The 84591-nt window shown below is 71.0% G+C and carries 82 protein-coding genes and 4 pseudogenes (1 of these 86 only partly in view); 60 read left to right on the top strand and 26 right to left on the bottom strand.

Translation table 11 applies throughout. The annotated features are described in order from the left end of the window. Positions 1-402 precede the first annotated feature (402 nt). Entirely contained in the window at positions 403-1830 is a 1428-nt protein-coding gene (locus ACH4KB_RS32055; protein WP_398069592.1) for a tetratricopeptide repeat protein, read from the top strand. Positions 1831-2166: 336 nt separating this feature from the next. Here ACH4KB_RS32055 and ACH4KB_RS32050 read toward each other — a convergent pair whose 3' ends face one another. Beyond that, complete coding sequence (locus tag ACH4KB_RS32050; RefSeq protein ID WP_398069590.1) at positions 2167-2298, bottom strand: hypothetical protein; 132 nt, start codon at positions 2296-2298, stop codon at positions 2167-2169. Between the two features lie 199 nt (positions 2299-2497). On the opposite strand from ACH4KB_RS32050, the gene ACH4KB_RS32045 reads away from it, so the two are divergent. Beyond that, positions 2498-2755 (top strand): hypothetical protein, encoded by a 258-nt coding sequence (locus ACH4KB_RS32045; protein WP_398069588.1) that lies wholly within the window; start codon positions 2498-2500, stop codon positions 2753-2755. Positions 2756-2933: 178 nt separating this feature from the next. Here the strand turns inward: ACH4KB_RS32045 and ACH4KB_RS32040 are convergent, their stop codons facing one another. Continuing rightward, positions 2934-3620, bottom strand: coding sequence for a TIGR03086 family metal-binding protein (locus ACH4KB_RS32040; RefSeq protein ID WP_398069586.1), 687 nt, complete (start codon positions 3618-3620; stop codon positions 2934-2936). 134 nt (positions 3621-3754) lie between these two features. Here ACH4KB_RS32040 and ACH4KB_RS32035 point away from each other — a divergent pair, with 134 nt between their 5' ends. From ACH4KB_RS32035 to ACH4KB_RS32020, 4 genes are all read left to right on the top strand, one after another. Beyond that, entirely contained in the window at positions 3755-4747 is a 993-nt protein-coding gene (locus ACH4KB_RS32035; protein WP_398069584.1) for a fibronectin type III domain-containing protein, read from the top strand. Between the two features lie 92 nt (positions 4748-4839). Then, the gene (locus ACH4KB_RS32030) at positions 4840-5067 is read left to right on the top strand and encodes a hypothetical protein (RefSeq protein WP_398069582.1); all 228 of its coding nucleotides are present in this window, start codon (positions 4840-4842) and stop codon (positions 5065-5067) included. Continuing rightward, positions 5064-6596: a YfcC family protein gene (locus ACH4KB_RS32025; protein ID WP_398069580.1), complete on the top strand. Its 1533-nt coding sequence runs from the start codon at positions 5064-5066 to the stop codon at positions 6594-6596. The genes ACH4KB_RS32030 and ACH4KB_RS32025 overlap by 4 nt, the downstream gene beginning before the upstream one ends. A gap of 80 nt (positions 6597-6676) precedes the next feature. Beyond that, complete coding sequence (locus tag ACH4KB_RS32020; protein ID WP_398069578.1) at positions 6677-8101, top strand: hypothetical protein; 1425 nt, start codon at positions 6677-6679, stop codon at positions 8099-8101. Between the two features lie 69 nt (positions 8102-8170). Here the strand turns inward: ACH4KB_RS32020 and aceB are convergent, their stop codons facing one another. After that, entirely contained in the window at positions 8171-9790 is a 1620-nt protein-coding gene (aceB, locus tag ACH4KB_RS32015) for a malate synthase A (RefSeq protein WP_398069576.1), read from the bottom strand. 262 nt (positions 9791-10052) lie between these two features. Beyond that, the gene (locus ACH4KB_RS32010; protein WP_398069574.1) at positions 10053-10658 is read right to left on the bottom strand and encodes an NTP transferase domain-containing protein; all 606 of its coding nucleotides are present in this window, start codon (positions 10656-10658) and stop codon (positions 10053-10055) included. Between the two features lie 250 nt (positions 10659-10908). On the opposite strand from ACH4KB_RS32010, the gene ACH4KB_RS32005 reads away from it, so the two are divergent. Beyond that, positions 10909-11211 carry a DUF5955 family protein gene (locus tag ACH4KB_RS32005; RefSeq protein ID WP_397922329.1) on the top strand — a complete coding sequence of 101 codons (303 nt, stop codon included), beginning with the start codon at positions 10909-10911 and terminating at the stop codon, positions 11209-11211. 46 nt (positions 11212-11257) lie between these two features. Here ACH4KB_RS32005 and ACH4KB_RS32000 read toward each other — a convergent pair whose 3' ends face one another. Then, positions 11258-11905 (bottom strand): response regulator, encoded by a 648-nt coding sequence (locus tag ACH4KB_RS32000; protein WP_398069572.1) that lies wholly within the window; start codon positions 11903-11905, stop codon positions 11258-11260. After that, positions 11902-13101 carry a sensor histidine kinase gene (locus tag ACH4KB_RS31995; protein WP_398069570.1) on the bottom strand — a complete coding sequence of 400 codons (1200 nt, stop codon included), beginning with the start codon at positions 13099-13101 and terminating at the stop codon, positions 11902-11904. Before ACH4KB_RS31995 ends, ACH4KB_RS32000 begins: the two co-directional genes overlap by 4 nt. Positions 13102-13211: 110 nt before the next feature. Between ACH4KB_RS31995 and ACH4KB_RS31990 the strand changes: the two genes are divergently transcribed. Both ACH4KB_RS31990 and ACH4KB_RS31985 read left to right on the top strand, forming a co-directional pair. Further along, positions 13212-14294, top strand: a complete 1083-nt coding sequence (locus ACH4KB_RS31990) for an ABC transporter permease (RefSeq protein WP_398069568.1) — start codon at positions 13212-13214, stop codon at positions 14292-14294. Continuing rightward, positions 14291-14971, top strand: coding sequence for an ABC transporter ATP-binding protein (locus ACH4KB_RS31985; protein ID WP_398069566.1), 681 nt, complete (start codon positions 14291-14293; stop codon positions 14969-14971). Before ACH4KB_RS31990 ends, ACH4KB_RS31985 begins: the two co-directional genes overlap by 4 nt. A gap of 59 nt (positions 14972-15030) precedes the next feature. Here ACH4KB_RS31985 and ACH4KB_RS31980 read toward each other — a convergent pair whose 3' ends face one another. Beyond that, positions 15031-15831 (bottom strand): IclR family transcriptional regulator, encoded by an 801-nt coding sequence (locus ACH4KB_RS31980; RefSeq protein WP_398069564.1) that lies wholly within the window; start codon positions 15829-15831, stop codon positions 15031-15033. Between the two features lie 351 nt (positions 15832-16182). On the opposite strand from ACH4KB_RS31980, the gene allB reads away from it, so the two are divergent. The 3 genes from allB (at position 16183) to ACH4KB_RS31965 (ending at position 19281) form a co-directional block, all read left to right on the top strand. Next, positions 16183-17526, top strand: coding sequence for an allantoinase AllB (gene allB / locus ACH4KB_RS31975; protein ID WP_398069562.1), 1344 nt, complete (start codon positions 16183-16185; stop codon positions 17524-17526). A 146-nt stretch (positions 17527-17672) separates the two neighbouring features. Continuing rightward, on the top strand, positions 17673-18794 hold the full coding sequence (gene alc, locus ACH4KB_RS31970; protein WP_398069560.1) for an allantoicase: 1122 nt from the start codon (positions 17673-17675) through the stop codon (positions 18792-18794). 163 nt (positions 18795-18957) lie between these two features. Beyond that, positions 18958-19281, top strand: coding sequence for a putative quinol monooxygenase (locus ACH4KB_RS31965; protein WP_398069558.1), 324 nt, complete (start codon positions 18958-18960; stop codon positions 19279-19281). A gap of 18 nt (positions 19282-19299) precedes the next feature. On the opposite strand, the gene ACH4KB_RS31960 is transcribed toward ACH4KB_RS31965, so the two are convergent. The 3 genes from ACH4KB_RS31960 to ACH4KB_RS31950 all read right to left on the bottom strand — a co-directional run bounded on the left by ACH4KB_RS31960 (position 19300) and on the right by ACH4KB_RS31950 (position 21940). Further along, positions 19300-20130 carry an aldo/keto reductase gene (locus ACH4KB_RS31960; protein ID WP_398069556.1) on the bottom strand — a complete coding sequence of 277 codons (831 nt, stop codon included), beginning with the start codon at positions 20128-20130 and terminating at the stop codon, positions 19300-19302. 265 nt (positions 20131-20395) lie between these two features. Next, a complete protein-coding gene (locus ACH4KB_RS31955) occupies positions 20396-21175 on the bottom strand; it encodes an SDR family NAD(P)-dependent oxidoreductase (protein ID WP_398069554.1) in 780 nt (259 codons plus the stop codon). A gap of 123 nt (positions 21176-21298) precedes the next feature. Further along, positions 21299-21940 (bottom strand): TetR/AcrR family transcriptional regulator, encoded by a 642-nt coding sequence (locus ACH4KB_RS31950; RefSeq protein ID WP_398069552.1) that lies wholly within the window; start codon positions 21938-21940, stop codon positions 21299-21301. Between the two features lie 244 nt (positions 21941-22184). Between ACH4KB_RS31950 and ACH4KB_RS31945 the strand changes: the two genes are divergently transcribed. Then, positions 22185-23102, top strand: a complete 918-nt coding sequence (locus tag ACH4KB_RS31945) for a DMT family transporter (RefSeq protein ID WP_398069550.1) — start codon at positions 22185-22187, stop codon at positions 23100-23102. A gap of 89 nt (positions 23103-23191) precedes the next feature. Here the strand turns inward: ACH4KB_RS31945 and ACH4KB_RS31940 are convergent, their stop codons facing one another. Further along, complete coding sequence (locus ACH4KB_RS31940; protein WP_018961410.1) at positions 23192-23395, bottom strand: hypothetical protein; 204 nt, start codon at positions 23393-23395, stop codon at positions 23192-23194. A 145-nt stretch (positions 23396-23540) separates the two neighbouring features. On the opposite strand from ACH4KB_RS31940, the gene ACH4KB_RS31935 reads away from it, so the two are divergent. The 3 genes from ACH4KB_RS31935 (at position 23541) to ACH4KB_RS31925 (ending at position 26888) form a co-directional block, all read left to right on the top strand. Next, positions 23541-24761: a sensor histidine kinase gene (locus tag ACH4KB_RS31935; RefSeq protein WP_398069548.1), complete on the top strand. Its 1221-nt coding sequence runs from the start codon at positions 23541-23543 to the stop codon at positions 24759-24761. 172 nt (positions 24762-24933) lie between these two features. Then, entirely contained in the window at positions 24934-25683 is a 750-nt protein-coding gene (locus tag ACH4KB_RS31930) for a response regulator (protein ID WP_398069546.1), read from the top strand. 32 nt (positions 25684-25715) lie between these two features. Further along, positions 25716-26888, top strand: a complete 1173-nt coding sequence (locus tag ACH4KB_RS31925; RefSeq protein ID WP_398069544.1) for a cytochrome P450 — start codon at positions 25716-25718, stop codon at positions 26886-26888. A 46-nt stretch (positions 26889-26934) separates the two neighbouring features. Here the strand turns inward: ACH4KB_RS31925 and ACH4KB_RS31920 are convergent, their stop codons facing one another. Beyond that, complete coding sequence (locus ACH4KB_RS31920) at positions 26935-27954, bottom strand: Gfo/Idh/MocA family oxidoreductase (protein WP_398069542.1); 1020 nt, start codon at positions 27952-27954, stop codon at positions 26935-26937. Between the two features lie 131 nt (positions 27955-28085). On the opposite strand from ACH4KB_RS31920, the gene ACH4KB_RS31915 reads away from it, so the two are divergent. From ACH4KB_RS31915 to ACH4KB_RS31865, 11 genes are all read left to right on the top strand, one after another. Continuing rightward, the gene (locus ACH4KB_RS31915) at positions 28086-28844 is read left to right on the top strand and encodes a GntR family transcriptional regulator (RefSeq protein ID WP_398069540.1); all 759 of its coding nucleotides are present in this window, start codon (positions 28086-28088) and stop codon (positions 28842-28844) included. A gap of 285 nt (positions 28845-29129) precedes the next feature. Next, positions 29130-30110, top strand: coding sequence for a sugar ABC transporter substrate-binding protein (locus ACH4KB_RS31910; RefSeq protein WP_398069538.1), 981 nt, complete (start codon positions 29130-29132; stop codon positions 30108-30110). After that, a complete protein-coding gene (locus ACH4KB_RS31905; RefSeq protein WP_398069536.1) occupies positions 30107-31153 on the top strand; it encodes an ABC transporter permease in 1047 nt (348 codons plus the stop codon). Before ACH4KB_RS31910 ends, ACH4KB_RS31905 begins: the two co-directional genes overlap by 4 nt. Beyond that, positions 31150-32010 carry an ATP-binding cassette domain-containing protein gene (locus ACH4KB_RS31900; RefSeq protein WP_398069534.1) on the top strand — a complete coding sequence of 287 codons (861 nt, stop codon included), beginning with the start codon at positions 31150-31152 and terminating at the stop codon, positions 32008-32010. The genes ACH4KB_RS31905 and ACH4KB_RS31900 overlap by 4 nt, the downstream gene beginning before the upstream one ends. A 133-nt stretch (positions 32011-32143) precedes the next feature. Beyond that, positions 32144-33310, top strand: coding sequence for an ROK family glucokinase (locus ACH4KB_RS31895; protein WP_398069532.1), 1167 nt, complete (start codon positions 32144-32146; stop codon positions 33308-33310). A gap of 71 nt (positions 33311-33381) precedes the next feature. Further along, positions 33382-33978, top strand: a complete 597-nt coding sequence (locus tag ACH4KB_RS31890; RefSeq protein ID WP_398069530.1) for a hypothetical protein — start codon at positions 33382-33384, stop codon at positions 33976-33978. Between the two features lie 126 nt (positions 33979-34104). Beyond that, positions 34105-34569, top strand: coding sequence for a DUF1772 domain-containing protein (locus tag ACH4KB_RS31885; RefSeq protein WP_398069528.1), 465 nt, complete (start codon positions 34105-34107; stop codon positions 34567-34569). A gap of 135 nt (positions 34570-34704) precedes the next feature. After that, on the top strand, positions 34705-35532 hold the full coding sequence (locus ACH4KB_RS31880) for an NAD(P)H-binding protein (protein ID WP_398069526.1): 828 nt from the start codon (positions 34705-34707) through the stop codon (positions 35530-35532). Positions 35533-35673: 141 nt separating this feature from the next. Next, positions 35674-36309 carry a hemerythrin domain-containing protein gene (locus ACH4KB_RS31875; protein ID WP_398069524.1) on the top strand — a complete coding sequence of 212 codons (636 nt, stop codon included), beginning with the start codon at positions 35674-35676 and terminating at the stop codon, positions 36307-36309. Positions 36310-36369: 60 nt separating this feature from the next. After that, positions 36370-36882: an anthrone oxygenase family protein gene (locus ACH4KB_RS31870; protein WP_398069522.1), complete on the top strand. Its 513-nt coding sequence runs from the start codon at positions 36370-36372 to the stop codon at positions 36880-36882. A gap of 187 nt (positions 36883-37069) precedes the next feature. Continuing rightward, positions 37070-38062 (top strand): AraC family transcriptional regulator, encoded by a 993-nt coding sequence (locus ACH4KB_RS31865; protein WP_398069520.1) that lies wholly within the window; start codon positions 37070-37072, stop codon positions 38060-38062. Here ACH4KB_RS31865 and ACH4KB_RS31860 read toward each other — a convergent pair. The 6 genes from ACH4KB_RS31860 to ACH4KB_RS31835 all read right to left on the bottom strand — a co-directional run bounded on the left by ACH4KB_RS31860 (position 38052) and on the right by ACH4KB_RS31835 (position 44271). Then, positions 38052-38819, bottom strand: coding sequence for a 4'-phosphopantetheinyl transferase (locus ACH4KB_RS31860; RefSeq protein WP_398069518.1), 768 nt, complete (start codon positions 38817-38819; stop codon positions 38052-38054). The two genes, ACH4KB_RS31865 and ACH4KB_RS31860, sit on opposite strands and share 11 nt — an antisense overlap. Before the next feature lie 55 nt (positions 38820-38874). After that, the gene (locus ACH4KB_RS31855; protein WP_398069516.1) at positions 38875-39756 is read right to left on the bottom strand and encodes an alpha/beta fold hydrolase; all 882 of its coding nucleotides are present in this window, start codon (positions 39754-39756) and stop codon (positions 38875-38877) included. Next, positions 39753-40253, bottom strand: coding sequence for an SRPBCC family protein (locus tag ACH4KB_RS31850; RefSeq protein WP_398069514.1), 501 nt, complete (start codon positions 40251-40253; stop codon positions 39753-39755). The genes ACH4KB_RS31855 and ACH4KB_RS31850 overlap by 4 nt, the downstream gene beginning before the upstream one ends. A 67-nt stretch (positions 40254-40320) precedes the next feature. Further along, complete coding sequence (locus ACH4KB_RS31845) at positions 40321-41829, bottom strand: FAD-binding protein (RefSeq protein ID WP_398069512.1); 1509 nt, start codon at positions 41827-41829, stop codon at positions 40321-40323. A gap of 40 nt (positions 41830-41869) precedes the next feature. Next, complete coding sequence (locus tag ACH4KB_RS31840) at positions 41870-43381, bottom strand: flavin-containing monooxygenase (protein WP_398069510.1); 1512 nt, start codon at positions 43379-43381, stop codon at positions 41870-41872. Between the two features lie 5 nt (positions 43382-43386). Then, positions 43387-44271 carry a class I SAM-dependent methyltransferase gene (locus ACH4KB_RS31835; protein WP_398069508.1) on the bottom strand — a complete coding sequence of 295 codons (885 nt, stop codon included), beginning with the start codon at positions 44269-44271 and terminating at the stop codon, positions 43387-43389. A gap of 204 nt (positions 44272-44475) precedes the next feature. On the opposite strand from ACH4KB_RS31835, the gene ACH4KB_RS31830 reads away from it, so the two are divergent. From ACH4KB_RS31830 to ACH4KB_RS31820, 3 genes are read left to right on the top strand one after another with little or no spacing between them, the layout of a single operon-like run. Next, positions 44476-44736 carry a hypothetical protein gene (locus ACH4KB_RS31830; protein WP_398069506.1) on the top strand — a complete coding sequence of 87 codons (261 nt, stop codon included), beginning with the start codon at positions 44476-44478 and terminating at the stop codon, positions 44734-44736. Between the two features lie 9 nt (positions 44737-44745). Then, positions 44746-45729 (top strand): 3-oxoacyl-ACP synthase III family protein, encoded by a 984-nt coding sequence (locus ACH4KB_RS31825; protein WP_398069504.1) that lies wholly within the window; start codon positions 44746-44748, stop codon positions 45727-45729. Then, positions 45726-46481 carry an SDR family NAD(P)-dependent oxidoreductase gene (locus ACH4KB_RS31820; RefSeq protein WP_103532640.1) on the top strand — a complete coding sequence of 252 codons (756 nt, stop codon included), beginning with the start codon at positions 45726-45728 and terminating at the stop codon, positions 46479-46481. Before ACH4KB_RS31825 ends, ACH4KB_RS31820 begins: the two co-directional genes overlap by 4 nt. Positions 46482-46550: 69 nt before the next feature. On the opposite strand, the gene ACH4KB_RS31815 is transcribed toward ACH4KB_RS31820, so the two are convergent. Continuing rightward, positions 46551-47357 carry a BTAD domain-containing putative transcriptional regulator gene (locus tag ACH4KB_RS31815; RefSeq protein ID WP_398069502.1) on the bottom strand — a complete coding sequence of 269 codons (807 nt, stop codon included), beginning with the start codon at positions 47355-47357 and terminating at the stop codon, positions 46551-46553. 412 nt (positions 47358-47769) lie between these two features. On the opposite strand from ACH4KB_RS31815, the gene ACH4KB_RS31810 reads away from it, so the two are divergent. The 17 genes from ACH4KB_RS31810 to ACH4KB_RS31730 all read left to right on the top strand — a co-directional run bounded on the left by ACH4KB_RS31810 (position 47770) and on the right by ACH4KB_RS31730 (position 63725). Then, on the top strand, positions 47770-48984 hold the full coding sequence (locus ACH4KB_RS31810; RefSeq protein WP_398069500.1) for an aminotransferase class I/II-fold pyridoxal phosphate-dependent enzyme: 1215 nt from the start codon (positions 47770-47772) through the stop codon (positions 48982-48984). A 90-nt stretch (positions 48985-49074) separates the two neighbouring features. Next, the gene (locus tag ACH4KB_RS31805; protein WP_398069498.1) at positions 49075-50334 is read left to right on the top strand and encodes a beta-ketoacyl-[acyl-carrier-protein] synthase family protein; all 1260 of its coding nucleotides are present in this window, start codon (positions 49075-49077) and stop codon (positions 50332-50334) included. Continuing rightward, positions 50331-51179: a MaoC/PaaZ C-terminal domain-containing protein gene (locus ACH4KB_RS31800; RefSeq protein ID WP_398069496.1), complete on the top strand. Its 849-nt coding sequence runs from the start codon at positions 50331-50333 to the stop codon at positions 51177-51179. The genes ACH4KB_RS31805 and ACH4KB_RS31800 overlap by 4 nt, the downstream gene beginning before the upstream one ends. Beyond that, the gene (locus tag ACH4KB_RS31795) at positions 51176-52675 is read left to right on the top strand and encodes an AMP-binding protein (RefSeq protein ID WP_398069494.1); all 1500 of its coding nucleotides are present in this window, start codon (positions 51176-51178) and stop codon (positions 52673-52675) included. The genes ACH4KB_RS31800 and ACH4KB_RS31795 overlap by 4 nt, the downstream gene beginning before the upstream one ends. A gap of 153 nt (positions 52676-52828) precedes the next feature. Further along, the gene (locus ACH4KB_RS31790; protein WP_398069492.1) at positions 52829-53092 is read left to right on the top strand and encodes an acyl carrier protein; all 264 of its coding nucleotides are present in this window, start codon (positions 52829-52831) and stop codon (positions 53090-53092) included. Between the two features lie 3 nt (positions 53093-53095). Next, on the top strand, positions 53096-54112 hold the full coding sequence (locus ACH4KB_RS31785) for an anthranilate phosphoribosyltransferase (RefSeq protein WP_398069490.1): 1017 nt from the start codon (positions 53096-53098) through the stop codon (positions 54110-54112). After that, positions 54102-54965 (top strand): tryptophan synthase subunit alpha, encoded by an 864-nt coding sequence (gene trpA, locus ACH4KB_RS31780; protein WP_398069488.1) that lies wholly within the window; start codon positions 54102-54104, stop codon positions 54963-54965. Before ACH4KB_RS31785 ends, trpA begins: the two co-directional genes overlap by 11 nt. After that, entirely contained in the window at positions 54928-55302 is a 375-nt protein-coding gene (locus ACH4KB_RS31775) for an ectoine synthase (RefSeq protein ID WP_398069486.1), read from the top strand. The genes trpA and ACH4KB_RS31775 overlap by 38 nt, the downstream gene beginning before the upstream one ends. Positions 55303-55484: 182 nt before the next feature. Beyond that, a complete protein-coding gene (locus ACH4KB_RS31770) occupies positions 55485-56630 on the top strand; it encodes an acyl-CoA dehydrogenase family protein (protein WP_398069484.1) in 1146 nt (381 codons plus the stop codon). After that, positions 56627-57349, top strand: coding sequence for an N-(5'-phosphoribosyl)anthranilate isomerase (locus ACH4KB_RS31765; protein WP_398069482.1), 723 nt, complete (start codon positions 56627-56629; stop codon positions 57347-57349). Before ACH4KB_RS31770 ends, ACH4KB_RS31765 begins: the two co-directional genes overlap by 4 nt. An 11-nt stretch (positions 57350-57360) precedes the next feature. After that, positions 57361-58203 carry an indole-3-glycerol-phosphate synthase gene (locus tag ACH4KB_RS31760; RefSeq protein WP_398069480.1) on the top strand — a complete coding sequence of 281 codons (843 nt, stop codon included), beginning with the start codon at positions 57361-57363 and terminating at the stop codon, positions 58201-58203. Next, complete coding sequence (locus ACH4KB_RS31755; RefSeq protein WP_398069478.1) at positions 58200-59135, top strand: alpha/beta hydrolase; 936 nt, start codon at positions 58200-58202, stop codon at positions 59133-59135. Before ACH4KB_RS31760 ends, ACH4KB_RS31755 begins: the two co-directional genes overlap by 4 nt. A 178-nt stretch (positions 59136-59313) precedes the next feature. Then, positions 59314-59898, top strand: a complete 585-nt coding sequence (locus ACH4KB_RS31750) for a DUF1772 domain-containing protein (RefSeq protein ID WP_398069476.1) — start codon at positions 59314-59316, stop codon at positions 59896-59898. A gap of 253 nt (positions 59899-60151) precedes the next feature. Then, complete coding sequence (locus tag ACH4KB_RS31745; protein ID WP_398069602.1) at positions 60152-61417, top strand: alpha/beta fold hydrolase; 1266 nt, start codon at positions 60152-60154, stop codon at positions 61415-61417. A 12-nt stretch (positions 61418-61429) separates the two neighbouring features. Then, positions 61430-62083, top strand: coding sequence for an MBL fold metallo-hydrolase (locus ACH4KB_RS31740; protein WP_398069474.1), 654 nt, complete (start codon positions 61430-61432; stop codon positions 62081-62083). Positions 62084-62125: 42 nt separating this feature from the next. Continuing rightward, positions 62126-62905: an exodeoxyribonuclease III gene (locus ACH4KB_RS31735; RefSeq protein ID WP_398069472.1), complete on the top strand. Its 780-nt coding sequence runs from the start codon at positions 62126-62128 to the stop codon at positions 62903-62905. 82 nt (positions 62906-62987) lie between these two features. Further along, positions 62988-63725 carry a Clp protease N-terminal domain-containing protein gene (locus ACH4KB_RS31730; RefSeq protein WP_398069470.1) on the top strand — a complete coding sequence of 246 codons (738 nt, stop codon included), beginning with the start codon at positions 62988-62990 and terminating at the stop codon, positions 63723-63725. A 342-nt stretch (positions 63726-64067) separates the two neighbouring features. On the opposite strand, the gene ACH4KB_RS31725 is transcribed toward ACH4KB_RS31730, so the two are convergent. Beyond that, positions 64068-64847: an SDR family NAD(P)-dependent oxidoreductase gene (locus ACH4KB_RS31725; RefSeq protein WP_398069468.1), complete on the bottom strand. Its 780-nt coding sequence runs from the start codon at positions 64845-64847 to the stop codon at positions 64068-64070. A gap of 108 nt (positions 64848-64955) precedes the next feature. Between ACH4KB_RS31725 and ACH4KB_RS31720 the strand changes: the two genes are divergently transcribed. From ACH4KB_RS31720 to ACH4KB_RS31700, 5 genes are all read left to right on the top strand, one after another. Then, on the top strand, positions 64956-65396 hold the full coding sequence (locus ACH4KB_RS31720; protein WP_398069466.1) for a DUF6278 family protein: 441 nt from the start codon (positions 64956-64958) through the stop codon (positions 65394-65396). 170 nt (positions 65397-65566) lie between these two features. Next, on the top strand, positions 65567-66310 hold the full coding sequence (locus tag ACH4KB_RS31715) for an amino acid ABC transporter ATP-binding protein (protein ID WP_398069464.1): 744 nt from the start codon (positions 65567-65569) through the stop codon (positions 66308-66310). 11 nt (positions 66311-66321) lie between these two features. Then, a complete protein-coding gene (locus ACH4KB_RS31710; protein WP_398069462.1) occupies positions 66322-67251 on the top strand; it encodes a glutamate ABC transporter substrate-binding protein in 930 nt (309 codons plus the stop codon). 16 nt (positions 67252-67267) lie between these two features. Continuing rightward, positions 67268-67912 carry an amino acid ABC transporter permease gene (locus ACH4KB_RS31705; RefSeq protein ID WP_398069460.1) on the top strand — a complete coding sequence of 215 codons (645 nt, stop codon included), beginning with the start codon at positions 67268-67270 and terminating at the stop codon, positions 67910-67912. Further along, on the top strand, positions 67909-68796 hold the full coding sequence (locus tag ACH4KB_RS31700) for an amino acid ABC transporter permease (RefSeq protein ID WP_398069458.1): 888 nt from the start codon (positions 67909-67911) through the stop codon (positions 68794-68796). The genes ACH4KB_RS31705 and ACH4KB_RS31700 overlap by 4 nt, the downstream gene beginning before the upstream one ends. A gap of 32 nt (positions 68797-68828) precedes the next feature. Here the strand turns inward: ACH4KB_RS31700 and ACH4KB_RS31695 are convergent, their stop codons facing one another. Continuing rightward, positions 68829-70424: a CocE/NonD family hydrolase gene (locus tag ACH4KB_RS31695; RefSeq protein ID WP_398069456.1), complete on the bottom strand. Its 1596-nt coding sequence runs from the start codon at positions 70422-70424 to the stop codon at positions 68829-68831. Between the two features lie 176 nt (positions 70425-70600). Continuing rightward, positions 70601-70798: pseudogene (locus ACH4KB_RS31690) on the bottom strand (L,D-transpeptidase family protein); the annotation flags it as partial. 1164 nt (positions 70799-71962) lie between these two features. Between ACH4KB_RS31690 and ACH4KB_RS31685 the strand changes: the two are divergent. Beyond that, positions 71963-72400, top strand: coding sequence for a flavoprotein (locus tag ACH4KB_RS31685; protein ID WP_398069454.1), 438 nt, complete (start codon positions 71963-71965; stop codon positions 72398-72400). Between the two features lie 145 nt (positions 72401-72545). On the opposite strand, the gene ACH4KB_RS31680 is transcribed toward ACH4KB_RS31685, so the two are convergent. Further along, positions 72546-73778, bottom strand: coding sequence for a bifunctional class I SAM-dependent methyltransferase/NUDIX hydrolase (locus ACH4KB_RS31680; RefSeq protein ID WP_398069452.1), 1233 nt, complete (start codon positions 73776-73778; stop codon positions 72546-72548). 139 nt (positions 73779-73917) lie between these two features. Here ACH4KB_RS31680 and ACH4KB_RS31675 point away from each other — a divergent pair. The 5 genes and pseudogenes from ACH4KB_RS31675 to ACH4KB_RS31655 all read left to right on the top strand — a co-directional run bounded on the left by ACH4KB_RS31675 (position 73918) and on the right by ACH4KB_RS31655 (position 80124). Next, a pseudogene (locus ACH4KB_RS31675) lies at positions 73918-74985 on the top strand (tyrosine-type recombinase/integrase). A 9-nt stretch (positions 74986-74994) separates the two neighbouring features. Continuing rightward, entirely contained in the window at positions 74995-75333 is a 339-nt protein-coding gene (locus ACH4KB_RS31670; RefSeq protein ID WP_398069450.1) for a helix-turn-helix domain-containing protein, read from the top strand. Positions 75334-75336: 3 nt separating this feature from the next. Continuing rightward, complete coding sequence (locus ACH4KB_RS31665) at positions 75337-77871, top strand: hypothetical protein (RefSeq protein WP_398069448.1); 2535 nt, start codon at positions 75337-75339, stop codon at positions 77869-77871. Positions 77872-77920: 49 nt separating this feature from the next. Then, positions 77921-78289 (top strand): annotated as a pseudogene (locus tag ACH4KB_RS31660) (MerR family transcriptional regulator); the annotation flags it as partial. Positions 78290-78738: 449 nt separating this feature from the next. Further along, positions 78739-80124 (top strand): endonuclease/exonuclease/phosphatase family protein, encoded by a 1386-nt coding sequence (locus ACH4KB_RS31655; protein ID WP_398069446.1) that lies wholly within the window; start codon positions 78739-78741, stop codon positions 80122-80124. Positions 80125-80508: 384 nt separating this feature from the next. Here ACH4KB_RS31655 and ACH4KB_RS31650 read toward each other — a convergent pair whose 3' ends face one another. Then, a complete protein-coding gene (locus ACH4KB_RS31650; protein WP_398069444.1) occupies positions 80509-81096 on the bottom strand; it encodes an SMI1/KNR4 family protein in 588 nt (195 codons plus the stop codon). A 46-nt stretch (positions 81097-81142) separates the two neighbouring features. Further along, complete coding sequence (locus ACH4KB_RS31645) at positions 81143-82657, bottom strand: ISL3 family transposase (RefSeq protein WP_398069600.1); 1515 nt, start codon at positions 82655-82657, stop codon at positions 81143-81145. 350 nt (positions 82658-83007) lie between these two features. Between ACH4KB_RS31645 and ACH4KB_RS31640 the strand changes: the two genes are divergently transcribed. Further along, positions 83008-83343, top strand: a complete 336-nt coding sequence (locus tag ACH4KB_RS31640) for a YnfA family protein (RefSeq protein WP_398069598.1) — start codon at positions 83008-83010, stop codon at positions 83341-83343. A gap of 195 nt (positions 83344-83538) precedes the next feature. Here ACH4KB_RS31640 and ACH4KB_RS31635 read toward each other — a convergent pair. Continuing rightward, positions 83539-83760 (bottom strand): annotated as a pseudogene (locus tag ACH4KB_RS31635) (NUDIX hydrolase); the annotation flags it as partial. A gap of 141 nt (positions 83761-83901) precedes the next feature. Here ACH4KB_RS31635 and ACH4KB_RS31630 point away from each other — a divergent pair. Next, positions 83902-84591: the 5' portion of a tyrosine-type recombinase/integrase gene (locus ACH4KB_RS31630; RefSeq protein ID WP_398069442.1), read on the top strand. It continues 363 nt past the right edge of the window; 690 of the gene's 1053 nt are visible here — the first part of the coding sequence; it begins with the start codon at positions 83902-83904; the stop codon falls past the right edge of the window.

The raw sequence follows: 84591 nt of genomic DNA, 5'->3' as shown, positions 1-84591 counted from the left end.
TTCCGGGCCGTCGCTACCCGCTACGAGAAGCGCGCTTACATCTACCTCGGTACCGTCACGCTCGCAGCCCTCGTCATCTGGCTCAGAACATGATCCGAGAAACAGCGCCTAGGAGAGGGACGCCATGCCGAACATCCTCCGAGTCGCGCTGGCCGACGGACAACGCCGTGACCTGCACGCTGCTGGCTTGTCGTGATCTGACCCGGTTCACACGGCAGCGCGGCGGGGACGTTCGTCTCCTCGACCAAGGCCGGTTGATTGCTGAGGGCGTAGGCGTGACGGATCGCCATCCGGTCACGTCCGAGCTGCTGTCCACCGCTACAACGATCCTTCAGCCGGGCATACGGCACCTTCCGACGGGGGAGGTGCCGCATTGTCAGTGGTGGCTCCTACCCTTTCCCGGTGAACATTGATGATCTTGAGTGGCAGGCGGACCGGAACGGAGGAGTCCCTCCGCAGGTAGCGGACTCTCTCCTTGAGCACGGGCATGTGGACCTGGTGGTCGGGGCGGCAGCCGAGCGGGGTGACTGGTTCTGCGCGCGGGGCGCCGTGCGCGCGCTGCAAGCGGTGGGTGAGTTCGAGCGGGCGTGGGCGGTGATGAAGCCGTTCGCGGAGACCGGCTGGCTGCCCGCCGTATCTGCAGGTGCGGACATTCTGCTCGCGTGGGGCCGGGTGGAGGAGGCACTGACGTTGACGTGTCCCGTGGGGGAGGAGTCGTGGGCGGGCGCGTGTGAGGTCTACGCCGAAACCCTGGTGAAGTGCGGACGTGTCGACGAGGCGATCACGTTTCTCGAACCGCATCTGCGGGACCGGTGGACGATGCGCTGCCTGGTCACGCTGACGGAGGGGCAGGGGAGGGACGCCCGCGTGCTGGAGCTCTTGGCGCCGCTTGCCGACGAGGCACGCCACCACCAGACGCGGGGCTGTTCCCACCCGCTCTGGGAGGCGTTGGACCTTCAGGCGGAGGTCCTGGAGCGGTCGGGGCAGGTCGAGGAGGCGATCCGGGTGCTCGGCGACGATGTGGCCGCGCGCCGGTACGGCCCGCAGAACACCGTCGAGTCCTACGCGCAGCTGCTCGCCCGGCACGGACGGGTCAGGGAACTGCAGCAAGCGGCCACGGGCCGCCACGCGCGCGAAGCCTTCCGACCTCTGATGAAGGCGTTCACGGCGGCGGGACGCGCGCAGGATGCGGAGGAGATTCTGCGCAGGCACATCGCCACCGCCGAGTATCCGAGCAATCAGCAGTGGTTCCTTATGGAATTCCTCATCGAGCAAGGGCGCTTTGAGGAAGCCATCGCAGTGGGGCGTCCTGACTTCGAAGACCCGTGGGAAAGCCCCCTGCAAGGGATAGTGCTCCTGCTCGCTGAGAACGGGCTCCACGACCGTGCGCTGCAGCTCCTGGACGAATGCAGCCCGGCGTTCGTCGCGGAGCGCGGGGACTGGATTCCGTCCAACCGGTGGTGGCTGATGGGCGAACTGGGACGCTGCCGCGAAGCCATCACCGAAATCGAAGCAATACCCGAACTGGCCGCCGAGGAACGAGCCCGCACGATCGCCGGGCTGCTGGCCAAGGACGGCCGACTGGACGAGGCCATCAGCCTGCTCGCGGAACACCCCGGACACAGCGCCACCACAGACCGTGCTCACCTGCTGGCACGCCAGAACCGCCCCCTGGAAGCACTTGCCGCCATCCCCAGTATTACCGCTCAACGCGAGGAACAGGAACACCGGTGGGGACCCCGCACGGACTTGGTCGTCGGCGCGGAGGACAACAACGGCGGGAGCAGTAGGGAAAATCATGAGGGGCACGCCGAGGACCCGCCGTTCTAGGTGAATACCCGCCTTCCGGCGGCACCTCCTCGAACCAGGCGTCCCACCCGGAGCCCAAAGCGCTACGACGACGCTGACCGCCGTCGAGGAAGTCCAGGTCCAAGGAACTCAGCGCAGGATCGCCGTATGCGCCTACTGGTTTCCCCACCGTCTCCCCGCACAGCCAGACCTAAACGATCACCCAACCTTCGATGAGAAATCCGGGCGGTCACCAACCTTCGTTGACAACGCTCAATCTTCGCTGCGAGAGGTCACGAGTTGACGGGTGGCCGTCACGGAGCTCCTCACCGGCAGAAGCGCTCGCACGCGCCGGCGGCGTCGATGCCCCTACTGTCGTCAAGCGGTCTGGAGCCATTCTCGGTAGGCGCGGGCGAGGTCGTCGTCTCTGTCCGCCCAGCACGTGAGTTCGGCAGCGAGGTGGCGCAGACGGCCACTGGACAGATCGATCGCCGATGGGTGGACAAGCACCCGAAGCTCCTGGCCGACACGGGTGATCTTGGTCGTGAACCCGTCTACCAGGAGCTTCACCGCTTCGCACAACCCGCCGACCACCGGCCCACATCGTCAGGCTGGGAAGGGCTCACGCTGGAGGGCACGCCTGGTAACTACACCAATGCGGTCCTCCGCTTCACCCGCTGACCAGCCGAAGAAGACGAGAGGAAGAGCAGTGGACAAGCCGATCGAAGACCTTGGGGATATGGCGGCGGAAGGCGCGGGGATCATCGCCATGATCGAGTACCTCCGGGGCGCCGACGACTTCACTCTCACCCCACTGCGTCTGCTTCTGGCCCTGGAGGAGGCCTTCGGAATTCCCTGGACAGAGGCCCGGGATCTTCTCGTCTCACTCGACCCGGACCTGCGCCCGGTCGGCCCCGCGGAGGATGTCGAGAGGTGCTTCGCCGCGCTGCTGGAGCGCCGCGCCTGACACGGGACCGGTACGGGCGGGATGCCTCCAGCCCGTACCGGTCCCACTGCGCTCTCCGAGGCTGGAGCAGATGACGGCGGGGGCACCGGCAGCCGCGTCGGTTCCGGCAGCCCCGCTGTCGGCTCGGCCGCCACGGCTTCCGCCGTGTCGCCGGGAGTGAGTGGGGGCCTGCCCCCTCTCAGCTGCCCGGCTGCCAGTCCGGACGCCGGCCGCTGAGAGCGATCACCCGGTCCAGCGGCGAGGCGTCGCCCGGCACCGGGACCGGCGGCCCGAAGAGGCTGCCGCCGTCGGAACCGTCCGCCGCCGGGCCGTCCAGGCCGTCCGCCGCCGAGCCGTCCGCCGCCGAGCCGTCCTCTGCCACGCCGTCCTCCGCCGGGGCGAGCAGTGCCTCGCAGGACCGCAGTTCGGCCTCCCCTGCCGCGTACGGCTGCCCGGTCGACCGTGCGAGATCCCACCCGTGGACGACGAGTTCGTTGAGCGCGACGGCCCCCGCAACCTCGCCGGGCAGTTCCACGCCGCCCGCCCGGGTCATGCCCGTCCAGGCGTCGGGCGAGCGCCAGGCCGCCGCCATCTCGTCCAGCCGGAGGGGCAGCACCTCACGCCAGTCGTCGTCGAGGGCGGGGAGGGCGGCGTCCGGGGAGACGGCGGTGCTCGCCCCGAGATCCTTGCGGGCGGCGTCGCGGAAGGCGGTGGCGAGCCCGGTGAGGTGGCCGAGCAGCTCCCGTACGGCGTAGTCGGGGCAGGGGGTGGGGCCGTCCAGCCGGCTGTCGTCGACCCGGCCGAGCAGCGCGACGATCCGCCGGGCGGCCGGCTCCAGGTCAGGGAGAGCGACGGCGTCCGGTACGGGGTTCTTCTGTGCGTCCATACAGGGAAGACCTCTCGACCACCGAAAACTCATCGACCGGTGGAGCACACCGGCACATAGCGGATGGTTCCTCGCAGCCCTCTTGTCGACGACCCCCGCGCCATGGCATACAGGTCTGGACCATTGCTGTCCGGATGGAAGGCACCACCGTGCAACGCCCCCACATCTCTGCCGCGTTGACCTGCTCCGCCCTGCTTCTCGCACCCCTCCTCTCCGCCTGCGGTGGCACCGCCGAAGCCGACACGCAGCCTCCCGCCACCCCCCAGGGCGTGACCGCCCAGGCCAGCAGCTCCACCTCGGTGCACGTCATGTGGGAAGGCGCCTCCGACAACAAGAAGGTCGCCGGATACGAGATCTACCGCGGAAAGGCCAAGGTCAAGAGCGTCCCGGCGACCAAGACCATGATCGACGTCAACGGGCTGACGGCCTCGACGGACTACACCTTCAGCGTCCGGACCAAGGACACGGCGGGGAACCTCTCCGCGCCCAGCAAGACCGTCCCCGTCACCACCCAGGCCACCCCGCCCAAGGACGACACGCCCCCCACCGTCCCGGCGAAGCTGACGGGCAGCGCCGACGGGAAACGTGCCGCCACCCTCACCTGGGGCGAGTCCAAGGACGACGTCGGCGTCACCTCGTACGACATCTACCAGGAGGACTCCCGGATCCACAGCGTCCCGGCCTCCGAGACCGCGGCGAAGCTCACGGGGCTGCGCCCGGGGACCGTCTACACCTTCACCGTCCGGGCCCGGGACGCCTCCGACAAGTCCTCGGCCGACAGCAACACGCTCGACCTCACCACCGAGTCCGCCCCCGGCGCCCCCGCGAGCACCGCCCCCACCGGCCTGAGCGCCGAGATCGGCAAGGAGGGCGCCGCCGTCACCCTCGACCTGTCCTGGGACCAGCCCGAGACGGGCGGAGCCATCCCCGCCTACGAGCTCCATCTGAACGGCAAGCTGACCACCACCATCGTCTGGGGCGGCACGCCCCCCAAGGGGCGCGCCACCTACCGGCTGGACCTCTCCGACCCGGTGGGCACCCGCTATTCGGTCAAGCTCAGGGCCAAGCTTCCGGACGGCAAGTGGGGTGACTTCTCGGCCCAGCGGACGGTCGTCCTGACGGGCTGAGGCCCGACCGGCCGCCGTTTCCCGGGCGTGCGGCGCGCCGCCCCCCATGGTCCATTGGTCCCGGAAGGCCAGTGGACCGAAGGGGCTGAACCATGGATCCGGGAGACGGCCCGAGCACCCGGGGCTACGCGCTGACGGACGGGCTCTCACCGCCCTTCGCCCCCACCCCCGTCGAGGGCGACGCGGGGACCGGTGCCAGTCGTACGCGGGAGGAGTTGCGCTCCCTCGCCGGGGCCCAGGACCTCCTGGTCACCCATCCGGAGTCCTTGCGTCCGTTCGGTTCCCCGCTGGGGACCGCGACGGTCCGGAGCACGGCATGAGCAGCGCGGCCGACACGAAGCCGGCCCCGGAGGAAGAGCCCCCGGCCAGGAAGAGGTTCGCCTTCCCCAGCGCCCTCACGATCCTCGGGGTCGTCACGCTGGCCGTCTGGGGACTGGCCTTCCTGATCCCGCCCGGGGCGTACGACCGCGACGGGGAAGGAGCCCCGGTCCAGGGCACGTACCACCGGGTCGACTCCGACCAGAGCTTCGTGGACCGCCTGAACGACCTCTTCCTCTCCCCGGTCAACGGTCTCTACGGCGTCCAGGACGCGAAGACGGGCGAGGTCGGCCCGGACCTGGCCGGCGAACTGTACGGCAGCGCCGGCGTGTTCCTCTTCGTGCTCGCCATCGGCGCGTTCATCACCGTGGTGTTCGCCACCGGTGCCCTGGACCGGGGCATCGGCCGCCTCGCGTACCGGCTGCGCGACCGGGGAGCGCTGCTCATCGCCGGAGTGATGCTGGTCTTCTCCCTCCTCGGCACCGTCGAGGGGTTCGCCGAGGAGACGCTCGGCTTCTACGGCCTGATCATCCCGCTGATGCTGGCCCTCGGCTACGACCGCATGGTGGCCACCGGCACGATCATCCTCGGCGCGGGCATCGGCGTGCTCTGCTCCACCGTGAACCCCTTCGCCACCGGAGTCGCGTCCTCCGCCGCCGACATCTCGCTCGGCGACGGCATCGTGCTGCGCGCGATCATGTGGGTGGTCCTGACGGCCGTGACGATCGGCTACGTCATCCGGTACGCGGGACGCGTCCGCAAGGACCCCGGGCGCTCGCTCTCCGGCTTCCTGCCAGGCGACCGCGAGCACAACGCGACGGACGCGGGGGAACCCCCGGAGCTGACCGGGCTCCACAGGACCATCCTCGTCCTGGTCGCCCTGGTCTTCAGTTTCATGATCTTCTCGGTCGTCCCGTGGTCCAGCGCCCTCACGGGCGACGCCGACGCCACCCCGTACGGCTTCGAACTCGGCTGGTCCTTCCCCCAGCTGGCCGCCCTGTTCGTGGTCGCGGCGGTCCTGGTGGGCGTCGTCGCGCGGTTCGGCGAGCAGAAGCTGAGCGCGACGATCATCCAGGGCGCGGCGGACTTCATCTCGCCGGCCCTGGTCATCGTCCTCGCGCGCGGTGTCACGGTCATCATGAACAACTCGCAGATCACCGACACCGTGCTGCACTCCATCGAGGGCGTGGTCTCGGGCACCTCGTCGGCGCTGTTCGCGGTCTTCGTCTTCATCGTCAACCTGCCGCTCGCCTTCCCCATCCCCTCCACCTCCGGCCACGCCACGCTGGCGATGCCGATCCTGGCCCCGCTCGCCGACTTCGCGGGCGTCTCCCGCGCCGTGGTCGTCACGGCGTGGCAGGCGGCGAGCGGCTGGATGAACCTCTGGGTCCCGACGACGGCGGTCACCATCGGCGGGGTGGCCCTGGCGAAGGTCGGCTACGACAAGTACCTGCGGTTCGTCTGGCCGCTGCTGGCGATCCTGTTCGCCCTCGTCTGCGGGTTCGTGGCGCTGGGGGCCGTCTGGACGTGAACGGCCCCGGCTGCCGGGTGTCCCGCTGAGCAGGCTTCGCCTATTGTGGATCACCGGTGTGACCGGCGAGGGGCGGGGAGATGCGAAGCGCGCGGAAGGGCCTGGTGGGCCTGCTGGTTGTGGCATTCCTGACGGTGTCGGGGTGCGGTTCCGGAGGAGAGGACACCACCGACGCGAAGGACGGCAAGGGCGGCCGGAGCGCAGCATCGGAGCCGGCCGGCGAGCCGGAGCTGAAAGCGCACGAAGCGCCGGTGAAGTTCGCCGCGAAGCCTGCGGGTGACCAGATCGTCCAGTACGGACCCTGGCTGAATTCGGCTCTGGTCGGGCGCTATCTCTTCACCCGGACGGTCGAGGACGTCCAGGTCACGGACGTGGCCACCGGACAGCCGACGGGGCCGGCGCTGAGGCCGGAGAACCCGGTCGGGCGCGTGTACCGGGGCGTGTTCGCTCAGGAGAGGGACCGGAAGGACGACCTGGCCCCGTTCGCGCTGGAGCGGGCGGACGGCCCGCCCCTCGTCCTCGTTGCTTACCACGTGTCCAAGGAGGGCCGTGGCACCACCGCCTCCCAGGAGCTCATCGAGCTTCTGGTGCTCGACTCCGGCACCGGCAAGCAGCGCAGTCGCCTGGAGATCCCGCTCGTGGCGGACGCGTACCGGGACACGCCTCGTGGCCGCTCCACGGCCGTACGTGTGGTGGGTGCGCAGGACGGCACGGTGGCTGTCTCGCTGCGCGTCCACGAACGGCGGTCCATCTCATCCAACTCGGCCAGAGAGACCATCGGCATCGATCTGAGCGACCCGGACCGGCCCAAAACTCTGTGGAAGAAGGCGGGATTCGAGGCGTACACCGTCGCCGGAGGAAACGCGGTGGGCGCGGAGTCCGACGCCGGCGGACAGTACAAGGTGCTGACGGCTGTGAGCATGAAGGGCGGCGAGACGGTGTGGCAGGACCGCACCCACGAGCGCACCGCGCACATGAACCCCGAACTCCAGGCGCAGTGGACGACGCCCGCGGGACCCGACCGGATCATCACGACGAAGGTGACGCGCAGCGGTCTCATCGGCTCCACCGGTCAACTGCTCCTCGTGGACGCGGCCACGGGCAAGCAGCGACCGCTGTCCGACAAGAAGCGGCCCGTGCACTGCCGTTACGACGGCACGTCGGTCGTGGTGTGCGGCCCGCACCCCGGGGTGAGCCGGGCCCCGAAGGAGGTATTCGCCCTTGACGCATCGAGCGGAAAGGTGCTCTGGGAGCTGCCCGACAGCGCGGCCGGTCGCATCGCCCCCGACGTCACCGCCGTCCGGGACGGCCGGGTCTACGCCGAGACCTCGTCGGGCCCGGTGATCCTGGACGCGCGCAGCGGGCAGGACGTCGAACTCGATCCGGGCATCGCGCCGGTGGTCGTCAACGAGTACGCCGGACTGGCTGCCCGGTCGTGGGGCTCCGGCTCCGGCAAGGCGTCGGACCAGGGCTGGGACCTGTCGCTGCACCACGCCATCGGCTGACCCCGACGCGTACGAGACCGCCCCCGGCGCTGTGCGGTGCCGGGGGCGGTTCTCGTACGTCGTGACGGGTCAGCGCAGCTGCTCGTACGCCGGCAGCGTCAGGAAGTCCGCGTAGTCCTGGTCCAGGGAGACCTGGAGCAGGAGGTCGTGGGCCTGCTGCCACTTGCCGGCGGTGAAGGTCTCCTCGCCGATCTCCTCGCGGATCGCGGCCAGTTCCTCGGCGGCGACCTTGCGGGCCAGCTCCGCCGTGGCGTGTTCGCCGTTCTCGAAGACCACGTCCGCGTTGATCCACTGCCAGATCTGCGAGCGGGAGATCTCCGCGGTGGCGGCGTCCTCCATCAGGTTGAAGATGGCGACCGCGCCCAGGCCGCGCAGCCAGGCCTCGATGTAACGGATGCCGACCGCCACGGCGTTGCGCAGGCCGTCATACGTCGGGCTGGCGTCCAGCGTGTCGATGGCGATCAGGTCGCCCGGGGCCACCGAGACGTCCTCACGGAGGCGGTCCTTCTGGTTGGGCTTGTCGCCGAGGACCGCGTCGAAGGAGGCCAGGGCGATCGGCACCAGGTCGGGGTGGGCGACCCAGGAGCCGTCGAAGCCGTCGTGCGCCTCGCGGTCCTTGTCCGCCTTGACCTTCTCGAAGGCCACCTTGTTGACCTCGGCGTCGCGGCGCGAGGGGATGAAGGCCGCCATGCCGCCGATCGCGTGCGCGCCGCGCTTGTGGCAGGTGCGGACCAGGAGTTCGGTGTACGCCCGCATGAACGGGGCGGTCATCGTCACCGCGTTGCGGTCCGGGAGGACGAACTTGGACCCGCCGTCACGGAAGTTCTTGACGATGGAGAAGAGGTAGTCCCAGCGGCCGGCGTTGAGCCCGGAGGCGTGGTCGCGCAGCTCGTAGAGGATCTCCTCCATCTCGTACGCGGCGGTGATCGTCTCGATCAGCACCGTCGCGCGGACCGTGCCCTGCGGGATGCCGACGTAGTCCTGGGCGAAGACGAAGATGTCGTTCCAGAGACGCGCCTCCAGGTGCGACTCCGTCTTCGGCAGGTAGAAGTACGGGCCCTTGCCGAGGTCGATCAGGCGCTGCGCGTTGTGGAAGAAGTAGAGGCCGAAGTCGACGAGCGCGCCCGGCACGGAGGCGCCGTCCAGCTGGAGGTGGCGCTCCTCCAGGTGCCAGCCGCGCGGGCGCATGACGACCGTGGCGAGTTCGTCGGCGGACTTCAGCGCGTACGACTTGCCCGACCTCGGGTCGGTGAAGTCGATGCGGCGCTCGTAGGCGTCGGTGAGGTTGAGCTGGCCGAGGACCACGTTCTCCCACGTGGGGGCGGACGCGTCCTCGAAGTCGGCGAGCCAGACCCTGGCGCCCGAGTTCAGGGCGTTGATGGTCATCTTGCGGTCGGTCGGACCGGTGATCTCCACCCGGCGGTCGTTCAGAGCGGCCGGAGCCGGTGCGACCTTCCAGGAGTCGTCCGCGCGGACCGCCGCCGTCTCGGGCAGGAAGTCCAGCGTGGAGGTGCGGGCGATCTCGGCGCGGCGCTCACCGCGCCGGGCGAGCAGCTCATTGCGGCGCGGGGTGAACTGCCGGTGCAGTTCGGCCACGAACGCGAGGGCCGCATCGGTCAGGACCTCTTCCTGCCGGGGCAGGGGCTTGGCATCGACGATGGCCAGCGTGGACGGCGCTGGTGCGGACATGAGCTGTCACTCCTTCAGCGGGCGGCGGCGTCTCATGGCCGCCGGGTCGCCTGAGACGGCACGGCGTGCCATGGCTCCGAGATACGGCCGTGGATGCCGTCTGAGGTTCAGAGGGCTTCTGACCAGTGGATAGTAGTTTCCTCATGGTGGAAGTTCAATGGTTTGTTGATGTCGAGATTCTCCGGGTCGACAGAAACGGACCGGTGGCGGCGCAGCGTGCCGACGCGGCCACGCGCGGTGGACGGCGGGCGGGGCCGTCCGGTCACTCCAGGTGCTTCAGATCCTGCGCGGTGTCGATGTCGTACGCCTCGGCCACATCCGAACACTCCACGAGCGTGATCGCATCGCGGTGCTCCCGCAGATAGGCCCGCGCGCCCCGGTCGCCCACCGCCCCCGCCGCGATGTCCGCCCACCGGTCCGCCCCGAACAGCACCGGATGGCCCCGCTCCCCGCCGTACGAGGCGGCCGCCAGACTCGCCCGCGAACGGTACGCGAGACGCACCCGCGCCACCGCCTCCGCCCCGATCCCGGGCTGATCGACCAGAAGGACGAGCGCCGCGTCCGCGTCCGTCGCGCCCAGGGCGGCCAGGCCCAGCCGGAGCGAGGAACCCATGCCCTCCTCCCAGTCCGGGTTCACCGTCACCGCGCAGCCGGCGAGGTCCGCGCGGGCCCGCACCTCGTCCGCCGCCGCGCCCAGCACCACGTGCAGCGGGCCGCAGCCGCCGTCGCGCAGCGAGCGCACCGCGTGTTCGACCAGCGGGCGGCCCCGGTGCTCCAGCAGCGCCTTCGGCCGGCCGCCGAGCCGGCGGCCCCCTCCGGCGGCCAGCAGTACGCCCGCGACCTCGGGGTTCCTCGCGGCGGAAGTCATGTCCGCGGTCCTCTCCGTAGCCGTGCCTGTCGTCGTGTCCGTGACCATGGGCACTGGATACCACTGAGCGCTTCGCACACGCGACACGCATGTCACCCTCAGGGGTCACCCCGATTTCTTTCCGTGGGCTGGCGCGCACTGCCCGTCATGGCGTTAACTTGCGGACACATCCGGGGACTTGGCCACAGCCCGGGTTCGGGGGTCACACCGGCACAAGGACGTGCGAGGGGGGAGTGCTGTGTTGCGAAGCGTGGGGCAGAAGCAGCTGACCGGCAGCGACGAGGACCCGAGGGTGGCCGAGCTGCGGATGGCCGTCTCCCGGCTCCGCCGCGAACTGGCCGGGCTCCGGACCGAATTCCCCGACCGGCCGATCGCCGAGGACGAGCTGGCGGCCCTGGACGCGATGGCCGTCAGCGGCGTGCCGGAGATCCCCCGCATGCGCCGCTCCCTGCTGCTGATCGCGGGGGCCATCGGCTCGGTGAGCGCGGTGGCCGCGGCCCTGCGCGAGGTGCGCAACGCGGTCGACCTCTTCGGGGAGCCTCCGCGCGGCTGACCCGTGAGCCTCCGCATGTCCGGCCTGTGGCACGCGAGCCCCGGCTTCAGCGGCGGATGAGCCTGCGGGCCGTGGCCGCCGCGACCGCCGACGTACGGGAGTCGACGCCCAGCTTGGCGTAGATGTGCACCAGGTGGGACTTCACCGTCGCCTGGCTCAGGAACAGCCGCTTGCTGATCTGGAGATTCGACAGGCCCTCCCCGACCAGCTGGAGCACCTCCAGCTCCCGCCGGGTCAGCGCCTCGGCCGGCGTCCGCATCCGGTCCATCAGCCGGTGCGCCACCGACGGCGCGAGCGCGGACCGGCCGGCCGCCGCCGTGCGCACCGCCGCCGCCAGCTCCTGCGGCGGCGCGTCCTTGAGCAGATAGCCGCTCGCCCCCGCCTCGACCGCCGCCAGGATGTCCGCGTCCGAGTCGTAGGTGGTCAGGATCAGGACCCGGGGGCCCTCCGGGGCGGCGGTGATCGTCGCCGTCGCCTCCGAGCCGTGCAGGCCCGCACCGAACTGGAGGTCCATCAGGACCACGTCGAAGCCGCCCGCCGCCGCCAGGGCGACGGCCTCCTCCGCGGTGGCGGCCTCGCCGGCGACCCGGAAGTCCGGCTCGGTGTCCAGGACCGCGCGCAGCCCCGCCCGGACGACCGGATGGTCGTCCGCCAGCAGCAGCCGAATCGCGTCCCCACTCCCACTCCCGCTCATGCCGCACGCTCCGCTTCCGCTACGGGCAGCGGCAGCGTGACCGCCACCGCCGTTCCCTGTCCGGGCGCCGACTCCACGCTCAGCGCACCGCCGAGCGACCCGGCGCGCGCCCGCATCGCCGGCAGCCCGAAGCCGCCGTCGCCGCGCTCGTGGACCGGCGCCCCCGACGGGTCAAAGCCCTGCCCGTCGTCCACGACGTCCAGCGCCACCGAGGTGTCCATGTAGCTCAGGGTGATCTCCGCCCGTCCGGCCCGCGCATGGCGCACCGTGTTGGCCAGCGCCGACTGCGCGGTCCGCAGCAGCGCCACCTCGTACGGCGTCGGCAGCTCCACCGGGGTGCCGCTCACCGCGAACCGCACGGTCAGGTCCGGTGCGGTCGTACGGGCGCAGAGCCGCTCCAGCGCGGCGGCCAGCGAACCGTGCTCCAGGTCCGGCGGCGTCAGCGCGCGGACGAACGAACGCGCCTCGGCGAGATTCGCCTGCGCGGCCTCGCGGGCGGCCCGCACATGCGCGGCGGCGGGAGCGTCCTCGGGCAGTGAGCGCTCGGCGGCGCGCAGCAGCAGCTGGATGCTGGACAGGCCCTGGGCCAGCGTGTCGTGGATCTCCCGGGCGAGGCGCTCACGCTCGGCGAGGGTCCCGGCCGTGCGTTCCGCCTCGGCGAGGTCCGCACGGGTGGCGACCAGCTCCACGATCAGCTCGCGCCGCCGTTCGCTCTCCCGGAAGAGCGCGTCGTACCCGAGGACGGTGGCGACGGCGACCGCCGCGCCGATCAGCGGCCCGATGAACGCGCCGGGCTCGATCTCCTGCCGGTGCACGACGAAGCTGGTGATCGCGGCGGCGGCGGTGACCACGACGGCGGGCAGCGCCCACCGCATCGGCAGGATGTGCAGCTGGAGGAAGTAGAGCGGGAAGGCCACCCACAGGGCGTCGGGCGACAGGACCAGCAGCGCGGCCCACAGGGCGCCGAGACCCGCCAGCCACCCGGCCCCCGCCCGGTTTCCCGGCTGTACGGACGAGGCGAGCGGCCCCGCCGCGTACAGGGCGGCCATCAGCACCGCCACCACCACGACGGCCGGGGTGTGCGGCGCGTCCTCGCTCGCCGTGCGGACGACCACCAGGGCCAGCAGCCCCACCAGCAGGGCGTGCAGACAGAGTCGCAGGGCTGCCGTGACGTGGGTGTGCGAACGCGAATCCATGGTCCGTCCAGCGTAGCCGCGGCCTCCCCGGAGCCGGTCAATCGAAAGGTTGATCCCGGGACCGTCCACCGCGCGATGTTTTCCCGCCCGCGCCGCACGACGCTGGAACCATGTTCGTCGCATGGAGAGACCTTCGCTTCGCCAGGGGCCGGTTCGCGCTCATGGGCTCGGTCGTGGTGCTGATCACGCTGCTCGTGGGCCTGCTGTCCGGCCTGACCGCCGGCCTGGCCCGGGAGAACATCTCGGCCGTCACCGGTCTGGACGCCGACCACCTGGCCTTCGCCGCACCCCCCGACGGGCAGGCGGAGTCGTTCACCAACTCGACCGTCCGGGAGGACGACTGGCGGAACTGGGCCGGTCGGCCCGGGGTCGAGGCCGCCCAGCCGGTCGGCATCCGGACCCTGAACGCCACCGCCGCCGGTGAGCGGAGTGCCGCCGTCTCGGCCTTCGGCGTCGAACCGGACGGCACCCTCGGGCCGGCGGGGATCGGCCCGGGGCGGGTCGTGCTCTCCGAGAAGGCGGCCGAGGAGCTCGACGTCACGGCGGGCGACAGGATCGCGCTCGGCCGGACCGAGCGCGTGGTCGCCGCCGTCGCCACGGACGTCTCCTACAGCCACACCCCCGTCGTCTGGACCTCGCTCGACGACTGGCAGCAGATCGGCCACGACGGCGGCGGGCCCGCCGAACAGGCGACCGTGATCGCCCTGACCACCACCGGAGGCGTCGATCTCGCGGCGGGGGACGCGGCGGCGGGCACCAGCACGCTCTCGCTCGACGACTCCCTCACGGCCATCGGCTCCTACCAGTCGGAGAACGGTTCGCTGCAACTGATGCGCGGCTTCCTCTTCGCCATCTCCGCCCTCGTCATCGGAGCGTTCTTCACCGTCTGGACGATCCAGCGCAGCGGCGACGTCGCCGTGCTGAAGGCGCTCGGCGCGTCGACCCCGTACCTCCTGCGCGACGCGCTGGGACAGGCCGTGGTGATGCTCGCCCTCGGTACGGGACTGGGCACCGCCCTGGCCGCCGGGGCCGGAGCCCTGATCGGCCGAGGAGCCGTGCCGTTCGTCCTGGACGCGGCGACCGTCCTCGTCCCGGCCGCCGTGCTGATCGCCCTCGGCGCGCTCGGGGCCGCCCTGTCCATCCGGCGGATCACCGCCGTCGACCCGCTCACCGCACTCGGGAGTGCCCGATGACGCTCACCCTGACCGACGTCACCCTCACCTACCCGGACGGCGAGGGGCGGCTCACCGCCCTGGACCGGGTCTCGCTGGACGTGCCCCCGGGCACGCTCACCGCGGTCGTCGGGCCGTCCGGCTCGGGCAAGTCGAGCCTCCTCGCGGCCGCAGCCACCCTGGTCACCCCGGACTCCGGCGAGGTCGTGGTGGCCGGGACGCCGACGGCCGGCCTCGGCCGGGCCGGACGGGCGGTTCTGCGCCGGGAGCACATCGGCATCGTGTTCCAGCAGCCCAATCTGCTTCCCTCGCTGACCGCCGCCGAACAGCTCCAGGTGATGCGCCACCTGTCCGGCGGGTCCGCTCGGGACGCCCGCCGCCGGGCCTTGGAACTGCTGGACGCGGTCGGTCTGGCCGACCGCGCCGACCGGCGTCCGCACCAGCTCTCGGGCGGGCAGCGCCAGCGGATCAACATCGCGCGGGCCCTGATGAACGAGCCGGCGGTCCTGCTCGTCGACGAGCCGACCAGCGCGCTCGACCACGAGCGCGGCGCCGCTGTGCTCGACCTGCTGGTCGCCCTGACCCGGGAGCGGGCCACGGCCACGGTGCTGGTCACCCATGACCTGGCGCACCTGGAGCGGATGGACCGCACGGTGACGATGGACGACGGGCGGCTGACCGTCCCGGCCGGGGTCTGAGACGAGGGGCGGGGGGGGGGGGGCCCCCCCCCCCCCCCCCCCCCCCCCCGCCCCTCGTCTCAGCCGGCGTTCCCGTTGCTCGCCAGCGCGTCGGACAGCTCTCCCGCGACCTGCTGGAGGATCGGCACGATCCGCTCCGTCGCCGCCTCCGTCACCCGCCCCGCCGGTCCCGAGATGGAGATCGCGGCCGAGGTGGGGGAGTTTGGCACGGAGACCGCGAGGCACCGCACCCCGATCTCCTGCTCGTTGTCGTCCACCGCGTACCCGGCGCGGCGCACCAGCTCCAGGGCGTCGAGGAAGCCCTCCGGGGTGGTGATGGTCTTCTCCGTGGCGGCCGGCATGCCGGTACGGGCCAGGAGCGCGCGGACCTCGTCGGCGGGGGTGTGCGCGAGGAGCGCCTTGCCCACCCCGGTGGAGTGCGGCAGGACCCGGCGGCCGACCTCGGTGAACATGCGCATGGAGTGCTTGGACGGCACCTGGGCGACGTACACGATCTCGTCCCCGTCCAGCAGCGCCATGTTCGCCGTCTCGCCCGTCTCCTCCACCAGCCGGCTGAGGTAGGGGCGGGCCCAGGTGCCCAGCAGCCGGGAGGCGGACTCACCGAGCCGGATCAGCCGGGGGCCCAGCGCGTAGCGGCGGTTGGGCTGCTGGCGCACGTATCCGCAGCCGACCAGGGTGCGCATCAGCCGGTGGATGGTCGGCAGGGGCAGCCCGCTGCTCGCGGAGAGCTCGCTCAGGCCGACCTCGCCCCCGGCGTCGGCCATCCGCTCCAGCAGATCGAAGGCGCGCTCGAGGGACTGCACCCCACCGCTGGAACCGGAGGGCTTGGAGTCGGCTGTGCTGGCGTGGGACGGCGGCACGTCAACGGTCCTTTCGAAGCGGAAGGCAAGGCAGCAGCCTACCGGGCGGTTCCCGATCGGCCCACAGCTCCCCGGTCGGCGTCCGTGCCGGTCAGGGGCTGTTTTGTCCGGGTGCCGACGGTCGGTGCGGGCGGCCCGGCACCGCCCCTCCTGGCCCATGCTACGTTCCGCAGTTCGAAATATGACTTTTACTTTGTGGAAACCTCCAGTCGGGCGGCAGGGGTGGTCCGGTGGGCCCCGTGACGGAAGGCGGGGTCTTGACGAGGGCGATTCCCGAGTGAAGACTCCATCGAAAGCTTCAACAGTTCGTTGAATTCCCGTTGTGATCATTGCTGGAGTGAAGGAGCACAGGTGTCCGGTCCGGACGTGAACCTGATACTGCGCTCGACGCGCGTCGTCACCCCCGAGGGGACCCGCCCGGCGGCGGTCGCCGTCGTCGGCGGGACGATCGACGCGGTCCTGCCGTACGACACCGAGCCGCCCGCGGGCGCCCGCCTGGAGGACTTCGGCGACGACGTCCTGCTGCCCGGCCTGGTCGACACCCACGTCCATGTGAACGACCCGGGGCGCACCGCGTGGGAAGGCTTCTACACCGCTACCCGGGCGGCCGCCGCGGGCGGGATCACCACGCTCCTGGACATGCCCCTCAACTCCCTCCCGCCGACCACCACCGTCGAGCACCTGCGGGTCAAGCAGCAGGTCGCGGCCCCCAAGGCGCACGTCGACACCGGCTTCTGGGGCGGCGCTATCCCGTCCAACGTCAAGGACCTGCGCCCGCTGTACGAGGCCGGGGTCTTCGGCTTCAAGTGCTTCCTGTCGCCCTCCGGCGTGGAGGAGTTCCCGGAGCTGGACCAGGAGCAGCTGGCCCGCTCCATGGCGGAGATCGCCGGATTCGGCGGGCTGCTCATCGTGCACGCCGAGGACCCGCACCACCTGGCCGATGCCCCGCAACGCCCCGGACCCGCCTACGCGGACTTCCTGGCCTCCCGGCCGCGCGACGCCGAGAACGCGGCGATCGAGGGGCTCATCGCCCACGCCAAACGGCTCGACGCCCGCGTCCACGTCCTGCACCTCTCCTCCAGCGACGCCCTGCCGCTGATCGCCGCCGCGAAGCGCGAGGGCGTCCGCGTCACCGTCGAGTCCTGCCCGCACTTCCTCACCCTCACCGCCGAGGAAGTGCCCGACGGGGCGACGGAGTTCAAGTGCTGCCCGCCGATCCGCGAGGCCGGCAACCGGGACGCGCTCTGGGCCGGGCTCGCCGACGGCACGATCGACTGCATCGTCAGCGACCACTCGCCGTGCACCACCGACCTGAAGACCCCGGACTTCGCCTCCGCCTGGGGCGGCATCTCCTCCCTCCAGCTCGGCCTGCCCGCCATCTGGACCGAGGCCCGCAGGCGCGGCCACTCCCTCGACGACGTCGCCCGCTGGATGTCCGCCGCCCCCGCCGCGCTGGCCGGGCTGACCCGCAAGGGCGCCATCGAGGCGGGACGCGACGCCGACTTCGCGGTCCTCGCCCCCGACGCGACCTTCACCGTCGACCCCGCCGAGCTCTTCCACCGCAACCAGGTCACCGCCTACGCCGGGAAGACCCTGCACGGCGTGGTCCGCTCCAGCTGGCTGCGCGGTGTCCGCATCGCCTCCGACGGCGCCCTCGCCGAGCCCACCGGCCGCCTCCTCGAACGCGACCGCTGACCGAGCCCCCGGTCCGCTCTTCGTACGAGACCGCCCACCGAGCTGACCGGTCCGCTCCTGGAACTCCTGGAACGAGACCGCTGACCGAGTGCACCGGTCCGCTCCTCGAACGCGCCCCCGACCATGCCCGAAAGGACCCCCTGACCATGACGGACGCCGCGATACCGCGCTTCACCGGCGACGCAAGCCCCTACGCGGGCGGCGACCCGTACGCCGACCACCGCTCCGCCGACTTCCCCTTCACCCACCTCGTCGACCTGGCCGACCGCCGTCTCGGGGCGGGCGTCATCGCCGCCAACGACGAGTTCTTCGCCGAACGCGAGAACCTCCTCAAGCCCGGGCCCGCCGTCTTCGACCCGGAGCACTTCGGGCACAAGGGCAAGATCATGGACGGCTGGGAGACCCGCCGCCGACGGGGTGTCAGCGCCGCCGAACCGCACCCCACCGCCGACGACCACGACTGGGCCCTCGTCCGGCTCGGCGCGCCCGGTGTCATCCGGGGCATCGTCCTGGACACCGCCCACTTCCGCGGCAACTACCCGCAGGCGGTCTCCGTCGAGGCGGTCGCACTGCCCGGCTCCCCGTCCCCCGAGGACCTCCTCGCCCCCGACGTGAAGTGGACGACGCTCGTCCCCCGTACGGCGGTCGGCGGCCACGCGGCCAACGGGTTCGCCGTCGACGCCGAGCAGCGCTTCACCCACCTGCGGGTCAACCAGCACCCGGACGGCGGGATCGCCCGGCTGCGCGTGTACGGGGAGGTCGCTCCCGACCCCGCCTGGCTGGGCGCGCTCGGTACGTTCGACCTGGCGGCCCTGGAGAACGGCGGCCAGGTCGAGGACGCCTCCGACCGCTTCTACTCCCCGGCCACCAACACCATCCAGCCGGGCCGCTCGCGGAAGATGGACGACGGCTGGGAGACCCGCCGCCGGCGAGACAAGGGCAACGACTGGATCAGCTACCGTCTCGCCGCGCAGTCCGGGATCCGGGCCGTCGAGATCGACACCGCCTACCTCAAGGGCAACTCCGCGGGCTGGGCGAGTCTCTCGGTACGGGACGGCGAGGACGGCGACTGGACGGAAGCCCTTCCCCGGACCCGGCTCCAGCCCGACACCAACCACCGCTTCGTCCTGGACGGCACCGTCCGCGCCACGCACGTACGGATCGACATCTACCCGGACGGCGGCATCTCGCGGCTCCGGCTGTTCGGATCGCTCACCGACGAGGGCGCCAGGGCCCTGGCGGCCCGTCACCGGGAGCTGGGCGGCTGATCCCCGACCGCGACGGCACCTGGCGCACCGCGGTCGCAGGGGGGATCGCGGTGCGCCCGGCCGGTCCCGTTACGTGAGGGTGTGTCACCCTGGTCGAGGTGCGGTGAGCGGGCCCTGAAGGCCGGGCGAGCCGCACTTTCCGACGCCTCGACCAGGAGCCCCCATGATCTTCATCGCCGTCAAGTTCACCGCCCTCGACCCCGAGGAGTGGCTCAGCCGGCTGGACGGCTTCACCGTCGCCACCCGGCGCGAGCCCGGTAACCTCTTCTTCGACTGGTCGCACAGTGTGGAGAACCCCAACGAGTTCGTCCTGCTGGAGGCCTTCGCCGACGCGGCGGCGGGTGAGGCGCACGTGAACTCCGACCACTTCAAGGCGGCGATCGCGACGATGTCGGAGCTGGTGGCCGAGGTCCCCGAGATCATCAACGTCGAGGTGGAGGGAACCGGCTGGTCCCGGATGGCGGAGGTCACCCCGCGCAACCGCTGACCTCCAGGCCGACAGGGCCTAGAACTCCTCGTGGGACTCCGGGTCGCCGCCGAACCGCCGCTGCCGCCCGGACGCGATCGACGTCAGCTCCTGCGCCGTCAGCTCGAACCCGAACAGATCCAGGTTCTCGCGCTGCCGGCCCGGGTCCGCCGACTTCGGGATGGGGACCGCGCCCAGCTGGGTGTGCCAGCGCAGCACCACCTGCCCGGGGCTCACCCCGTGGTCCTCGGCGATCGCCACGATCGAGGGATCCTCCAGCACCTCGCGGCCCCGGGCCAGCGGGCTCCAGCTCTCCGTGACGATGCCCTTCGCCGCGTGCACCGCACGCAACTCCTCCTGCGGCAGCAGCGGGTGCATCTCGATCTGGTTCACCGAGGGCAGCACGCCCGTCTCCCGCTCCAGCCGTTCCAGCTGCGCGGCGGTGAAGTTGGAGACGCCGATCGAGCGGACGAGACCGTCCTCGCGGAGCCTGATCATGGCCTTCCAGCTGTCCACGTACCTGTCGAGGCGGGGGAGCGGCCAGTGGATCAGATAGAGGTCCACGTACTCGACGCCCAGGCGGGCCCGCGACTCCTCGAACGAGGCGAGCGTCTCCTCGTACCCGTGGTGCCGTCCGGGCACCTTCGTGGTGAGGCGGACCTCCTCGCGGGGGACGCCGCTGCGGGCGACGCCCCGGCCGGTGCCGGTCTCGTTGCCGTAGTTGAGGGCCGTGTCGACCAGCCGGTAGCCGAGCTCCAGGGCCCCGGCGACGGCCTCCTCGGCCGCCGCGTCGTCCAGCGGATAGGTGCCGAGCCCCACCGCGGGGAGTCGCGTGCCGTCGTTGAGCGCCTGAACCGGTGTGCCGGACATGTGGTGGTCCCGTCTTCCCGTCGCTGCCCCCGTCCCGGCCAGCGTAGGGGCGTGACCGGGACGGGGGCAGGCCGGGCGGGGCCGACGGGGGGAGCGCTCCGGGGAGCCGCCCGGGGGAGCGGCGGGCGAGCTGCCCGGTCGGCGGGCGGGAGAGCTACCCGGTCGGCCCACGGCGAGCTCTCCGGTCGGCGTACGGGGGAGCTCTCCGGTCGGCGTACGGGAGACTCGTGCGCCGGGCGGTGGGGCAGCTCGGGCCGGGGACCGCTCAGGCCGCGTGGCCGCCGTCCACGACGAGCTCCGTGCCCGTGATGAACCCCGCCTCCGCGCTCGTGAGGTACGCGACGAGCGAGGCGACCTCCTCCGTCGTGCCGAAGCGGCCCAGGGCCGTCGCCGCGCGCTGGCCCTCGGCGAACGGCCCGTCGGCCGGGTTGAGATCGGTGTCCACGGGCCCGGGCTGGACCAGGTTCACCGTGATGCCGCGCGGCCCCAGCTCCCGGGCGAGCGGCTTGGTCAGCCCGACCAGGGCGGACTTGCTGAGCGCGTAGAGGGTGGAGCCCGGCCCGCCCGCGTACCGACTCAGGGCGGTCCCCACGGAGACGATGCGGCCACCGTCGGCCAGCCGCTCCGCCGCCGCCCGGCAGGCCAGGAAGACCGCCCGCACGTTCACCGCCAGCGTCCGGTCCACCTCCGGCCCGGCGAGCGCGGAGATCGGACCGAGGACGCCGATGCCGGCGTTGTTGACCAGGATGTCGAGCCGGCCGAGCGCGTCCGTCGCCCGGTGCACGGCTTCGGCGCCCGCGTCGGCGTCCGCCGCGTCGCAGCGCAGGGCGACGCCCCGGCGGCCGAAGCCCTCGATCTTCTCGACGACCGCACGGGCCGCTTCCTCGTCCTGGACATAGGTGACGGCGACGTCCGCGCCGTCCTGGGCGAGCCGCAGCGCGATCGCGGCGCCGATGCCCCGGCTGCCCCCGGTGACCAGGGCGGCCCGGGCCTGGAGGCCGGTGGTAACGGTGGTGGGGGCGGGGGTGGGCAGGGTGCTGGACATGGCCGGTTCCTTTGCTGAGGGACGCCGTCGCTTCGACGACATCCCCCAGCAAACGCGGGCCGGGGCCCGCGCACCGGCGGGTATCGGACGCCCACGGCCGCCGGGTTCGGCAGCCCGGTCCGCCTACCGTGCGGGCAGCAGTGCGGGATCCGTCGCCGCGGCCCGCAGCCGGACCAGGATGGCCCGCGCCGCCTTCTCGTAGCCGAGGTTGTTGTTCTGGAGCACCGACTCGGCGTTGGCCAGCTCCAGCAGGGCGATCACCTCGAACGCCAGCTGGCACACGTCGGTGTCCCCGGCCAGCTCCCCGGCGGACCTGGCCTCCTCGATCGTCTGCTCCACGAAGGTGACCCAGCCGGTCTGCGCGGACGCCAGGGCGTCGTGCACCCTGCCGCCGCGGGCGTCGAACTCGGCGGTGGCGGCGTAGAAGAAGCAACCGCCCCGGAAAACCCGCTCGCGGGAGTACGCGATCCACGCCTCGCACAGCCGCCAGACCCGTCCGAGCCCCGGCGGCACCGACCGGGTGGGGCGCAGCACATGGTCGACGTATATGGCCACCGCCCCCCGCACGGTGGCCAGCTGGAGCCCCTCCTTCGAGCCGAACAGGGCGAACACTCCGCTCTTGCTCAGCCCCAGTTCGGTGGCCAGCCGCCCCAGCGACAGGCCCTCCAGCCCTTCGACCGAGGCGATCTGCACCGCCCGCCCCAGGATCAACTGCCGGGTCTGGTTCCCCCGCTCGACCCGCCCGTCCGCTCTCAACGACGTCATGTGACCACTCCGTGCCTCAGAGTTATCGAGGCGTCAGTCTAGGGAGCGGTGGCGCGGCCGAAGGACCCTCCGCCGTCCGGCCGAACGGCTCGACCGCCGCTGACCACGGGTAATGCCCCGGGACGATCCGAGCGTTGAGACAGGTGTACCTTTTTCCGGAGTCCAGCGGATAGCGTGATCGCTCCGCGTGCGAGCCGGTGAGGTCTCCACAACACGTTCCGTGGAGATCAACAGGAGGATCCAGGTGTCCGCTGTCGCCGTGCCCACCCTCGCACCCCCGCGCCGCGCCTGGGCCACCGATCTGCCCGTGCTGGCGGTCGCCGCCGTCTGGGGCGCCAGCTACCTCGCCGCCAAGGGCATCACCACCGCCCACACGGTCGTCGCCGTCCTCGTCCTGCGCTTCGCGATCGTGCTGCCGGTGCTCGTGGCCACCGGATGGCGCAGGCTGCGGGCGCTGACCGGTGCGCAGTGGCGGGGCGCGGGACTGCTGGGCCTGGTGCTGAGCGGGATCTTCCTGCTGGAGACGTACGGGGTGGTGCACACCTCCGCCACCAACGCCGGGCTGATCATCAGCCTCACCATGATCTTCACGCCGTTGGCCGAGGCCGCCGTGACCCGCGTGCGCCCGTCGGCCGGATTCGTCGCCGCGGCCGGGCTCTCCGTGGCCGGAGTGGTCCTGCTGACCCAGGGCGGCGGGTTCACGAGCCCCTCGGGCGGCGACCTCCTGATGCTCCTCGCCGCTCTCGCCCGGACCGTCCATGTCCTGGCCATGGCCAGGATCAAGGCCGTCCAGGACGCCGACTCGCTCTCCCTCACCACCGTCCAGCTCGGGGCCGCGGTCGCCGTCTTCGCCGTGCTCGCCGCCGTCCCCGGCACCGGCGCGTCGCCGTGGAGCGCGGCGGCGGACTTCGGCGTCCAGGAGTGGGCGGGCCTGGTCTTCCTCTCGGTGTTCTGCACGCTGTTCGCGTTCTTCGTGCAGATGTGGTCCGTACGCCGCACCTCGCCGTCCCGGGTCAGCCTGCTGCTCGGTACGGAACCGCTGTGGGCCGCCGCCGTCGGCATCGGCTTCGGTGGCGAACGGCTCGGACTGCTCGGCGCCGCCGGGGCGGTTCTCGTCCTGGCGGGCACCGCGTGGGGCCGGCGCGGCGCGGACCGGACCTGATCACCGCCGTCAGGACGTGTTTGCCGGCGTCAGGACGTGATCGCCGCAGTCAGGACGCGTTCACCGCCGTAAGGACCTGATCGCCGCCGTCAGGACTTGATCGAGTCCGCGGCGATCATCACGGCCGCGCCCGCCACGATCAGCACGATGTTGACGAACAGCCCCCGGTCGCTGAGGAAGTCGATCCGCCGCACCACCGTCCACAGCCGGAACCAGCCCGTCCACTCGTACAGCAGCCCGCCGGCGCCCTGGGCGAAGACGAGGAACCCGATCGTCTCGACGATTTTCTTCATGGGCCGAGCCTCCCGCCCGCCCCGCACCCGCCGCGTCGGCCACCGGTCCCGTCCGCCGCGCCGAAAGTAGCCGGTCCCACGACTTTGGTCGCTCCCTCGTCGCGCAGGGCCCCTCCGGGCTTACCGGCTGCGTAACTTTGTCGATATGACGCGCACCGAGTACCGCTGGCTGCTCCCCTCGGCCATGGCCGATCCCGAGCTGCCCGGCGACCGGCCGCGGGCGCGGCGCACCGTCCGGGACTGGGCCGTCGACATCACGGCCTTCCTCTGTGCCGCGGGCGTCGGCCTGCTGACGCTCGCCGCGATCGACGCCGACGACACCACGGCGGACGTCTTCGTCTTCGTCGACTCGGTGATCGGCGCGGCGGCCTGCTGCGCCCTCTGGCTCCGACGACGCTGGCCCGTCGGGCTCGCCGCCGTACTGACCGTCGTCTGCATCGTCGAACCCGTGGCCGCCGGGGCGCTGATGGTGGCCCTCTTCAGTCTGGCTGTGCACCGCCCCTTCAAACCGGTGGCGATCGTCGGCGCGGGCGCGCTGATCGTGGCCCCCCTGCAACCGCTCCTGCGCCCCGACCCCGCGACGAGCTTCCTCGCCTCGGCCATTTTCGGGGTCCTGCTGATCCTGCTGGTGCTCAGTTGGGGCATGGTCGTACGCTCCCGGCGCCAGCTCGTCCTCTCCCTCCGCGAACGGGCCCGCCGCGCCGAGGCCGAGGCGGCGCTGCGCGCAGAACAGGCCCAGCGCCTGGCCCGGGAAGCCATCGCCCGCGAGATGCACGACGTCCTGGCCCACCGGCTGACCCTGCTCAGCGTGCACGCCGGGGCCCTCGAATTCCGGCCCGACGCCCCCGGCGCCGAGGTGGCCCGGGCCGCCGGCGTCATCCGGGACAGTGCCCACGAGGCCCTCCAGGACCTCCGCGAGATCATCGGCGTCCTGCGCGGGCCCGGCGACACCGACGAGGGCGACCGGCCGCAGCCCACCCTCGCCACCCTGGACGCCCTCATCGCCGAGTCCCGGCTCGCGGGCATGAAGGTCGCCGTCGACAACCGGGTCGCCGAACCCCAGGACGCCCCCGCCGCCACCGGCCGCACGGTCTACCGGATCGCCCAGGAGTGTCTGACCAACGCACGCAAGCACGCGCCCGGCACCGAGGTCTCCCTCACCGTGACGGGCGGCCCCGGCGAAGGGCTCACCATCGAGGTGGAGAACCCCGCCCCCACCGAACCCTTCGAGCGGGTCCCGGGATCGGGTCAGGGGCTCATCGGCCTCACCGAACGCGCCACGCTCGCCGGCGGTGGGCTGGAGCACGGCCCGACGGAGGACGGCGGCTTCGCGGTCCGGGCCCGCCTGCCGTGGCCCGCCGCGTGACGCCCCGGGGCGGCGCGGGGCCCCGCCGGAGGCCCGGGACCGTGACCCGTGCCCGGAGGACCGTGGCCGTGATGTGCTCCCGAAGGCCCGTGGCCATGACGCGTGCCCGGAGGACCGGGACCGCGACGCCCGCCGTACGGGGCCCGCTCACCGGCTGGCTACGGTGGCCGTCATGAACACCCCGGCGTCCCCGACCTCCCCGGCGTCCCCCACGCCCCCACCCGTCCGGCTGCTGATCGTCGACGACGACCCGCTGGTCCGGGCCGGACTGACCCTGATGCTCGGCGGCGACGAGGGCATCGACATCGTGGGGGAGGGCGCGGACGGCGACGAGGTCGAGGAACTGGTCGAACGACTGCACCCGGACGTGGTGTTGATGGACATCCGGATGCCGGTCATGGACGGACTCACCGCCACCGAACGGCTGCGCCGCCGGCCGGGAGCACCCGAAGTCGTCGTCCTCACCACATTCCACGCGGACGAACAGGTGCTCCGGGCCATCCGGGCCGGGGCGGCAGGATTCGTCCTGAAAGACACCCCGCCGGCCCGGATCGTCGATTCGGTCCGCCGGGTCGCCGCCGGCGACCCGGTGCTCTCGCCCGCCGTCACCCGCCAGTTGATGGCGCGTGCCGCCGGCGGCGGACACGACGACCGGGCCGGCCGCACCGACCGTGCACGCAGGCGATTGGACCAACTCGCCGAGCGGGAGAAGGAAGTGGCCGTCGCCGTCGGACGCGGTGGCTCCAACGCGGAGATCGCGGGCTCCCTCTACCTCAGTGTCGCGACGGTCAAGACCCACGTCTCCAGGATTCTCGCCAAACTCGAACTGAACAACCGTGTCCAGATCGCGCTGTTGGTCCATGACGCGGGGCTCCTCGACACGGACGGGACGGACGCGGAGGGCGGGGGCGGCCTACGCTGACCGGACCTGACCGGAAGAGGGGGCTGACCACCATGGCTGTGCTCGATCTGCGCGACCTGCCGGACTTCACCGCGAACCCCTATCCGTACTACGCGAAGCTGCGGGCCGAGGGGCCGGTGCACGCCGTGCGCACCGAGGAGATGGAGCGCATCTGGCTGGTCGTCGGTTACGCGGAGGCCCGCGCCGCTCTCGCCGACCAGCGGCTCGGCAAGGACTGGCGGACCAGCGGACGCTGGGAGGCGTCGGACGCTGTGATCAGCGCCAACATGCTGGAGCTGGACGCCCCGCACCACACCCGGCTGCGCCGGCTGGTCAGCCGCGAGTTCACCGCCCGGCGCATCGAGGCGCTGCGCCCGCGCGTCACCGAGATCACCGGCGACCTCCTCGACGCCATGGCGCCCCGGGGCTCCGCGGACCTGGTGGACGCGCTGGCCTTCCCGCTGCCGATGACCGTGATCTGCGAACTCCTCGGCGTCCCGGACATCGACCGGGACGCCTTCCGGACACTCTCCAGCGGCATCGTCACCCCCACCCCGGAGCAGCGGGACGCCGACCCGGCCGGTGCGATGGGCGCCTACCTCGTCGAACTCATCGAGAACAAACGCCGTTCGCCCGGCGACGACCTGCTGAGCGGGCTGATCCGGACAGGGGAGGAGGACGGCGAGAGCCTCTCCTCCGCCGAACTGGTCGGCATGGCCTTCCTGTTGCTGGTCGCCGGTCACGAGACCACCGTCAATCTGATCGCCAACGGCGTCCGTGCCCTGCTCGACCACCCCGACCAGCTCGCCCTGCTGCGCGCCGACCCCGGGCTGCTCGACAACGCGGTCGAGGAGATGCTGCGCTACGACGGACCGGTGGAGACCGCCACCTTCCGCTTCGCCCGGGAGCCGGTGACGATCGGCGACACCGTCATCCGTGCCGACGAGCCGGTCCTCGTCGCCCTGGCCTCCGCCGACCGCGACCCCGTCCGCTTCTCCGACCCGGACACCTTCGACATCCGCCGCGAGCCCCAGGGGCACCTGGGCTTCGGCCACGGCGCGCACTACTGCCTGGGCGCGCCGCTCGCCCGGATGGAGGCCCGCATAGCGATCGGCGCCCTGCTGGAACGCTTCCCCGACCTCGCCCGCGACCCGTCGGGCGGCGAGCTGGACTGGCTGCCCGGTCTGCTGATGCGCGGAGCGCGGGGGCTGCCGGTGCGCTGGTGAGGCCGCGGGGGCCGCTGGTCCTCCCGGTCGGCTGGTGACGGCCGGTTCAGCCGCCGGGGATCTCCGTCATCGCCACCGGCCGTCGTTCGCGACGGGAGACCTCGCACGCCTCGGCGATCCGCAGGGCGTGCAGGGCGTCCCGCCCGTCGCACGGATTGGCCAGTTCACCGCGGGCCACCCGCAGGAACGCGTCCAGTTCCGCCTCGTACGCCGGGGCGAACCGTTCCAGGAACCCCGGCCAGGGCTTCGCCGGTGCGCCGGGACCACCGGGCTCGGCCGAGGTCAGCGGCGTACGGTCATCCAGGCCGACGGCGATCTGGTCCCGTTCGCCGGCCAGCTCCATCCGTACGTCGTACCCGGCTCCGTTGCACCGGGTCGCGGTGGCGGTGGCGAGCGTCCCGTCGTCGAGGGTGAGCAGGGCGGTGGCCGTGTCCACGTCCCCGGCCTCCCGGAACATCGCGGGTCCGGAGTCCGAGCCGGTGGCGTACACCTCGCTCACCTCGCGGCCCGTCACCCAGCGCAGGATGTCGAAGTCGTGGACCAGGCAGTCGCGGTACAGCCCGCCCGAGAGCGGGAGGTAGGCGGCGGGCGGCGGGGCCGGGTCGGAGGTGACCGTGCGCACGGTGTGCAGCCGGCCGAGCCTTCCCTCCCGTACGGCGGCCCTGGCCTCGCCGTACCCGGCGTCGAAGCGGCGCATGAAGCCGAGCTGGAGGACGCTGCCCGCCGCCTCGACCTCCGCGAGCGCGGCGAGGGTGCCCGGCAGGTCCAGGGCGATCGGCTTCTCGCAGAAGACGGGCAGTCCGGCGCGGGCGGCGCGTGCGATGAGCCCGGCATGGGCCGAGGTCGCCGAACAGATCACCACGGCGTCGGGCGGGCCCCCGGCGGCGTCCTCCCCGGCGAACAGGCCGTCCACCGGGACCGCTGTCGCCCCCGTCCGCGCCGCGGCTCCGGCCGCCCGCTCCGGGTCCGCGTCCGCCAGCAGCAGGGCGTCCACGGCGGGGTGACGGCTCAGCACCTCCGCATGGAATGTGCCGATCCGTCCCGTTCCGATCAGTCCGATGCGCATGGGCCCCAAGGTGACGTTCGCCCGGTCATCATGTCAAGCGTTTGTCCTGACAAATGGCGGCCGCACCGATCGGCGGCTCCCCGCCCCCGTACGCCATGGCTTTGTCCGGACAAGCGAACTACGCTCGCCCCGTGACCGCACATGGATCCGACCGGCCGCTGCCGCTGAGCGTGGACCGCACCAGCCCGGTGCCGCTCTACTTCCAGCTGGCACAGCAGCTGGAGGCCGCCGTGGAGCAGGGCCGGCTGGCCCCGGGCACCCTCCTCGGGAACGAGATCGACCTCGCCGCCCGCCTCGGCCTGTCCCGGCCGACCGTCCGCCAGGCCATCCAGTCGCTCGTCGACAAGGGCCTGATGGTCCGCCGCCGGGGAGTCGGCACCCAGGTCGTGCACAGCAAGGTCCGCCGGCCGCTGGAGCTCAGCTCGCTCTACGACGACCTGGAGGCGGCCGGCCAGCGCCCCGCCACCAGCGTCCTGCGCAACACCACCGAACCGGCCACCGCCGAGGTCGCCGCCGCGCTCGGCGTCGCCGAGGGGAGCGAGGTCCACCTCGTCGAACGGCTGCGCAGCGCCCACGGCGAACCGATGGCCCTCCTGCGCAACCACCTGCCCCCCGGGCTGCTGCCCCTGCGCAGGGAGGAGCTGGAGTCCACCGGCCTCTACCGGCTGATGCGGGCGTCCGGCGTCACCCTCCACAGTGCCCGCCAGACCGTCGGCGCGCGCGCCGCGGACGACCGGCAGGCGCGGGTGCTGGCGGAGCCCGTGGGCGCTCCGTTGCTGACGATGGAGCGCACGACGTACGACGACACCGGCCGGGTCGTCGAGTTCGGCTCGCACGTATACCGGGCGGAGCGGTACGCCTTCGAGTTCCAGCTCCTGGTACGTGCCTGAGCTCATCCAGCCCGTCCGGCGCTTGAGGACGGAACCGTCCCGTGCACACGGGTTGCGCTCGGTGGGTCCTGTGCCCCAGGCTCCTGTGTCCGTCGGGCCCACCCACGCAAGGGGTCCGTCCTCAAACGCCGGACGGGCTGGGGGTGCGGGAACCTAGGGGCGGGCCTCGGGGATACTTGGGCAGCCGGGCCGGGACCGTACACTCCCCGGCCCCGTCAAGCAGCACAGCGAGCAGCAGTAGAAGGGCACGGCGTCGTGGCAAGGGTTCGGACAGGGGTACGCGCGATGGGCGCCGTGCTGGCAGTGGTGCTGGGCGCCTCCCTCACGGGATGCAGCAGCACCGGCGGCAAGCGCGCCGAGGAGCGCGCGGCCGCCGCGGCCGAGGGGCGGGCCGCGGTGAACACACCGCGCTGGACCTTCGCCATGGTCACCCACTCGGGCGACGGCGACACCTTCTGGGACATCGTCCAGAAGGGTGCCGAGCAGGCGGCCCTCAAGGACAACATCAACTTCCTCTACTCGCACAACGACGAGGCCAACCAGCAGGCCCAGCTCGTCCAGACCGCGATCGACAAGAAGGTCGACGGGCTGATCGTCTCGCTGGCCAAGCCGGACGCCATGAAGGCCGTGGTCGCCAAGGCCGTCAAGGCCGGCATCCCCGTCGTCACCGTGAACTCCGGCTCCGCGGAGTCCAAGGAATTCGGCGCGCTCACCCACATCGGCCAGGACGAGTCGATCGCCGGCGAGGCCGTCGGCGACGAGCTGAACAGCCGGAACCGCGAGAAGGCCCTGTGCGTCCTGCACGAACAGGGCAACGTGGGCCACGAGCAGCGCTGCGCCGGGGCGAAGAAGACCTTCGACGGCACGATGCAGAACCTGTACGTCGACGGCACCAACATGCCCGACGTCACCGCGTCCATCGAGGCCAAGCTCCAGTCCGACAAGAGCATCGACGCGGTCGTCACCCTCGGCGCCCCCTTCGCCGACGCCGCCGTCCAGGCCAAGCAGACGGCGGGCAGCAAGGCCGAGATCGACACCTTCGACCTCAACGCCAAGGTCGCCACCGGCCTCCAGAGCGACAAGCTCGGCTTCGCCGTCGACCAGCAGCCCTACCTCCAGGGCTACCAGGCCGTCGACCTGCTCTGGCTCTACCGCTACAACCGCAACGTCCTCGGCGGCGGCCTGCCCGTCCTCACCGGCCCGCAGATCATCACCAAGGACGACGCCGACGCCCTGGCCGACTACACCAAGCGGGGCACGCGATGAGCGGCTCCACCGCCGCCCCCGACCAGCTGGACGAGCGGCTCGTCCGCACCTCACCGCTGCGCAAGCTGCTCGGCCGCCCCGAACTCGGCTCGGTCGTCGGCGCGGCGGCCGTCTTCCTCTTCTTCGCGATCGTCGCCGACAGCTTCCTCCAGGCCTCCAGCTTCGGCACCGTGCTGTACGCGGCCTCCGTCCTCGGCATCATGGCCGCGCCGGTCGCGCTGCTGATGATCGGCGGCGAGTTCGACCTCTCCGCCGGGGTCATGGTGACCAGCTCCGCGCTGATCTCCTCGATGTTCAGCTACCAGATGACGGCCAACGTCTGGGTCGGCGTCTTCGTGTCGCTGCTGGTCACGCTCGCCATCGGCGCGTTCAACGGCTTCATGCTGACCCGCACCAAACTGCCGAGCTTCATCATCACGCTCGGCACGTTCCTGATGCTGACCGGTCTGAACCTCGGCTTCACCAAGCTGATCAGCGGCACCGTCTCCACCAAGGGCATCGGCGACATGGAGGGCTTCGACTCGGCCCGCGCGCTGTTCGCCTCGACGCTGACCCTCGGCGGGGTCGAGTTCAAGGTGACGATCCTGTGGTGGGCGGCGCTCGTCGGCGTCGCCACCTGGATCCTCCTCCGTACCCGCTTCGGCAACTGGATCTTCGCCGTCGGCGGCGAGGCCGACGCGGCCCGCGCGGTCGGCGTCCCGGTCATCCGCACCAAGATCGGGCTCTATCTGGGCGTCGCCTTCGCCGCCTGGGTCTCCGGCCAGCACCTGCTGTTCAGCTACGACGTCGTCCAGTCCGGCGAGGGCGTCGGCAACGAGCTGACGTACATCATCGCCGCCGTCATCGGCGGCTGTCTGATCACCGGCGGCTACGGCTCCGCGATCGGCTCGGCCGTCGGCGCCTTCATCTTCGGCATGACCAGCAAGGGCATCGTGTACGCCGAGTGGAACCCGGACTGGTTCAAATTCTTCCTGGGAGCGATGCTGCTCCTGGCCACCCTGCTCAACGCGTGGGTGCGCAAGCGCGCGGAGGCGACGGCATGACGGCCACCCCTGAAGACCGCGCCGGAGCGGCGACCGCGGGACCGCTGGTCGAGCTGGACGACGTGTCCAAGTTCTACGGGAACATCAAGGCCCTGGAGCACGTCTCGCTGGAGGTTCACGCGGGTGAGATCACCTGCGTCCTCGGCGACAACGGCGCCGGCAAGTCCACCCTCATCAAGATCATCGCGGGGCTGCACCGGCACGACGCCGGACGCTTCCTGATCGAGGGGGAGGAGACCACCCTCGCCAACCCGCGCGACGCCCTGGACCGGGGCATCGCCACCGTCTACCAGGACCTCGCCGTCGTCCCGCTGATGCCGGTCTGGCGGAACTTCTTCCTCGGCTCCGAGCCCACCGTCGGCTTCGGCCCCTTCAAGCGCCTCGACGTCCAGAAGATGCGGGAGACCACCCGTACCGAACTGCTGCGCATGGGCATCGACCTGCGCGACGTCGACCAGCCCATCGGCACCCTGTCCGGCGGCGAGCGCCAGTGCGTGGCCATCGCCCGCGCCGTCTACTTCGGCGCGAAGGTCCTGGTCCTGGACGAGCCGACCGCAGCCCTCGGCGTCAAGCAGTCCGGCGTGGTCCTCAAGTACGTGGCGGCCGCCCGCGACGCCGGCCTCGGCGTGGTCCTCATCACGCACAACCCGCACCACGCCCACCTCGTCGGCGACCGCTTCATCCTCCTCAAGCGCGGCGCCATGTCCGGCAGCCACACCAAGGACGACGTCACGCTGGACGAGCTGACCCGGCAGATGGCGGGCGGCAGCGAGCTGGAGGAGCTCAGCCACGAGCTGGAACGCACCCCGGCCCCCACCCTCCCGGGCGCCCCCGGCGCGAAGGACGGGACGCCCTGAGCGGCGACCGCCCCGGCGCGGCCGACCCGGCCCACGGGCCCCCCGGGGCCGGGCAGTGGCAGAATCGAGCCCGGCGGGCGCCGTCCGCCGCCGGCCGCGACAGCGGCCCGGCCCCCCAGACCCCGCAGGGACGATGAGCACGTACCGCGACTTCGCACACCGCGGCTCCGCCCGCGCCACCGTCCTCAAGACCGTCGGCACCAAGGAACGCCGCTCGCACCTCTCCGCCCCCCGGGTCCCCACGGTCGGGATCGACATCGGCGGCACCAAGGTCATGGCGGGCGTCGTCGACGCCGACGGCAACATCCTGGAACAGCTCCGCACCGAGACGCCCGACAAGTCCAAGAGCCCCAAGGTCGTCGAGGACACCATCGTCGAACTGGTCCTCGACCTCTCCGACCGCCACGACGTCCACGCGGTGGGCATCGGCGCGGCGGGCTGGGTGGACGCCGACCGCTCCAAGGTGCTGTTCGCCCCGCACCTCGCCTGGCGCGACGAGCCCCTGCGGGACGCGATCGCGTCCCGCCTGGTCGTCCCCGTCATGGTCGACAACGACGCCAACACCGCCGCCTGGGCGGAATGGCGCTTCGGGGCGGGTCGCGGCGAGGACCATCTCGTCATGATCACCCTCGGTACGGGCATCGGCGGCGCGATCCTGGAGGACGGCCAGGTCAAGCGCGGCAAGTACGGCGTGGCCGGTGAGTTCGGCCACATGCAGGTCGTGCCCTCGGGCCACCGCTGCCCGTGCGGCAACCGGGGCTGCTGGGAGCAGTACAGCTCCGGCAACGCCCTGGTCCGCGAGGCCCGTGAGCTGGCCGCCGCCGACTCACCGGTCGCGCACTACCTGCTGGACCGGGTGAAGGGGAACATCCCCGACATCACCGGGCCGCTCATCACCGAACTGGCCCGCGAGGGCGACGCGATGTGCATCGAGCTGCTCCAGGACATCGGCCAGTGGCTCGGCATCGGCATCGCCAATCTGGCCGCGGCGCTCGACCCCTCCTGCTTCGTCATCGGAGGCGGCGTCAGCGCCGCCGACGACCTGCTGATCAACCCCGCCAGGGACGCCTTCAAGCGTCACCTCACCGGCCGCGGCTACCGCCCCGAGGCCCGGATCGCGAAGGCACAGCTCGGCCCCGAGGCGGGTATGGTCGGCGCCGCGGACCTGGCCCGGCTGGTCGCCCGCCGATTCCGCCGGGCCAACCGGCGGCGCGTCGAGCGGTACGAGCGGTACGCCCAGATCTACGACCAGGCGGCGAGCACCATCCGCAACACGCGGGCCACCCGTACCGCTGACTGAACCGCAGCCGCCCCTTCCGGCGTCCACCCTTCAGTACGCCGTCACCGCAGCACCTTGAGGACCACCTGATCATGATCGCAGCCGAGCACCCCGTGGTGCCGCACCAGTCGGAGTCCCCGGGCGACGGCGGGGGCAAGCCGCCCGAGGACCCGCGGCACGTGTTCAAGCGGCGTTTCATCACCGCGACGATCATCGTGCTGCTGATCGGCATCCCGGCCGGCTACCTGCTGATCTCGGCCGGTCAGAGCCGCCGCTCGGGCCAGGACAAGGAGGCCGAGGCGGCCGCCGTGGGCCTCCGGGAGGGCTGGCCCTCCAAGATGCAGCGCCGGATCTTCGAGATCCCGATCCCCGGCAACGGGCAGGGCGTCCAGTACTACGAGACGAACAACTGGAAAGCCAGCCGGATGTACGCGAAGTTCCGGACGACCTCCGCCGGGCTCGACCGCTTCCTGACCGGGGTGGGCACCGGACGCGCGGCGCTGGAGCCCGACACGATCGACATCAGCTCCCGGGACATCAACATCACCGGCTGGTCCTTCGGCCCGGGCGAGGAGTGGGCCAGCACCACGCACAAGAACAAGAAGCCCCGCCCGACCCAGAACATCACCGTCAATATGACCGATCCGGCCAGCCCGGTCGTGTACGTGGTCTCGGCGGCGACCCCTTGACGCCCCGCCGCCCGGCGGGCGTACCAGAGTGCGCGGACCGCCGGTAGCCGAGAATCGGCCGCGCGGCCCCCGCTCGTCTCAAAGACAACCTGCGAAGAGGCGTTCCGGGAGACGATGATGATCGCTATGCCGGAAGTTCTGGAGATCCTCGCCCTCGCCTGTACCGGTCTGTACGCCGGATACATGCTCGCCTTCCTGTCGGGTGTCATGCCCGCTCTCAAGGAGGTGGACGACGCGTCGTTCACCCTGATCATGCGGACGGTGAACCGGAAGGTTCCCGGTCCGCTCTTCCTCGTTCTCTTCCTCGGGTCGCTCGCCTTCCCCGTGGCCTCGTTCTTCGTCGAGCCGGACGGGCGGGTGGGCGGCGACACGGCCCTGGTGGGCGTCGCGGCCGTCTGTGCGCTGGTGGGCCACCTCGTCACCTCGGGCGGCAACGTCCCGCTGAACAACGCCCTGGAGTCGTCGAAGGGGCGGGGTGACGAGCGGAGCGCTCGTACGGCGTTCGAGGGCCGGTGGAACGCTCTGCACGCCCTGCGCACACTGCTGGCCGCCGCCGCATTCGTCCTGGTCGCCGTGGCTGTCACCGGATGAAACGGTGCCCCGGTTCCGTGGTCGCGGCTCCGTGCCTCCGTGCCTACGTGAAGCGCCGACGAGATGAGACGATGGCGAATGAAATTGAGTCTGTGAGCTATTCAACGTCTGAGTTCCGGAGACTTTAATGAAGTCATGAGCATTCATGGACAGAACACAGCGCCCATCCTCGTCATCGGCGGCACCGGCAAGACCGGGCGGCGCGTCGTGGAGCGACTGGAGACGCTGGGCCGCCCGGCCCGCGTCGGCTCGCGCTCCAGCGAGATCCCCTTCGTCTGGGAGGACGAGAGCACCTGGGAGGCCGCTCTCGACGGAGTCTCCGCGGTCTACGTCACGTACTACCCGGACCTGGCCTTCCCCGGCGCCAAGGAGGCCATCGGGCGGTTCGCCGCCGTCGCGGTGGAGCGGGGCGTCAAGCGCCTCGTGCTCCTCTCCGGCCGGGGCGAGGAAGGGGCGGTCGCCAGCGAGGACGCCCTCAAGGCGTCGGGTTGCGACTGGACCGTCGTCCGCTGCAACTGGTTCAACCAGAACTTCAGCGAGAGCTTCTTCCTCGACCCGGTCCTCTCCGGCGAGCTGGCGCTGCCGACCGGTGACGCCGTCGAGCCCTTCGTGGACGCCGACGACATCGCCGACGTCGCGGTCGCCGCACTCACCGACGACCGCCACATCGGCAAGACGTACGAGCTGTCCGGACCACGCCTGCTGAGCTTCGACGACGTGGCGCGCGAGTTGTCGGCCGCCACCGGCCGGACCGTCACCTACATCCCGGTCAGTGCCGACGACTACCGCGCGGCGCTCCGGGAGCTGGGCGAGCCGGAGGAGTTCGCCGATCTTTTCACGCTGATCGTCGACGGCCGCAACGCCAGCATCGTGCACGGCGTCCGCGAAGCGCTCGGGCGGGAGCCCAAGGACTTCGCGGACTACGCCAAGGAGGCGGCGGCAGGCGGGGCCTGGAACGCCTGACCGCTCTGCTTCCGCACAGCGGTGGTCCGCCGACCGGGGAGCCGGCCGGCGGACCGCCCTGTCGACCGCGTGTCGCCACATACTGACAAGTCGGGGGTCCGGCAGCGCAGCGCCGGAACGCCCGGAGAAAAGAGGGACGCGATGGACGGGCCGGCGTGGGAGGGCAGAGGTGTGGGCGCGCTGCCCCGCCACCTCCGCGGATTCGCGCAGACGCATCTCGCGCTGCGACGTGACTCCCGCCGACTGGTAGCCGCGGTGCCGTTGTTGACTCCGGCCGGAGTGCCCGCGGTCGCGGAGTGGTGGCGGCAGTTCCGCGCCATCGTCGACTGGCACCACCGTACCGAGGACGAGATCCTCTGGCCGGGCCTGATCGAGCACGCGCCCGAGATCGCCGCCGGATCGCACCTCATGGTCCAGGACCACGTGGCCCTCGACGACTCCATGCTCCGGGTGACCCGGGCCCTGGAGACGGGCCGGGCCGAGGCGCTGGACGGCCCCGCCGGCAGGTTCGACTCGGTGCTCCACCAGCACCTGCACGAGGAGGAGCAGCTGACGTTCCCGGTCTTCGCCCGAGTGCCGCCGGACGTGTTCACCGCTCTGGAACGCCGGGTCCTGGCCGCGGCTCCCTTCGGCGTCAAGCGGATCCTGCCGCCATGGCTGCTCGACGGACTCCCCGACCCGGACGGGGTGATGCCGGGCCCGGTACGGCTGATCGGCCGCACGCTGCTCCTGAAGCGCTACCGCCGTTCCGTGACAGGACTGTTGGAACCCACCTGAGCCGGACCCGCGCCCCTCCGGAGCCGGCGGCCCGTACCACCGAACGAGCGGAGAGACACCATGAGCCCAGCCTCCTCCCGTCCCGAACCCGTCCTCCTCGCCGCGACCGTCGGCACCGGTCTGATGGCCGGGCTGTACCTCGCCTTCGACGTCGGCGTGATGCCCGCGCTGGCGCGCCGCGACGACGAGGGATTCGTCAGCGCGATGCGCCGGGCCAACGACGCCCTCGACGACAGGACCTCCTTCGGGGCCCTCTTCCTCGGGGTGTTCGTGGCCACCGGTGTCGCCGCCCGTCGGCTCCGCCGCGCCGAGCAGGGCGAAGCCGCCCGGCGAGCCAGGGTCGCCGCGGTGCTCTACGGGCTCAGCATCGCGGTGACCATCGGCGTCAACCTGCCGCTGAACCGTCGGCTCCGGAACGCTCCCGCGGCACCGTCGGCGGCGGTGCGAGCCGCCCGGACCGCCTACGAGCGGCCGTGGCGGACCGCCAACGCCGTCCGTACGGCCGCCTGCCTGGGGGCCCTCGCGCTGCTCGGTGACGCGGCCAGGCGGCGGGTGGCCGGCCGGACACGGTGATGGGGGAGGTGGCGAGCGGAGAATCGGGAACCGCCGTCCGCTCCGGGCCGTTGGCAGGAGGCACCGGGCAGGACGACCGACCTCCCGGGACCGGTCCGCGCGGTGATCGGCCCTCCCCACGAGGGCGGCGGCCGGAGCCGGGCCGACCCGCGGGACCACGATGGCGAAACGGTATGAGGTGACTGTGGTGGATGCGTTCAGCGGCCTGCTGGGAAGTCCCAAGGCCCGGGGAGCATTTCTGCTCAAATCCGTGTTCAACCCCCCGTGGGGCCTACGCGTCGAGGACCGTGCGCCGCTGTCGCTCGTCACCTTGCTGCACGGGTCGGCGTGGGTGCTCCGCGAAGGCGGCGAACCGGTCAAGCTGGCCGCCGGGGATGTCGCCGTCCTGCGCGGCCCCGCGCCGTACACCCTCGTCGACGACCCGGCCACGTCGCCCGGCGTCACGGTCGCCCCCGAGCAGAGATGCAGCACCACCGACGGCGAGGACGTCACGGAGACGATGTCGCTGGGCGTGCGGACCTGGGGCGAACCCCACCGCACCGGCTCCACGGTGATGTTGAGCGGCACCTACCAGGCGCCCAACGAGGTGGGGCGCCGGCTGCTGTCGAGCCTGCCCGCACTGCTGGTGCAGCCCGCGTCGGCCGCCCGGACGCCACTGATCGGCATGCTGGCGGCCGAGATGGACCAGGAGGACATCGGCCAGGAGGTGGTCCTGGACCGGCTGCTGGATCTGCTGTTGATCAATGTGCTGCGCTCCTGGCTGATCGAGCCCGGCACGGGGGCGCCGCTCTGGTTCCGCGCCCAGAGCGACCCCGTGGTCGGCCGGGCGCTGATGCTGCTGCACGACCGGCCGAGCGAGCCGTGGACGGTCGCCTCGCTCGCCTCCGCCGTCGAGGTCTCCCGGGCCAAGCTGGCACGTCACTTCACCGAGCTGGTCGGCGAGCCGCCGATGTCCTACCTGACCGGGTGGCGGCTCACGCTCGCCTCCGACCTGTTGCGGGACCCGGATCTGTCGGTCGCCAGGATCGCCGAACAGGTCGGGTACTCGGGGCCGTTCGCGCTGAGCGCCGCGTTCAAACGCGAACGCGGCGTCAGCCCGCAGGAGTACCGCCGGGGCAAGCGCTCGGAGGCGGGCCTGGCCATCGGGTCCGACAGCCGGACTGTGTTGCTCAGACGCTGAGCCGCACCGTCGGCCGTGGCGGCTCCGGAATCCGAGTCCCGACGCCCGCCACGGCCACGGCCGTGAGCAACAGCCCGTCCCCGACATACCAGCGGCCGGTGTACGGGTACGCGCCTCGCGCCGGATGCGGCACACCGCCTCCGGCGTTGGTCGCGCGCGCGCCGACGGGTCGCCGACGCGCCGGGGGCGGTTGCGTGCGCTCCGGACGTACCGAGGCTGTGAACAGGCCGTCGGCGGTGAACGCCACCTCGATGGCACGGGTCCCGATCCAGCGGGCCGTTGCCGGGTGCCAGGCCTTGTAGACGGACTCCTTCGCGCTGAACAGCAGCCGGTCCCAGGGAACGTCGGGACGGATACCGGACAGCTCCGCCACCCCGCGCCGTTCCGGCCCCGTCGCCACGAGGTCCAGCACACCGGGAGGCAGAGGCAGGGCCCGTTCGGCGTCCACGCCGAGCGCCGCCCACACCTCGGTGCGCGCCGCCACCGCACCCCGGTAGCCGGCACAGTGCGTGATGCTCCCGACGACACCGGACGGCCACACCGGGCCGCCCTCCGCCGTGCGCAGCAACGGGCCGTACGGCAGAGCGAGTTGTTCCAGGCAGTCATGGGCGCAGGATCGCGCGGCGGCAAAGCGGCGGACGGTCGCCTCGGGCCGTCCGCGCAGGAGCGCCAGCTCCCGGGGGTCGGGCAGGCGGGGCAGCTCGTCGTCGAACGCCTCCGCCCGCGCGACCCCCTCGGGGAGGACCTGTTCGATCACGGCCGGAGATCCGCCCGGAGCGCACCGAGGACGGCCGGGCGGTGTGCGGCGCCGGTCACCGGGAGCCCGCCCGCTTCACGGCCTCGACGCCACAGGGCTGTCCGGCCGCCTCCCCGCCGACTCGCAGGACCGCCGCGACCACCTCGTCCGGACGCTCCAGCGGCAGAACATGTCCCGCGCCGGGCAGAAGAGTGAAAGTGGCGCCCGGCAGCGCGGACGCCAGCTCCCGGCCCAGCTCGGGCCGGATGACCTTGTCCTTCTCTCCGGCCAGCACGGCGGCCGGGACACGGACGGAGGCCAGCGCCGCCCGTAGGTCCATGCCCCGGGACGACCGGAAGCAGGCGGCGCGCACCGGTGGCGCGGTCCTGGCGAACACCTGGCGGTTGACCTCGCGGAGTCGTGGGTCCAGTGCCGTACCCGTCATCTGGCCGAGCAGGAGCCGCCCGAGCGCGGGCCGTCGCAGCGCCCAGGAGAACAGCGGGGCCTCCATCATCGAGGCTTCCTTCTCCGGCGTGTCCTGGTCGTGCGCGGCCGAGGCGACCATCACCAGCCCCACCGGGCCGGCACCCGGCCCGGAGGCGGCCGCCAGCGACAGCGCCGCGAACCCGCCCCCGGAGTGGCCGACGACGATCGGCGCACCACCGGTGTGATCGACGACCCTCGCCAGGTCGGCGGTCATCGCCTCGGAGCTGATACCGAAGGAGCCCACGGTCGAGGCGCCGTGACCGCGCAGATCGTAGAGGACGACAGGGAAGCCGCGGCGCAGCAGCCGGTCCGCGACCGGGCTCCAGACCCGGCGGCTGCCGCCCCAGCCGTGCGTCAGCACGACCGCGGGCAGCCGCTCGCCGCCGTGTTCCAGCGGGGGCAGTACGGAGAGCGCGAGCTGCCCGCCGTCCTCGGTGGCGAGGAGGACCTCACCGGCGGCGGGCGCCGTCACCGCGTCCCCCCGGCGGCCGGAGCGGCGGACGGGGTGATGGCGAGCAGCTGGTTGAGCCTGCCGAACGCCGCACGGGTGGCACGGGTGTGCATCGCCCCGACGTCCACCAGGTTTGCCAGGAGGGCGAGTTGGCCCTGCGGGCTGGCGCGGAAGGACATCACCAGCCGCGTGCCGCCGTCCTCCAGCGGGGCGAGTGTGAACTCCGCGGTCCCGCGGAACGCCCCGTCCACGTACTCCAACGCCAGCCGCTCCGCCCGTTGCACGACGGTGGTGCGCGCGGTGAACCGGAGCTTCTTGCCGCCCTTGTCGACGCCCTTGGTGTGGACGGTGACTTGGGTCAGAGCGCCGACCCGGTCGGGGACGCCGTCCACCGGTTGGAAGGTGTTGTCGGGCACCCACCACCGAGCCTCGCCCGTGAGTTCGCCCAGCAGGGCCTCCCAGACGGCGTCAGGACCGGCGGCGAGCAAGGCCTCGTCGACGAGTTCGTACTTCTTCACTGCTCCTCCTCCTGCGGGATGAACGGGAAGGGCCGCTCCCGCAGGAGCGGCCCGGGGCCCTGCTCGGTCAGCCGAAGAAGCCCTGACCGGGGGTGAGGACGTTGCCGGGGTCGAAGCGGCGCTTGGCGTCGCACAGCGCCCCGTAGCTACTGCCGAAGTGGCGCCGCCAGTCCGAGGCGGTCAGGCCCGGCACCGCTCCGACGAGGTAGCGCTTGGCGCCCAGCTCCACGGCACGGTCGTACAGCCAGCGGTTCTGCTTGACCATCCGCGCGACCTCGGCGTCGCTGGTCCCCGGATTCGGGAAGCGCAGCAGGTCGAAGAGGTATCCGGTCCTGTCCCTCGGCTGCACCGCCATGGGCGCGGTGATCTTGGACGTCGGGTACGGGTAGGTGAGCAGCACCCCGGCGCCCAGACTCTCCGTGGTGAGCTGGCTCTCCACCAGGCGCAGGAAACGGGCGGCCGAGGAGCGCGGCAGGAAGAGGCTCAGCCACGGCTTGGCCTCGAACCAGTGCCCGGCCTCCTTGAGGAAGGCCTCGTAGCCGTCCAGCCGGAAGAGGTAGTCGCGCAGCGCGTAGTCCTCGATGTGCGCCTCGGCGCGCAGGTCCTCCAGGCCCGACAGCAGTCGCGCCCGGTCCGGGACGCGGCCGCCGGAGTACGTGGCGACCGCCTCGATCTTGTAACGCCAGCCGGAATCGTCCGGCTTGCGGACCATCTCGCCGCCCTGCATCTGGAAGCGGCGGTCGGCGAGCAGGATCTCCGAGTCCTTCATGAACGCCGTGACGTCGCTGTAGAACAGGCTGAAGACGGTGGCCCGCTCGGCGGCCGGCACGGTCCGCAGCGTCACGCTGACGATGACGCCGACCTGGCCGCCCCCGGCCAGCGCGGTGTGGAACAGGCGGGAGCGCAGGGTCTTCGAGGTGGTGAGGACCTCACCGGTGCCGGTCACCACGGTCATCGAGGTCACGGTGTCCGCGATGAGACCCTCGGAGCCCATGGTCAGGCCGATGCCCCCGACACTGATCGTCCCGCCCACCGAGAGCGGCAGGTAGTCCGGCAGGGCGGGCAGGGTGCGGCCGCGGGGCAGCAGGTGGTCGGTGATCTCCGCCCAGGTCGCCCCCGCTTCCACGGTGATGGAGTCGCCGCCGGTGGAGAGGATGCGTGCCATGCCGCGGGCGTTGACCGAGATGCCGCCGGGCACGGCGGCTTGTCCGTAGCAGGAGTGGGACTCCAGGTCGCCACCGGTACCGCTGCGGCCGTTGACCGCCAGCTTCAGCTTATTGGACCGCGCGTAGCGGATCATTTTGGCGATGTCCTGGACCGAGCCCGGCGTGAGGACCGCCCAGGGCACGGTGCCGTTGACCAGCCGCCCGAAGTCGTGGCTGTAGGAGCCGAACTGGCTGGTGTCCGTGGTGAGTGTGCCGTCCAGCTCTGGTACGGACACGATGCGGTCGCCGGGTCGGCGAGCCGGGTCGGCTGCCCAGGCCCAGCTGCCGGCGCTGGCGTTCCAGCCGATCACCGTGGCGGCGGCGCCGACTGTGCCGAGCACTGCTCTTCGGGAAGGGGTGTGCAGGTTCACGGGGAGGGACTCCATGTCTCGTCGGTCACGCGTACGGCGTTCAGGAAGCGGTGGGCACAGTCGCGCGCAGGTCCTCGCTGGTGCTCAGCAGGTGCTCGGCGGCGTCGAACCGGCTGGTGGCCCGCCGGAAGCGCCAGGTGTAGGTCGGCCAGATGGACGGGTTGCGGCCGTGCTCGTCGAGATACCAGCTGCGGCAGTTGCCGGCGTTCCACACGGTGCCGTCCAGCCGCTGGTCGAGCTTCTGGTTGTAGGCGCGCTGGGCTTCGGGCAGCGCCTCCACGCTGGCCAGGCCGCGCTTGTCCATCGTTCGCAGGGCGTCGAGGAGATAGGCGATCTGCGCCTCGATCATGATCACCTGGGAGGAGTGGCCCAGGGTGGTGTTCGGCCCGAGGAGCATGAACAGGTTCGGGAACCCGGCGACGCCCGTGCCGCGCAGGGCGCTCATGCCCTCGCTCCAGGCGTCCTTGAGGCTGGTGCCGTCGCGGCCGATGACGCGTTCGGCGACCGGGCGGCGTACCGCCTCGAATCCCGTTCCGAGCACGATCGTGTCCACCGGGCGCTCCCGGCCGTCGTCCGTGACCACCGCGTCCGCGGTGACCTTGGAGATGCCGTCGGTGACCAGCTCGACGTTGGGCTGCTGGATCGCGGGATAGTACGTGTTCGAGAAGAGCAGCCGTTTGCAGGCCATCACGTAGTCCGGGGTGAGCCGGGCCCGAAGCGCTTCGTCCGGCACGCTCTTCTTGAGGTGGTCGGAAGCCATCTTCTGCATCTTCCCGGCGACGGCCGGGCGCGCCATCACGAACGCCAGGACCTCCCGGCCCCACATGTTGAAGTTCCGGCGGAAGCGCTGGTAGCCGGGGACGGAGGCCAGCAGCTTCGTCTGGAGGGCGCTGTTGGCCTTGTCGTTCTTCGGGCCGATCCAGGGCGGGGTGCGCTGGTAGAGGTCGAGCTGCCCGACCTCCGGCTGGATGGCGGGGACGAACTGGATGGCGGACGCCCCCGTGCCGATGACGGCGACCCGGCGGCCGGTGAGGTCCAGGTCGTGGCGCCACCGGGAGGAGTGGAAGACCTCGCCCCGGAACTCGGGGAGACCGGGAATGTCGGGGATGGCCGGCTCGCTGAGGTAGCCGGTGCCGGTGACCAGGACCCGGGCGGTGTAGTCGCCGCCCGTGGTGGAGATCAGCCACCGCTTACGCAGGTCGTCCCAGCGCGCCTCGGTCAGCTCGTGTCGGAAGCGGATCCGCGAGCGCACCCCGAACCGGTCGGCGCAGTCGCGCAGGTAGTCGAAGAGTTCCCCCTGCTTGCCGAAGGTGCTCTTCCAGTTCGGGTTCGGCGCGAACGAGAAGGAGTACAGGTGCGACATCACGTCACAGGCGCAGCCCGGGTAGGTGTTGTCGCGCCAGGTGCCGCCGACCTCGTCGGCCCTCTCGAACACCAGGAAATCGTCGATGCCCTGCTGCATGAGCCGGATAGCGGTGCCGAGCCCGGAGAATCCGCTGCCGATCACCGCCACCCGCAGATCGCGGGCCGGGTCCAGGGGTGTCTGAGCCATCCCGGTCACCCCTTGCGGGCGAGCGTCAGCCGGAAGTTGTTGAAGAAGCGGTCCTCCAGCGTGTACGCGAAGATGTCCAGGTAGCGCTCGAAGCGGGCCACCACCTCCTCGCTCTCCAGCGCCACAGCCTCCTCGCGCCGCTCGGCGAGCAGCACCAGCCAGGCGCGACAGGCCCGGGCGAACGCCTCACGCTCGTTCACCAGTTCCACGACCTCGAACAGACCCTCCGCGGCGGCCGCCAGCTCGTGCAGGTGCGGGATGTGCATCCCGGCGAACTCGGAACGCTGGAGGAACTTCAGGTCCGCCAGGATCTTCCGGCCGATCGGCTGGGCCTCGGCGGTCATCGTGTGCAGGACGAACCGGCCGTCCGGCACCAGTGCTTCGTGCACCTGTCCGAAGAAGAACCGGTAGCGCTGGGTGCGCTCCTTCGGTGACAGGCTGGAGGGTACGAAGTGCTCCAGCGCGTTGACGCAGAACGCCGCGTCGTAGGCACCCGGGTCGCTGTGCTCCGACCAGCTCTCCACCCGGGTAGTGAGGGCCGGGTTGTCCAGGCCCGCGATGAACTCGGCCTGGGTGCGGCTCAGCGTCAGGCCGACCGCCTCGCGTACGCCGTGCTTCCGTGTCAGCCGGTCCATCAGGGTGCCCCAGCCGCAGCCGATGTCCAGCACCCGGCCCTTGCCGGCCGCTTCCGCAAGCTCGGCGAACGTGTCGAGCTTGCGTTCCTGTGCGATGTCGAGGGCCTCGGTGAGGCCTTCGCCCTCCTGCCAGTAGCCGCCGCTGTACATCATGCTGGGACCCAGCAGCAGACGGTAGAACTCGTTTCCCACCTCGTAGTGGTGGCGGACTGCGTCCACCTCCGGCTCCGCGGTGTGGGAGGCAATCGTCGCCATCCTCGTCCTCTCCTCGCAGCTTCTGCCGACCGGGCGCAGAGCGCGTAGTACGGCTGTCCGGTCCTGAACCGTGCTGAGAGGGAGCCAAGCGGACCTGTGCAATCCGTCCGCAACAGCAGCGTGTGACCGCTCTGTTGCGGACGGATTGCGAGGAGCGGCTTGCATGCCGACACGACCGTACGTCGCGTTGAGAGAGGAATAATCATGGCACTGCCGACTGTCGAGGTTCTCTCGGACCAGCTCGCCGCCGTCTCCGGAGCCACCGAAGTGACGTCCGACGCGCCGATCCGGCACATCCCGGGTGTGGACTCGTTGGACCTGATGGAGTGGCTCTACAACTTCCAGAACGAGCACCCGGACATCCCCGCCGACGAGTCCCTCTTCGCGGACCTGGACGACACCACGACCATGCGGGACGTGTACGCGAAGCTGGTCGACCTGGCGCCGCAGCCGGCCGAGGCCTGAGGCGGATCCATGAGTGGATTCGCCATCGCCGGGTGGGGCAAGGCCCTGCCCGAGCGGGTCGTCACCAGCACCGAACTGGCCGAACGCTTCGGGGTCGACGAGCACTGGGTCATCAGCCGTTGCGGCATCCGTGAGCGGCGGGCAGTGGACCCGGGGCAGACCACCGCGTCCCTGGCCATCGACGCGGGCCGCGCCGCACTCGCCAAGGCGGGACTGACCGGTGCCGACATCGCCCACCTGATCGTGGCCACGGCCACACCCGAGCAGCCGTCCCCCGCCACCTCCGCCTTCGTCCACCACGAACTGGGCATCGGCGGCGGGGCGATGGACGTCAACTCCGAGTGCGCGGGCTTCGTCTACGGGCTGGTCGCGGCCATGGGCATCCTGCGCATGGACCGCCGTCCGATCCTCCTCGTCGGCTCGGACACCCACACCCTGACCGCCAATCCCGCCGACCGCGACCTCTCCATCCTCGTCGGCGACGGCGCGGCCGCGGTGGTGCTCGTACCGGGTCCGGAAGATCCCGTTCTGGCCTGGAACCTGGGCGCGGACGGATCATGTGCAGATGCACTCAAGGTCCAAGCGGGCGGAAGTCGGATGCCCACGACGCCGGAAACGGTCGCGCAGGGGCTCCATTTCGCGCAGATCAAGGGCAACGAGATCTACCTCAACGCCGTCCGCTACACGGTGCGGACGGTGCGCGAGACGCTGGAGAGCGCCAAGATCTCTCCGACTGAGGTGGATCACTTCATCCCGCACCAGGCGAACATCCGCATCATCAACTCCGTGATGCAGCACTCGGGACTGCGCCCGGAGGCCCTGATCACCAATCTGGACCGGTACGGCAACACCGCGTCGGCCTCCATCCCGCTGGCGCTCACCGAGGCGCTGGACGCGGATCGGATCAAGGCCGGGGAGCTGGTGCTGCTCGCCGGGTTCGGGGCGGGCATGACCTGGGGTTCGGTCCTGATGCGCTGGGGAGGCGCCGCGTGAGCGGAGGAAAGGAAGCGGGCAAGCGGCCCGAGGCGCCGGTGGCTCTGGTCACCGGCGCCTCGGGCGGCCTCGGGCAGGCGTTGGCGGTCGAACTGGACGCGCTGGGCTGCCGGGTGGCCGTCCACTACCGCAGCTCGGCCGACCAGGCCCGGGCGGTCAGCGAGAAGCTGACGAACGACTCGGTCGTCGTCGGCGCGGACGTCGGCTCGTGGGAGGAGACCCAGCGGCTCCACCGGGAGGTCGAGGAGGCGCTCGGCCCCATCGACGTGGTGGTCAACAACGGAGCCGTCCGCAAGGACGCCCTGATGGCGATGCAGTCCCCGGACGACTGGCACGAGGTCATCCGTACCAACCTGCTGGGATCGTTCCACACCAGTCGGGTGGCGCTGCCGTACATGCTGCGGCGGCGCTGGGGCCGGATCGTCAACGTGGTATCGCCGTCGGGTTTCATCGCCACGGCGGGGCAGACCGCGTACTCCGCCTCCAAGGCAGGTGTCATGGGGATGACCCGTGCGCTGGCGGCGGAGTGCGGCCGGCGCGGGGTCACGGTGAACGCCCTGTCACCCGGGTTCATGATCACCGGCATGACCGATCAGCTGCCGGAGAGCATCGTGTCGGACATGGCGCGCAAGGCGCCGGTCCCGCGGTTCGTCACGGTCGAGGAGGTCGCCCGCAGCGTCTCCCTCTTCCTCGACCAGGACTGCATGACCGGACAGGTGGTCAGCATCGACAGCGGGGTCTCCATCATGTGAGCCGGCACCGCGGCAGAACGGCATCGGGGTGGAACGCGGTCCGCGTTCCACCCCGATGCCGTTCCGGGTTCAGCTCAGCCGGTGTGTCGACAAACCTTCCCGCTCGGCCCGGGCGGGAGGCGCCGGGAGCCGGGTCCGCTCCAGCAGGCCCAGGTACGCGGCCTCGCTCTCGGGGCTCGGATCGCATCCCAGCTCCTCGGCGAGGACGATGCGCAACTGCTGGTATATCCGCAGGGCCTCGGCTCTGTTCCCGGCCAGGCGGTGAGCGGTCATCTGGCAGCGGTAGGCGCTCTCCCTGAACGGCGCCTGACGCACCGCCTCCTCCGCGTACCGCAGGGCGTGGTGGGTGTCGCCGAGTGCGGACGAGGAACTGCTCGCGGTCTCCAGGGCCGAGACCCGCAACTCCTTGAGGTGGCGCCGGACGGACTCCACCCACTCGCTCTCGTGGGAGGCGAGGAATGGCCCGCGCAGCAGGGACACGGCGGTGGTGGCGAGCCGCTGCGCGGTGCTGTGGTCGCCCTCGCGGTGGGCGCCGGCGGCGGTGAAGGCGGCCTGCTCCGCGCGCTCCACGTCTACCTGGGCGTACTCCGGCAGCTGGAGCAGGTAGCGCCCGCCGCGTGCGATCACCGCCGGCTCGGCGCTCTCCCGCTCCGAGAGGAGAGCCCGAAGGCGGCTGACGACACTGCGTAACGCCGAGGCCCAGGTGCTGGGCAGGCCATCCGGCCATATGGTGTCGGCGAGTTGCTCCCGGCTTGTGCCGGAAGGACGCTCCAGGCAGAGCCGAGCCAGGGCGATCTGCGCCTGATGGCTGGCCAGGACCCGTGGGGTTTCGGATTCATGTTCGATGGAGACAAGGCCGACAAGCCTGATAAGCACGGTCGATCCCCCCAAGAAAGGTTAAGACGACTTTTTCGGCGGCATGGATGGCGGAAGTCGACTTTCTGGCGTGCGTGCGGTTCTGTGCGCAGGGCCCGGGGCGCAACTCGCGGACCGAGCGGACGTGAGGGTCCCGTGGGAGGTCTGCGGTGGGCCGGAACGGGCTTGGTCAAATCTTCTCCACAGCTGAGTAAACAGCATTCTCGTTCAAAAGAAGTGTGTGTCAACCGCGCGATAAAGTTGCAAAAGTTAACGGGCAGTGAATCTGAAACTCTGGCGCATGCCGAAAGATTGGTGACTGTTTGATCTTGCTCCCGTGTTGCGTCTCGATTGCGAGAAGGTCGTTGAATTCGAGGCGCATCAGATTCGTTGCACCTGTGTGCAATGGCAGTCACCAATGAGAGGACGGCCGATGGCATCCGCAGCGTGGGGGAGAATCGCGCAGAGACTGGAAGCGACGCAGCGCCGGGTTGCCTCCCTGGAGTGGCAGCCCGAGCGCCGCAACAGCTTCGTCCCCTACACCGCCGAGCGCGACACGGCCTACGTCGACCTCGACGGCCGACGGCTGCTGATGATGTCCGGCTACAGCTATCTGGGCCTCTCCGGTGACGAGCGCGTGGTGGCGGCGGCCCGGGCCGCCGCGGACCGCTACGGCACAGGCAACCACGGAGTGCGGGCCCTCGCCGGCTCCATCCCCCTGCACGAGGAGCTGGAGGCCGAGGTCGCCGCCGTCGCCGAGCGGGAGCGGGCCATCGTCTTCGGCTCCGGCTACGCGGCCAACGTCGGCACGATCGGCGCCCTGGTCGGTCCGGGCGACACCGTGTTCGTCGACAAGTACGCCCACGCCAGCATCGTCGACGGCTGCCGTCTCAGCGGCGCCACCGTGGTCCGCTTTCGGCACAACGACACCGACCACCTGGCCCGCCGCATGGAGTCCGCCACCCCCGGCGGAGTCCGCCTGGTCATCGTCGACAGCGTCTACTCCATGGACGGCGACATCGCGCCGCTGCCCCGCCTCCGCGAGGTCTGCGACGCGCACGAGGCGCTGCTGATGACCGACGAGGCCCACGCCCTCGGCGTCATCGGGCGCACCGGGCTGGGGGTGGAGGAGCACTTCGACCGGCAGGTGCGGGTGGACGTGAAGCTCGGCACCCTGTCCAAGGCCATCCCCTCCATGGGCGGCTGGGTCGCCGGTTCGGCCGAACTGATCGGACATCTTCGATACGCCGCACGGCCGTTCCTCTTCTCCGCGGCGCTCGCCCCCGCCTCGGCGGGTGCCGCCCTGGAGGCGCTGCGCGTGCTGCGCGCCGAGCCGGAGCGCGTCACCCGCATTCAGCGGTCCGGCGCCCGGTTCCGGGAGCTGGTCGCCGAGGGCGGCATGCGGACGGGCGACAGCGAGACCGCCGTCGTCCCGCTCATCGCGGGCAGTGACGAGTCGGCCTACGACCTGGCCACCGCCGCACGCCGACTGGGCGTGATCGGGCTGCCCGTGGTCACCCCCGCCGTACCGCGAGACCTGGCCCGGCTGAGGATCGCCGTCACCGCACGGCACACGGACGCGGACGTGGAGCTCGCCGCCGAGGCCTTCCTCAAGGCCGCGGGGGAGTGCGGCCTGCTGACGGGCTGACCGCCCCGCCGGCGGCGCACCCCATGCGCTCGCGGATCACCGAGTCCACGGCCGACGGCCGGTCACCGAACGGGAAGGAAGTGCAGGACCATGCGCAACGAGGCGGAACGCTCCGCCCGGCCGGACGTCGCCATCAGCGGGATCGGCACCGTCACCCCGGCCGGACTCACCACCGACGACCTGTGGAACGCGGTCTCGGCAGGCCGCTCCCTCGCGGTCGACCTCACCCACTTCGACACCGCCGCCCACCGCATTCGCATCGGATGCCGGGTGCCGGAGCTCACCGGCCACGGCCTGCCCTGGCAGCAGGCACTGACGAGCAAGGCCGCCCAGCGGCTCGATCCCTTCGCCCGCTACGGGCTCGCCGCCGCGCTGGCCGCCCACGCCGACGCCGGGCTGCCTCAGGCGCCCGCCGCCCGCTGCGCCATCGTCGTCGGCAACGCCGTCGGCGGGCGCACCACCAGCGACGCCGAGTCCGTCAACTTCGCGGCGAGTGGCCCCGGCGGGGTACGCCCGCTGATGCCCCTGATGACGATGCCGAACGCGGCCGCCGCCCAGATCGCCCTCCAACTGGGCTGGCACGGGCCGGCGCTCACCGTCAGCACCACCTGCGCCAGCGGTGCCGACGCGATCGGGATCGGCGCGGCCATGCTCCGCGAGCAACGCGCCGACGTGGTGATCGCGGGAGGCTGCGAGGCGACCCTCACCCCCATCACCCTCGCCGGGTTCGGCAACCTCAACGCCGCCTCCACGCGTACCGAGGCCGCCACCGCGTGCCGGCCCTTCGACGAGAGCCGGGACGGATTCGTGATGGGCGAGGGCGCCGCCTTCGTGGTGCTGGAACGGGCGGCGGACGTACGGGCCCGGGGCGGCCGGGTACACGGCCTGATCGCCGGATACGCCGCGACCTCCGACGCCCACCACCTCTCGGCCCCTCACCCCGGCGGAGTGTTCGCCGCCGAGGCCATGTCCGGCGCGCTCGCCGACGCCGGGCTGACACCGTCGGACATCGCCCATGTCAACGCCCACGGCACCGCCACCGTGCACAACGACCGAGCCGAAGCCGCCGCCCTGACCAAGGTGTTCGGGCCCCACGGCCCCCCGGTCACCGCCAGCAAAGGCGTGCTCGGCCACCTCATCGGAGCGGCCGGGGCCGTCGAACTCGTGGTCGCCGTGCTGACGATGAACGCCGGTGCGGTGCCGCCCACCGCCAACCACACCCGGACGGAACCCGAGATGGAGATCGACGTGGTCCACGGCACTCCGCGGCCTGTCCCCACCGGCCCCGCGCTGACCAACTCCTTCGGCTTCGGCGGCCACAACAGCAGTCTGGCGGTGACCCCCGCATGACGACCCTGCCCGGATCCGCACTCGACCTGTCCGCCCCGATCCTCGACGCGGGCGCCGCCCGCCGCTACCGCACCGTCACTCGCCGGGCGCTCGGCCGCCCGGCGTCCGACCGGGCCGGGACGGGCCCCCTCGCCGCGTTCGTCCTCACCCACCCGCTGGCCGAACGCACCGTCGCCGGTCTCGCCGCCGGGAACGGCCCGTACACCCTGGTGCACCTCGCCCAGGAGATCGAGCTGCACCACCCGGTGCGCGCCGGGGTCCCGCTCGACGCGTCCGCCGAGCTGGACGCGGTACGTGCCGAACCCAAGGGCACCCGGCTCGTCCTGACCACCACGCTCACCGACCGGACGACCGGCGCCGAACAGGCCCGGCTCACCGCCCATATCCTGCTCGTCGGCATCCGGGCCCCCGAACCGCGCGGAACGCTCGTCCCCACGGCCGTGCCCCGCCAGGAGGAGCCCGGCGCCACGGTCAGCCGCGAACTCGGAATCGACCGGGAGTGGATCGCCGACTACGGCCACGTCGCCGGTGACCTCAACCCGGTCCACCTCGACCCGCAGGCCGCCCGGCGAGCCGGATACGCGGACGTCATCGCGCACGGCATGAGCCTCGTCTCGCTCGCAGTGGAGGAGGCCGCCGAACGCTACGCGGACGGGGACGCCGACCGGGTCCTGGCCGTCGGCGCGCGCTTCGCCCGCCCGGTCCTGCCCGGCGAGGGAACCACCCTCGACCTCACGCCCTCCGCCGCCGGGGACACCGTCGCGTTCACCGTGCGCTCCCAGGGCGCCGCCGCGGTCAAGAGCGGCTGGCTCCGGCTGGGCCCCGCGACCGGAGCCGGCCGATGAACAGTGCCGAGCGGTACGGAGGGACCGCCGACGCCGTACTCCGCTGGGCCGAGAAGACCCCGGACGCTCCCGCCCTGTGGTGGAACGGCACACCCACCAGCTACCGGGAACTGGCCGACGCGACCGACGCGGCCCGGGCCCGCCTCGCCGAACACGTGCCTGTCGGCGCCACGCTCGCCGTGCTCGACGACAAGTCGCCCGGGACCGTCGCCACCATCCTCGCCTGCCTGGCCTCGGGACGCCCCGCGCTGCTGCCTTCACCCACCCTGCCGTCCGACCACCTCGCCGCGGTGATGGCCGAGGCCGGCTGCCGGTACGCGCTCACCGGGCCGACCGTCACGGCGGCGGCCCCGCACGGCGGCGAGCGCCGTGGGCGAGCGGTGCCGCCGGGCACCGCCCTGGTTCTCACCACCTCCGGCTCCACCGGCATCCCCAAGGCCGTCCCCCTGCCGCACAAGGCCGTGGACGCCTTCACCGGCTGGGCCGCCGACGCCTTCGGCATCACCGAGTCCACCCCCGTCCTCAACTACGCCCCGCTCAACTTCGACCTCTGCCTGCTCGACGTCTGGACCACCCTCGCGCACGGAGGCCAGGTGGTGCTGGTGGACGCCTCGACGGCGGCCAGCGGCTCCAGGCTGCTCCGCCTGATGCGCACCCACCGCGTCGAGGTGGTCCAGGCGGTCCCCCTTCTCCACGCCCTGGTCTGCGCCCAGGCCCGCGCGGAGGACGGCGACCCGCTGGAGACCGTCCGGCACGCGGCGTTCACCGGCGACGTGATGCCCGAGCAGGTGCTCGCCGACCTCGCGGAACTCGTCCCCGGCGCCCGGCTGTACAACATCTACGGCTGCACCGAGACCAACGACAGCCTGATCCACGAGGTCGACCGGCGCCTGCCGGCCACCACCCCGATGCCGCTGGGTCGCCCCCTCCCGGGCGTACGCCTCCGACTGCGGGACTCCGACGGCCGGCTGCTGACCGGGCCCGGCCGCGGCGAACTGGAGGTCGCCACGCCCTTCCAGAGCACCGGGTACGCCGATCCGCGCCGGGCCGCCGAGAAGTTCGTCCTGGACCCGGCGGCGGACGGCGGCACGGGCACCCGGTGGTTCCGCACCGGGGACCTGGTCGAGAGGGACACCGACGGCACCCTCCGGCTCGTCGGCCGACTCGACCACCAGGTGAAGATCCGGGGCGTCGCCGTCAACACCGGTGAGGTCGAACAGGTGCTGCTGGAACACCCCGACGTGCTGGAGGCCGGGGTGACCACGGTCCCCGACCCGGTCGAGGGCCGCCGCCTGGTCGCGGTCGTCCGGCTGGAGCACGCTTCCACCGCCACCAGCCTCGACCTCAAACGGCACTGCACCGCCCGGCTGGCCCGCGGCTGGGTGCCGGGCCTCCTCATCCCCGTACGCGAGCCCCTGCCGCGTACCGGCACCGGCAAGGTGGACCGCCGGGCGCTCGCGACGGTGACCGCTTCCGCCACCGCCGCCACCGCATGACCGGTCCGACCCGCCCGTCCTAGGGCGTGTCCGGCGGATCTTGACCGGGTCCGCGGCCTATCCGGCCCTGATCCGCCGGACACGCCCCAGGCCCCCGCCAGGCCCGAAGCCTTCCCCAAGACCCTGTACGAGCAACCCGCCAAGGAGCATTCTGTGAGCAACACCGACCAGATCAGCGAGTACATCGTCCGGGAGTTCCTGCCCGACCTCGCCCCCTCCCAACTCCCGCACGACCTGGACCTCCTGGCCGACGGCGCCCTCGACAGCCTCGGCGTCCTCAAGCTGATCGCCTGGGTCGAGCACCACTTCCGGCTCGCGGTCGGCGACACCGACCTCGACCCCGACAACTTCCGCAGCGTCAGGGCCATCGACGCCTACATCGCGCGCTCCCGGAGCGCCGCCGCCACGGGCGGCTGAGCCGTGCACCCGGCCCTCGTCCCGATCGTCGACCGGCGCGCACCGGCCGGCCCGGACCAGTGGGACGCACTGTGGCGGGCGCTGGCAGACGGCGCACTGGACCGCGGTGACGCGGTGGCGCTCCTCGCCTCGCTCACCGCGGCCCTGCCCGAGACCGACAGCCTGCTCGCTCTGCTCGACACACTGGACCGGCGGCGCCCGGCGCGGCCCGCGACGCCGTGGCCCGGCACCGTCAACGTGGTGGGCACCGGTGGCGGGCCGCCCACCGTCAACCTCTCCACGGCCTCCGCCCTGGTCGCCGCGGCCTGCGGGGTCCGGGTCCTCAAGTCCGGCTCACGCGCCCACACCGCGCGCACCGGATCCATCGACCTCCTGGACCGGCTGGGCGTCCCGCTCTGCGCCTCACTGGACCGGGCGTCCGGCCAACTCGACGCCCACGGGATCGCCTTCACCGGGCCGTTCGTCTACCCCGCGCAGCTGGCCCGGCTCGCTCGGCTGGCCGTGCCGACGTCCATGCGGGTGTTCGGCCGGTTCCTCAACACCGTCGGCCCGTTCCTCGCGGATGTCCCGGTGTCCGCCCAGGTCACCGGGGTCAGCGGAGGCGAACTTCCGCCCGCTCTGCGCGCCGTCGCAGCCCGGCCGGGAGCCCCGACGACGTGGCTGGTCACCAACCCGCTCGGCGCGGACGAACTCCTCAGCATCTGCGACAACACCATCCACCTTCCCGACGGCAGCACGCTGACGCTTCGCGCGGGCGACCTCGTGCCCGCCGACGGATCGCCCGACGACCTCGCCCCGGTCTCCCGGGAGGCTGTCGCAGACCACTTCCGTACCGTCCTCGCGGGCCGGGCGGGCGGCCCCCTGCGCGCCACCCTCCAGCTCAACGCCGCCGCGCTCGCCATGGCGTCCGGGCATCGCGACGACTGGGCGAAGGCGGTCGCCGAGGCGGGCGCGGCGCTCGACGAACGGGCGGCGCTCGACCTGCTGGAGCGGCTGACGGGGGTGGACCATGGCCGCTGACTTCTTCGCCGAGGCCCGCGCCCGCGGGGAGCTCGGCCTGGCGGTCTTCCTCAACGCGGGCGACCCGTCGTTACCCGTCCTCACCGATCTCGTCGCGCTGCTGGACGAGTCCGACGTCGACTGCCTGGAACTGGCCGTCCCTTTCCCCGACTCGCCCACCGACGGGCCCGTGGTGCGCCGCTCCGCCGACCGGGCGCTGGCACAGGGCGTCGGCCTGCGCGAGACCCTCGCCTTCGTCGCCACCGTACGACCGACGCTGAAGCGGCTGAGGATCGCGGTGCTCGCCGACTGGAGCCACAGCCTGCGCGCCGTCCCGCCCACCGACTACGCCCGCGCCGTGGCGGACTGCGGCGCCGACGCCCTCCTGGCCCACGGTCTGCCGCCCCGGCTGCGGCCGGCCCACCACGAGGCGCTGCGCTCGGCCGGCCTGCCCGAGGTCACCACCTGCTACCCGGCCAGCTCACCGGCCACGGTCGCCGAGGCGGCGACCCATGCCACCGGATACCTCTACCTGGTCGCGCGCTACGGGCGCAGCGGCGCCGGAACGCCCGAGGGCGGCCACGCCGGCCTCGCGCCCTTCGTCGGCAGCCTTCGCGACCTCACCGTCTCCCCGATAGCCGTCGGCTTCGGGGTGTCCACCGCCGAGGATCTCGCCGCCGTCGCCCTGAGCGGCGCGGACGCGGCGATCGTCGGCTCCGCCGGAGTGGCCGCGCTGGAACGGAGCCTGGAGGCAGGGTCCGACCCGGTCGACGGCTACCGCTCCTTCGTAGCCGCACTCGGCCGTCCTGCCACCGTCCGCCCGAAGGAGGACCCACGTGCTCATCCGAAGCATCGAGACCGTCAAGACCGTTGACTGGGGCAACGGACTCAGCCGCAGATTCATACTGGACGCCGACGGCCTGGGCTACAGCGTCACCGACACCACGGTGCGGGCCGGGACCAAGTCCCGCCTGGAGTACCGCAACCACCTGGAGACGTGCTACTGCATCGAGGGCTCCGGCGAGGTGGTGGAACTCGACGGCACCAGTCATCCGCTGACGCCGGGCGTCCTCTACTCGCTCGACAACAACGACCCGCACTTCCTGATCGCCTCGCCCCACGAGGACCTGCGTCTGGTCTGCGTCTTCGCCCCGGCGCTTCGCGGCGACGAGGTCCACAGCCTGGACGAGAACGTCTCCTCCGCCTACTGACTTTCGTCGAACTGCCATCTGTCGGGCGACGACGGCAGTTTGACGACAGGCCGCAGGCCGCTCACCCGACGGGCGCCCGAACCACGGGCGCCGGCCGACCTGATGACGGCGGAGAACCGCCGTCATCCCTCCACCCGTCATCGACCGAGGCCACCCGCACGGCCCGTACGGAAGGCTCCGCCATGAGGAATCGAGACGCGGATCAGCAGGCGCTCTGCGCCGGCATGGCCCAGTGGGGCAAGATCCTGAGCGAAGGACACATCGACGCGGACGCCCGGTCCGCGTTCGAACCGCACCGCTGGCGGTCCCTCGCCGAAAGCGGCGTCCTCGGCCTGCCGTTCCCCCAGCGATGGGGCGGCGCGGGCCAGTCCCTCCTCACCACCCTGCATGTCCTGGAGACCCTCGGCGAGACCTGCCGGGAGTCCGGACTGAACTTCTGCGCCACCACCTCGATGGCCAGCACCGGCGTGTCGCTCACCGCCTTCGGCAGCGACGCGCTGCGCGAGCGCTACCTGCCCGCGATCTGCTCGGGCGAGCTGATCGGCGCACACGCCATCACCGAACCCGACGGAGGCTCGGACGCCATGGCGATGACCACCCGCGCCGAGCGCGAGGGCACGCACTACGTCCTCACCGGTGGCAAGGCATTCGTCAGCAACGGCCCGATCGCCGACGTATTCGTCGTCTACGCGCGTACGCGCCCGGAAGGCGGACCGCTCGGCACCACCGCCTTCCTCGTGGACCGGGACACCCCCGGGCTGTCCGTCGGCGGATCGACCGCCAAGATGGGGCTGCGGACCGCCCCGCTGTCCACCCTGCACCTCGACGGCTGCCGGATCCCCGCCGAGCGGGTGCTGGGCCGGGTGGGCGGCGGGTTGCTCGTCCTCGACCACGTCATGAAGCGCGAGATCCTCTTCGGCTTCACCGTCCAGCTCGGCGAGATGCGCCACCGTCTCGAACGCACCGCCGCCTACGCGCGGGAACGCAAGGCATTCGGCCGCCCCATCGGTGACTACCAGGCGGTCTCACACCGCGTGGTCGAGATGAAGATCCGCACCGAGACCTCCGCCAAGTGGCTCTACGACACGGCCGAGCGACTTGAGGCGGGCGAGGACATCACCGCCGACCTCGCCATCACCAAGATTCTCGCCAGTGAGGCTGCCCTGTCCACCAGCCTCTCCGCGGTCCGGGTCTTCGGCGGCGCGGGCTACCTCGCCGAGGTCGGCCTGGAGAAGGAGGTACGGGCGGCTGTCGCCGGCACCCTCTACTCCGGGACCAACGACATCCAGTACAACCACGTCGCCTCGGCCCTGGGGCTGGGCGGATGAGCGCCACCACCGGACCGCACCCGCGCCTGCTCAAGGTGTGCGGCGCCACCACCCCCGAGGAGGCGGCCGCCGTGGCCGCGCGCGCCGATCTCGTCGGCCTCTGGTACGGGGTGGAGAACGGGGCCCGCGACCTGACCGGCGCTCAGCTGGCCGAACTGGCCGAAGCCGTCCGCACCGCGGGCCGGGCCGAGCCCGTGCTCGTCACGTTCCTGCACGACGCCGACCGGATCGCCTCGGCCGCCCGCGCCGCCCGGGTGCGCTGGATCCAGCTCCATGCCTACCAAACGCCCGCCGCCGTCGCCGCTCTGCGCTCGGCCCTGCCCGACGCGGTGCTGGTCAAGGCGGTGCACGTCCTCGACGGGGCGTGCGTGGAGCGGCCCTTCCTTCAGGCGTACTCCCGTGCCGGGGCGGATCTGTTCCTCGTCGACGCGGCGACCCGGGGCGGGGCGGTCGGCAGCACCGGCCACCGCGTGCCGGCCGAGGCACTGGAGGCACTGCTGCCGACCCTGCCCCTGCCGTTCCTCCTCGCGGGCGGCCTCAGCGAGGCCGACGCCTCCGGCCACGCCTTCGCCGCGCACCCCGGGTTCCGGGGCGTCGACATCGACCATGCCGCCCGTGTCGACGGTGGTCCGCTCGACCCCGCCCGGGTCGCGGTGCTGGACCGCGCCTGGGCCGCGACCTCAGCCCCACTCCCTGGGGAACACCCCGCTACTTCATGAGGAGAGACCCGATGACGCAGTCCTTTCTCTCCGCGCTCCTCGGCGCGGAGCGCCCCGTGATCATGGAAGTGAAATCTCGCGACGCGTACGGCGTCGACCTGTTGCGGGGCCGCACCCCCGGCGACGTCGCCGCTGCCTACGGGCGGGCCGGAGCCCCGTGCGTGTCCGTCGTGACCGGTCGGTGGTTCGGCGGGTCGCCCGCCATGCTGCACGAAGTGACTGCGCGCGTGGACGTCCCGGTTCTGCTCAAGGACTTCGTGACCAGGCGCGACCAGATCGCCACCGCCGCCCGCTCGGGCGTCTCGGCGGTCCTGCTGACCGCCGCGCTGCTGCCCCGGGAGTCCCTGCACGACCTGGCCCGCGAGTGCCAGGCGCACGGGCTCACCCCGTTCGTGGAGATCACCCGCGCCGAGGAGGCGATCGGTCTGCCGGACCCGCAGACCTGCGTCGTCGCGGTCAACAACAAGGACATCACCGCACGCGAACGGGGCGCCGGGGACCTGTACCGCAGCCGCGCGCTGCTGCCCGCCGTACGCGCCGCGGGCACGCTCTGCCCCGTGAGCGCCAGTGCGGTGAGCGATCCCACCACCGCCGCCGCTCTGCTCGCCGAGGGCTATCGGGGGCTGCTCATCGGCACCTCACTCCTGCGCGCCCCGAGCGTGGAGGCCTGGCTGGCCGAGCTCGACGCGCACCTGGCCGCGAACACCGGGACGGCCGGGCGCGCCGTGGTCCCGCTGACCGTCGAAGCGCCCCCGGGACTGCCGCACCCCGTCCCCGTGGCCGACACGCTGACGCCCGCCGGGCCGGAGCTGCCGGCAGGCCCCGTCGACGAGGCCGAAGGCGTGCCCGCGTGAACACCGCGCCGACGGAGTCCGCAGCCCAGCAGGCCGTTGCCCCGAGAGACCTCGCCCCCGAGGGCGTGGAGCAGATCGTGCTCGGCCGGGGCCCCCTCCGCCTCGGCGCCTGGCGGGCCGAACCGGCCTCCACTGCGCCGAGGTCCGTGCTCGTCGCCATCCACGGCCGGGCGATGTCGCCCGGCTATTTCGCCGGGCCGGTCGCCCCGCACACCTCGCTGCTCGCCCTCGCCACCGCGCTCGGCCACACCGTCCTCGCGGTGGAACGGCCCGGTTACGGCCTCTCCCGTGCCGCCCTCCCGCGCGGCCTGCCGCTCGCCGAACAGGCGCGGCTGCTGCGCCGGTCGCTCGCCGAGTACGCCGAACTGCACCCCGTCGGCGCCGGGTTCTTCCTGCTCGGGCACTCCGACGGTGGCAAGGTGGCCCTGCACCTGGCGGGGGAGCCCTGGTCCGGGGCGACGGCCGCCGATCGTCTGGTCGGGATCGACCTCAACGGCTGCGGCTGGCACTACGCACCGGCCGCCGCCCATTTTCCGGACACTTTGGGCGGCGGCGCGGGAGAGCTCAACTGGGGGCCGCTGCGCCTCTACCCGCGCGGCACCTTCCACGCCGGCCGAGCCCTGCTCCGCGAGGTCCCGGCCGCCGAGGAGGAGGAGACCGGGTGGTGGCCGGCCCGGTTTCCGGCCGCCGCCGCCCACGTCCGCTGCCCCGTGCGACTCACCTTCGGCGCCTACGAGGGCTGGTGGCGCCTGGACCGGGACGAACTGGCCGCCGTGGCCGCCAGCTTCACGGGCACGCGCCGCCCCGTCGTGGAACGTCTGCCGGAGGCCGGGCACAACCTCAGCCTCGGTCAGACCGCCCCGCTCTACCACGCGCGGGCTCTGACGTTCCTGGAGGAGTGCCTGGCCGCGTCCCCCGACCGCCCGAGGTGACGCCCTCGTATGCGCGTGAGCGTGTGGGGTATGGACCTCGGGGCCCTGTACCTGCTGGGATGATCACGCGCACCGCGCGGACGTTCCGTTCTGCCGTGCGCACCGTACGCCACCGTTCTGCCGTGCGCACCGTACGCCACCATCCGGAGTGGTCCATCCGACCGACAGGACTCGCGACATGAGCCACTATCCTCCCCACGCCGCCTCCTGCTCGGCGGGCCGGCACGGCGGCGCTCCGCCCGCCCGCGACCGCGTCACCGTGCCCTTGCTGGTGGCTTCGGTGCTCTGCACGGGGCTGATGGCGGGACTGTTCTTCGCGTACGACATCTCCGTGATGCCGGGCCTGGCCGAGTTGGACGACGCCGCGTACGCGGCGGCCATGCAGCGGTTCAACGCGGCGATCGACGGCAGCCCGCTGTTCGGCCTGGTCTTCCTCGCCGCGCTGGGACTCACGGTCGCCGCCGCGATCGTGGCCTTCCGCCGCAAGCGCCGCGCGGTGGCCCTGCCACTGAACGTCGCGGCCGTTTGCTACCTGCTGGCGCTCGTCCTCACCGTCGCGGTCAATCTTCCCCTCAACGCGGACCTCTCGGCGCTCGGCGACCCCGCGTCCGCCCAGAACCTGCATGCGGTGATCGACGACTTCAAATCGGTCTGGGTGCCGGCGAATGTCTTTCGGACTCTTCTGTGCGTACTGAGTCTCGGTGCTCTGTGCGCCGCGCTGCTCCGTCACGGGAAGGCGGATTCTTCCGTGGAGCTCCGATAGTCAGGAATCCGTCAACTGATACACGGGCCGGTCGCCGCCCGTGGACGAGAAACGCCGTTCATTTGCATATCTTTGCGTGCGCGTAGGGTCAGCTCTCTTTCTTCTCCGGTGAGTGAAAGGGAGCGGCCGGCGTGTGCGGCGCTCCATCCCCGTAACGCTCGACGCGGCCGATCGCGCACCCTGTCCCCCGCCGGTCGGCGGCTCCGGGGGATATGGGAGTGTGGGAACGGTGAGTGAGAAGGCGACAGAATCCATGCAGTACCGCTTCGACGGGCCCGAGGACGCCCCGGTCCTGGTCATCGGGCCCTCGCTGGGCACGACGTGGCACATGTGGGACCGCCAGATACCCGAGCTGTCCCAGCACTGGCGGGTCTTCCGCTACGACCTTCCCGGCCACGGCGGCGCCCCCGCGCACGCCGCCGCGTCCGTCGCCGATCTGGCCGACCGGCTGCTCGCGACGCTGGACGGGCTCGGCGTCCAGCGCTTCGGCTACGCGGGCTGCTCGATCGGCGGGGCCGTCGGCGCCGACCTGGCCCTGCGCCACCCGCACCGGGTCGCCTCGCTGGCGCTCATCGCCTCCTCGCCCCGGTTCGGCACGGCCGACGAGTTCCGCCGGCGCGGCGTGATCGTCCGCACCAACGGCCTGGAGCCGATGGCCCGCACCGCGCCGGAGCGCTGGTTCACCCCCGGCTTCGCCGCCGCGCAGCCCGCCATCGTCGAATGGGCCGTGCAGATGGTCCGCACCACCGACCCCGGTTGCTACATCGCCGCCTGCGAGGCGCTCGCGGCGTTCGACATCCGCGGCGCGCTGGGCCGGATCGGTGTTCCCACCCTGGTGCTGGTCGGGGCGGAGGACCAGGTCACCGGGCCCGCCGAGGCCCGCACGCTGGTCGCCGGTATACCGGACGCCCGCCTGGCGCTCGTCCCGGGGGCCTCGCACCTCGCGCCGGTCGAGCAGCCCGCCGCCGTCAGCGACCTGCTGCTGATGCACTTCTCCACCGCCTGGCAGCAGGACACCTCGGCGGCGATCCCCGTGCTGCCGCTGGTCCCCGGGCCCGCGACGCCCGCCGCCCCGTTCGCCCCGGTGGCCGAGATCGCCCCGGCCGCCGCGCAGCCCGAGACCTCCGCGCCGTCGCCGGACGACCGGCACGAGCAGGGCACGAAGGTACGCCGGGAGGTGCTGGGCGACGCCCATGTCGACGCGGTGAACGCCTCGGCCGACGGCTTCACCGAGGACTTCCAGGAGTTGGTCACCCGGTACGCCTGGGGCGAGGTCTGGAGCAGGGACGGCCTGGACCGCCGCACCCGCAGCTGCATCACCCTGACCGCGCTCGTCGCCTCCGGCCATCTGGAGGGCCTGGCCGCGCACACCCGCGCCGCCCTGCGCAACGGCCTGACGCCCGACGAGATCAAGGAAGTTCTCCTCCAGACCGCCGTCTACTGCGGACTCCCGGCCGCCGGAGCCGCGTTCGCCGTCGCGCAGAAGGTGATCCAGGAGGAAACCACGCCGCCCGCGTAGCAGGATGGAACCATGAACGCATCGCCTCGGGCACTCACCCTCACCAAGAAGACCCACTCCTGCGTCCGCGTCGAGAAGGAGGGGCGGGTCCTGGTCATCGACCCCGGGGGCTTCTCCGAGGACGACGCGGCGCTGGGCGCCGATGTCGTCCTGGTGACGCACGAGCACCCGGACCACTTCGACGAGGCGCGGCTGCGGGCGGGCCTGGAGGCGAATCCGGCGGCCGAGATCTGGACGCTGCGCAGCGTGGCCGAGCAGCTGTCGGCCGCGTTCCCCGGGCGGGTCCACACCGTGGGCGACGGGGACGCGTTCTCCGCCGCCGGATTCGACGTCACCGTGCACGGCGAGCTGCACGCGGTGATCCACCCGGACATCCCCAGGGTCACCAACGTCGGCTTCCTCGTCGACGGTTCGGTCTTCCACCCCGGCGACGCGCTCACCGTTCCCGGCCGCCCCGTCGACACCCTCCTGCTTCCGGTCATGGCTCCCTGGAACAAGATCTCCGAGGTCATCGACTATGTGCGCGAGGTCAAGCCGCGGCGGGCCATCGACGTCCACGACGCCCTGCTGACCGATCTGGCACGGCCGATCTACGACAACCAGATCGGGGCCCTGGGCGGCGCGGACCACGGTCGGCTGGCGCCGGGCGGGGTCACCGAGCTGTGAGCCCCCCGGCGACTGTCAGTGGGAGCCGCTAGGTTGGCTGCCATGCGCATCGCCACCTATAACGTCAATTCGATCACCGCCCGGCTGCCGAGGCTTCTGGCCTGGCTGGAGAGCAGCGGCACCGATGTGCTGTGCGTCCAGGAGACCAAGTGCACGGCGGAGCAGTTCCCCGCCGAAGCCCTGCGCGAGGCGGGGTACGAATCCGCTGTCAACGCCACCGGCCGGTGGAACGGCGTCGCACTGCTCTCCCGCGTCGGCCTCGCCGACGTCGTCACCGGGCTGCCCGACGGCCCGGAGTACGACGGGGTGCGGGAGCCCCGCGCGATCTCGGCGACCTGCGGCCCGCTGCGCCTCTGGTCGGTGTACGTGCCCAATGGCCGCGAGGTCGCGCACGAGCACTACGCGTACAAGCTGCGCTGGCTGGAGGCCCTGCGGAAGGCCGTGGCGGCGGACGCCGCGAAGGCCCTGCCGTTCGCGGTCCTCGGCGACTTCAATGTGGCCCCGACCGACGAGGACGTCTGGGACCCGGCGCTGTTCGCCGGCGCCACGCATGTGACGTCCGCCGAGCGCGCCGCCCTCGCGGCCCTGGAGGCGGAGGGGCTGAGCGAGGTCCTGCCCCGCCCCCTCAAGTACGACCGCGCCTACACCTTCTGGGACTACCGCGAGCTGAGGTTCCCGAAGAACAAGGGCATGCGGATCGACCTCACCTTCGGCAACGCCGCGTTCACCGCCGCCGTCAAGGACAGCTATGTCGACCGAGAGGAGCGCAAGGGCAAGGGCGCGTCGGACCACGCCCCGGTGGTCGTCGACCTCGACCTCTGAGCCGGGATCCGCGGGGGTGGAGGCCGCACCGTACTGACAACTCAAGGTTGACACTTTCTAGGTGTCAACCTACGGTTGTCACATGACGCAGCCTCTTCCCGTCACCCCGTCCGTGCGCCTCGACGATCTGATCGAGGCCATCAAGCAGACCAACGACGACGCCCTGGAGCAGCTCTCCGGCGCGGTGCTCGCCGCCGACCACCTCGGAGACGTGGCCGACCACCTCATCGGCCACTTCGTGGACCAGGCCCGGCGCTCCGGCGCCTCCTGGACCGACATCGGCCGGAGCATGGGGGTCACCCGCCAGGCCGCCCAGAAGCGCTTCGTGCCCAAGAAGGGCGGCGGCTCCTCGGACCCGGACCCGAACGAGGGCTTCAACCGCTTCACCCCGCGCGCCCGCAACGTGGTGGTCGCCTCCCACAACGAGGCCCAGGCCGCCCGGCACGCCGAGATCGTCCCCGCCCACCTGATCCTCGGCCTGCTCGCCGAGCCCGAGGCCGTCGCCGCCCGCGTCCTCACCGGGCAGGGCGTGACGGCGGACGCGGTGCGGGCGGCGGCGACCGCCGTGCTGCCCGCCGCCGTGGACGAGGCGGCCGAGCTGATCCCGTACGACGCGGACTCCAAGAAGGTCCTGGAGCTGACCTTCCGCGAGGCGCTCCGGCTCGGCCACAACCACGTGGGCACCGAGCACATCCTGCTGGCCCTGCTGGAGTTCGAGGACGGCTCCGGCGTGCTCACCGGCCTCGGTCTGGACAAGGAGGCCGTCTCGGCCGCGGTGGAGCGGGCGGTGGGCGAGGCGGCGCAGGCCCTCCGGCACTAGGCCCTGTCGTCGAACTCCCGCCTGCCCCGCGGCGCCATGCACGCACTCTCGCCGCACCGGGCACACGCCCGAGTACGTCCAGTACGCGGACCTGCGCCCGGCACACCGAGAGCACGCACCCGACCCCGCAGGGCCGCCCTTCGGGCGACGGCGGGAGTTTGACGACAGGACCTAGAAGCCCCGAGCCCCCTCACGACGGGCGGCGGGCCCGGCGCACCGACGGCCGGTCACCGAGAGCCCGCCGCCCGGGCGCACCGGCCCTCGGTGTGCCGAGCACCCGCGGTCCCCTCGGTGCACCGAGCACCCGCCGTCCCCTCGGTGCACCGAGCACCCGCCGTCCCCTCAGTGCACCGAGAACCCGCCGTCCACGAACACCGACTGCCCGGTGACGTACGCCGAGGAGCGCCCCGCCAGGAACACCGCGGCCCCCGCGAAGTCCTCCGCGAGTCCGTTCCGGCCGACCATCGTCCGGGCGGCGAGCGACGCCACCTTCTCCGGGTCCGACTGGAGGCGTGCGTTCAACGGGGTCAGCACGAACCCGGGCACCAGGCTGTTCACGGTGACGCCGTGCGGCGACCACGCCTCGGCCTGGGAGCGGGTCAGCGACTCCAGGCCGCCCTTGGACACCCCGTAGGCGCCACTGCTCACGAACGCCCGGTGCGCCTGCTGCGACGTGACGTGGATGATCCGCCCGTACCCCCGCTCGGCCATGCCGGGCCCGAACCGATGCCCCAGCAGGTACGGCGCCTTCAGGTTCACCGCCATCGTGGTGTCCCAGACGTCCTCGTCCAGCCCGCTCATCGGCGGCCGCAGATTGATCCCGGCGCAGTTCACCAGGATGTCCGGCTCCCCGAAAGCCCGCACGGCCTCGTCCGCCCCCGTGCGCACCCCCTCGGTGGTGCTCAGGTCCGCGCTCACCCAGGCGGCCCGGCAGCCCTCGGCGGTCAGCTCGTCCACGGTCGCACGCAACTCGGCCTCCCGGCGGGCCACCACGACGACGGCCGCACCGGCCCGGGCCAGGGCGCCGGTGATCCCCCGGCCGATGCCGGAGCTGCCGCCGGTGACCACCGCCACCCGGCCTTCCAGCGAGAACAGTTCCGAAACGTAAGCGTGTGGACTCATGTGCGTACTTTAGATATCTGCTCGGATTCCGGCCGGGGCGGGGTGGGGGATCGGTGAACGCCGCGCGCCCTGTGGTGCGGAACCTGGCCGGGATGGGACCCTAGTGGTATGAACATCCCTTTCTTGGACAACTGGCGTAAGCGTCAGGGGGGTACGCATTCAGGCGCACTCGCCGCCGCCGTCGAGGCAGACCCCGACGGTGTGGCCGAACTGCTCGCCGAATGCGAACTGCTGCGCGTCAGGGCGGGGCAGCACGGACTCGAACTCGATGACACACCCGCTTCGTTGGCCGCGCTCGACCAGCTGCCGCCCCGCTGGCGCGACGACCCCGAGGAGCTTCCCTGGCTCGGCAACGACGCCGGCCTCTACCTCGGCACCGTGATCGTGCGGACCGTTCCGGGCGCGGAGTGGGACGTCTGGCCGAGCGGTCAGCCCGTGGTGCGGCTGGAGTCCGGGCGGGAGATCGACGTCGTCGCGGCCGGTCTCGACTGGGCGATGGCGGGCAGTCCCGAGCTGTCCCAGGTGTACGCGGAATCCGCCGAGAACTGAGCGGCCAGGGGCTCTCGTCCGGATCGGGTCGGGCTCGCGGGCCCCGCCCTCCTCACCTAATCCAGTTAAAAAGCCTTTTGCGCCATTTACGCGTGTCGGGTGCGAAGTCCCTTTTCGCGATGGATAGTTTGCGCTGACCTCGACACAGCGACAAGTGGGTAGGGCAGCGCATGGCCGTCGATCCGTTGATCGAACTGAGGGACGTCAACAAACACTTCGGAGAGTTGCACGTACTTCAGGACATCAATCTCACCGTCGGCCGCGGGGAGGTGGTGGTGGTCATCGGCCCCTCCGGCTCAGGAAAATCCACCCTGTGCCGGGCGATCAACCGGCTGGAGACGATCGAATCCGGCAGCATCACGATCGACGGCAGGCCCCTCCCCGAGGAGGGCAAGGGCCTGGCCCAGCTCCGTGCCGAAGTCGGCATGGTCTTCCAGTCGTTCAACCTCTTCGCCCACAAGACCGTGCTGGACAATGTCTCGCTGGCCCAGCTCAAGGTCCGCAGGCGCAAGAAGGACGAGGCCGATCGGCGCTCCCGTGAACTCCTGGAGCGCGTCGGCCTGGCCGCCCACGCGGACAAGTTCCCCGCCCAGCTCTCCGGCGGCCAGCAGCAGCGCGTGGCCATCGCCCGCGCCCTGGCCATGGACCCCAAGGCGCTCCTCTTCGACGAGCCCACCTCGGCGCTCGACCCGGAGATGATCAACGAGGTGCTGGAGGTCATGCAGCAGCTGGCCCGGGACGGCATGACCATGGTCGTGGTCACCCACGAGATGGGCTTCGCCCGCTCCGCGGCGAACCGCGTGGTGTTCATGTCCGACGGCTGCGTCGTCGAGGACCGCACCCCGGAGGACTTCTTCACGTCCCCGTCGAGCGACCGCGCCAAGGACTTCCTTTCCAAGATCCTCAAGCACTGAGGGGGGCTTCCATGTTGCGCACGAGGAACACGCGTACGGGCAGGGCCGCCGCCCTCGTGGCCGGTCTCCTGCTCGCCGCACTCGCCGCCGGCTGCGGCAGGGACGGCAGCCCGCCGGTCAAGGGCCCCAAGGCCGAGGCACTGCCGGTGTACCAGGTCGACACCGGCTTCGAACTGCCCGACTCCCGCACCTGGACCAAGGCGAAGAGGCGCGGCCATCTGGTGGTCGGCGCCAAGGAGGACCAGCCGTACCTGGGGGAGAAGGACCCGGCGAGCGGGGTCTACTCCGGGTTCGACATCGAGATCGCCCGCATGATGTCGGCCTCGCTCGGCTTCGACCCGAAGACGATCCGCTTCCGCACGATCGCCTCGGCCAACCGCGAGACGGCCCTGCAGAACGGCCAGATCGACTACTACGTCGGCACCTACACCATCAACGACATGCGCAAGAAGCTCGTCGGCTTCGCCGGCCCGTACTACATGGCGGGCCAGGGCCTGCTGGTGCGTACCGACGAGAACGACATCGACGGGCCCAAGGACCTGGCGGGCAGGACCGTCTGCTCGGCGTCCGGCTCCACGCCCTACCAGCGCATCGCCGCCGACTACCCGAGGGCGACGCTCGTCGCGTACGACACGTACTCGATCTGCGTCGACAACCTCCTCACCTTCCAGGTCGACGCCGTCACCACCGACGACGCGATCCTGCTGGGCTTCGCGGCCAAGGCGCCCGACGAGATGAAGGTCGTCGGCAAGCCCTTCTCCCAGGAGCCGTACGGCATCGGCGTACCGCGCGACGACAACGCGCTGCGCGACGCGCTCAACGACGCGCTGGAGGCCAACGAGAGAGACGGCAACTGGAAGAAGGCGTACGAAGCGACGCTGGGGCTCTCCGGAGCGCCCGCGCCGACCCCGCCGCCCATCGACCGCTACCCGGCGAACTGAGGGGACGGCCCCACCCATGGACGTACTGACAGAGAACTTCTCCCTCTACGGCAAGGGCTTCCTCGGCACCGTCGAGCTGACCGTCTACGCCTCCGCGCTGGCGCTCGTCCTCGGCTTCCTGATGGCGTCCTTCCGGGTCGCGCCCGTCGGCTCCCTCCGGGTGCTGGGCACGGTCTGGGTCACCGTGCTCCGCAACACCCCGCTGACGCTGCTGTTCTTCGCGGTCCTGCTCGGCCTGCCCCGCTTCGGGCTCGTCCTGCCGTTCCAGGTCTTCGCCGTGCTGGCCCTCGGCTGCTACACCTCGGCCTTCATCTGCGAGGTGCTGCGCTCCGGCATCAACACCGTGCCCAAGGGCCAGGGCGAGGCCGCGCGCAGCCTCGGTATGAACTTCGGCCAGACCCTGAGCACCGTGGTGCTGCCGCAGGCGTTCCGGTCGGTGATCCCGCCGGTCGGCTCGACCCTGATCGCGCTGGCGAAGAACTCCGCGATCGCCGGGGCGTTCAGCGTCACCGAACTCCTCGGCACCTACAAGACGCTCAACGAGCTGGGCTACAGCATCATCTGGTCCTTCATCTGGATCGCCGTCGGCTACCTGATCATCACCCTGACCATCAGCGCGGTGTTCCACGTGATGGAGAAGCGCTGGGGAGTGGCACGATGACCAAGACCCTCACCCGCAGGCCCACGCTCCCGGCGGCCACCGCGCTCTACGACATCCCCGGCCCGGTGACCCGCAAACGGCACCTGATGTACGGGATCGCCTCGACCGTGGTGATCCTGGCGCTGTTCGGCTGGATCGTCTATCTGCTCTTCGACACCGACCAGTTCACCGCCGAGAAGTGGACGCCCTTCACGTACAAGGGCATCCAGGAACTGCTGCTGCGCGGCCTCGGCAACACCCTCAAGGCGTTCGCGTACGCCGCGGTCCTCTCGCTCGTCCTCGGTGCGGTCCTCGCGGTCGGCCGGCTCTCGGAACACCGGGTGCTGCGCTGGACCGCCACCCTGCTCGTCGAGTTCTTCCGGGCCATGCCGGTGCTGGTGATGATCTTCTTCATCTTCGTGGCGCTGAAGGTCCAGCCGCTTCCCGCCCTGGTCGCCGGGCTGACGCTCTACAACGGCTCCGTCCTCGCGGAGGTGTTCCGCACCGGGATCAACTCCGTGGACCGGGGCCAGCGCGAGGCGGCGTACGCGCTCGGCATGCGCAAGACACAGGTCACCACGTTCGTCCTGGCTCCCCAGGCCGTGCGCGCGATGCTGCCGACCATCATCAGTCAGCTGGTGGTCGCGCTCAAGGACACCTCACTGGGCTATCTGATCACCTACGAGGAATTCCTCCACGCCGGAAAGCTGATCGCGTCGAATCTCGACTACGATCTTCCCTTCATCCCCGTCGTGATGGTGATCTCTCCGATCTACATCGGGATGTGCATGCTGCTCTCGTGGTTCGCCACCTGGGTGGCCCGTCGTCAGCGGCGCAATCCGAAGACGGAGGCGGTGGGGGTGGCCCCGGCCGAACCGGGGACGCTGCTGCCGGGAGGACAGTAGCCGGGCCCTGCCCGCCCGGCAGCAGTCGGTGATCACTTCTCGCGCAGCGGGACCGAGAGATGACTCGGGTCCGTGCCGGGCGAGGAGAAGGTCAGCTGCGCGCCGGTCGGGTTGTGCTCGATGTACAGCGGATCGACGGTGTCGATCACCAGGGCGAGCCGGTGACCGGCCGGGACGTCGTAGGCCGTGGAGTACAGCTCCAGGTCGACGGGGAACGGCCGGCCCGGCGTCTGCCCGTGGAAGGTGTACGGAGCGTTGCTGACCAGTTTGCCGATGCCGAGCGGTCCCACGTCGTAGAGATACGCGACGAGGGTGCCGCTCGGCTTCGTGGCGGTGACCGTGGTGTGCAGCGCGGACGTCCCCCGGATCCGCTGCTCGGTGGCGTACCGCTCCGACTGCCACACGCTCGCGAACGTGCGCGGCAGCAGGGGCACGGAGACCGTCGGCGGGAGCTTCAGGAACTGGTCCAACGCGTTGGACAGGATCGCGATGCCACCGTTGGCGCCCGAATCGACGCCTGCCCACACCTTCTTGGTGCCGTCCAGCGGGATCCGGTTCTGCACCGCGCCCACGGACTTCCAGTCCGGGTAGCCCTCGTACCCCTGGTCGGTGCGGGATTTGAGCTGGACGGGAAGCTCGGTGTCGATGCCGTTGCGCTCGCCCCGGAGATAGCGGTCGAACCAGCGACGGGTGCTCGTCCAGGTGTCGTTCGGCAGCCCGAGCAGGCCGGTGGCCTCGGCGGTGGCGTGGTCGCCCGGGCGGAACTCCAGCCGCTTGGGACCGGTGAGCTTGTCGTAGAACGAGGCGTACTGGTTGGGCGGGAAGATGGTGTCGCCCCAGGCGTTGCCCATCATGATCGCCGCGCCGTTGGCGTTGATCCGGTCCAGATACGTGGCGGGGGAGCGCTTCTTCCCCCAGGCGATCATCTCCGGCTCCTTGTCCAGGCGGGAGCCGAGGAAGTCCTTCAGCGTCCGTGTCAGCTCGTCGCCGGGGCGGCCGGTGACCAGGCCCGCGCCGCCGAGCAGAGCGGCGGCCTGGAGGTGCTGGGTGCGCCCGCTGTAGATCGAGTCGATCAGGTCGGCCCAGCCGCTGAGCGCGGCGACCGCCTTGATCCGCGGGTCGTGCCCAGCGGCCAGCAGGCTGATACCCGCCCCGTAGGAGACGCCGCCCATGCCGACGCGGTCCGGGTCGGCGGAGGTGTGCTCCAGTGCCCAGTCGATGACGGCGGAGGCGTCCGCGATGTCCGGGGGGCCCGCGACCTCGATCTTCCCGCCCGAGAGCCAGAAGCCGCGCGAGGTGTAACTCACCACGACATAACCGGAGTCGGCGAGCTTCTGGGCCTGGGCCAGATACTCGATCTGCGGCATGGCCCAGCTCGTCGGGAAGACGATCAGCGGATGCTTCGTCCCGGCCGCCGCCCCGGCGGGCGTGAAGACGTTGCCCTTCAGGGTGATGCCCCCGGAGCCGGGGATGTCATGGAACGTCAGGCGCTGTGCGGTCGTGCTGGTGGGCGCGGTGCCGGGGGCCGCCGTCGCGGCCGGGGCGGCGCCGAGCGCGGCCCCGGCGAGCAGGACGACGGCGGTGGTGATCGAAGCGATGGTGCGTGGTGCCGGTTTCGGACGTGCCACGGGGTCACTCCTCACGCGTGTCGGTGCAAAGTGACCCGACGGTAACCCCGATTGTTTACCGCTGGTAACTACCGGGTGCGTTGCGTGAAGGTAACGATTGTTGGACGCGGTGTCAGTAGTGCTGCGGGCTCGGGGCGCTACGTACGCGCTCCGGGCCCGGAGCGGGCGCTACCGGGTCACGCCAGGGCGCTCTTCGCCGCCCAGTCCTCCCGCGAGAGGTTCCACGCGCCGTACCCGTTGCCCTCGGCGACCGTGCCCTTGGCCTGTGCGCTGGTCATCTCGAACGGGTCGCCCACCCGCACCTGTCCGTACAGGGCCGCGGCGTCCGCGTCGCTCATCCCCACGCAGCCCGAACTCCGGTTGGCCCGATGGAAGGTGGACCTCCAGGCCCAGCACGACGTGACCCCGGCACGGGCCGGCGAACTGTACGAACTCCTCGGCATGCCCACCGACGGGGCGACCGTCAACGTCACCCGCAGCCGCCTCGGACGCCTCGTCCGCCGCCAGCGCCGCCAGCCGGTCCACCACCTCCTGGGGAACGCCCCGGCCCTCGTAATGCGCGCGAGCCTCCGCCTCGGTCTCCAGGAACAGTTCCTCGGTCGCGCCGTTGTCCATGGAGTCATAGACGAGCCGCTGGATCTGCGGCCCCCCAGGAGCCGCGGCGGACTGCTGTACGTCCTGCTGGTGCCCGCACCCGGCACCGTGCCGGTGCTGCGCCTCCCCCCTGCACCTGGCGCTGCACCTGGCGCTGCATGGTGGGCTGGGCGTACGCGTGTCCGCTCCGCTGGAGCATGCGCAGCACGGCGGCGTTCCCCAACGAGCGCTGAAGGCCGAGGATGCCGGACTGGCTGGAGGGAACGGGCGTCCGGGGGGTCGGGGTGCGCCTGTCGGCGGCCCGGCCGGCGGGACGTTCGTACTGGGGCAACGGGATAGTTCCTTCCACGAAGCGGCACTGCCCATGGAACATGCCCGCCGCCGCCCCCGCCAGCTCCGGCGGGGCAGTTCTTCGGGCAGGTCTTCCGGCCCTTCCGTCCCCGCCGGACCGCCCGCCCGTCTCTGGACGTATTGATCACGAGCATTGTTGACGCCGACCGGGCTTGATCATGGCGAAGACCTCCGGTGTGGTGGAGGTGTCGAGTCTTCACCGCACGGAGGTCTTCGTGTCCCACCGTAATGCCCGCCTCGACCGTGCACCGGATCCTGACCCGCCACAGCCTGAACCGGCTGTCCTGGATCGACCGTCCGACCAGCACCCTGATCCGCCGCTAGGCCCTGTCGTCAAGCTCCCGCCTGCCCCGCGGCGCCATGCACGCACTCTCGCCGCACCGGGCACACGCCCGAGTACGTCCAGTACGCGGACCTGCGCCCGGCACACCGAGAGCACGCACCTGACCCCGCAGGGCCGCCCTCCGGGCGACGGCGGGAGTTTGACGACAGGACCTAGGAACGCGACCGGCCCGGCGAGCTGATGCACATCACGGACGCCCGCCCATCACCCGCGTCAACAACGCTGCGGGCCAATACATCGGACGGCCCTCATGACGACCCTGTACCTGTTCAGCAGCGCGGCACCGCCCGTCTTCGACATCGCCCGCGTCATCGAGGAAGCGCAGTCCGACGGCTGGGACGTATGTCTCGGTCTCACTCCCACGGCGGCGCGCCGGCTCACCGACTCCCTCGACGGTCTCGCCGCCCTCACCGGCCGCCCAGTCCGCTGGGACTACCGGATGCCCGGTCAGCCGGACGTGTGGCCGAAGCCGGACGCGATCGTCGTCGCACCGGCGACCTTCAACACGATCAACCAGCGGGCGCTCGGGATCACCGACAAGTGGCTCGTCGGAGTGGTCGCCGAAGGCATCGGCAAGGGCATCCCCATGGCGATGATGCCCTGTGCGAACCGGGCGTACGTCGCCCATCCGCAGTTCGAGCGGTCGATCGACGCCCTCCAGGGAGCTGGGGTTGCAGGGGTTCGGTGAGCGACTTCGGCGGGCAGCCGAGGCATGGGAGCGACGAAGCCGGCTACGCGGCTGTTCCACGATCGGAGGGAGCGGAGCCGCCTTCCCTCCTCGTTGGACAGGGATCCGTCCAGGCGGCGGTCAGGCAGGCCCAGGAGCTGGTGTGTCAACGCGCCGTCTCCCTGACTGAGGCGAAGGCAGTGAAGTACGCCGACGGGTGGTCGATGGGCAGGTCGGGCTGCCAGGCGGTGAGGATCTGGGCGCTACATACGAACAGGTCCTCGGGGAGTCGGTCGAGCGGGTGCCACTCCCAGCCGCCGATGCTCTCGTCCGGCTGCGTGGTCGGCTGCCCCTGCCAGGGGTGGACGACCGCGCCGACGGTCACCCGCAGGACACCGGCGACGTGATCGACGAGCGTACCCAGGAGCCCCACGTCCTCGGCGCGAGCGACCAGGCCGGTCTCCTCGGCGAGTTCGCGGACCACTGCATCCTCGAATGACTCGCCGGCCTCCACGCTGCCGCCAGGCAGTTCGAGGGTGCCGAGGCGGTGTCGGCCCAGCAGGATGCCTTGCTCGCTCAGCAGGATCGCTCCGACCCCGACGGCCGCGTGCGCGGCCGGGGCTTGAGCGCCCCGTGGCCCGCTGGTGACGTGCGGCGGTCGGTCGGGCAGGCGCCGGGCGCGGATGAGCTGCTGGACGACCATGGCGCTCTCGTCGGGGTGCGGTAGCAGGTCGATGGTCTCGACGCGGAAGCCGTACTCGGTGAGCAGGTCCTCCCACAACTGTGGTGCCAGGACCCACATCTGCGTGCGCAGGGGCGGGTCGTCGCGCAGCAGAATCATCTGCTCGCGCGGTGCCACCTCCGTGGACGGACCGCGGCCGTGCAGGTCGGTGTGCAGGAGCGAGAGGATCAGCGGGGCGCCGGGACACAGGCCGTCGCGCAATGCCGGCAGCGAGCGGTGCGGGTCGATGAAGGCGAGCGTCCCGATCGCGTACGCGGCGTCGAACGGTTCGGTGCCGGTCAGGTACTCGGTCACATCTGCCTGGATGAACTCCACGCCGTCCACGTTCGTGTGGGCTGACACGGCGCGCTTGTGCTGGGTTGGGGCCAGCTCGATACCGGTGACGCGGGCCCCGTGAGCCCGGGCGAGATGGACGGCGTGGTGGCCGGCTCCGGACCCGATGTCCAGGACGAGGCGGCCGGTGACGTCGCCGAGGGCTTCTACACCCGGACCGACCCCGTCCCAGGGCGTCCAGCCGAGCCGGTCGGGGACGGGCGGAGTGTAGCCACGGGCCAATTGGCGCTGGCCGTAGATATGCCAGGCCCGGGTGTTGATGGAGTCCGGGGAATTGCATTTGATGCGTGAATCTGCGCGGTCCGAGCTGGGGATCTGCGGCATCAACTTGCCTCCTGATGGTGAGCGATGCAGGCTTGCGACCTGCACTCTTGCTGTGGATCAGTCATCTGATGCATGATTCGCGCACCCTGAGGAAGAGGGCTGCGTGACGACGACGGACTTGAGCGAGGGCTCCGCCCGCATGGTGCTGCTGAACGGCGTGACGCTGCTGCATCCCGAAGGCGCCGTGTTCGACGCGATGTTGGAAGGCTGGACACGGCAGCAGCGCGGAGGCCGACGTCTGCAGGCGAAGACGATCAGCGACCGTCTGCGCGTAGTGCGCCAGTTCAACGACTTCGCCGGCGCCTACCCGTGGAACTGGTCGGCCGCCGCGATGGACGAATGGACGACGCACCTGATCGCGGAACTTCATCGCGCGGAGTCGACGATCCGCGGCTACCAGGTTGCCGTTCGCCAGTTCTGCGACTACATCACCTCGCCGCACTACCAGTGGCCCCAGGAGTGCGAACGGCGCTTCGGCACCCACCCGGTGCAGATCTGCCACGAGTGGAACACCGCCGCACACCTCGTCGACTACGAGGGGAAGGCGAGTCGGCGGCCGATGACCCGCGAGGAGATCCAACTCCTCCTCGACTACGCCGACGATCAGGTCGACCGCGCAATCAGACTCGGCCGCAAAGGTGCTCTGGCCGCATACCGGGATGCCACCGTGTTCAAGGTCATCTATGGCTGGGGGCTGCGGTGAACAGAGGCGTCGAAGCTGGATCTCAACGACTGGTACCGCAATCCGAAAGCGCCGGAGCTGGGCCGGTTCGGATCGCTGCACGTCCGATACGGCAAGCGGTCCAAGGGCTCCCCGCCCCGCCGCCGGACCGTCCTGAGCGTGATGCCCTGGGCCGTGGAGGCGGTCGACGACCACGTCACCGACATCCGACCCCGCTACCGTGCTGCGGCCGGCACGGCCCTGTGGCCCACCGAGCGCGGCGGCCGGCTCCAGAGCCGCGAGATCGAGGACCGCTTCGCGGAGTACCGCGAAGCCCTTGGGCTCGAATCCGATCTCGTGCCGCACTGTCTGCGGCACAGCCACGTCACCCATCAGATCGAGGACGGCGCCGACCCGGCGTTCGTCCAACGGCAGGTCGGCCACCGCTACGCCTCGACCACCGCGCTCTACACCGGGGTGAGCGGGGACTTCATGAACACGATGATGCGCAAGGTGCTGGACAAGGCACTGCACCGGGAACAGTAGGGAGACGACGTGACGACGAAGCTGGACTACCGATGGCATCTGCGGGAGGTCATGGCCACTCGCGGCATGTTCTCCACCACCGACCTGCGGCCCCTGCTGGCTGATCGCGGCATCGACCTGTCGGCCAGCCAGGTCTACCGACTGGTGGTGGAGCGTCCGGAACGGCTGAGCCTGACCAAGCTGATGGCGCTCCTCGACATCCTCCAGTGCCGCATGGAGGACCTGATCGAACCGGTGGCAACCCGGGCGTCGGGCAGGAAGACGGCCGCGGCCGGAGGCGACGGCACGGCTGCCGGGGTCGGCGAGTACCGGCCCAAGCGCGCTCGTATCACGCCCGCGGGGGAGTAGCGCGTGGACGCCTCCGCCCTGCCTCGCTGTGCCACCGATCCCGAAGGCGTGATCGCGGAGGCGGTCGTCGCTGTCGAACCGGCCATGCCTTCCGAGCTGATCCGGTCCGTGGTGAGGACCACCTTTCCCCGCGGCACTCAGCGTCGGAAGCTCGCCGAGCTCCTCCAGGGGGACCTGTCGTGGCTGACGCAGGGGCGGTCGGAGTCGCCCACCATCGTCGAACGGCTCATTCGGGCCCTGCGCGAGCAGGGCGCCGTGCACGTACAGCAGCCGCGCTGCGGTGCCTGTGGCCAGGCACGACGCCTTGTCGGCGTCCTTCCCGGCAGTGCGTCCCGCATCTGCAACACCTGTGAAGGGCGGCGCCGTCACGAGGCAAATCCCTGCGCTGTCTGCGGCCGCCCCGAGTTCATGACCCGGGACCGAGACGGGCGGCCCCGCTGCCGTGCTCACCCACCGGACGACGGCGCCGATCCGATAGAAGGGCTGTGCCGGGTCATCCAGCAGATCTGCCCGAACCTGTCCGAGAAGACGGTTACCGAGGCCGTTCGAGCTGTTGAGCCGGTCACGGCCCGACAACGCAAGCCGCTGTGGGCGCTGGAGGACCGCCCCGACCTGCTGACCGGCCACGGCGCCCACGGCCCGGCCAAAGTACTGCACCTCATCGCTGCTCTCCGGGAGCGAGGAGCGGTGAACCTGGTGGCCCCGGCCTGCCCCTACAGCGGCCGGGAAGTGCCGCTGCCGCGTACGCATGACGGGCTCCGTTGCTGCGCCGAGTGCCGCTCCGCCGCACGCGCCGAGCCGTGCGCCTGGTGCGGACGCGACCGACCCGTGATGGGCCGCACCCACGATGGCCTGCCGTTGTGCCACGCCTGCAGACAACACAACCCAGTCGTCCACCAAGTCTGCGCTCAGTGCGGAGAACGCCGCTACATCCAGGCCCGCAAAGACGGCCGCCCGCTGTGCCACCGCTGCCACCAGTACCCCACCGCGACCTGCAGCGACTGCGGGGAACAGCGCCCGTGCCTGCACATCTCCACCGACGCCCCCCTCTGCGTTCCGTGCACGCGCAAGCGACGCCCCCGCGCCATCTGCGTCGGCTGCCAGCGCGACAACCAGGTCAGCTACCGCACGGCCGACGGAGAGCCGCTGTGCTCCTCCTGCGGCGCCACCCACCGTCCCTGCGCCCAGTGCGGCCGGACGCTGCGCATCCACGGCATCGCGCCAAACGGCGACGAACTGTGCCCGACCTGCTGGCGCCACCACCCGGCCCGCAAGCAGCCGTGCAGCGAGTGCGGCACGGTAACCCGTCTGCACCATTACGGCCTGTGCCCCGACTGCGCTGCCCGCGCACGCCTCCGAGACGTACTCAGCGTCCAGGGACGCATGCGCCCCGGCATCGAGCCGGTCTTCAATGCCCTGGTGAGGCAGCCGGGCACCAGCCTGCTGTACTGGCTGAACCGGTGCCCCGCCCGGCTCACCGTGCTGCGCACCCTGGCAGCCGGAAGCGGCCCGGTCACCCATGACACCCTGGACAACCTTCGGCCGGCCAAGGTGGTCGACAACCTCCGTATGCACCTCGTCGCCGGCGGCACCCTGCCCGCGCGTGACGAGCAACTCGCCGCCCTGGAACGCTGGCTCGCGGCACGGACCGCACAGGTCCGTGACCCGGAGAGCCGCAGAGTGCTCCAGGCGTACGTCACCTGGCACCTGCTGCGCCGCCTCCGTCGCTTCTCTCGACGCCGCCCGGTCAGCCAGGCACAAGCGCATGGCGTCCGTGCCTACGTCACCCAGGTCGTCCGGCTGCTCAACTGGCTCCACACCCAGGACGTCGCCCTCAGCACATGCACCCAGGGCCTTCTGGACGCCTGGCTGGACGACTACCCCGCCCGCGGCCCGCGGGTACACGGTTTCCTTGTCTGGACCAGCCGCAACGGCCACACCCGCCAGCTGGCCGTCGAACTCCCCACCCCCACCTTCACCGGCCAGCTCATCGCTCAGGACACCCGCTGGCAGCTGGTCAACCGGCTCATCCACGACGAGCAGATCCCGGTGCCCGACAAAGCGGCCGGACTCCTCGCTCTCCTTTTCGCCCAGGATGTGTCCCGGGTCGTTGCCCTCACCACCGAACATGTGGAGGTCACCCGGAGCGCAGTACTGCTCCGGCTCGGGCAGGTCCCAGCCCAGATGCCCCCGCCTCTGGACGACTTCATCCGAACGAACGCTCCACGCGCAGGCGATGGCCACGGACACGGCCGGGGAGCGCTGGCTGCTCCCGGGCCGCTTTCCCGCCCAGCACCTCAGCCGCAGCCAGCTCGTCCGTCGTCTCCATCCGCTCGGCGTCCGGCCGCGTATGGCCCGCAACACTGCCCTCGTCGAGCTGGCTTCCGAGCTGCCCGCGGTCATGGTCAGCCGGCTGCTCGGTGTTCACCAGAGCACCGCCGACTCCTGGAGGCGCATCGGTGGGCAGGACAACGCCTACGCCGCCGAGGTAGCCAGCCGTCCCTGAACCACCATTCCCTGAGCCGCTCACATCAGTAGGCGCCTCGGCTTGACCTTCGAGCCGGGTCGAAGGTTTACCGTCGGGAGTATGAGAACCATGCGGATCTCCCAGCTCGCCGAACGCAGCGGCGTACCGGCCACCACCTTGCGTTTCTACGAGAGCGCCGGTCTGCTGCCCGCTGACCGGACACCAGCCGGCTATCGCTCCTACAACGAGGACGCCGTGGAACGCCTGGCGTTCATCAGCGCAGCCAAGCACCTCGGCCTGCCGCTTGAGGAGATCGGTGAACTTCTGCGCGTCTGGGAGAGCGGCGCCTGCCATGAGGTCAAGGCCGATCTCCGGCCTCGGATCGCCGGCCGCCTGGACGAGGCAGAGCGGCGCACCGCGGAGCTGACCGCCTTCACCGCCTCCCTGCACTCCGCATTGGAGCACCTGGACGCCCTGCCCGATCGGGCAGTGGCTTAATCGAGCAGTAGCGATGTCACTTGTCGACGGGTTTGGGAGGCACCCAGAAACACGGTCGGGCGATGTTGATGAGTTCGGGAGGCGCCGGGGTTCTTGCCAGGGCAGCATCGGGATGCTCCTGGTGAAAGGCCCTGGTCATGCAGAGCAGGGGCGCAGCACAGGGCAGTATCGGTGCAGCAGTTCCCCGGTATCCGGAGCGGCATCACCGTCGCTTCAACGGCAGCACGGTATGTCCCCCGCGAGGAGCAACGGGCCACGGACGGCAGCCACCTTGCTGGTGGCCGCCGAATGAGCGTGCCTGTCGGCGGCCAACCGTTCGCGTCCAGTGCGGTGATCAACAGACCCTATGATTCGTCCTGTTCAAATCAGAAAATCCACATGAAGCGGAGCTCCCTTTGACCATGAGAACAATCCGTACTGGAGTCTTGTGCGGGTTCCTGATGACGTTGCTCGCGCTGTTCATAGCGCCGCCGGCTCAGGCCGGTGACCCCCTCACGGAGAAGTCCGCGGGCCGTAAGTACGCGCTCCAGTCGAGGGCGGCCACCGAGAGGGCCGGCAAGAAGATGTGCGTCTCGGCGGAGATCAACGACGCCGGCAACCAGGCCGGCAAGCTCCGTGCCCGGACGAACTGCGAAAGTCTGGGCAGTCTCGGGTCGTGGGAGACCTTCACGCTGCACACCAACGACAAGGGCTCGCGCGCAGCCCTGCGTTCCGAGGCCAACGGCCTCTACGTGTCCGCCGAGTTCCACGACACAGGCTCCCACATGGGCATGCTCCGTGCCCGTCAAGACGGTGCCATCGGCAACTGGGAGCGGTTCGAACTAGTACCCCAAGGGGACTGGTATGCCCTGAAGTACAACTTCACCGAAGGGGGCACGTCCAAGGACTACTACGTCTCCGCCGAGATCAACAGCACCGGCTCGGACGAGGGACTCCTGCGAGCCCGCGCGACGGGAACACCCGGCTCCTGGGAGCAGTTCAAACTCGTCGAGATCCCTTCCGCCTCGTCGCCGCCCACCACAGCGTCCACGCCGGAACGCAAGATCAACGTGCTGACATGGAACGCCTGCAGCAACAACAGCGACTGCGATATCTACGCATACTCGGTCGACAGTTTCACCAAAGCCGTCACGGACCGGGCCAGTCAGGCGAAGGCTGATGTGATCCTGCTTCAGGAGTTCTGCGAGAAGCTCGCCAAGCCGCTTGAGAAGAAGCTGGAGGCGGACCTCAACGGTGGAGCGGACGCCTGGGACGTTCGCTTCGCCCCCATCCAGCACCAGATAGGCACAACCGATCACTGGGCCCAGAAGTCATGTGCCAAGAATCGCGGAGCCTATGGCGTCGCGATCGCCGTGCCCGCCGAGAACACCTGGTACAACGCCTTGGAGCTGGACTCTCCTCAAAACACCGAGCGCCGCACCGCTCTGTGCGCTGCCATCCAGTCCTGGGCCGTCATGGCCTGCACGGCCCATTTCAGCACCGGCGGCAAAGGCTACGACGACGAAGACCGAAACCAGCAGAAGGCTCAGGCGGCCTTCCTCGCGGAGAAGGTCGACTACGACGGTTACCGGGCCGTCTTCGGCGGCGATTTGAACGCCACCCCGACCGTGACGCCGGCGGGCAGCAACCTGCCGGTCCTTCTGCCGCTTTACCACACGTACAAAGAGTGCGATGACCCCCTCAATCGCAGCACCGCAGGGAACTCGAAGCTCGACTACCTCTTCGCCCCGCCCTCCGGGATCTGGTCCGGATGCACCGTTGGAGCGACCGCCTGGCCCTCGGACCACAAGCCCGTCTGGGGAACGGTGACCCTGCCCGCGCGCTGAGCACCGGACTGCTCTGAACGACGATGAGAAGGTCGCTGCCGTGATCACGGCAGCGACCTTCTCATCTCTCAGCTACTCGTCACCCTCTATCCCGCAAGAGTTGGCAGTGGCCCCCTGCCTACGCGGCAGACTCGTACTCGACGGTCGAGTCGGCGCACGGGTCGGTGGTCCCTCTGCCTTCGACGCCTGTACCCCCAGACACGACAGTGCGGTCATTTGTCATCGACATCCGCGAGCTGCGTGATCGCCAACCGCCTCCAGAACCGGTCGACAAACGCTGTTCCTAGAGATCAACGAAGCCACGTATCCATCTCGACGGCCATCGGCTGGCTTTATTCACGAGTAGTGGTTCTGGTTCACATTCCGTGGAGCGATTACGGGCGGTCAGATCTTCGGGGCCATGCGATGACGGTCTGGATGGGCACGAAGTCGAGGCGAGGTGAGTTCCAGGGCCCGGTTGTCGCGTCCGGCGCTCATGTGGTTGAGCCAGCGTTCGTACCAGTCGAGGAAGTCGGTGGCGGAGGAGACGTTGGGGCCCCAGTACCCGTCACTGTTCCCAATGAGGACGCGGCCGGTGAGGGGACCGGTCACCGCGATGACGCATACGTCGGTGCAGCCCATCTCGATGATGTGCAGGAAGAGGTCGCGTTCGTGTGCCTCAGGGCCTGCGGCGCTGAAGCCGCGGGGTGTCCCTGGTTCTCCGCGCGGATTCATGACCAGCAGGGAACGCTGCTTCAGCGGCATGAGGCCGTAGAACGGTGCCGCGCCAGAGCCGCCGACGTGCGTGAGGAACTGCCGGTAGGCGTCGGGCAGGACGATGTCGTGCTCGGCCTCGAACGCAACGACGCGTGCTTCCGCCACCTTCGGACCGAGGCAGAACTTGTGTTGCTCTTCTCCGAAAGAGTGGCTGCGCAGTGGTTGGAAAGGGATCGCGGCCAGCTTGCGACGCAAGCGGGGTATGCGGGGATCCATCGTGCTCTTCTCTCGTCCCCCTCACCCTATCTATGGATGGCTGTGGTCAGCCGGCCAGAAGAACCCTCTTCCGCAGCAGAGCGAAGCCGGCCCGTCCGAACATCTGGCGCTTGAGCATCTTGATCCGGTTGACGTGTCCTTCGACGACGCCGGAGCTCCAGGGCAGGGCGAGGCCGGCGATGACGGCGGCGCGGTCACGTTCGATGCCCGCGGCGAGGGTGTGGAGGCTGGGGAGGTCGTCTTGCCGGACGGCGTCGAGCCACTGCGGTAGCCGTTCTCCTTGGCGCTCGGTGAGCATCTGGGCGAAGGATCGGACGTGACCGGTGAGGGCGTCGAGTTCGGGGCAGTGGACCAGGACGGCCTTGAGCCGAAGGTGGTCGATCTCTGGGAGCGTCTCGGGTCGCCGGAGGATCCAGCCGGCGACGACGCGGGGTGACGGTGGTCGGGCTGTGATCGGGCGGGGAGAGGTTCGTTTCTCCCGGAAGTAGGCGCGAACGCGCTGGTAGCTGCCCTGATAGCCGAGTGGCACGATCTCTTCCCATACCGTCCAGGCGTTGGTGCAGCCCTGGTTCCAGCGGTCATCCAGGTAGGGCTTGAACGCGTCCAGCTTGGACGGTCGGCCCTGCCATTGCCCGTGGAAGAGGTCCTCCGGGGTAGCTGCGTCGGCGAAGAGCTTCACGGTGCGCGAGGTCATGCGGAGCTGGCGGCCGATCGCCCTCCGGCTGAGCCCGGCGGCCAGCAGTTCGTGGACGGTGGCGTGCTTGGCGCGGGTGCGGTCGGCGAAGCGATGTCCCGTAGGCCACGGCGAGCCGGACGGGTCTTCGAACTTCTCCGGCTCGGGGGCAGGCTGTGCTGGACCGGGCGCCAGGACCCGCAGGCACCCGCGGTGGTCTGCGACGCATCGCTCGGCGGCTTCGCTCAGGTTGTGCCAGAGGTGCCACCTGTCCGCAACTTGCACCGCCTGGGGCGCCCCGGCGGTGGCGCCTTCGGCGAAAAACGGTGCCCGATCGCGGCAGACCACCTCGACCCCTGGCCGCTTCGCGAGCCAAGCGGCCAGGCTGGAGGCTTCCCGGTCGGGCAGCAGGTCCACCGGGCGTCGGCTTTCGACGTCGACCAGGACGGTCTTGTAGTGGCGGCCTTTGCGGGTCGCGTACTCATCGACGCCGACGACGCGCGGGGCGGGAACCTCCGGGTCGGGCAGGGCTTCGACCAGCCGCAGCACCGTGCTGCGGCTGGCGGACAAGCCGAAGACTCTCGCCATGCGGGCTCCGGCCCGACCGGCAAGGGCGAGGCCGACTGCGGCCAGCGTCGACCGCAGTCGCTCGGTCCGCCGACCGTATCGACGAGTCAGTCCCGTTATCTGCTCGGCGAAGGTCCGACGCCCGCAGGAGATAACCGGGCAGAGGAACCGTCGGACGCGTAGACAGAGGACGACCCGTCTGCCGCCGCTGGGCACATCAGCGGGAAACCGCAGGTAGGAGCTGTGAATGCGCTGGGACCAGCTCCCGCAGCCAGGGCAACTGGACCCTGCCACCGTGCTTCGGGCCTCGATGCGTACCACCTCGTCGTTCACATCGACCGACAGCACAGCCACCTCCGCGATCGACGGGAACAGTAACTCCTCCAACCGGAGCACTACTTCATTCACGAGCCGAACTATCAGCCCCACGGCGCTGGGGACGGATCATTTTCAGGCAGTTCCCCAAGAGCCTGCACGTCCGACAACGTCACTCAGTGTGACCATCCACGGAAAGTGAGCCAGAACCACTTCATGTGAACGAAGCCAATCGGCTGCATCTGGAGGTTCGCGCACCTGCGGACGGCGCCGAACTCCTCACCGACTTGTTCGGCACGGCCTCCTGACCGCGCCCGAACCGCCCTCACTACCCACCTGCCAGAGAGATCACCGCCGTGCATGTCGCCCGCTCCATCGCCCTGTTCGTTGTCGCCGCGCTGTTCGAGATCGGAGGAGCGTGGCTGGTCTGGCAGGGCATCCGCGAACACAAGGGATGGGTATGGATCGGCGCCGGAGTGATCGCCCTCGGCCTCTACGGCGTCGTCGCCACCTTTCAGACCGATGACAACTTCGGGCGCATCCTGGCTGCTTACGGCGGAATCTTCGTCGCCGGGTCCATCGCCTGGGGCATGATCGCCGACGGATACCGCCCCGACCGCTTCGACGTCACCGGCGCCCTCGTCTGTCTCGCAGGAATGGCCGTGATCATGTACGCCCCGTGTGGCAACTGAATCCTTCACCGGCAGGCCATTCCGCAGGTTCTGATAGCCGGACTTACCAGCATCCTCGGCGGGATCGAGTCGGATTCGGCCGAGCTGGTCGGCGGTCAGCTGCCCTCCGTCGAAGACGAGCCCCACCTTGTTCAACGGCAGGCGCGGCCCGGCGTGCAGGAAGTGCGTCAGGAGAAGCTTCAGTGCGACCAGACCGAGTTCGAGTCCCGTCTCCTCGACCATCTCGCGCCGGGCGGTCTCCAGAGGGTCCTCGCCCGGCGCGTCGAGGCTGCCGCCCGGAAACTGCCAGAGTCTCGAGCCGTAGACCGAGCGGAGCTGAACCGAACGCGAGGTATTGCATTGAATGCAACACTCCGCCTGGACCTGTCCGACCCGTTCTGCCTGTTCACGGCGGTCCCGGCGACGAACGCCGATCATCCGCAACCGAGTTGACCAGGAGGCGTGACCCTGGTGCCTCAATGTTGCATCTGATACAACGTCGGCGTGAGCGGAGAAGCGCCTGGTTCGGCACGACTGGTACTTGCTCGGAACGTCCTTCACTTGGACCCGGTACCGGCGATGTTCACGGCGATGCTGGAGGGCTGGGCACACCAACAGGCGCCCCAGTTCCTCCAGTCGGACACAATCAGGGCAAGGCTCCGGCTCATCCGCCGGCTGGAGGAGTTCACCGGCCTCTACCCCTGGCAGTGGACGCCGCAGGAGGGCGAAGCGTTCATTTCCCACCTGCGTGCGCCGCGACCGGGAAAACCGAAGGGCATGGAGATGTCCACGGCGCGCAGTTACGAGGTGACGATCACGTTGTTCGTGTCGTACCTGCTGGATCCGCGCTACGAGTGGGTGCGCATCTGCTCCTACCGGTTCGGCGAGGTACCACAGGAGGTCTTCCACGAGGGCAACTCTGTCGCTCACACCGTGGATTTCGAGGCGAATCCAAGCCGACGCCCTCTTGCGTATGACGAGATCCAGGCGCTGTTCGATGCGGCCGACACCCGTCCGGCGCGGATCCGCTCGCAGGGATGCAAGGGGACGCTGTGTGCCTTGCGCGACGCCGCGGTGTTGAAAGTGATCTACGGGTACGGCACCCGCCGCACAGAGTCCTCGAAGGTCGATCTGGTCGATCTTCGCCGCAACCCCAAGATGCCCGCCTTCGGTACCTACGGCAGTGTGCTCGTGCGCTACGGGAAGTCGACCAAGGGAGCTCCATCAAGGCGCCGTACCGTCTTGACGGTGCCGGAGCTCGACTGGGTC

Source organism: Streptomyces sp. NPDC017520 (assembly GCF_044329855.1).
Taxonomy (GTDB): Bacteria; Actinomycetota; Actinomycetes; order Streptomycetales; family Streptomycetaceae; genus Streptomyces.
This window is presented reverse-complemented; position numbering and strand designations above follow the sequence as displayed.

Bases quoted from the DNA above. Each gene is read 5' to 3' on its own strand.
- ACH4KB_RS32040 (WP_398069586.1), bottom strand. From the start codon at position 3,620: ATGGACGCACAGAAGAACCCCGTACCGGACGCCGTCGCTCTCCCTGAC.
- ACH4KB_RS32035 (WP_398069584.1), top strand. From the start codon at position 3,755: ATGGAAGGCACCACCGTGCAACGCCCCCACATCTCTGCCGCGTTGACC.
- ACH4KB_RS32030 (WP_398069582.1), top strand. From the start codon at position 4,840: ATGGATCCGGGAGACGGCCCGAGCACCCGGGGCTACGCGCTGACGGAC.
- ACH4KB_RS32025 (WP_398069580.1), top strand. From the start codon at position 5,064: ATGAGCAGCGCGGCCGACACGAAGCCGGCCCCGGAGGAAGAGCCCCCG.
- ACH4KB_RS32020 (WP_398069578.1), top strand. From the start codon at position 6,677: ATGCGAAGCGCGCGGAAGGGCCTGGTGGGCCTGCTGGTTGTGGCATTC.
- aceB (WP_398069576.1), bottom strand. From the start codon at position 9,790: ATGTCCGCACCAGCGCCGTCCACGCTGGCCATCGTCGATGCCAAGCCC.
- ACH4KB_RS32010 (WP_398069574.1), bottom strand. From the start codon at position 10,658: ATGACTTCCGCCGCGAGGAACCCCGAGGTCGCGGGCGTACTGCTGGCC.
- ACH4KB_RS32000 (WP_398069572.1), bottom strand. From the start codon at position 11,905: ATGAGCGGGAGTGGGAGTGGGGACGCGATTCGGCTGCTGCTGGCGGAC.
- ACH4KB_RS31995 (WP_398069570.1), bottom strand. From the start codon at position 13,101: ATGGATTCGCGTTCGCACACCCACGTCACGGCAGCCCTGCGACTCTGT.
- ACH4KB_RS31990 (WP_398069568.1), top strand. From the start codon at position 13,212: ATGTTCGTCGCATGGAGAGACCTTCGCTTCGCCAGGGGCCGGTTCGCG.
- ACH4KB_RS31985 (WP_398069566.1), top strand. From the start codon at position 14,291: ATGACGCTCACCCTGACCGACGTCACCCTCACCTACCCGGACGGCGAG.
- alc (WP_398069560.1), top strand. From the start codon at position 17,673: ATGACGGACGCCGCGATACCGCGCTTCACCGGCGACGCAAGCCCCTAC.
- ACH4KB_RS31965 (WP_398069558.1), top strand. From the start codon at position 18,958: ATGATCTTCATCGCCGTCAAGTTCACCGCCCTCGACCCCGAGGAGTGG.
- ACH4KB_RS31960 (WP_398069556.1), bottom strand. From the start codon at position 20,130: ATGTCCGGCACACCGGTTCAGGCGCTCAACGACGGCACGCGACTCCCC.
- ACH4KB_RS31955 (WP_398069554.1), bottom strand. From the start codon at position 21,175: ATGTCCAGCACCCTGCCCACCCCCGCCCCCACCACCGTTACCACCGGC.
- ACH4KB_RS31950 (WP_398069552.1), bottom strand. From the start codon at position 21,940: ATGACGTCGTTGAGAGCGGACGGGCGGGTCGAGCGGGGGAACCAGACC.
- ACH4KB_RS31940 (WP_018961410.1), bottom strand. From the start codon at position 23,395: ATGAAGAAAATCGTCGAGACGATCGGGTTCCTCGTCTTCGCCCAGGGC.
- ACH4KB_RS31935 (WP_398069548.1), top strand. From the start codon at position 23,541: ATGACGCGCACCGAGTACCGCTGGCTGCTCCCCTCGGCCATGGCCGAT.
- ACH4KB_RS31930 (WP_398069546.1), top strand. From the start codon at position 24,934: ATGAACACCCCGGCGTCCCCGACCTCCCCGGCGTCCCCCACGCCCCCA.
- ACH4KB_RS31925 (WP_398069544.1), top strand. From the start codon at position 25,716: ATGGCTGTGCTCGATCTGCGCGACCTGCCGGACTTCACCGCGAACCCC.
- ACH4KB_RS31920 (WP_398069542.1), bottom strand. From the start codon at position 27,954: ATGCGCATCGGACTGATCGGAACGGGACGGATCGGCACATTCCATGCG.
- ACH4KB_RS31910 (WP_398069538.1), top strand. From the start codon at position 29,130: ATGGGCGCCGTGCTGGCAGTGGTGCTGGGCGCCTCCCTCACGGGATGC.
- ACH4KB_RS31905 (WP_398069536.1), top strand. From the start codon at position 30,107: ATGAGCGGCTCCACCGCCGCCCCCGACCAGCTGGACGAGCGGCTCGTC.
- ACH4KB_RS31900 (WP_398069534.1), top strand. From the start codon at position 31,150: ATGACGGCCACCCCTGAAGACCGCGCCGGAGCGGCGACCGCGGGACCG.
- ACH4KB_RS31895 (WP_398069532.1), top strand. From the start codon at position 32,144: ATGAGCACGTACCGCGACTTCGCACACCGCGGCTCCGCCCGCGCCACC.
- ACH4KB_RS31890 (WP_398069530.1), top strand. From the start codon at position 33,382: ATGATCGCAGCCGAGCACCCCGTGGTGCCGCACCAGTCGGAGTCCCCG.
- ACH4KB_RS31885 (WP_398069528.1), top strand. From the start codon at position 34,105: ATGCCGGAAGTTCTGGAGATCCTCGCCCTCGCCTGTACCGGTCTGTAC.
- ACH4KB_RS31880 (WP_398069526.1), top strand. From the start codon at position 34,705: ATGAGCATTCATGGACAGAACACAGCGCCCATCCTCGTCATCGGCGGC.
- ACH4KB_RS31875 (WP_398069524.1), top strand. From the start codon at position 35,674: ATGGACGGGCCGGCGTGGGAGGGCAGAGGTGTGGGCGCGCTGCCCCGC.
- ACH4KB_RS31870 (WP_398069522.1), top strand. From the start codon at position 36,370: ATGAGCCCAGCCTCCTCCCGTCCCGAACCCGTCCTCCTCGCCGCGACC.
- ACH4KB_RS31840 (WP_398069510.1), bottom strand. From the start codon at position 43,381: ATGGCTCAGACACCCCTGGACCCGGCCCGCGATCTGCGGGTGGCGGTG.
- ACH4KB_RS31835 (WP_398069508.1), bottom strand. From the start codon at position 44,271: ATGGCGACGATTGCCTCCCACACCGCGGAGCCGGAGGTGGACGCAGTC.
- ACH4KB_RS31830 (WP_398069506.1), top strand. From the start codon at position 44,476: ATGGCACTGCCGACTGTCGAGGTTCTCTCGGACCAGCTCGCCGCCGTC.
- ACH4KB_RS31825 (WP_398069504.1), top strand. From the start codon at position 44,746: ATGAGTGGATTCGCCATCGCCGGGTGGGGCAAGGCCCTGCCCGAGCGG.
- ACH4KB_RS31810 (WP_398069500.1), top strand. From the start codon at position 47,770: ATGGCATCCGCAGCGTGGGGGAGAATCGCGCAGAGACTGGAAGCGACG.
- ACH4KB_RS31805 (WP_398069498.1), top strand. From the start codon at position 49,075: ATGCGCAACGAGGCGGAACGCTCCGCCCGGCCGGACGTCGCCATCAGC.
- ACH4KB_RS31800 (WP_398069496.1), top strand. From the start codon at position 50,331: ATGACGACCCTGCCCGGATCCGCACTCGACCTGTCCGCCCCGATCCTC.
- ACH4KB_RS31795 (WP_398069494.1), top strand. From the start codon at position 51,176: ATGAACAGTGCCGAGCGGTACGGAGGGACCGCCGACGCCGTACTCCGC.
- trpA (WP_398069488.1), top strand. From the start codon at position 54,102: ATGGCCGCTGACTTCTTCGCCGAGGCCCGCGCCCGCGGGGAGCTCGGC.
- ACH4KB_RS31770 (WP_398069484.1), top strand. From the start codon at position 55,485: ATGAGGAATCGAGACGCGGATCAGCAGGCGCTCTGCGCCGGCATGGCC.
- ACH4KB_RS31765 (WP_398069482.1), top strand. From the start codon at position 56,627: ATGAGCGCCACCACCGGACCGCACCCGCGCCTGCTCAAGGTGTGCGGC.
- ACH4KB_RS31760 (WP_398069480.1), top strand. From the start codon at position 57,361: ATGACGCAGTCCTTTCTCTCCGCGCTCCTCGGCGCGGAGCGCCCCGTG.
- ACH4KB_RS31750 (WP_398069476.1), top strand. From the start codon at position 59,314: ATGAGCCACTATCCTCCCCACGCCGCCTCCTGCTCGGCGGGCCGGCAC.
- ACH4KB_RS31745 (WP_398069602.1), top strand. From the start codon at position 60,152: ATGCAGTACCGCTTCGACGGGCCCGAGGACGCCCCGGTCCTGGTCATC.
- ACH4KB_RS31740 (WP_398069474.1), top strand. From the start codon at position 61,430: ATGAACGCATCGCCTCGGGCACTCACCCTCACCAAGAAGACCCACTCC.
- ACH4KB_RS31735 (WP_398069472.1), top strand. From the start codon at position 62,126: ATGCGCATCGCCACCTATAACGTCAATTCGATCACCGCCCGGCTGCCG.
- ACH4KB_RS31730 (WP_398069470.1), top strand. From the start codon at position 62,988: ATGACGCAGCCTCTTCCCGTCACCCCGTCCGTGCGCCTCGACGATCTG.
- ACH4KB_RS31725 (WP_398069468.1), bottom strand. From the start codon at position 64,847: ATGAGTCCACACGCTTACGTTTCGGAACTGTTCTCGCTGGAAGGCCGG.
- ACH4KB_RS31720 (WP_398069466.1), top strand. From the start codon at position 64,956: ATGAACATCCCTTTCTTGGACAACTGGCGTAAGCGTCAGGGGGGTACG.
- ACH4KB_RS31715 (WP_398069464.1), top strand. From the start codon at position 65,567: ATGGCCGTCGATCCGTTGATCGAACTGAGGGACGTCAACAAACACTTC.
- ACH4KB_RS31710 (WP_398069462.1), top strand. From the start codon at position 66,322: ATGTTGCGCACGAGGAACACGCGTACGGGCAGGGCCGCCGCCCTCGTG.
- ACH4KB_RS31705 (WP_398069460.1), top strand. From the start codon at position 67,268: ATGGACGTACTGACAGAGAACTTCTCCCTCTACGGCAAGGGCTTCCTC.
- ACH4KB_RS31700 (WP_398069458.1), top strand. From the start codon at position 67,909: ATGACCAAGACCCTCACCCGCAGGCCCACGCTCCCGGCGGCCACCGCG.
- ACH4KB_RS31685 (WP_398069454.1), top strand. From the start codon at position 71,963: ATGACGACCCTGTACCTGTTCAGCAGCGCGGCACCGCCCGTCTTCGAC.
- ACH4KB_RS31680 (WP_398069452.1), bottom strand. From the start codon at position 73,778: ATGCCGCAGATCCCCAGCTCGGACCGCGCAGATTCACGCATCAAATGC.
- ACH4KB_RS31655 (WP_398069446.1), top strand. From the start codon at position 78,739: ATGACGTTGCTCGCGCTGTTCATAGCGCCGCCGGCTCAGGCCGGTGAC.
- ACH4KB_RS31650 (WP_398069444.1), bottom strand. From the start codon at position 81,096: ATGGATCCCCGCATACCCCGCTTGCGTCGCAAGCTGGCCGCGATCCCT.